The organism is Pseudomonas sp. SMV71 (assembly GCF_052042015.1).
Lineage (GTDB): Bacteria > Pseudomonadota > Gammaproteobacteria > Pseudomonadales > Pseudomonadaceae > Aquipseudomonas.
Map to the genome: position 1 here is coordinate 114,266 of NZ_JBKGGU010000004.1, position 114,109 is coordinate 228,374.

The following is a 114,109-nucleotide window of genomic DNA, read 5'->3' on the forward strand; positions in this document are numbered from 1 at the left end:
TCCGACGTCGGCCAGCGCCGCCGCCTGGATCAGCCCCACATACCCCGTTCCAAATACGCTCACATCCATCTTCGGCACGCCTCATCAACCGGTTTATGTAACTCGGATGAAACTGTTAAGAGGGGGTATAGCGCAGCCTCAGAAAAGCGTGTCAGCAAAATGACAGTTGTCATCTTCGGTAAAATTAGACAGGACTTGGCGTTTTGACATCAAGTCCTTGACTGAATTGGAAAAAGTCCGGATTTAAAGGGTGAAAAGGCTGTTCAACAAAACGATGAACGGTATTTATCCATAGTTTTTGGCCTTTTTTATCCTAAAAGTGTGTCATTTATGGGGTAGCAGTTTTTTGACGCGATGCGCGTGCAGTGTTTTCTTGCGCTTTGAAAAGTCGCTGCTAGTGTCCAGAGACAAACCCTGTTTCCATCGCCTTGAGACCGTCGAGAAAACCATGGCCCGATACGTCAAGGAACTGCTCCTGTTGCTGTACCTGATCCGTGGCTATCACGATTACCTGGATCGTCTCGCGGCCCTGGGTGTCGGCTTCGCCACGCTGCTGTACGGTGCGATGTTCGTGGCGTTGGTGATGGCGCTGTGGATGACTGCCTACATCCGCCAGGCGCTGGTGCGGCATCTGTTCGCATTGGCGATGTTTGTCTCGGCGGTATTTTTCGAGGTCTATGGGCGGGTAACCGACAGCTACCTGACCTATAGCCAGTTCGTGTCGCTGATGTATTCCGGTGGCTTTATCCAGGAAGCGGCCTACCAGTATCGCCAGGTGATCATCAGCGCGGCGGCCGGTGGCCTGTTGTTGTTATTGGGCATCGGCCTCAAGCCGCGTCGGCGGATGGCGATACCGGCCTGGCTGCCCGTCGCCGCGCCAGTGCTCGGGGTGCTATTGCTCAGTGCCGTGCTGTTCGTGCGGGCGGGCGAGGGCGCGCGCGGGCTGCCGATCATGTACACGCCGCTGGCCTACCTGAATCTGTTCGGCTACGAGGTCTTGCACAACACGATCGGCCCTCGCGAGCCGATTGGTATCGCGCGGCTAACCTCGCCGATCAATCACGATATCGTACTGATCATCGATGAGAGCGTGGCGGGCAATTACCTGGATATCAACACTGCGGGGGGTGTGCCCACGGGGCTTGAAACGCCGCCTGACGGCGTCCATGTCTTCAATTTTGGCTATGCGGCCTCCATCGCCAATTGCAGCGCCGACACCAATGTCACCCTGCGCTACGGCGGCACCCGCGCCGACTATGTGCGCATCAACAGCACCTTGCCGTCGATCTGGCAGTACGCCAAAAAAGCCGGTTTGCGCACCGTGTACATCGACGCCCAGCGCACCGGTGGCAATCTGCAGAACCTGATGACCGATGGCGAAAAACAGGACATCGACGAGTTCGTCCAATTCGACCAGGCCCGCGTGCTCGATCGCGACATGGCCGCTGCGGCGAAGCTGATCGAGCTGCTGGGCGATGACCGGGCCGAACTGGTGGTGGTCAATAAGGTGGGGGCGCATTTTCCGGTGCACGACAAATACCCCGACGACTTCATGCGCTACCGCCCGGCTTTGCCTCGTGGGCAGTACCAGGACATTTCCGACACCGGCAATCGTGATGGCTTCAACGGTCAGATCGATGACTGGGTGCTGTACCGCAATGCTTACCGAAACACCCTGCTTTGGAATGTCGGGGAGTTTTTCAAGCGAATCTTCCAGCAGGGCAATTTGAGCAATGCCGTGGTGATCTACACCTCCGACCACGGCCAGGACTTGCACGAGCGCGGCAATCCCGGGCTCAACACCCATTGCGGTGGCTATCCGGTAGCGGAAGAGGGGCTGGTGCCGTTGGTGGTGATAGAGGGGGCGCCGTTGCACACCCTGGATTGGCAACGGGCCTGGGCACAGAACAAGGATCGCTCCAGTCACTACAATATCTTCCCGACGCTGCTGCGGTTGATGGGGTACGAACCGAGCGCGATTGAAGCGGCTTATGGCAAGGCCTTGGATCAGCCCACCAATGACGACTTCACCTTCAACTATCGCTTCAACGCCCGCCTGGGAGCGAAACCGGCGTGGAGGCATATCGATCTGGACAGCATCGTCACACCCGAACCGGCTCAGGCTGCAATGACGGCGGGGCATTGAGGGCGTTCTCAGCCACAATTCCCTGTGGGAGCGGGCTTGCTCGCGAAAGCGGTGTGTCAGCTTGCAGTGATGTTGAATGTGCTGGCCTCATCGCGAGCGGGCTCGCTCCCACAGTTTGTCCGAGGTGTTCCCGGATTTGACGTTCGGCACAGATCCCTGTGGGAGCGGGCTTGCCCGCGAAAGCGGCGGTTCAGCTTGCATGAATGTTGAGTGTGCCGGCCTCATCGCGAGCAGGCTCGCTCCCACAATGTTCCTGGGTTAACCATCAATTCCACGGCCACCCAAGATCCCCTGTGGGAGCGAGCCTGCTCGCGATAGCTTCCTGTCAGTCTGCAGTGGCTGCAAAACGGTCGCGTCATCATTTCCCGGTGGGTGCGCCGCTCAACTCCGCTATCCTGAGCCCACGTTCATCCATCGGGCCTGTCCATGCTGCAAGTGCGCGAAGTGTTCAAAAGCTACCTCACCCCCCAGGGCCCGCTACCGGTGCTGCAAGGCATCGACCTGGCGCTACCGCCCGGCAGTAGCCTGGCGTTGATGGGGGAATCCGGCAGTGGCAAGAGCACCTTGCTGCATCTGGTCGCCGGATTGGACAAGGTTGATGGCGGCAGCATCCGCAGTGGCGAGTATCGGCTGGATGCCATGAACGAAAGCCAATTGGCGAACTGGCGGCGTACGCAAATCGGCCTCGTGTTCCAGCAGTTCAACCTCATCAGCAGCTTGTCGGTGGAGGATAACCTGGCGTTCCAGGCTCGCCTGTGCGGTCGCTATGACTCGGTCTGGCAGAACCACCTGGTGAGCCGGCTCGGGCTCGGGGATCTGTTGCAACGCTATCCCGAACAACTGTCCGGCGGACAACAGCAACGGGTCGCGCTGGGGCGGGCATTGGCTTCGCGCCCGCCGCTGCTGCTGGCCGACGAACCCACCGGCAGCCTCGACGAAGCCACCAGCGATGAAGTGTTGCAACTGTTACTGGAGCTTCTGGATGGTAGCTCCACCAGCCTGTTGATGGTGACCCATAGCGCACGTGTGGCGGCGCGTCTGGCACAGCGTGTGGTGTTGCAGCGTGGGCGATTGGCGCAGGTGGTCGAAGAGTGATGATCTTTCGCCAGACCCTCAAGGCCTTGCTCAGCCACTGGCGGCAGCACCCGGTGCAGTTTTTCAGCGTATTGACCGGGCTTTGGCTCGCCACCAGTCTGCTGACCGGCGTCCAGGCTCTGAACAGTCAGGCTCGCGAGAGTTATGCCCGGGCCAGCCAACTGATTGGCGGCCAGCCCCAGGCCAGCCTCAGCGCGCCTGATGGCGGCACCTTTGCCCAGCAGTGGTTCGTCGAGCTGCGGCGCCAGGGGTGGCCGGTGTCGCCGGTGCTACAGGCCCGGGTGGTACTAAAAGGGCATGAGGGCCAGCGCTTGCAACTGATGGGCATCGACCCGGTATCGCTGCCGCCCGGTACGGCGCTGGCGGGCCAGGCGCGTGCGATGGCCGAGGTGGTGGAATTTTTCACCGACCCCGGACGCACCTGGATCGCGCCTCAGACTTTGCAGGCGTTGGGGCTGAATGAAGGTGACCGACCACAGACCGTTGACGGACAGACCCTGCCGCCGCTGCATGTCCAGCTGGACATGGCGCCGGGGCTGCTGTTGATGGACATCGGCTTTGCCCAGCAGGTGCTCGGCCTGCCGGACCGGTTATCGCGACTGCTACTGCCCGCCACGTTCAGCGCCGCGCTGCCGGAAGCGTTCAGCGGTCGGCTGCAATTCAAGCGCGCCGATGAAGAAAACAACCTGTCGCGCCTGACCGAGAGCTTCCACCTGAACCTCGACGCGCTGGGGTTTTTATCTTTTGTGGTTGGACTGTTCATCGTCCATGCGGCCATCGGCCTGGCCCTGGAGCAACGCCGCAGTCTTCTGCGAACCCTGCGCGCCTGTGGCGTCAGTGCACGGATGGTGGTCGTCAGCCTGGTGATCGAACTGGCTGCATTGGCTTTGCTGGGCGGGATCGCCGGGGTCGTCAGCGGCTATTGGCTGGCGAGCCTGCTGCTGCCTGATGTTGCGGCGAGCCTGCGTGGCTTGTACGGCGCCGAAGTGGCCGGGCACTTGAACCTCAGCCCGGCCTGGTGGTTGAGCGGTATCGGCTTGAGCCTGCTCGGCGCGTTGCTGGCCGGGGTCGACAGCCTGTTGCGGGCGGCGCGCCTGCCCTTGCTGGCGCTGGCTAACCCGCAAGCCTGGCATCTGGCTCATGGACGCTGGTTGCGACGCCAGGGCTGGGTGGCCACATTGGCGGCATTGATCGCGGTGGCGGCGTTGCTTTGGGGTGATAGCCTTGCCAGTGGTTTTGTCCTGATGACGGCCCTGTTGTTGGGCGCAGCGCTGGCCTTGCCGGTGCTGCTCAACGCTGCGCTGAACCTGTTGGCGCGGCGCGGGCGTTCAGTGCTCGGGCAATGGTTTCTCGCTGACTGCCGCCAGCAATTGCCAGCGTTGAGCCTGGCACTGATGGCGCTGCTGCTGGCGCTGGCGGCGAATATCGGCGCTGGCAGCATGACCTCCGGTTTCCGCCAGACCTTCAACAACTGGCTCGAACAACGCTTGACCGCTGAGTTGTACATCAACCCACAAACCCCGGCGCAGGCGGGTGAGCTTGGAACCTGGCTCACGCAACAACCGACTATCAGCGCCGTGTTACCCAATTGGCAAGTGTCGCTGCCGGTGCAAGGCTGGCCGACCGACCTCTACGGCATCATCGATCACCCCAACTACCGCCAGCACTGGCCGTTGCTGGAGTCCGCCGGGGACAAACCCTGGGAGCAATTGGCCGGCGCCGATACCCTGATGCTCAGCGAGCAGTTGGCCCGGCGCCTCAAGGTGAAAGTGGGCGATCAATTGACGCTGCCGACGCCCCAGGGGGCCTGGACGCCGCGCATCGTCGGGATCTACGCCGACTACGGCAATCCCAAGGGCCATGTGCTGATCAATGCCGATCACTTGCTGGCCCATTGGCCGGAACTGACCCCGAATCGCTTCAACCTGCGCATCGAGCCGTCCGCGATCCCTTCGCTGTTGGCAGCCCTGCAAAGCCGCTTCACGCTGGACGACAACCACATTGTCGACCAGGCGCGGCTCAAAGGTTGGTCAACCCAGGTCTTCGAACGCACCTTTGCCGCCACCGCCGCCCTGAACAGTCTGACCCTGGCGGTGGCCGGGGTGGCGCTGTTCATCAGCCTGCTGACCCAGAGCCAGAGTCGTCTCGGCCAGTTGGCGCCGCTTTGGGCGTTGGGCGTGACACGGCGCCAGTTGATGCTGCTCAATCTCGGGCAGACCTGGCTGCTGGCGCTGTTGACCCTGGTGCTGGCCGTGCCGCTGGGCATCGCCCTGGCCTGGTGCCTCGATGCGGTGATCAACGTGCAGGCCTTCGGCTGGCGCCTGCCGTTGCAGGTGTTCCCGCTGCAACTGGCGCAACTGTTGGCCCTGGCGATGCTTGCCACGCTGCTCGCGTCGGCATGGCCGCTGTATGCGCTATATCGCACGCAACCGGCGGATTTGCTCAGGACCTTTGCCCATGAAGATTAGAATCGGGCTGATACTGCTGGCGTTGCTCAGCGGCTGCGACAACGCCCAGGCGCCGCAAAAGGGCTTTGCCGGTCTGGGCGACCAGGCTGTCGCATTCGCGCCGGTGGTGCCGGGGCGGGTGTTCAGTTTTCCGGCTGACCATGGCGCCCATGCAGGTTTTCGCATCGAGTGGTGGTACGTCACCGCCAATCTCAAGGACACCGAAGGTCGGAAGTTCGGCGTGCAATGGACGCTGTTTCGCAGCGCCCTGAATGCCGCGCCCCAGGCCAGTGGCTGGCGCAACCAGACGATCTGGCTCGGCCACGCCGCCGTCACGTCTGCCAGCGTGCACCATGCCGCCGAACGCTATGCCCGCGGCGGGGTGGGGCAGGCCGGGGTGCAGGCTGTGCCATTCAATGCCTGGATCGATGACTGGCAGTTCGGCACACAGGCGCCAGGGACCAACCCTCTGGCGGACATGCAACTGCAGGCCCGTGACCCGCGCTTCAGTTACGAGTTGCGGCTCACCTCGACCCGGCCGCTGGTGTTGCAGGGCGATAACGGCTTCAGCCAGAAATCCGCTGCCGGCCAGGCGTCGTATTACTACAGTCAGCCGTTCTTCCAGGCCAGCGGCCAACTGGAGATCGACGGCCAGCGCTATCAGGTCAGCGGCCCGGCCTGGCTTGACCGGGAGTGGAGCAGCCAGCCCCTTACAGCCAACCAGACCGGATGGGACTGGTTCTCCCTGCACCTGGACAATGGCGAGCATGTGATGCTTTATCGCATGCGCCACAAGGACGGTGCGCCGTACCTCACCGGCACTTGGATCGATGCCCAGGGCCAGACCCAGACTCTGCATGTCGGGGACATAGACCTCGTGCCGCTGGACCGCGCCAAGGTCGCCGGGCGTTCGATGCCGGTGCGCTGGTCGATCAAAATTCCCGGCAAGCAGCTCGACATCACCACCCAGGCCCTGAACCCCGACGCCTGGATGGACCTGCGCATTCCGTATTGGGAGGGGCCGGTGCAGCTGCAAGGCAGCCACGGCGGCAATGGCTATCTGGAAATGACCGGCTACTGAGATCCGCCGGAACTCCCCCCCAACCTCGACCCTCATAGCTTATGAATGCCTCGCAGGAGCCCGTGATGAGCGATGACCTCAAACTTCCGTCCCTGGCCGACTGGCAGCGACTGTTCGATGACCAGGCGTACTGGCAGCAGTCCCCGGACGCTCATTTCACCGAATTGATGCGGGTGGCGGATGACCTGTTCGGCCAGGGCGCCATCGACCTGACGCAGTGGCAGGAGCTCAAGACCAAGGCCGAGCAACTGCACCAGCGCTCCCCGGATGCCAACGTTGCTGAAGAAGTCGCCGACCCCGATGCCTGATCCCCAGGCGCGAACGATCCAAGGAGCTTGCTATGAAGCGCCATCCCGATCAAACCGATCAAACCCAGCAAAACCCCGACGAACCGGCAATGCCCGGCGAAGTGGAGCGTGACAACGACGCCCTGCGCCCGAACGATCCGGCAAAGCGTAAGCAACAAGGCGATCCTGAGGCAGGGGAAACCGATGCGCAGAAGACCGGGCGGAATGACTGACTTCCCGATATTGTCAGTTATTAAACGAGTTTTTTAATAATTGGTTAATCCTGCTGTGAAGTATTGTGCTGCCTGCTGAGAACTTTCTGTCCTTGCTGGTTGATTTTGTATAGCTGTTTGTACAGTTATTTACAGATGAAACGGGCCACATACAATTCTGTGGCGAGGGAGCTTGCTCCCGCTGGACTGCGCAGCAGGCCCTCAAAGCAGCGCCCACTGCGTGGCAGAGCGGGAGCATCCCTGGCCACAGTAAGCGCTGCCCATCAAATGTAACTGCACGGACGGATGAGTGTTTTCATTTGGTCGATAATTACGACTAAAGATAAACAAATATTTAAACGGGACGGCGGACGCCGTCCGAAAGTTCCACTATTATTGTGCCCGTTCGCCCAGTGTTGGCTCTTTACCAGTGCATGGAATGCCGAGGCCGTTGCACTGGGCGAACACCATCCGTTTGAGTTCTTCTGATTTAAACCGATTGGGCATCGACCAGCAGGGTTGGTCGATGCGTGCGTCGCCGTGTCGGCATCAAGCGGCGGGTGCCGCACCCCAACTGTCGGTATTCGACGTACTGCTGCCGATGTGAGTCCAATCGATTTGGCGGTACGAGAAATGCACCTCTTGCATGTGGGTCAGATGCGCGTTGGCCGGATCTTGGCAGTGGAGCATGTAGTCCTTGATCTCGACGATCGACACGTCCATTAAGGTAGTGGTGTAGTAATGCTCCTCCTTGCCCTCGCTGGACGTTCGGTACCAGCGGAGTTCAACTTTCTTCAGGAGCTGGCGGCTGCTCAGGAATCCCTGCAGCAAAGGCGAGGTCCTGTCGAATATCTTGGTGACCACCAGAGGATGGTGGAGGCGCTGGCCAGCTACCTGACCGGACTGGGGGGAATATGGGACCGTTATGCGATGCTCGATAGCCTGTACCATCACCTCATCTGTGTGACCGGGTTGATACAGATTGCCTACCGACTTGGGGGTGGACGCGTCTGCGGTGACCAATTCGTCGTTCGGGCCAATAATGGACATGTATGCGGGGATAGCCAATGGACGCTCCTTCCTGGATAACGAAGACCTCGAGGACGTGAATCGTCCCGAGGGGCCAGACGGGTTATCAAGAGCTGTGCCATGTTTGAAAAAGTCTTACGGATCAATGCTTTGAGTATTCATCCTGCACAAGTACACGCTGCGCAGGCAAAAAAATGCATCAAGCCTTGCCCAGCCCAACGCAACTTCCTGCCGTCCCCGTCTTACCGCCTTTTGCTATACGCCCAACGTCGCCAGGCATTCATCGATGGAACGCTGTTGCGTCTCGGCGTACAACCCCAGCTCATCGATCGTCGCGCGTCCCAGGGCCTTTTCGAAAGCCTGGCGGTTGGACTGCCCGGCATAGTGATTCTGGGCCGCATCGCCGAGGTTGGACTGGAAAATCCCCGCCGCACTGACCGGCAAGAAGTCTTCGTACACCAGAGGCTCGGCGCGCAGGTATCGTTGTTCCAGCAGCTGTTCGAGCGTCGTGCCTTGGTCGAAGGAGTCCTTGGCGGCGAGGCCTTCGGGCGTCACGAAATAACGGAAGTAGGCCAAAGCTTGCCGACGCAATTCATCCTGAGTATCCGGGAAGGCGACGAAGTGCTCGACCATCAGCGTGTTATAGCGCTCGGTATTGGCTTCGTTGGGAAACGCTCCCAGCGCATCACGTGCCGCATTCAGCAATTGATCATAGAGTGCTCGCCCCTTTGGCGTGAGGGCGGCGCCGCGTTGTTCGATTTCGCCGAAGCGGGCGCTGTGGCTGCCTTGGGACTGCGGCTGATCAGTGAAGGCGACGGGCTCGTCCAAGGCTTTGAAGCTGGTCTGGCGTAACAGGATCGGGCACTGGCGGCGCGGCGGGCCCTCGATCACGGCTTTGGGGGTAATACCCTGCACCGGCATCTGAGCCTGGACGATGTCGATGTCCAGGGTGCGCGGCGTCAGGTGATTGATGTGCGGGCCCTTGAATGCCACCACATCGGCGATCAGACGATGTTGGGCACTCAACTGCCGGTACTGCTCTGCGGTAACGGTGGCGCTGTGGTGCCAGCGAAAGGTCTCCAAGGCTTGCAGGACAAAGTCTTCGGACTGCGTCTGCGTCAGGCCGCCCTGGCGTTCGGCAAGGTCGATGAGCGTCAGGGCGCGGGAGGTGAAGATCTGTCGTTTGTCCAGGACCGACTCGGCGAAGGCCCGAAGGTCGGCGTTCTCGATCAACTCCAGGCGCAGTAGCGAGGTAAACACCCGGAACGGGCTGACTTGCAGCGCGCTTTCATGCACAGCCCTGAACGCAGTGGAGTGCACCGGCACCCCGGCCGGCGTAAGGTCGTAATAGCCCACCGGCTGCATGCCCATGACCGCGAACAACCGCCCCAGCGTTGCCAGCTCTGCCGCCGTGCCGACGCGGATCGCGCCATGGCGCTCAAGGTCCAGGCGCTCCAGTTCACCGGTATTGCGCAAGTGCGCGGCCAGCGCCGGGTCTCGCGCCAGCACTTGGGCGTTGGTCTGTTCCACCAGTTGCATCAGCGCGCCGTACAGCGGCACCTCGTCGCGGTACATGTCGGACATCGCTCGGGAGAAGCGTTGGCGGATCAGGTCGGGACTGACGAAACTCATGCTGTGAATTCCTGGCGCGGGCTGTGGGAAGTGCCGGGAAAGATCGCAGTCTTCATGAGTCCCGACAAACGAAGAATCTTCAGGACTTCATTCTGCCAGGGACTGATCCACCAGCTCTATCCAGTGCCGCACGGGCGTGCGACCGGCGCTGTCGAGGTGGTTCTGGCAGCCGACGTTGGCCGTGACGATCAGCTCCGGCTGGCCGCTTTCCAGGGCATTGAGGCGGTTGTCGCGCAACTGTTTCGCCAGAACCGGCTGGGTCAGCGAGTAGGTGCCGGCCGAGCCGCAGCACAAGTGACCGTCGGGCACGTCGGTGAGGTTGAAGCCCAGGCGCGTCAGTAATGCCTCGATGTGGCCGCCGAGTTTCTGGGCGTGCTGCAAAGTGCAGGGGCAATGGACGGCGATGCGCTGGTTCCTGGCCGCGCAGATCTGTTCCAGCGGTTCCTCGCCGAGCACTTGCACTAGGTCCAGCGCCTGCTCGCTGACCTGTCTGGCTTTAACGGCATAGGCTGGATCATGTGCCAGCAGGTGTCCGTAGTCCTTGATGAAGGCGCCACAGCCGCTGGCGGTCTGGACAATGGCTTCGGCGCCCTTTTCCAGGTGTGGCCACCAGGCGTCGATGTTGTGTCGGGCGCGATCCAGGCCGGCTCCCTGGGCGTCGAGGTGATAATCCAGGGCGCCGCAGCAGCCTGCATCAGGGGTGGCGATGACACTGATGCCGAGGCGGTCCAGGACCCGTGCGGCCGCCGCATTGGTATTGGGAGAGAGCCCTGGTTGCACGCAGCCTTCGAGCATCAACACCCGGCGGGCATGACGCACCGGCGGGCGCTCGCCCTGGAGCGCCGCGGGGCGCGGCAGCTTGCCAGTGAAGCTCGTCGGCAGCAGCGGACGGAACACGGCGCCAAGGCGCAGCAGGGCTTTGAAGCGTTCGGGACTGGCGGCCAGGCTGCGCAAGCCCAGGCGCAACACACGCTGGCCGGCCGGGCGCGGAACGGCTCGGTCCACCAGCGCCCGTCCGATGTCCAGCAGGTTGTGGTAATCCACGCCGGACGGGCAGGTGGTTTCGCAGTTACGACAGGACAGGCAGCGATCCAGATGCAGTTGGGTGCTGGCCGTGGCGGGTTGGCCTTCGAGCACCTGTTTGATCAGGTAGATGCGTCCGCGTGGGCCGTCCAGCTCGTCGCCCAGTAATTGATAGGTGGGGCAGGTGGCATTGCAGAAGCCGCAATGCACGCAACTGCGCAGGATCCGTTCGGCTTCTTCGGCGCGGGGCAGGCGTTTGGCGTCGTCGCTGAAACGGGTTTGCATACCATAGCTCCCTATAGCTGCGGGTACATCCGACCGGGGTTGAACAGCCCCAGCGGATCCAGTCGGGCCTTGAGCTGACGGTGATAACGCAGCAACGCCGGGGCCAGCGGCTGAAACGGTGTCTCGCTGACGCCATGACTGTAGCAGGTGGCATGGCCGCCCAGCTCAAGGGCCAGGGCTTGCACCGTAGTTGCATCGGTTTTCAACCAGCGTTGGGCGCCGCCCCAGTCGATCAATTGCGCGCCGGGCAAGGTGAGCGGGCCGGTAGTGCCGGGCAGCGACAGGCGCCACAGCGGCAGGCGCTCGTCGAAGAACGCCAGGCGATGTTCGTTCAGGTCCGCCCAATAGGCGTCGTCGACCACTTCACCACCGAACCGCTGGTGCGCGGCGCTCACGGATCCTTCGCCGCCTTCCAGGCGCAGACGCAAACAGCCGCCGTCATGGCTGGCTGCGCTGATGGGCAGGGGTTGCCGGCCCCACTCGGCGAGTTTCTCCAATGCCTGGCTGGCGTCCATTTCCAGACGAATGCTCAGGCTGTGGCGCGGCTTGGGCAACACTTTCAACGAGACTTCGGTGATCAACCCCAGGCAACCGAAACTGCCGCTCAGCAGGCGCGACAGGTCATAGCCGGCGACGTTTTTCATCACCTCGCCGCCGAACCGCAGGAGCGTACCGTGGCCACTGATCAGACGGCAGCCCAACACGAAGTCGCGCACCGAACCGGCCCAGGGCCGACGCGGCCCGGATAACCCGGTGGCCACCATACCCCCAACGGTGGCGTTACCGTCGAACGTCGGCGGCTCGCACGGCAGCCGTTGCCCGGTTGCATCCAGGGCGGCCAACAGCGTGCGCAGTGGAGTACCGGCTCGGGCGGTGATCACCAGTTCAGTGGGATCGTAATGGACGATGCCGCAATGAATGCGGGTGTCCAGCACTTCGCCGGCCACTTCGCGTCCCAGGAATGCCTTGCTGTTGCCACCCTGGATACGCAGCGGCGTGGCATCGGCCCGGGCTCGGTTGACCTGGTCCAGCAACAACTCGCTGGCGTCGCCGTCTGCTGCGCCGATCATCAGAAACGCTCCAGCTCGGGAAACGGCAGTTGCCCGTCATGGATATGCATGGCGCCGAACTCCGCGCAGCGGTGCAGGGTCGGGATATTCTTGCCTGGGTTGAGCAAACCCTGGGGGTCGAACGCGGCTTTTACCGCGTGGAACAGCTGCAGCTCGTCGCTGTTGAACTGGGCGCACATCTGATTGATTTTCTCCCGGCCGACACCGTGCTCGCCGGTGATGCTGCCGCCGACCTGCACGCACAGTTCAAGGATTTTCCCCCCCAGGGTTTCGGCACGTTCCAGTTCGCCGGGCTGATTGGCATCGAACAGGATCAACGGGTGCATGTTGCCGTCGCCGGCGTGGAACACGTTGGCGACCCGCAGCCCATGCTCGGCTCCGAGGCTGGCGATGCGTTGCAGTACTTCGGGCAAGGCGCGGCGGGGAATGGTGCCGTCCATGCAGTAGTAGTCCGGCGCCAGGCGACCCACCGCCGGAAACGCATTCTTGCGCCCTGCCCAGAACCGAAGGCGCTCGGCCTCGTCCCGCGCCTGACGCACCTCGGTGGCCCCTGCTTGTTGAAGGAGCTGGTCGACGCGTTGGCAATCGTCGTGGACGTCGGATTCGACGCCGTCCAGCTCGCACAACAGGATCGCCTCGGCTTCCACCGGATAGCCGGCATGGATGAAGTCTTCGGCGGCGCGGATCGCCAGGTTGTCCATCATCTCCAGGCCGCCGGGGATGATGCCGGCCGCAATGATATCGGCCACTGCCCGACCGGCCTTTTCCACCGAATCGAAACTGGCCAGCAGCACCTTGGCGACCTGGGGTCGGGGCAGCAGTTTTACTGTCACTTCGGTGATGATCCCCAGCAAACCTTCGGAGCCGGTAAACAGCGCCAGCAGATCCAGGCCCGCAGCGTCGAGGGCTTCGCTGCCCAAGGTCAGGCGCTCACCTTCGATGGTGAGGATTTCCAGCTTCAGCAGGTTATGCACGGTCAGGCCGTACTTGAGGCAATGCACGCCGCCGGCGTTTTCCGCGACGTTGCCGCCGATGGAACAAGCGATCTGTGACGAAGGATCCGGCGCGTAGTACAGCCCGAACGGCGCCGCGGCCTGGGAGATTGCCAGGTTGCGCACTCCCGGTTGCAGGCGTGCGGTGCGTGCCTGCGGGTCGATGTGCAGGATTTGATTGAAGCGCGCCATCACCAGCAGCACACCGCTTTCCAGGGGCAGGACGCCGCCGGACAAACCGGTCCCGGCGCCCCTGGCCACCACCGGTACGTTGGATTCATGGCACAGCTTGAGCAGGGCCTGCACCTGTTCGACCCGCCGCGGCAAGACCACCAGCATCGGCGTGGTGCGGTAGGCCGACAGCCCGTCGCATTCGTAGGGCTTGAGGTCTTCCTGGCGATGGAGGATTTCCAGGTCCGGTATGTGAGTCTGCAAAGCTTGGAGCAGGGTTTGTTTGTCGACCTTTGGCAACGGGCCGTCGAGGTGCTCGTCGTAGAGAATGTTCATGGATGTGTTCCTGAGCAAGTGACCTGTGGCGAGGGAGCTTGCTCCCGCTGGGACGGCCCGGCGCCTCGGGCGAAGCATCCCCGGAAAAGGGCCGCTGCGCGCCCCAGCGGGAGCAAGCTCCCTCGCCACGGTGGCCTTGTTCGACTGGTCACTGCCCTAATCCTTTCAGAAACTCGCGGTACAACGCCGCAGTCTTTCCCGGCTTTTCCACCATCGGCATGTGCCCGACGCCGTCCCAGATCTCCACCCGCAAGTCGGTGATGCCCTTGCTCCACACCGGCACGCTGCTGACGTCGATCAAGCGGTCCTTGCGGCCCCAGAGCAACAGCGACGGGGCGCGGATGTCTGGCAGGCGCGGTTCCATGGGCGGGCTGGCGCGAAAGTCGACGAAGATCTCGGCCAGCTCCTCCCGCCGTTGCTCGTAGCGCTCGGCCAGGGCCGCCAGCACCACGCTCGGCACCCAAGGCGGCGAGGCCATGGTCATGGCATAGAAGGGGGCGAACTCATCCCGCGAGTTCACCAGGAACGGGTTATGCCCGGCGGCCAGATGGCGTTCCATGTCGCTGGGCTCGGGTGCGGTGACGCCTGCCGGGTCGACCAGGGCCAGGGTCAGTACCCGTTCCGGTGAGGTGGCGGCCAGCCACGCCGCCAGGTAACCGCCCATGGAGTTGCCAATCACATGGACCTTGTCCAGACCACAAGCATCGAGCAGCTCGATGACCCGCCGGGCCTGGGTCGGGATGTCGTAGCCGCCGCCAGCCTTGAAGCCGGTTTCGCCATGGCCGGCAAGATCGGGAATCACCACCCGATAATCACCCACGAAATACCGGGCAAAGCGCAACCACAGATTTTTGTCGGCGCTGTAGCCGTGCAGCATCAGGATGCTGCCCGAGGCTTCATAAGGTCCGCCTTGCCAGGTCGAGACCGTCATCTCGCTGATGGGCACGGTGACTTTATGCAACCGGTAGAGGCGTGCCTCCAGGGCCATGCTCAAGTCATACAGCACATGACCGATGCCCGGGTACGTCAACCAGCTCCAGGCAATGAACACGGCAAGGACTACCCACAACACCAGCATGTTCTGCCCTCCATGGGTCACGACAGGATGTGGCCCGCCAGCCGGAGCCGACGGGTCAGATAGTGATAAGTGAAGCTGAAACCTTAGAATATCGCGATCACATGGCCGCTCCTGCTTTGATACCAGCTGTGACAGCCGCCGGATTTCCGCATCGTGCGCTGCATTTCCCGGTGGATCGCTGCGGCGTAACGCTGCTCGGCCACAGGGCCTCCTCTATGGATGGTTTACCGTTGCTCTTGTCATGTATAGCCAAGAATCGGCGAAGACTCAGCTATTGCAAAGAATAAATACCGGCTCATCAGCGCTGGCAATTTTGCTGATCGACAGCTGCGGTCTAGAGCCTTGGGGCATAGTCAGGTAGGGTGCCTGGGCACTCTTTCGCTACGGAACAAGGATGAAATCATGACGATTACTGCTCTTCGCTCCCGTCTGGCCGTCAGCCTGGGCTTGAGCCTGGCCCTTGGCGCCTTTGCTCCCGTTGTCTTTGCGCAGCCTCACCAGCAGGTGCTGAGCGATGCCGAACAGTACAAAGGCGAGGCCCTGAAGCTGCTGGAACGGCTGGTAAATATCGACTCCGGCTCCGGCTACGTGCCGGGGCTGACTCAAGTGGGTGACATCGCCATCGATGAATTGAAGACGCTCGGCTTCAGCATCGAAAAAGTGCCCAACTCCGATGGCACGCAGCACGTCCTGGCGACGCTCAAGGGCTCCGGTAAGGCGAAAATCCTGTTGATGGCGCACATGGATACCGTGTTCAAGGAAGGCTCGGCGGCCGAGCGACCCTTTCACATCAAGGATGGCCGCGCCTATGGGCCGGGGGTGATGGATGACAAGGGCGGCATCGTCGCCGGGATCTATGCGCTGAAAGTGCTGAAGAACGTCGGCTTCAAGGACTATGGGCAGATCACCTTCTTGCTCGACGCCAGCGAAGAGACCGGTTCGGACGCGGCCACCGACCTGATCAAGAAAACCGCCAAGGCCCACGACGTGACCCTCAACCTCGAACCGGGTCGCCCAGCCGATGGCCTGGTGGTGTGGCGCAAGGGCAGCGCCACGGCGTTGGTCGAGGTCAAGGGCAAGGCCTCCCACGCCGGCGTCGCGCCGGAACTGGGGCGCAATGCAGCGATGGAGGCGGCGCACCAGATTCTCCAGCTCGGCAAGCTGGGCGACGCCGAGAAGAAAACCACCATCAACTTTACGGTGCTCAATGCCGGCGACCGGACCAACGTGATCCCTGACAAGGCCAGCGCCAAGGCCGACGTGCGGGCGGCGGTGCCGGAGGAGTTCGACCGCATCGAGAAAGACCTGGCCCGGGTTTCCCAGGACAAACTGATCGCCGACACCGAAGTCACCACCAGCCTCAAGCGCGGCCTGCCGCCGATGCCGCAGACCGCGGAGTCGGATCGCCTGATGGCGATGGCTCAAGGCATCTATGGCGAACTGGGGCGCAAACTCACCGAAGAAGGCAGCGGCGGCGCCGCGGACGCCAGCCTGTCTGCCGGCGTCGGCACGCCGACCCTGGATGGCTTTGGCATCGTTGGCGGCAATATCCATACGCCCGAGGAATATGCCGAGGTGGAGAGCGTGGTGCCGAGGATTTATCTGTTGTCGCGGATGATCATGGAGTTGGCGAAGCCACAATAGCTCCGTGAATGTAGCGCGGGCCCCTGTGGCGAGGGAGCTTGCTCCCGCTGGGACGGTCCGACGCTTCGGGCGAAGCAGCCCCAAAAGGCTGAACACAGGATTGCCTGACACGAAAAACTGTGGGAGCGAGCCTGCTCGCGATAGCGGTGGATCAGCTTGCAGGGGAGTTGAACATGCCGCCATCATCGCGAGCAGGCTCGCTCCCACAGGGATCTGTGCCGGACATCAAATCTGGAAACATCCCGGATAACTCAATCTTTCAGAAAGACCGCGCCAGCCGGTTTTGCGCCGTCGAGCGGGAGCAAGCTCCCTCGCCACGGGTTTTGTGCCGGGCGCGGTGATGGTGGCGCTATACCTTGAGCGTCGGTATCGCGCAGACCCAGGTTGACCGGGACGCTTTTGTGGCGAGGGAGCTTGCTCCCGCTGGGGCGGTCCGACGCCTCGGGCGAAGCAGCCCCAAATGGCTGGGCACCGGATTGCAGAACACCCGAGAGCCCCTGTGGGAGCGAGCCTGCTCGCGATGACGGCGTGTCAGTCAACTCTTGATTGACTGACAGCCTGCCTTCGCGAGCAAGCCCGCTCCCACAAGGGTTGGATGTGGTGTGGACTAACGCGGATCGACGTTATCCAACGCCCGATTCGCCAGCAAGCTACTGAGCTCGATCAACTGCTGGATACCCAACATCACATGTCGCCTGGAACCCTCCAGGTCAAATGTCAGGTCGTCGATCATGGCACTGGCCGAGTTCAGGGTTTCGTTGAGGTTGACCAGCAGGCATTCGGTGCCGATGCCGTCGACGACGGTAAATAGCTGGGCTGGGTCAGTTGCCGGTTCAGTGTGCTTGAGGTAGGCGTCGATCGTGCGCTTGGCGGCCTGGTCGAGTTCTGGTGTGTTTGGATCGGTGTTGGGTGGGTTGGGTGTTGGTTTGATCATGGGTGAATCTCCGATGCATTAAAAAGGGAGCCATCATCTTTCGCTACCAAACGAAGGGTGGCGGCCATACGAAGGTTGGTAGACCGGGCATCGGAGCCGGCGTCTCCGAAGAGACCCTGCGCATGGCCACCAGAACACGAAGTGCGTAATGCACTTGCGAGGGGTGACGCTATGCACCGAAAGCCCGGGCTACCAAACCCGATCACTGATTCATCAGTGACCAGAAAACGATAAAACCCAGGCCCAAGGCGCACAAGCCGGCGGATTCTGGCGTAGTTGTAGGCAATGGCGCAAGGTGAGGCGGTTTGGTCCTACGCCGGGGCAAGTCGGATGAACAAAAGGCCCTTGTGACGAGGGAGCTTGCTCCCGCTGGGACGGTCCGACGCCTCGGGCGAAGCAGCCCCAAAAAGGCTGGACACAGGACTGCAGAACACTCGCTCCCACAGGGATCTGTGCCGGATATCAGATCTGGAAACATCCCGATAACTCAATCTTTCAGAAAGACCGCGCCAGCCGGTTCTGCGCCGGCTGCGCCGTCGAGCGGGAGCAAGCTCCCTCGCCACGGGGGGCGGCGTTGATCAAGCCGACTCAGTACACCCAAACCTCCACCCGCCGATTTCTCACCCGGCCTTCATCCTCGCTGTTGGTGGCCACCGGCATCAGGGCGCCGAAGCCGCGTACTTCCCGTAGGGTCACGCCGTATTTGACCAGCTCACGCCGCACCGCCATGGCTCGTAGTTTCGACAGCAGGTCCGCCCGGGTGGGGTCGTCCTTGGCGTCGCCGAAGCCCACCAGCGTCACTCGGCGGTCGGTCTTGGCGTGTTGCTTGAGGTAGTCGAGCACCCGGCTCAGGTCTTGATGGGCTTTGTTGTCCAGGCTGGCGCTGCCTTCGGCGAAGCGGAAGTTCACGTTCAGGCGCTGGGCCCGGCGGCTCAGGGCCTGGTAGCCCTCGGGCATCAGCGGATTCGGCGTGACGGCCATGGCCTGGACGGTCTGGGCGATAAAGCCGTTGGCCGCGACGATGGACTGGCCTTTGTCGCTCTGGGTAAACGCCACCAGCGCTTCGGCCCATGGGTTGGTGTTCTGCGGAGGTAAATAGAAGAATAGCCGGCGGGACAGGGGATAGTCCTCGGTGGCGATCAGGTTGTTCAGCGGCAACATGGGTTGGGAATCGCCGTCGACAATCGCCAGGGCCTTGGCTTGGCGCACGTAGGGCAAGCCGATGAAACCGATGCCTTGCGGATCCTGGCTGACAGCGTCGGACAACTGTTCGCTGGATTCGAAGCGCCGGGCTGTAGGATCCAGCCGTTTGCCCTGTCGGTTGAGTACCAGTTCCTTGAAGGTGTCGTAGGTGCCGGACTGTTCGTCACGGGCATAAAGATGAATCGGCCCGCCGACGCCACCCACGGCTTCCCAGGTTTTCGCCTCGCCGCTGAAGATCCGCGCCAGTTGCAGGGTGTCGAGCTGACGCAACGGGTTTTGTGGATGAAGAATGATTGCCAGGCCATCGATGGCGATGACCTGTTCGGCGGTGGGACTTTTCAGGTCACCGAGGGACGACAGGTCCTTCAGCTCGCTGTCCTTGATCGGCCGGGAAGAAGCCGCGAGGTCGGCGCTCTCCTGTTTGAGCGCGGCGAACCCGGTGCTGGAGCCGTGGGCCGCGATGTCGATCATGACCCGCCGGCCATCGGCCGTTTGGCCTACGATCCGCTGCTCGTTGTCGCGACCGGTGATTTCGGCGCTTACCCGCAGCAGGCCTTGCTCTTCCATCAAGCCCCGGACCAGGGCCGGGCCCAGCGCCGCGCCGATGGTGTTGGAACCTTGCAGGCGCAGCGCCGGACCCTGTTCGGGCAGGGGCAGCGCGCCGGCCCAGGCGGCGAGGGGCAGCCAGAGGCCGATGAATAAACCAACGCACAGCCGCATGCCGGTACCTTTTGAAGCCAGGGAGGTGCCGGAAGATTAAGTCAGTCAGGTGACGGATAGATGACAGCGGTGCTACCGATGTTCAGCCGGAGCCCTTGTGGGAGCGAGCCTGCTCGCGATTGAGGCGGCACATTCAACATCAAGGTGCGCTTTATACCGCTATCGCGAGCAGGCTCGCTCCCACAGTGGCTCTGTGGTGGAAGCTATTGAGCGGCTGCCTTGCTCCCACAGGGTTTTGTATACCGCTCAGGCCAGTTCCACCCAGATCGGTGCATGGTCCGAGGGTTTTTCCATGCCGCGCAGTTCATAGTCGACGCCGGCATCCTTGACCCGTGGCAGCAGGCCATGGGAGGTGAGGATCAGGTCGATGCGCAGGCCGCGCTTGGGTTCGTCCTCGAAACCGCGACTGCGGTAGTCGAACCAGCTGAAGCGGTCGGTGACGTCCGGGTTGAGGTGGCGGAAGCTGTCCACCAGACCCCAGTTTTTCAGGCGGGCCATCCATTCGCGTTCTTCGGGCAGGAAGCTGCATTTGCCGGTTTTCAACCAGCGTTTCATGTTATCCGGGCCGATGCCGATGTCGCAGTCTTGCGGGGAAATGTTCACGTCGCCCATCACCACCAACGGCTGGTCGTTGCTGAAGCGGCTTTCCAGCAACTGCTGCAAATCGCTGTAGAAACGCTCCTTGGCCGGGAATTTGGTCGGGTGGTCGCGACTTTCCCCCTGAGGGAAATAGCCGTTCATGATGGTCACCGGCACGCCGTTGGCGTCGGCGAAGGTGCCCCAGATGAAGCGTCGCTGGGCGTCTTCGTCATCACTTTCGAAGCCTTTGTACACGCTCAATGGCGCCTGGCGCGAGAGCAGGGCGACGCCGTAGTGGCCTTTTTGCCCGTGGTAATGCACGTGGTAGCCCAGGGCCTGCACCTCGGCCAGGGGGAACTGTTCGTCGTGGACCTTGGTTTCCTGCAGGCCGATCACGTCCGGCTGGTGCTTTTCGATCAGCGCCGCCAGCTGATGGGGACGGGCGCGCAGCCCGTTGATGTTGAAGGAAACGATCTTCATGGTCGGCTGTCCTGGCAAAACTGCGATGCTAGCTGACATGTAGGATGTGAGCCAGCGTGGCAGTAGGACAAATGCGCTGCTAATGTCCTTTGCTTGTAGGAACGATCACAAATCCATCGGGTTCGTAGTCAATAAGAGCAGGGCCTCAACGAGCCTCGCCCAGGAGATCTCCCGCCATGCCTGAAAGCGCCACCGCCATCGCCGATATCCATATGCTCGACAGCGGTTATTCCCGCGAAGCCCGTTCGTTGCTGTACCAGGCGTATCGCCATGAGCCGACCTTCAGCTTCCTGTTCGAGTCCGAGCGCCCCGGTTACGAACAGCGGGTACGGGCCACGGTGCGGGAATTGGTCAAGCAGCATTTTCTCCAGGAGTTGCCGGCCATCGGGTTGCTGGTCAACGACCGCCTGATCGGCATCGCCCTGATCGCGCCACCCCAGCGCCGCCTGGGCATTACCGAAAGCTGGGCCTGGCGCCTGCGCATGGTGCTGAGCACCGGGTTTCGCTGCACCCGGCGCTACTTGGAATACCACGCGGCGGTGACGGCCTGCCTGCCCTCGGACTCGGTGCATGTACTGCCGTTGCTGGGGGTTCATCCGCAGTTCCAGGGGCAGCATTTCGGCGAACAGTTGCTGGCCGCCGTGCACAATTGGTGTGCTGTGGATGAACACTCCCAAGGCGTGGTGCTCGACACGGGCAACCCGCGTTACCTGGAGTTCTATAAGCGCCAGGGCTACGAGGAAATCGGCGAGATCGCGGTGGGGCCGATCCGCGAGCACGTGTTCTTTCATGCCAACCCGCAGGTTCTGCACAGCGCAACGGCCTAGTGGCCTGTGTGGCTGATTCGTGCACTCAATTAACAGTACAGGCCACTAGTCGGACGAACTTTTGGGAAAGGTCCGGCTCTATCAGGCACCTACGCTCGTGATAGCATCCGCGCCATGAAACTCCCAGGACGAATGACCAGTGGCGCGCTTTTGCTGTCCCTCAGCTGCGCGGCGCTGGCACAAAGTGAATTGGATGTACGCGTCAAACCGTCCAATGATGCCCTCAAGGCCAACGTAGAAGGTTACATCGGCGGCCTGGGCGATCGTGACGAAGAGGCCTTGCTGCGCTTCAGTCGCGGCGCCGAGGAGCAGGCGCGCAAAGCCGCCCAGGCGCTGGGCTACTACCAGCCGCAGATCGACAGTGAGGTCAAGGGCGGCAAGACCCCGCGCCTGATCCTGAGCATCGATCCCGGCGAGCCCGTGCATCTGCGCAACGTCACCTTGCGTATCGACGGCCCGGCGGCGTCTCTCAAGGCGTTTCGCCTGCCCTCCGACGCCGGCCTCAAGCCCGGCGCGGTGCTCAACCACGGGCGCTATGAAGATGCCAAGCGCCAGATCCAGAACCAGGCGTCGCGCTACGGTTTTTTCAGTGGGCGCTTTAGCAGTCAGAAATTGTTGGTGGATCCCAGGGCGGGCGTTGCCGACATCGAGTTGATCTACGACAGCGGCCCGCGCTATGCCCTGGGCCCGGTGAATTTTGAGGGTGACACGCCGTTCGATGAGGACCTGCTCCAGCGCATGGTGCCGTTCAAGGCCGGCACGGCCTACGACTCCGAGCTCATTGCCGAACTGAACCAGGCGCTGCAGTCGAGTGGCTATTTCGAGGGCGTGCGGGTGGACGCAGCGCCCACCGCCGCCACCGATAACGTGATCCCGGTGGCGGTCAAGCTCGACACCCGCAAGCCGCGCACCATGGGCCTGGGCCTGGGCTTTTCCACCGACGTCGGGCCGCGGGCCAAGGCCAACTGGACCCGGCACTGGGTCAACCCTCAGGGACACAGTTATGGTTGGGAAGCGGAAGTCTCGGCGCCCCGGCAGAACGTCGGGCTATGGTATGACGTGCCGCTGGACCCACCGCTGACCGACAAGCTGCGCTACGCCGGCGGCTATCAATACGAAGAACTGGCCGGCACCGACACCCTCAGTAAACTGCTGACCGTCGGCCCGGAATGGCACAGCAAGCTACCCAGTGGCTGGCAACGGGTGGTGTCGCTCAAGTGGCAGCGCGAGGAGTATCGCCTCGGCGACGATTCGGGCCTGAGCACGCTGCTGATGCCCGGCGTCAGCTACTCCTACCTGCGCAGCGACAACCGCATCGATCCACACAACGGTTATCGCCTGCAGTTCGACACCAAGGTCGCCAAGGAAGGGTTGGGGTCGGACAACAACCTGGTCTACGGCACCGCCATGGTCAAGGGCTTGACCACGGTGTTCGACAAGCATCGCTTTCTGGCTCGGGCCCAGGTCGGCGGCAGCGCCACCAACGGTTACAAGTCCATCCCGCCGTCCCTGCGCTTTTTCGCCGGTGGCGACCAGAGCGTGCGCGGGTATGACTACCAGAGCCTGTCGCCGGAGAACTCCGAAGGCGACCGGATCGGTGGCCGCTACATGGTCGCGGGCAGCCTGGAATATCAATATTCGGTCGCGGAGAAATGGCGAGTGGCGACCTTTGTCGACCAAGGCAATTCCTTTAACGACCTCGAACTGCCGAGCCTGAAGACCGGCGTCGGCGTCGGGGTGCGTTGGGTATCACCGGTAGGGCCGATCCGTCTCGACCTGGCCCACGCGCTGGATGAAGAGGGCGGCATTCGATTGCACTTTTCCATGGGGCCCGAGCTGTGAGTCGTGGTTTGAAGAGAACGCTGCTGGCACTCGTCGGGTTGCTGGTGGTGATCGTGCTCGCGTTGAGTCTGGTGCTCGGCACTGCATCTGGCAGCCGTTGGGCCCTGGGCCGGGTGCCGGGGCTGACCCTGGAGAATTTCCAGGGGCGGCTGGCTGGGCAATGGAGCGCCGATCATCTGCTATGGCAGCAGGACAGCGGCCGGGTGGAGGCCGAGGAGGTGATCTTCGCCTGGTCGCCGACTTGCCTGATGCGCATGACCTTGTGCATCGAGCAACTCAAGGCCGCCACCGTCAGCCTGCAATTTGCGCCGTCCAGCGATGCGCCGAGCGATGGCCCGCTCACCTTGCCGGACCTGGACCTGCCGGTCGCCATTGAGCTGGGCGACGTGCAAGTCGGCAGTCTGCTGTTCAACGGCAGCGAGCAGCTCAAGGGCCTGCAACTGGCGGCACACTGGACCGCAGAGGGTATGTTGATCGACGCGGTGCAGTTGCAGCGTGACGAGCTGAGCCTGAAGCTGTCCGGTCTGCTGAAGCCCGGCGGCGATTGGCCGCTGAAAGCCGAAGGCCGATTGACCTTGCCGGCGCCAGGCGCCACGCCATGGGCTCTGGCGCTGAAAGTCGACGGTGATCTGCTCAAGACCCTCAACCTCAGCGCTGACAGCAGCGGCTACCTGCAAGGGCACCTGATCGGCGAACTGCAACCGTTGGCCGAGCACCTGCCGGCCAAGGTGCGCATCACCGCCGATGGCTTCCGGGCCAGCGCCGATCTGCCGGACACGCTGTTGCTCAACCAACTGGAGTTGACCGGTGAAGGCGATCTGAAAAACGGCTATCAGCTACTCGGCAACGCAAAGTTGCCCGCCGAGAAAGGCCCGGTGGCGTTGCGACTGCAAGGCAGGGTCGACGCCAATGGCGCACAGATCGCCGCGCTGGACCTGGAGGCCGGCGACCAGCAAAGCCTGAAACTCACCGGCCAACTGGACTGGCGCGAAGGCCTGAGCGCCGACGCGAAAGTCGCCTGGCTGGATTTTCCCTGGCATCGCCTCTACCCGTTGATCGACGAACCGCAAGTGACACTGCGCCGCTTCAACGGCGAAGTCTCGTACACCGATGGCAAGTACCTGGGCAATTTCCAGGCGTCGCTGGACGGACCCGCCGGGGCTTTCGAGCTGGGCAGCCCGTTCAGCGGCGATCTTGCGCAAATCCACCTGCCGCAACTCGAGCTTTCAGCGGGGCAGGGCAAGGCCGAAGGGCACCTGGACGTGCAGTTTTCCGACGGCATCGGCTGGGACACGGCGCTGGAACTGTCAGCTATCAACCCGGCGTACTGGCTCGGTGAACTCCCTGGCACCCTGGCCGGACCGTTGCGCAGTAAAGGATCGATGAACAACGGCAACCTTGCGCTCGACGCCGACCTGGACCTCAAGGGCAAGCTGCGCGGCCAGCCGGCGCTGTTCCAGGCCAAGGCCAGCGGCGCGGGCGAGCAGTGGAACCTCAGCGCGCTGGACATCCGCCTGGGGGACAACCGCATCAACGGCAGCGCCAGCTTGCAACAGAAGCTCAGCGGCCAGCTCGACATCAAGCTGTCGCGTCTGGCCCAGCTCTGGCCGCAATTGCGTGGTCAGGTCGTGGGTCGGGTCGACATGGCCGGGACACTCAAGGCGCCGCAAGGCAAGCTCGGTTTGCAAGGCACGCAACTGGCATTCCGGGATAACCGTCTGCAAAGCCTGAACCTCGGCGCAACCCTCGACAGCGCGCAACGGGGCAAGGTCGATCTCAAGGCCGGCGGCATCAACGTCGGCGAAACGTCCCTGGGCGTACTGACCGTCAGCGGCCAGGGCGACATCAAGCAACAGCAACTCAACCTGGATCTGCAAGGGCCGCAGCTCGACACGACCCTGGCGTTCGCTGGCGCCCTCGACCAAGGCAACTGGCGCGGGCGTCTGCAAGGGGGCGATATCCAGGCCGGCGGCCAGGCCTGGCGCCTGCAAGCCCCGGCGAAACTGGAACGCCTGGCGGACGGCACCCTCAATTTCGGTGCCCATTGCTGGCGTTCCGGCCAGGCCAGCCTGTGCGGCGAAGACCAGCGCTTGATGCCGGAGCCGAAGCTGCGTTATCACCTCAAGCAGTTCCCTATCGAAAGCCTCGCCCAGTGGATGCCCAAGGATTTTGCCTGGCGCGGCCAGCTTAACGCCGACCTGCAACTGGACCTGCCGGCCAGCGGCCCGAACGGTCGCGTGCAGGTGGACGCCAGCGGCGGCACGCTGCGCATCCGCGACAAGGACCGCGCCGACGGGCAATGGCTGGACTTCCCCTACCAGACCCTGAAACTGGACAGCCGTCTGACCCCCAAGCGCATCGACACCGAGCTGAATTTCGTCGGCGCCCGGCTTGGCGAGCTGATGCTCCAGGCGCAGATCAACCCGTTGCCCGCCAGCAAACCCCTCAGCGGCTCGTTCCGCCTGACCGGCCTGGACCTGTCCGTGGCCCGACCGTTCGTGCCGATGGTGGAAACCGTCACTGGGCATCTGAACGGCAGCGGTACTTTGTCCGGCGGTTTGCTCGCGCCCCAGGTCAACGGCAACCTGACACTCAGCGATGGCGAAGTGTCCGGCCCGGAACTGCCGGTCAGCCTCGAAGCCTTGCAACTGCGGGCGATGATTGCCGGCGAATCGGTGCGCGTGGACGGCAACTGGAGAAGTGGCAAGAGCGGGCAGGGTAGCCTGAATGGTGACATCGGTTGGGGCGAAGCCTTGAGCCTGAACCTGGCGCTCAAGGGCGCGCAGTTGCCGGTCAATGTCGAGCCTTATGCACAACTGGAAATGGCGCCGGACCTCGATATCACATTGCACGGCGAGCGGCTGTCGATTGCCGGCAAGGTCCTGGTGCCCAAGGGCGAAATCACCATCCGCGAGCTGCCGCCGTCCACGGTCAAGGTTTCGGACGACACGGTGATCGTTGGTCACCAGACCGAAGAGGGCAAGGCCCCGATCGCCATGGCGATGGACATTGACGTGATCGTCGGCCAGGAAAAACTCGCGTTCTCCGGGTTCGGGCTGACCGCCAACGTGCAGGGCCAGGTGCACATCGGCGACAACCTGGACACCCGTGGCGAACTCTGGCTCAACGACGGTCGCTACCGGGCCTACGGGCAACGGTTGACGGTTCGCCGGGCGCGGTTGCTGTTCGCGGGGCCGATTGACCAGCCTTATCTGGATATCGAGGCGATCCGCCAGACCGACGATGTGATCGCCGGCATTCGCCTGAGCGGCAGCGCCGAACAGCCCACTACCCAGATTTTCTCGGAACCGGCCATGAGCCAGGAACAGGCACTGTCCTACCTGGTGTTGGGCCGGCCCTTGAGCACCACCGGCGAGGACAACAACATGCTCGCCCAGGCAGCGTTGGGCCTGGGCTTGATGGGCAGTTCAGGCGTGACCACCAGCCTTGCCAATAACCTGGGCATCGAGGACTTCCAGCTCGACACTCAGGGCAGCGGTAACGACACCAGCGTGGTCGCCAGCGGCAATCTCTCGGAAAAGCTCAGCCTGCGCTACGGCGTCGGCGTGTTCGAGCCGGCCAACACCATCGCCCTGCGCTACAAACTGAGCAAGAAGGTCTACCTCGAAGCCGCCAGCGGCGTCGCCAGTTCGCTGGATATCTTCTATAAGCGCGATTTTTGATCTCGCCTCAATTCTCTTGCAGTGCCAATCCCCTGTGGGAGCGAGCCTGCTCGCGATAGCGGTACATCAGTCAATATTGGAGTCGACTGATCCACCGCTATCGCGAGCAGGCTCGCTCCCACACGTCCGGTTATACGTAGCCGCCTAACTATTTGTTTGACATTCGCTGCCTAAGCAGTAATATCTCGACATACATTCACTGCCTAGGCAGCAAACGGTGTCCAGATGAAGCATTTCACCCCAGACGAATTCCACAATTGCCATCTCGGCATGCTGCTCGGCCGCGCTGCGCTGCTTAAAGACCGGATCATCGACACCCACATGGAACCTGTCGGCATCACCGCCGCGCAGTTCAAGGTGCTGATCATCATGGCCCAGCACGGCATCGACACCCCGGCCGAGTTGTGTCGCTACCTGTCCTTGGACAGTGGCTCGATGACCCGGATGCTCGATCGCCTGGAGCAGAAGGGCTTCCTGGCCCGTCAGCGCTCGGTGGATGACCGTCGGCAAGTGTTGCTGGTGTTGACCGACGCCGGTCAGGCCCTGGCGGATCGCCTGCCGGTGATCGGCGCCGCTGCGATGAACCAACTGGCCAGCGCCATCAGCCGCGAGGAATTGCAAACCCTCGAACAGATTCTCAAGAAAATACTGCTCGCTGCCGGCGATCCCATCACCGTGCTGCGACTGGGGGAAAAATGAAGCGTAGAACCTTGCGTAGTGGCTTGAGCCTGGTGCTGCTGGCCATGAGCCTGGCCGGTTGTGCCAGTTACAGCGGCTTGAAGACCGAAGGCGTCAGCCTCGAAGCCCAGAGTCTCAAGGTCGGGCAATCACTGAACGGCGTGACCCTGTCGCCGGCCTCATGGCCGAAAAGCGACTGGTGGAAAAGCCTCGGTGACCCGCAGCTCGACGGTCTGATCCGCGAGGCCCTGCGCGACAGCCCGGACATGCAAATCGCCAGCGCCCGTGTGCATCAGGCCAGCGCCGCCGCCTATGCGGCCAACGCTGCGCGCATGCCGACACTGGATGCCAGCGGCAGCGTCAGTCGTTCGCGGCTGGCCCGCGATCAGGACCCGGCGGGGCAGGGTGGCGCCTACAGCACCCTGCGTTCGCTGAGCGTGGACCTCAATTACAACTTCGACCTCTGGGGTGGTCAGCGCGCTGCCTGGGAAGCCGCTCTCGGTCAGGCTCGCGCCGCTGAAATCGACCGCCAGGCCGCGCAATTGACCCTGGCCGCCGACGTGGCCCGGGCCTACAGCGACCTCGGCCAGGCCCACATTATTTATGACTTGGCCGCCGAAGACCTCAAGCGCACCCGGCAGATGCTCGACTTGAGCAAGCGCCGCCTCAGCGCCGGGATCGACAGCGAGTACCAGTTCCAGCAGACCGAAAGCCTGGAAGCCAGCGCCGACGCCACCCGTATCGATGCGGAAAAACGCCTGCAGAGTGCCAAGATTGCCCTGGCGGTATTGCTGGGCAAGGGGCCGGATCGTGGCAATGAAATCGCCCGACCCAATGTGCTCAAGTCCAGCGCGGTGGCCTTGCCCTCGAACCTGCCGGCGGAGCTGTTGGGCCGTCGTCCGGACCTGGTCGCGGCGCGCTGGCGGGTCGAGGCGGCGGGCAAGAACATCGAAGCCGGCAAGACCAACTTCTACCCCAACCTCAATCTGAGCGCGGCGGCGGGCGTGCAGTCGTTGCTGGGCGACGCGATGTTCGGTTCGGCCAGCCGCTTCTTCAATGTGGCGCCGACGGTCTCGCTGCCGATCTTCGATGGCGGACGCCTGCGCGCCGACCTGGATGCCCGGGATGCCGATTACGACCTGGCGGTGGCGCAATACAACAAGAGCCTGGTCAAGGCGTTGGGGGATGTCAGCGACACCATCAACCAGTTGCGTGATATCGCCCGGCAGATCGGCGCCCAGCAGCACGCCACTGATATTGCACAGAGTTCCTACGACACCGTGGTCCAGCGCTACGGCTCGGGCATCGGTAACTACCTGGACGTGCTGAGCATCGAGCAGCAACTGCTCCAGGCCCAGCGCCAACTGGCGAACCTGAATGCCGAGCAGATCGATCTGTCGATCCAGCTGATGCAGGCCCTTGGCGGCGGTTTCGATGCTCAGGCGTTGGCTTTGGCCGCGCCGGCCTCCACCACGCCGAACAACTGATTCGAGGTATTTGTCATGGCCACTGCCCAAACTACGCAATCTTCCGAAACCCCGCAGGACAGCAACAACCCGCGCAAGCGCAAGGTGATGCTGCTGGTGCTGGCGGTCATCGTCATTCTCGGCGCCCTGGCTGTCTGGGGCTGGCATGAATTGTATGGCCGCTGGAATGAAAGCACCGACGATGCCTATGTGAATGGCAACGTGGTGGAAATCACGCCGCAAGTTACCGGCACCGTGGTGAGCATCGGCGCAGACGACGGCGACCTGGTGCGTGAAGGCCAGGTGCTGGTGCAGTTCGATCCGAACGACGCCGAAGTCGGGCTGCAGAGCGCTCAGGCCAATCTGGCGCGGACCGTGCGCCAGGTGCGTGGCTTATATAGCAATGTCGACGGCATGCGGGCCCAGGTCAATGCCCAGGAGGCCGAAGTGCAGAAGGCCCAGGAAAACTACAACCGGCGTAAGAACCTGGCCGCCGGCGGAGCGATTTCCCAGGAAGAACTCTCCCATGCCCGGGATGACCTGACCTCGGCGCAGAACGCCCTGGCCAACGCTCGGCAACAGCTCAAGACCACCAGCGCCTTGGTCGATGACACGGTGGTGTCGTCTCATCCGGATGTGCAATCGGCCGCCGCGCAATTGCGTCAGGCCTACCTGGCCAACGCCCGTAGCACCTTGATCGCGCCGGTCTCCGGTTACGTCGCCAAGCGCACCGTGCAACTGGGCCAGCGAGTGCAGCCGGGCACGGCGTTGATGGCGGTGATTCCGCTGGACCAGTTGTGGATCGACGCCAACTTCAAGGAAACCCAGTTGCGCGACATGCGCATCGGTCAACCGGTGGACATCGAGGCTGACTTGTACGGTGGCGATGTGAAGTACAGCGGCACCATCGACAGCCTTGGCGCCGGGACGGGCAGTGCGTTCGCGCTGCTGCCGGCGCAGAACGCTACCGGTAACTGGATCAAGATCGTCCAGCGGGTGCCAGTGCGCATTCATGTCAATGCCGAAGAGCTGGCCCGGCACCCGTTGCGCGTCGGTCTGTCGACCCAGGTCAACGTCGACCTGCACGACCAGAGCGGCCCGGTCCTGGCGCAGCAACCGCCGCAGAAAGCCACGTTCAGCACCCAGGTCTACGACCGCCAACTGGCCGACGCCGATGCGATGATCACCCGGCTGATCCATGAGAACAGCGCTGCCGCCAGCAAGACTGCACAGCGTTAGTCATTCATGGGCTCGCTCCCACACCACAGTTCATTCAAAGGAAACACTGAACCTGTGGCGAGGGAGCTTGCTCCCGCTTGAGTGCGAAGCGCTCACAAAAAAAGGGCTGCTGCGCAGCCAGCGGGAGCAAGCTCCCTCGCCACATGACTCCAACAGCCTTGAGTGAACTGCTGTGTGCTCCCACAGGTTTTGTGTTTTTGAGCTGGACGACTCCGCCACCTTCGCTTCATAGGATTTCGCAATGAGCAATAACGCGTCCTTCACGCCGCCCAGCCTGTTGCTCAGCACCATCGGGCTGTCGCTGGCGACGTTCATGCAGGTGCTCGACACCACGATTGCCAACGTCGCCTTGCCGACCATCTCCGGTAACCTGGGGGTCAGTTCGGAGCAGGGCACTTGGGTGATTACCTCGTTTGCGGTGAGCAACGCCATCGCGCTGCCCTTGACCGGTTGGTTGAGCCGGCGGTTCGGCGAGGTGAAGCTGTTCCTGTGGGCGACGATGCTGTTCGTGCTCGCTTCGTTCTTGTGCGGCATCTCCACTTCGATGCCCGAGCTGATCGGTTTTCGGGTGCTCCAGGGTCTGGTGGCCGGGCCTTTGTACCCGATGACCCAGACCTTGCTGATCGCCGTGTATCCGCCGGCCAGGCGCGGCATGGCCCTGGCGTTGCTGGCGATGGTCACGGTGGTGGCGCCGATCGCCGGGCCGATCCTCGGTGGCTGGATCACTGACAGTTATAGCTGGCCGTGGATCTTCTTCATCAACGTGCCCATCGGCGTGTTCGCGGTGATGGTGGTGCGCCAGCAGCTCAAGGCACGGCCGGTGGTCACCAGTCGCCAACCGATGGATTACGTCGGTTTGATCACGCTGATCATCGGTGTCGGTGCGCTCCAGGTGATCCTCGACAAAGGCAACGACCTGGACTGGTTCGAATCGAACTTCATCATCATTGGCGCGCTGATTTCGGTGATCGCCCTGGCAGTGTTCGTGATCTGGGAGATGACCGACCGCCATCCGGTGGTGAACCTGCGGCTGTTCGCCTACCGCAACTTTCGCATCGGCACCATTGTGCTGGTGGGTGGCTATGCCGGTTTCTTCGGCATCAACCTGATCCTGCCGCAATGGTTGCAGACCCAGATGGGCTACACCGCCACCTGGGCCGGGCTGGCCGTGGCACCCATCGGGATCCTGCCGGTGCTGATGTCGCCCTTCGTCGGTAAATACGCCCACAAGTTCGACCTGCGCTTGCTGGCCGGGTTGGCGTTCCTGGCGATCGGCCTGAGCTGTTTCATGCGCGCCGGGTTCACCAACGAGGTGGACTTTCAACACATCGCCCTGGTGCAGTTGTTCATGGGCATCGGCGTGGCGCTGTTCTTCATGCCGACCCTGAGCATCCTGATGTCGGACCTGCCGCCCCAGCAGATCGCCGACGGCGCCGGGCTGGCAACGTTCCTGCGGACCCTGGGCGGCAGCTTCGCCGCGTCCCTGACCACCTGGATCTGGATCCGTCGGGCCGACCAGCACCATGCGTACCTGAGTGAAAGCATCAGCACCTATGAGCCGGCGACCCGCGAGGCGCTCAACCAACTCGGCGGCGCCAGCGCACCGGCGTACGCCCAGCTCGACCACGTCCTCACCAGCCAGGCGTACATGCTCTCCACCGTGGATTACTTTACGTTGCTGGGCTGGGCATTCATGGGTTTGATTCTGTTGGTATGGCTGGCGAAGCCGCCGTTTGCGGCGAAGGCAGGGCCGGAGGCGAGCGGGCACTGAATCGAGCATGAAATGCAATCCCCTGTGGGAGCGGGCTTGCTCGCGAAGGCGGTGTGTCATTCGACATTTTGGGCGACTGTCACACCGCTTTCGCGAGCAAGCCCGCTCCCACAGAGGAGGCGTATGCTTCAATTACTCGGTAATGCCAGTTGCGAATTGCCAAACCCGAACGGCGCCAACGCAAACCCTTGCTCATCCACCTGTAACGCCCATCCCTGCTTGTCCCAATCCCCCAACACGATGCGTCGGGCGGCGTGGTCGCCCAGTTGCAGCTTGTGGATGGCGGGACGATGGGTGTGCCCATGGATCAGGGTCTTCACGCCATATTCGCGCATGACCCGCGGTACTTCTTCCGGGGTGACGTCGACGATGTCGTTGGCTTTCATCCGCGTCTGCGCACGGCTTTCACTGCGCAGCTTGCGCGCCAGTTTCTGGCGAGTGCCCAGCGGCAGGTGGCGCAGGATGAACAGCGTGATCGGGTTGCGCAGCCAGCGGCGCAGCTTCATGTAGTCTTCGTCGCGGGTGCAGAGACTGTCGCCGTGCATCAGCAGCACCGGCTCGCTGTTCAATTGCACGACACTCGGGTCCTTGAGCAGGGTGCAGCCGGCCGCCTTGCAGAAGGCCTGCCCCAGCATGAAGTCGCGGTTGCCGTGCATCAGGAAAATCGCCGTGCCGCTGTCGCTCAATTCGCGCAGGGCCTGGCAGATGGAACGCTGGAATGGGGTCATGGCATCGTCGCCGATCCAGGCTTCGAAGAAATCGCCCAGGATGTACAACGCCTGCGCCGAACGGGCGCGTGTCGCGAGTAAATCCAGAAACGCCCGGGTGATGTCCGGGCGTTCCTCTTCCAGATGCAAATCTGAAATCAGCAGTATCACTCAATGATCTCGGCTTTCTCGATGATCACGTCTTCTGCCGGAACGTCCTGGTGGCCGGCCTTGGAGGTGGTGGACACGCCTTTGATCTTGTCGACGACGTCGCTGCCTTCGATCACTTCACCGAATACGGCATAACCCCAGCCTTGGGTGTTCTTGGCGCTGTGGTTGAGGAAGCTGTTGTCGGCCACGTTGATGAAGAACTGGGCGGAGGCCGAATGTGGATCCATGGTACGGGCCATGGCGACGCTGTACTTCTTGTTCGACAGGCCGTTGTCGGCCTCGTTCTGAATGCCGGCACGGGTTTTCTTCTGGCTCATGCCCGGTTCGAAGCCGCCACCCTGGATCATGAAATTACCGATGACGCGGTGGAAGATGGTGTTGTCGTAGTGGCCTTCCTTCACGTACTGAATGAAGTTCTCGACCGTCTTCGGCGCTTTCTCGGCGTTCAGTTGCAGAACGATGTCGCCGTGGTTGGTGGTCAGTTTGACTTTGCTCATGGTCGGTACTCTTTCAAGGAATTCGTGGGTTTCGGGGCGTTGATGCCCGCAACCGATCTGGCTGCAAACGGCCAGGTTGGGCAGTTTAGCGTGCCACGCCTGAATTTCGAGGCTGTTTTTCATCGGGTCGTCGATTAAATTCAATCCTTTACCCGCCTGGCCTGTCAGCCGCTTGACAGCATCGGCTATGATACGGGCTTTGATTTATCAGGCCGCACCCGGCCGCGTACTTGTCTGTTCAAGGATCCTATGAGCAAGCCCACTGTCGACCCTACCTCGAATTCCAAGACCGGCCCGGCCGTGCCGGTCAATTTCCTGCGCCCGATTATCCAGGCGGACCTGGACTCGGGTAAGCACACACAGATCGTCACTCGCTTTCCTCCTGAGCCCAACGGCTACCTGCACATCGGCCACGCCAAGTCGATCTGTGTGAACTTCGGCCTGGCCGAGGAGTTCGGTGGCGTCACGCACCTGCGTTTCGACGACACCAACCCGGCCAAGGAAGACCAGGAATACATCGACGCGATCGAAAGCGACGTCAAGTGGCTGGGTTTCCAGTGGTCCGGTGAAGTGCGCTACGCCTCGCAGTATTTCGACCAACTGCACGACTGGGCGGTGGAGTTGATCAAGGCGGGCAAGGCCTATGTCTGCGACCTGACCCCCGAGCAGGCCAAGGAATATCGCGGCAGCCTGACCGAGCCAGGTCGGAACAGCCCGTTCCGTGACCGCAGCGTCGAGGAAAACCTGGACCTGTTCGCCCGCATGCGCGCCGGTGAATTCCCGGACGGCGCACGCGTGCTGCGGGCCAAGATCGACATGGCTTCGCCGAACATGAACCTGCGCGACCCGATCATGTACCGCATCCGCCACGCTCATCACCACCAGACCGGTGACAAGTGGTGCATCTACCCCAACTACGATTTCACCCACGGCCAGTCGGACGCCATCGAGGGCATCACCCACTCGATCTGCACCCTGGAATTCGAAAGCCACCGTCCGTTGTACGAGTGGTTCCTGGAGCACCTGCCGGTGCCGGCCCACCCGCGCCAGTACGAATTCAGCCGCCTGAACCTGAACTACACCATCACCAGCAAGCGCAAGCTCAAGCAGCTGGTGGACGATAAGCACGTCAACGGCTGGGACGATCCGCGCATGTCGACGCTGTCGGGCTTCCGTCGCCGTGGCTACACGCCGAAATCGATCCGCAATTTCTGCGAGATGGTCGGCACCAACCGTTCAGACGGCGTGGTGGACTTCGGCATGCTGGAATTCAGCATCCGTGACGACCTGGACCAGAGCGCCCCGCGTGCGATGTGCGTGCTGCGCCCGCTGAAAGTGGTCATCACCAATTACCCGGAAGGCCAGGTCGAAAACCTGGAGCTGCCGCGTCACCCGAAGGAAGACATGGGCGTGCGCGTCCTGCCGTTCGCCCGGGAAATCTACATCGACCGCGACGACTTCATGGAAGAGCCGCCAAAGGGCTACAAGCGCCTGGAGCCTGCCGGTGAAGTGCGCCTGCGCGGCAGCTACGTGATCCGCGCCGACGAAGCGATCAAGGACGCCGATGGCAACATCGTCGAGCTGCGTTGCTCCTATGACCCCGACACCCTGGGCAAGAACCCGGAAGGTCGCAAGGTCAAGGGCGTGATCCACTGGGTGCCGGCCGCCGCCAGCGTCGAGTGCGAAGTGCGCCTGTACGACCGCCTGTTCCGTTCGCCGAACCCGGAGAAGGCCGAAGACAGCGCCAGCTTCCTGGACAACATCAACCCTGACTCCCTGCAAGTCCTCACTGGTTGTCGTGCCGAGCCTTCGTTGGGCAACGCACAGCCGGAAGACCGTTTCCAGTTCGAGCGCGAAGGTTACTTCTGCGCGGATATCAAGGACTCGAAGCCCGGTGCTCCGGTATTCAACCGTACCGTGACCTTGCGTGATTCCTGGGGTCAATGATCAAGTCTTAAGGGAAACCCTGTGCTTACGATCTACAACACGCTCACCAAGAGCAAAGAAGTCTTCAAGCCGCTCGATGGCAACAAAGTGCGCATGTACGTGTGCGGCATGACCGTGTACGACTACTGCCACATCGGCCATGGCCGCAGCATGGTCGCCTTCGACCTGGTGACCCGCTGGTTGCGTTTCAGCGGGTATGACCTGACCTATGTGCGCAACATCACCGACATCGAAGACAAAATCATCAACCGCGCCCGCGAAAACGGCGAGCCTTACGATGCGCTGACCGAGCGCATGATCGAGGCCATGCATGAGGACGAGGCGCGCCTCAATATCCTCAAGCCGGACCTGGAGCCGCGTGCCACGGACCACATTCCGGGCATGCTGGCGATGATCCAGACTCTGATCGACAAGGGTTATGCCTACGCCCCGGGCAATGGCGACGTGTACTACCGCGTCGCCAGGTTCATGGGCTACGGCAAGCTGTCGCGCAAGAAGATCGAAGACCTGCGCATCGGCGCGCGTATCGAAGTCGACGAGTCGAAACAGGACCCGCTGGATTTCGTGCTCTGGAAAGCTGCCAAGCCGGGCGAGCCGAGCTGGGATTCGCCATGGGGCAAGGGCCGTCCGGGCTGGCACATCGAATGCTCGGTGATGTCCACCTGCTGCCTGGGCGAAACCTTCGACATTCATGGCGGCGGCAGCGACCTGGAGTTTCCGCACCACGAAAACGAAATCGCCCAGAGCGAAGCGGCCACCGGCAAGACCTACGCCAACGCGTGGATGCACTGCGGCATGATCCGGATCAACGGCGAGAAGATGTCCAAGTCCTTGAACAACTTCTTCACCATCCGCGATGTGCTGGAGAAGTATCACCCGGAAGTCATTCGTTACCTGCTGGTGTCGAGCCACTATCGCAGCGCGATCAACTATTCGGAAGATAACCTCAAGGACGCCAAGGGTGCCCTGGAGCGTTTCTACCACGCATTGAAGGGCCTGCCGACTGTGCCGGCCGCCGGTGGCGAAGCGTTCGTGGCGCGGTTCACCGAAGTGATGAACGACGACTTCGGCACGCCGGAAGCCTGTGCGGTGCTGTTCGAGATGGTGCGCGAGATCAACCGCCTGCGTGAGAGCGATCTCAATGCGGCAGCGGGTCTGGCCGCGCGCCTGAAGGAACTGGCCAGTGTGCTGGGTGTGTTGCAGCTTGAGGCCGATGAGTTCCTGCAAGCCGGTGCCGAAGGACGGGTAGATGCCGCTGAGGTCGAAGCCTTGATCCAGGCGCGCCTGAGCGCACGGGCGAACAAGGACTGGGCCGAATCCGACCGCATCCGCGACCAGCTCACCGCCATGGGCGTAGTGCTGGAAGACGGCAAGGGCGCAACGACCTGGCGGTTGGCAGACTGAGTCCGGCACCGCCCGCCACCTTGTGGGAGCGGGCTTGCTCGCGAAAGCGTCAGATCAGTCAACACATTAGTTGAATGCTAAGCCGCTATTGCGAGCAGGCTCGCTCCCACAGAGGTCGGTGGTGAGCGTCGATTCTGGGGCCAACCCGGGACAATGTGGGAGCGAGCCTGCTCGCGATGGGGTCAGATCAGTCAACATCATTCGTTGAATGCTGAACCGCTATCGCGAGCAAGCTCGCTCCCACAGTTTTTTGTGTTCAGCCTGCCGATCCCTCTTTTATGAGCTAGTACTGTCAGGTCGATTCGACGTTCTCACTGGCAGGTGTCTTCCATGTTGGCTCACTGGTCTCTCGCAGCAATCCATCTCCTGGTCTTCGCCCTCGGCTTCTGGGCGGTGCTCACCCGCGGCACGGCGCTACGACGCCTGGCGGGTGGCGCGGATGCGGTGCGTAACGTGTTGATGGCGGATAACGTGTGGGGCCTGTCGGCGCTGGTGTTACTGATAACCGGTGGGATGCGGGCGTTTGGTGGGTTCGAAAAAGGCTCGGACTATTACCTGCACCAGCCATTGTTCCACCTGAAGATGACTGTGCTTTTGCTGATCCTGCTGCTTGAGATTGTCCCAATGATCGCCTTGATCCAATGGCGGATGGCGCGGGGCAAGGGGCAGGCGATCGATTCTTCGAAAGCCGGCCGCTTTGCACGGATCAGCCATATCGAAGCCTTGCTGCTGCTCTTGATGATGGTCGCGGCCACGGGCATGGCTCGCGGCATCACCCTGGGCTGACCGGACGCAAACGCCTGCTTCGTCGCCATTAAAACGAAATGTCTGACAGCCATGCTTTGAGCCATGCCATTAGTATCGGTATGCGGGCTGGACGAAAGCAGAAGGCGGGGGAGAGCGGGGATGAGCGGGGTGAGACGCGGTCAACCGGAATCTTTAGCCAGCCATTGCGACGATGCAAACGGGCTGGCTACGGACTGCTGCAAGGCTCAGGATTGCGGTTTGTCGGGGGCGGTAAGGCCGGCCTGGATCCGCTGATAAATCTCTTCGCGATGCACTGCAACGTTTTTCGGGGCGTTGATGCCGATCCGGACTTGTTGGCCGCTAACGCCCAGAATGGTGATCGTGATGTCGTCACCAATGTTTATGCTTTCACCGACTTTGCGGGTGAGTATCAGCATGGTGTTCTCCTTGATTGCTTTATAGGGCACCTGATTGACAGTGCAGATGTCGGTACTGCTTATAGATTAGTGCTAAGTGTCACAATGTGGGTGCCTCTTTCTGACGTGCAGACGCAGCATTAATTCCCAGGGTGCGACTATACAGAGACGCCGGGCAGGATTCTCGTGTTTTGAACGCTGTTTGCGGGGTTGTTGTCGGGCGTGGGTGCTAAAATCCCCGGCTCATGTCTTCCAGGGGAAACGTTGTGCGCAAATTGGCTTGGGTTATCGCGGTGTTGGCGCTGGCAGGGTGCGGTGAAGGGCGGGATGTACAGGCACCGAAACCCAAGCCCGCTGCGGCCTCCGCACCGACCGCCGCTGCCGCGCCGCAGTGGGCTGTCGAAGTTCGGGGCGAGACGCCGCAGGCGGTCAGCGACCTGACCGGCTGGCTCATCGAGCACAGTTTCATGTCGAACGTCTTCAAGGAAAACGGCAAGGATCGGGTCCTGGTCGGCCCATTCAGCTCCAAGGCCGACGCTGAAGCAGGTCAGGAGAAGATTACCGCTGCCCTGGTCCGGGCCAAGAAACGCAATATCGAGACACTGGTGGTGGATTACCCGACGGCCCAATGATCGGGCAGCACCCCATCCACTGTGGGAGCGAGCTTGCTCGCGATAGCGTCGGGTCAGTCAGCATTGATATTGGCTGATACACCGCCATCGCGAGCAAGCTCGCTCCCACAGCCGATTGTGTTTTCACTTAGGTGAGATCAACCGCAGGCCTTCATATCCACCGGCCCCACGAACTCATTCCCGCGCCCCATGACACACGCCACGCTCTGGTTGCGTTGGCGCTCCCAGCTCTCCACCGGGTAGGTCTTGTCCCACGCTTCATACAGGCGCCGGTCCTGTTTCGACAGGCGCAGGCCGTATTGCTTGCTCATGTAGAAATACGTGCGGGCGATCATTCCTCGGATCGAAGGGCGGGGCATGACCTTCTTGGCCTTGAAATCCACCTGGGTCAGGCAGGAACCGTACTGACCTTTCTGTTCCGGCAGCCAGCCGAAACTGAAATTGCTGCGGTCGCCGTTTACCTCGCCGATGCTCGGCACCAAGTTGTGCAGATCGGCCTCGGCCCGTTGATAGACCGGGTCATGGCGGGTGCAATTCTTGCGACCACCTTGTTGCCAGCATTGACGCTGGTGGCCGATCTCCCACGCCGGGACGATATGTTCCCACTCGATCCGCGCGGCACGGCTGGGGTTTTTCCGTGGGACATACCCGCAGGCCGCCAGGTTGACCCGATTGCCGGTGTATTTGCAGCCGCAGTAAAACTCGGTGGATTGCGGCGCGTAGAGCTTCCAGGCGACTTTCTTGGCTTCATTGAAGGTGCGCGGGGCCCCGGCCTGTGCGCCCATGGCGACGAACACAAGCAATAACGCTAAACAGCGAACACTCATCTGACTCAATCTTCCTTCGGCACTACCCAGAAAACCTGCACACCACCATCGTCGCGATAGGCGAGGGTCACGTTGTCGTTCTCGTCGATTTCTTCCAGGAGACGTTCCCACTCATCCACCGGCTCGTCGGGCAGGCGGAAGATCAGGGCGGCCTTGGCTTTTTGCGCGGTGGGGGCGTTGATGATTTTCGAAACCCGCAGGCCAAGTCGCGTATAGGAATCCAAGGGGGTAGTTGCAGCGGAGGGCGTTGCCACAGGATTTTCCTTATTAAGCTGTACGTGCATACAGTATTTAACCGTAGGCGTTTACGCAACTACTTAAAATTCAAGAAAATCGTCTGACAGCACTTTTTTCGTTTTGGTGTAGGAGAAAGGAATTTTTTATCGGCTTGCGTCAACAGATGGCAGCCGTTCAGGGGAGCGAAGCTATTGATTGATTTCAGCGGGCGCTAAAGAAATTGTTTCGGCGGGCGATGTCCTTAACTAGGAATCCCCCTTCATGGAGTTTTGATATGTCGTTTTCCATCGGCTTTCCCAATGCGGCAGCGGTGACCATCGGCGGAAAATCCGCAGCCACCCTGAAAGCTTTGAGCGAGGCAGAAGCCCAGGCCGCCGATGAGGCCCAGGGTACAACGCAAGCCTCGGGCAAGGTCCGCACGGGCATGGGCGCTGGCGCTGAAGCAACCGACCAGGCGCAGGAGGCCGGTAGCACCCAGAGCGTGGCTGTCCAAGTGCTGCTCAAGCGGATGCAAGAGCTTCAGCAGCAGCTCAGGGAGCAGCAACAGCAACTGGCCGCTGCAGAAGCGCGCGACTATGCAACGGAAGAAGCCAAGGCTTCGGCGGTCATGGCCATCCAAGGGCAGATCGCCGACACCAGTGGCGCTTTGCTGGAAGTCACCGGTCGCCTGGTCACGGAGCTGGCCAAGGGCGCCGGTTCGGGTTCGGTGGTCAACACGACGGTCTGAACTTCGACGTTGCGGATCAAACCGCAACGTTGACAAATCTGCGAAGCCTTACCATAGTTCATTCCACGCAAACGTTTGCGCGGCGTTCCGTGCGATGATTTGCTCAAAATAATCATAAGATCGGAGTGAACCCATGAAGTTGCCATTCGCTGGACGCCTTCTCGCTGTCGCCATGCTCGCGGCGGCATCCGCTGCACTGCCTGTCTCCTCGGCATTCGCCCAGACTGCTGAAAAACCCAAGGTTGCCCTGGTCATGAAATCCCTGGCCAACGAGTTCTTCCTGACCATGGAAGACGGCGCCAAGGCCTATCAGAAAGAACACTCCGCCGATTTCGACCTGATCTCCAACGGGATCAAGGACGAGACCGACACCGCCAACCAGATCCGCATCGTCGAGCAGATGATCGTGTCCAAGGTCGACGCGCTCATCATCGCTCCCGCCGATTCCAAGGCCATGGTGCCGGTGATCAAAAAAGCCGTAGATGCCGGTATCACCGTGGTCAATATCGACAACCAGCTCGATCCTGCCGTGGTCAAGAGCAAAAATATCAACGTGCCGTTCGTAGGCCCTGACAACCGCAAGGGTGCGCGACTGGTGGGTGAGTACCTGGCCAAGCAGCTCAAGGCCGGTGATGAAGTCGGCATCATCGAGGGCGTGTCCACCACCACCAACGCCCAGGCGCGGACCGCGGGCTTCAAGGATGCAATGGAAGCGGCGCAGATCAAGGTCGTCTCCCTGCAATCCGGCGACTGGGAAATCAACAAGGGCAACCAGGTTGCCGCGTCGATGCTCAGCGAATACCCGAACATCAAGGCGCTGCTGGCCGGTAACGACAGCATGGCGGTCGGTGCCGTATCGGCGGTGCGGGCTGCGGGCAAGGCAGGCAAGGTACAAGTGGTCGGCTACGACAACATCAATGCCATCAAGCCGATGCTCAAGGACGGTCGTGTCCTGGCCACGGCTGACCAGTTTGCCGCCAAGCAGGCGGTATTCGGCATCGAGACCGCGTTGAAAATCCTCAAGAAGGAAAAAGTCGAGATCGGCGACAACGGCGTGATCGAAACTCCAGTCGAGCTGGTGACCAAGCAGTAATCCTGGCGACACAACGGTGCTCGCCCACTCGGGCGAGCGCATGGAGAGTTTTTTTATGTCCGTTCGCGACCCGAGCGCTGTGCTGTCTATCAGCGGAATCGGCAAGACCTATGCCCAGCCGGTACTGACCGGCATCGATCTGACGTTGATGCGTGGTGAGGTGCTGGCACTGACCGGCGAAAATGGCGCCGGCAAAAGTACCCTGTCCAAAATCATCGGTGGGTTGGTGACACCGACGACCGGGCAGATGCAGTTCCAAGGCCAGGATTATCGTCCTGGCAGCCGGACCCAGGCTGAAGAACTGGGCGTGCGCATGGTGATGCAGGAGCTCAACCTGCTGCCGACGCTGTCGGTGGCCGAGAACTTGTTTCTCGACAACCTGCCCGGCCGCTGCGGCTGGATCGACCGCAAGCAACTGCGTAAAGCAGCGATCGAAGCCATGGCCCAGGTCGGGCTCGATGCGATTGATCCCGACACCCTGGTCGGCGAGTTGGGTATCGGCCATCAACAGATGGTCGAGATTGCCCGCAACCTGATCGGCGATTGCCATGTGCTGATTCTCGACGAGCCGACCGCCATGTTGACGGCTCGTGAAGTCGAGATGCTGTTCGAGCAGATCACCCGTCTGCAAGCTCGGGGCGTGACGATCATCTACATTTCCCATCGCCTCGAAGAACTGGCACGGGTGGCCCAACGCATCGCGGTGCTGCGTGACGGCAACCTGGTCTGCGTCGAGCCGATGGCCAACTACAACAGCGAGCAACTGGTGACCCTGATGGTCGGCCGCGAGCTGGGCGAGCATATCGACCTGGGCCCACGGCAGATTGGTGCGCCGGCGCTGACCATCAGCGGTCTGAGCCGTTCGGACAAGGTTCGCGATGTGTCCTTCGAAGTGCGCAGTGGCGAGATCTTTGGCATCTCCGGCCTGATCGGGGCAGGGCGTACCGAGCTGATGCGCTTGATTTTCGGCGCCGATGCGGCGGACAGCGGCACCGTGGCGCTCGGCTCGCCGGCCAAGGTCGTGAGTATCCGATCGCCAGCCGATGCGGTGGCCCATGGCATCGCCTTGATTACCGAAGACCGCAAGGGCGAAGGCCTGCTGCTGACCCAGTCCATCGCCGCCAACGTTGCCCTGGGCAACATGCCGGAAATCTCCAGCGCCGGCATCGTCAATGGCAACGAAGAACTGGCCCTGGCGCAGCGGCAAATCAACGCGATGCGGATCCGCAGTTCCAGCCCGACCCAACTGGTCTCCGAGCTGTCGGGCGGTAACCAGCAGAAAGTGGTGATCGGCCGTTGGCTGGAGCGCGACTGCTCGGTGTTGCTGTTCGACGAGCCGACTCGTGGCATCGACGTTGGCGCCAAATTCGACATATATGCGCTGCTGGGCGAATTGACGCGCCAGGGCAAGGCGCTAGTCGTGGTGTCCAGCGACTTGCGCGAGCTGATGTTGATCTGCGACCGGATCGGCGTGCTGTCCGCCGGGCGCCTGATCGATACATTCGAGCGCGACAGCTGGACCCAGGATGACTTGCTTGCCGCCGCATTCGCCGGCTATCAGAAACGTGATGCGTTGCTCAACGAAGCGGCGCCTAGGGAATTTTCATGAAAACCGCATCTGCCGTCGGCAAATCCAGTGGCAACTTCTATGGCCTGGGGACTTACCTGGGCCTGGCCGGCGCCTTGCTGGCGATGATCGCGCTGTTCTCGGCGCTGAGCAGCCATTTCCTGTCCTATGACACCTTCAGCACCCTGGCCAACCAGATTCCGGACCTCATGGTGCTGGCGGTCGGCATGACGTTCATCCTGATCATCGGCGGCATCGACCTGTCGGTGGGATCGGTGCTGGCGCTTGCGGCATCGACCGTCAGCGTGGCCGTGCTCGGCTGGGGCTGGAGCGTCTGGCCGTCGGCGTTGCTCGGCATGGCCGTGGCGGCGCTGGCGGGCACGGTGACCGGGTCGATCACCGTGGCGTGGCGAATTCCTTCGTTCATCGTTTCCCTCGGTGTCCTGGAAATGGCCCGGGGCCTGGCGTACCAGATGACCGGGTCGCGAACCGCTTACATCGGCGACTCGTTCGCCTGGTTGTCCAATCCCATTGCCTTCGGTATTTCGCCTTCGTTCATCATCGCTTTGCTGGTGATTTTCGTTGCCCAGGCTGTGTTGACCCGGACCGTGTTCGGCCGCTACCTGATCGGCATCGGTACCAATGAAGAAGCCGTGCGTCTGGCGGGCATCAACCCGAAGCCCTACAAGATCCTGGTGTTCAGTCTGATGGGCTTGCTCGCCGGTGTGGCGGCGCTGTTCCAGATTTCGCGCCTGGAGGCTGCCGACCCCAACGCCGGTTCGGGGCTTGAACTGCAAGTTATCGCGGCCGTGGTGATTGGCGGCACCAGCTTGATGGGCGGGCGCGGTTCGGTCATCAGCACTTTCTTCGGGGTGTTGATCATCTCGGTGCTGGCGGCGGGCCTGGCGCAGATCGGCGCCACCGAGCCGACCAAGCGCATCATCACCGGTGCGGTGATCGTGGTGGCGGTCGTGCTCGATACCTATCGCAGCCAGCGTGCCAGTCGGCGGGCCTGAGTCATGGCGACGATCAAGGATGTGGCGGCGCTCGCGGGGATTTCCTACACGACTGTGTCCCACGTGGTGAACAAGACCCGACCGGTCAGTGAAGAGGTGCGGCGCAAGGTCGAGGCGGCCATCGAACGCCTGGACTACGTGCCCAGCGCCGTGGCCCGATCACTCAAGGCCAAGACCACCGCGACCATTGGCCTGTTGGTGCCCAACAGTCTCAACCCGTACTTTGCCGAGTTGGCCAGGGGCATCGAGGATTACTGTGAGCGCAACGGTTATTGCGTGATCCTGTGCAATTCCGATGACAACCCGGACAAGCAGCGCAGCTACCTGCGGGTGTTGCTGGAAAAGCGCATCGACGGCCTGATCGTCGCTAGCGCCGGTGGCGACGTCGGCCTCGTCGAGGGTTTGACCGGCGTGCGCACGCCCATGGTGATCGTCGACCGTGGGCTCGACGGGGTTGATGCCGACCTGGTGCGCATCGACCATGAATATGGCGCCTATCTGGCGACTCGGCACCTGCTGGAACTGGGACATCGTGACATCGCCTTCATTGGCGGCCCGGCCGAAACCAGCGTGGCGCAGATGCGCCTGGCCGGTTACTGCCGGGCGTTGAAGGAGGCGGGCATCGAGCTGCCGGTGGAGCGCATGCTTGAAAGCGATTTCACCAGCACCGGCGGTTACCGCGCCGCTGCCCGGTTGCTGGAACGACAGCCGCCCAGCGCGATCTTCGCCGCCAACGACATGATCGGCATCGGTGTGCTGCGCGCCGCCGCCGAGCGTAATGTGCGGGTGCCCAGCGAACTGTCGGTCATCGGGTTCGATGACATTCAAATGAGTCGCTATGTCTATCCGGCGTTGACCACGGTGGGGCAGTCGATCCTGCAGCTCGGCGAAATGGCCGCTGAAGTGTTGCTGCGGCGGATCGCTACGCCCGGGATCGCCACTGACCAGCGGATCGTGACGCCCAGCATTGTCCTGCGTGAGTCGACTGCGCCGCTGTCCGGCGCATTCGCCCAATACCGCTGAACCGAATTGATGAGTAGTGATGTATGCCAGCAAAAGTAGTGGTAATAGGCAGCCTGAACATGGACCTGGTGACCCGCGCGCCGCGGCTGCCCCGTGGCGGCGAAACGCTGATCGGCGAGTCGTTCTGCACCATCCCTGGCGGCAAGGGCGCCAACCAGGCGGTGGCTGCCGCACGCCTCGGCGCCCAGGTGTCTATGGTCGGCTGCGTGGGAGCTGACGCCTACGGCGAGCAATTGCGCGGTGCGTTGTTGACCGAGGGCATCGATTGCCAGGCGGTCAGCGTCGTGGACGGCTCCAGCGGCGTGGCGCTGATCGTGGTCGACGACAACAGCCAGAACGCGATTGTGATCGTGGCCGGGGCCAACGGCGTGTTGACGCCTGAAGTCGTGGACCGTTTCGACGCGGTGCTGCAAAGCGCCGACGTCATCATCTGCCAGCTCGAGGTGCCGGATGCCACCGTTGGCCATGCCCTCAAGCGCGGCCGGGAACTGGGCAAGATCGTCATCCTCAATCCGGCGCCGGCCTCCCATGTCTTGCCGCCGCAATGGTATGGCTATGTCGATTACCTGATCCCTAACGAAAGCGAAGCCGCGATGTTGAGCGGGCTGGCGGTGGACTCGCTGGAAACCGCCGAGGCTGCGGCGACGCACCTGATCGCCGCCGGTGCCGGAAAAGTCATCGTGACCCTGGGTGCCCAGGGCCTGATGTTCGCCAATGGTTCGAGTTTCGAGCATTTCCCGGCTCCGTTGGTCAAGGCGGTGGATACCACGGCGGCGGGCGACACCTTTGTCGGTGGTTTCGCTGCGGCGCTGGCCAATGGCAGAAACGAGGTCGAGGCGATTCGCTTCGGTCAGGTTGCCGCCGCGCTGTCGGTGACTCGGGCCGGCGCACAGCCTTCCATTCCCACGCTATCGGAAGTACAGGCGTTCAAATCATGAAGAAAACCCCGCTGTTGAATGTGGCCCTGTCGCGGCTGATCGCCTCCCTGGGGCATGGTGACAAGGTCGTCATCGGTGACGCCGGCCTGCCGGTGCCGCCCGGGGTCGAGTTGATCGACCTTGCGCTGACCCATGGCATTCCTGACTTTGTCAGCACCCTGAAGGTGGTGCTCAGTGAAATGCAGGTTGAACGCCATGTACTGGCCGAAGAAATCCACGATAAACAGCCGGCGGCCCTGGTGACGCTGGAAGCGCTGAGTGCCGAAGGTGCGCTGGGCGTTCGGGAACTGGTCAGCCATGAACAGTTCAAGATACTCAGCCGGCAGGCACGGGCGATCATTCGTACAGGCGAATGCTCCCCGTACTGCAACATCGTGCTGATCGCTGGAGTTACGTTCTAGATTTATCACCCTGCACAAGGAGTGCGCCATGCGCCGCTATGCTCAGAAAATGCATCAACTGGTCCGGAGTCTGCTGCTGTTGTCACTGATCACTGCCACAAGCGCCCAGGCGGCGGAGAAAATCGACCTGATCATCGACACCGATCCGGGCGCCGACGACGTGGTGGCGCTGCTGTTCGCCCTGGCGTCGCCTGAGGAACTGCACATTCGCGCCCTGACCACCGTCGCCGGCAATGTGCGTCTGGACAAGACCTCGCGAAACGCGCGCCTGGCCCGGGAGTGGGCAGGGCGCGAGGACGTGCCGGTGTACGCCGGCGCGCCGAAGCCGCTGATGCGTACGCCGATCTACGCGGAAAACATCCATGGCAAGGAAGGCCTGTCGGGTGTCACCGTGCATGAGCCCAAGCAAGGCTTGGCCAAGGGCAATGCCGTCAATTACCTGATCGACACGCTCAAGGCTGCCAAGCCCCACAGCATCACGATTGCCATGCTCGGTCCGCAGACCAACCTGGCCCTGGCGCTGGTCCAGGAGCCCGAGATCGTCCAGGGCATCAAGGAAGTGGTGATCATGGGCGGGGCGCACTTCAATGGGGGCAATATCACCCCGGTGGCGGAATTCAATCTCTTCGCCGATCCGCAGGCCGCCGAGGTGGTCGCCAAGAGCGGCGTGAAGCTGACGTACCTGCCGCTGGACGTGACCCACAAGATCCTCACCAGCGAGGCGCGGCTGAAGCAGATTGCCGCTGTGAACAACAATGCCAGCAAGATCGTCGGCGATATCCTCAACGAGTACGTCAAGGCCGACATGGAACACTACGGTATACCGGGCGGGCCGGTGCATGACGCAACGGTGATTGCCTACCTGCTCAAGCCGCAGCTGTTTACCGGTCGTGCGGTCAATGTCGTGGTGGACAGTCGCGAGGGGCCGACGTTCGGGCAGACCATTGTCGACTGGTACGACGGCCTGAAGGCGCCGAAGAACGCATTCTGGGTCGAGAACGGTGATGCTCAGGGTTTCTTTGATTTGCTGACTGAGCGCTTGGCGCGGCTCAAATAACCTGCGTTGATCTGTAGGAGCCGAGCTTGCTCGCGATGGCGGCCTGACAGCCGATTTGTTTCTCCCGGTTGTACGCAATCCCATTGTGGGAGCGAGCCTGCTCGCGATGGCGGATTACTTGGCAACATCAATGCAAGCTGACCCACCGTCATCGCGAGCAGGCTCGCTCCCACAGGCTCTTGCAGTATCTCAGTCCACAGCGTCAACGATGTTCGGATAACGTTCGAACGCCTGCTGGATAAAGTCGCGGGCCACCTCCGTTCCCAGTGCCTTCACCAATAGCTCTATCCCAATGATTGCCAGTTCCTCGGGGCTGCCAGGGCTGTAGGAGCTGTGGCCCTCCGACCATTTGGCATTGATGGTGGCTTCGATGCTGACGGTGTTCATGGTCGGGCTCGCGAGTTGGAGGTCTGTAGGCGCAGTTAAGCATTTTTGCCGTGGGTTTGGCACTGCGACTTAGGCAGGGCAGGAGCGCTGTGCCACACTTGCGTTTTGCTTGCGAGGAGCCTGCATGCAGATCGATTTGAACGCGCCTGGCGGCCTGTCTCTCGACGCGGTGCGCCAACTGCTGGCTTCGGCCAGCGACGACGAACATACCCAGCTGCGCGTGACCAAGGGTGGGATTGCCTATTTGTCTTCGGGCGTGGTCGGTGGCACCGACATCGACGGCCTGCTGTTTCGCCTTGAGACGTGGGCGAAAGGCTCAGGCTATGTCGGACGGGTCGCCGCCAGCGACGAGGTCTGGGTCATGCAAATCTACAATGCGTTGAAGGATAACTGGCCCAATCCGCCCTTTGATTACATCGACGTTTATTGATCGTTGTTCATATTCAGTCACGATTGAGGTCTGAACCCGATGCCCGGCTCAGGCAAACTGCCGGTTTTCCCGATGAGGGCACGCTGATAGCCCCGCTGTTGAAACCAAGTGCCGTCCGGGCTGTCGCACGTTCTCTGTTTATCTATTAGAAAAAGGAGGCTTCATGCCTTGGAAGCTTGTGTCATTGGGTGCTTTGCTGGCTGCTGCGTTCTTGAGTGGTTGCAGCAGCACCTCTGAATCGACCCCGGAGACTGTGGCAAGCGAGACCGGTCACAGCCGCTGCGAGGCAAAGGCCGCCGAGTTCGCGATTGGCAAGCAGGCTTCGCCGCAATTGCTGGAGCAGGCCCGTAGCCGTGCGGGTGCGCAGATTGCGCGTATCCTCAAGCCCAATGACATGATTACACTCGAGTATCGCTCTGATCGCCTGAACCTCAATACCGACGCCAACCTGGTGGTCAATCGGGTGAATTGCGGCTGATCGCTGGTTTTCAATCGAGCATAAAAAACCCCGTCACATGGACGGGGTTTTTTTAGCGCGCCGAGAAATTACTCTGGGCGAACTTGTGCAGCTTGCATACCCTTTTGGCCTTTCTCAGCCACGAAGGAAACGGTCTGGCCTTCTTTCAGGCTTTTGAAACCGTCAGCTTCGATAGCTTTGAAGTGTACGAACAGGTCGTCACCGCCACCTTGAGGAGTGATGAAGCCGAAGCCTTTTTCATCGTTGAACCATTTAACGGTGCCGGTTTGGCGATTAGACATGGTGTATCTCCAAGAAACATATATTTTCAGTGTACTGTGCTGCTCAGGCCAACTGGGCACACCGGGGTATCATAGTCGAAATGTTCGATTTGGGAGCCCCCCGGACACGCTGTTTGCCAATCAGTCGTGTTCTCTTTGTCGTCTTGTGTCGCTGAAAGCCCCGGTTTCAAAGGCTTTGAGCTGAAAGTAAAGGCGATAAAAAAAGCTGTAAAACCTGAAAAAATCGTCTGAAAAGGCGGCTTTTTTCGGGATCATTCCCGGTGTCGGGTCAATTCAAGTCACTGCCTGCTCATTTTTTCGCAGGGGCATTGGCCTTGCATTTGGCAATCTGATCAAGGGCTTTGCGTTGCAGCTCGGGGGACGCCTTGTTATCCATCAGTGCCTGGATATCACTTGCCGGATAGGACTTGATGGCGTCAGCGCCACAGGCGCAGTGAGACTTGGCCGCCGCCGCGCCGATTTGTGACTTGGCGGTTTCCGTGCACTGGAGCATGTATTTCTCGCGCTCGCCCTTGGGCCATTCGGCATGGGCACTCAGCGGAAGCAGCAAAGCGAGGGGGGCGACTACTGCGAATAAAGTATTCAGACGCATGCGAGGAGGCTCCTTTTGGGTCGATGTCTTGTTATCTGAGGCGTTGCGCTCGCTTCAGTTCAGCACTCTGGCATAAATACCCTGTATTTACGCCTGTATCAATTCGAGCACGGCGATGACCGTTCATCTGTGCTAGCATCCGCGGCTCGGGCATTTTCAGGCGCCGGACCGGAATCGGTCCTGGCGGCGGCAGATCTCCGAATAACCCTGATTTGAATCCCAGTCACTCTGGTTCGGTTTCCCGGTTGGCCGCAAGGCTCCTGCCGCTGTAAGGCAGGCGTTCATCATTGAATGGCCTGGACTGGATCTTGTACTGGCTCATCCCAACCCACGTGACCTTTGGTAGGGGTCACCACTAGGAGAGGAGGCGCCATGCCAACTATTACTCTTCCCGACGGCAGTCAACGTTCCTTCGATCACCCGGTTTCCGTGGCCGAGGTCGCCGCATCCATCGGCGCGGGCCTGGCCAAGGCCACCCTGGCCGGCAAGGTCAACGGCAAGCTGGTCGACGCCAGCGACGTGATCGACAACGACGCCACGCTGCAAATCATCACGCCCAAGGATGAAGAGGGGCTGGAGATCATTCGCCACTCTTGTGCGCACCTGGTCGGCCACGCGGTCAAGCAGCTGTACCCGAGCGCGAAGATGGTCATCGGGCCGGTCATCGACGAAGGCTTCTATTACGATATCGCCTTCGAGCGTCCTTTTACCCCGGACGACATGGCCGCCATCGAACAGCGCATGCAGCAGCTGATCGAGAAAGATTACGACGTCATCAAGAAAGTCACCCCACGCGCCGAAGTCATCGAGGTGTTCAAGGCTCGTGGCGAGGACTACAAGCTGCGTCTGGTGGAGGACATGCCGGATGAGCAGGCCATGGGCCTGTACTACCACGAAGAATATGTCGACATGTGCCGTGGCCCGCACGTGCCGAACACCCGTTTCCTGAAATCCTTCAAGCTCACCAAGCTGTCCGGCGCCTACTGGCGCGGCGACGCGAAGAACGAACAGTTGCAACGCGTCTATGGCACTGCCTGGGCCGACAAGAAGCAACTGGCGGCGTACATCCAGCGCATCGAGGAAGCCGAAAAGCGCGATCACCGCAAGATCGGCAAGCGCCTGGGCCTGTTCCACACTCAGGAAGAATCCCCGGGCATGGTGTTCTGGCACCCGAACGGCTGGACGATGTACCAGGTGCTCGAGCAGTACATGCGCCAGGTCCAGCGTGAAAACGGTTACCTGGAGATCAAGACGCCGCAAGTGGTCGACCGCAGCCTGTGGGAAAAATCCGGGCACTGGGCCAACTACGCCGACAATATGTTCACCACCCAGTCGGAAAACCGCGACTACGCCATCAAGCCAATGAACTGCCCATGCCACGTGCAGGTGTTCAACCAGGGCCTGAAAAGCTACCGCGAGTTGCCGATGCGCCTGGCCGAGTTCGGTGCCTGCCACCGTAACGAGCCTTCGGGTGCCCTGCACGGCATCATGCGCGTGCGGGCGTTCACCCAGGATGATGCGCACATCTTCTGCACCGAAGAACAGATGCAGGCGGAGTCCGCTGCGTTCATCAAGCTGACCATGGATGTCTACCGCGACTTCGGCTTCACCGAAGTCGAGATGAAGCTGTCCACTCGTCCGGAAAAACGCGTGGGTTCCGACGAATTGTGGGATCGCGCCGAAGCCGCATTGGCCGCAGCCCTCGACAGCGCGGGCCTTGCGTACGATCTGCAGCCGGGCGAGGGGGCTTTCTACGGTCCCAAGATCGAGTTCTCGTTGAAAGATTGCCTTGGCCGCGTTTGGCAGTGTGGTACCCTGCAGCTCGATTTTAACCTGCCGATCCGTCTGGGCGCCGAATACGTGTCCGAAGACAACAGCCGCAAGCATCCGGTCATGCTTCACCGTGCGATTCTCGGTTCCTTCGAGCGGTTTGTCGGAATCCTGATCGAACACTACGAAGGGGCCTTCCCCGCGTGGCTGGCGCCGACCCAGGCAGTGATCATGAATATCACTGATAAACAGGCAGATTTTGCCGCCGAGGTCGAAAAAACTCTCAACCAAAGCGGATTTCGTGCCAAGTCCGACTTGAGAAATGAAAAGATCGGCTTTAAAATCCGCGAGCATACCTTGCTCAAGGTTCCCTATCTTCTGGTTATTGGAGATCGGGAAGTCGAGATGCAGACTGTCGCTGTGCGTACTCGTGAAGGTGCTGACCTGGGCTCGATGCCCGTCGCCGAATTCGCCGAGTTCCTCGCGCAAGCGGTTTCCCGGCGTGGTCGCCCAGATTCGGAGTAATTATTATTAAGCGTGATATGAGACAAGATAAACGAGCTGCACCGAAAGCCCCGATCAACGAGAATATCTCGGCACGCGAGGTTCGGTTAATTGGCGCTGACGGCGAGCAGATTGGCATCGTCTCGATTGATGAAGCGCTTCGAATTGCTGAAGAAGCCAAGCTTGATCTGGTAGAAATCTCCGCAGACGCAGTCCCACCGGTTTGCCGGGTGATGGACTACGGCAAGTCGATCTTCGAAAAGAAGAAGCAGATTGCCGCGGCGAAGAAGAACCAGAAGCAGATTCAGGTAAAAGAAATCAAGTTTCGTCCAGGGACGGAGGAAGGGGATTACCAGGTAAAACTGCGCAACCTGGTACGTTTCCTGAGTGACGGGGACAGGGCCAAGGTATCCTTGCGATTCCGCGGCCGTGAGATGGCCCACCAGGAGCTGGGGATGGAACTCCTCAAGCGGGTTGAACAAGACCTGCTCGAGTACGGTTCGGTCGAACAGCATCCTAAGATGGAAGGACGCCAGCTGATCATGGTCATCGCCCCGAAAAAGAAGAAGTAATCACCAGGGCACGGCAGGCCTTGCGATTATGTTTATCAACTGAATGCGGAGTATCCGAACATGCCAAAGATGAAAACCAAAAGTGGTGCTGCCAAGCGGTTTCTGAAAACTGCTAACGGCATCAAGCACAAGCACGCTTTCAAGAGCCACATCCTGACCAAAATGTCGACCAAGCGTAAGCGTCAACTGCGCGGTAGCAGCTTGCTGCATCCGTCTGACGTGGCAAAAGTCGAGCGCATGCTGCGCCTTCGTTAATTTTTGGATCAAGAATAGAGGAAGTAACTCATGGCTCGTGTAAAGCGTGGCGTCATTGCCCGTAAGCGTCACAAGAAAATTATGAAACTTGCTAAAGGCTACTACGGTGCGCGTTCCCGCGTATTCCGTGTTGCCAAGCAAGCCGTAATCAAGGCAGGCCAATACGCCTACCGTGACCGTCGTCAGAAAAAACGTCAGTTCCGCGCTCTGTGGATCGCTCGTATCAACGCTGGTGCTCGTACCTACGGTCTGTCCTACAGCCGTTTCATCGCCGGCCTGAAGAAAGCGTCCATCGAGATCGACCGTAAGGTTCTGGCTGATCTGGCAGTGAACGAAAAAGCGGCGTTTGCTGCGATTGTCGAGAAAGCTAAAGCCACCTTGGCTTAAGTACCCCCGGCAGTCACCGGGGCTTGCCTCTGCAGGCCCGGGTGTTAAACGTCATAAATAGGGGAAGAGCCTTAAAGCTCTTCCCCTATTTTGTATCTGGAGTCTGTACATGGAAAACCTGGACGCGCTGGTCTCTCAAGCACTAGAGGCTGTGCAAAGCGCTGAAGATATCAATGCCCTGGAGCAAATCCGGGTTCACTACCTTGGCAAGAAGGGCGAGTTGACTCAGGTGATGAAGACCCTGGGGAATTTGCCGGCCGAAGAGCGTCCGCAGGTCGGTGCGCTGATCAACGTCGCCAAGGAGCGTGTCACAGAAGTCCTCAATGCGCGCAAGGCGTTGTTCGAGGAGGCGGATCTGGCTGCCAAGCTCGCCGCCGAATCCATCGACGTGACCCTGCCTGGCCGTGGCCAGACTTCCGGCGGCCTGCATCCGGTCACCCGGACCCTGGAACGTATCGAGCAGTTCTTTACCCACATCGGCTACGGCATCGCCGAAGGCCCTGAGGTGGAAGACGATTACCACAACTTCGAGGCGCTCAACATCCCAGGCCATCACCCGGCCCGGTCGATGCATGACACCTTCTATTTCAATGCGAACATGCTGTTGCGCACCCATACCTCGCCGGTACAGGTCCGCACCATGGAGTCGCAGCAGCCGCCGATCCGCATCGTCTGCCCAGGCCGTGTGTACCGTAGCGACTCCGATATCACCCACTCGCCGATGTTCCACCAGGTCGAAGGCCTGCTGGTTGATCGCGACATCAATTTCGCTGACCTGAAAGGGACTATCGAAGAGTTCCTGCGGGTGTTCTTCGAAAAAGAACTGGCGGTGCGTTTCCGTCCGTCGTACTTCCCGTTCACCGAGCCATCCGCTGAAGTCGACATGGAGTGCGTGATGTGCAGCGGTAAGGGTTGCCGCGTCTGCAAGCAGACCGGCTGGCTGGAAGTCATGGGCTGCGGCATGGTTCACCCGAACGTGCTGCGTATGTCCGGGATCGATCCGGAAGAATTCTCGGGCTTCGCTTTCGGCATGGGCGTCGAGCGTCTGGCGATGCTGCGTTACGGTGTGAATGACTTACGCCTGTTCTTCGACAACGACTTGCGGTTCCTTGCGCAATTTCGCTAGCCGTCACGAACTTATTAGGAGAACAGGATGAAATTCAGTGAACAATGGCTGCGCGGCTGGGTAAGCCCGCAGGTTAGTCGGGACGAGCTGGTTGCTCGCCTGTCGATGGCCGGTCTTGAGGTCGATAGCGTAACGCCGGCCGCCGGTGACTTCAGCGGTGTGGTGGTGGGCGAGGTGCTGAGCACCGAGCAGCACCCGGACGCTGACAAACTGCGGGTTTGCCAGGTCAGCAATGGCGCGCAAACCTTCCAGGTGGTCTGCGGTGCGCCCAACGTGCGCCCGGGCCTGAAGATTCCTTTCGCCATGATCGGCGCCGAGCTGCCGGGTGACTTCAAGATCAAGAAGGCCAAGCTGCGGGGCGTCGAGTCCAACGGCATGCTGTGTTCCCAGGCCGAACTGCAGATCGGTGAGGGCAACGATGGCCTGATGGAACTGCCGGCCGACGCGCCAGTAGGCCAGGATATCCGTGAATACCTGGGCCTGGACGACGCGAGCATCGAAGTCGACCTGACGCCGAATCGTGGCGACTGCCTGTCCCTGGCCGGTCTGGCCCGTGAAGTCGGGGCCTTGTACGACACCCCGGTTTCCCGTCCGCCTGTCGCGCCTGTCGCGGCTGTCCATGATGAAGTGCGATCGGTTGAAGTACTGGCCCCGACGGCGTGCCCACGTTACCTAGGGCGTGTGATCCGTAACGTCGACCTGTCGAAGCCGACGCCGCTGTGGATGGTCGAGCGCCTGCGCCGCGCCGACGTGCGCAGCATCGACGCCGCCGTCGACATCACCAACTACGTGATGCTGGAGCTCGGCCAACCGCTGCACGCATTCGATCTGGCCGAAATCAATGGCGGCATCCGCGTGCGCATGGCCGAGGAGGGCGAGAAGCTGGTCCTGCTGGACGGCCAGGAAGTCACCTTGCGCAGCGATACGCTGGTGATTGCCGACCATTCCCGCGCGCTGGCGATCGCCGGCGTAATGGGTGGCGAGCACAGCGGCGTCTCTTCGACGACCCGTGACGTGTTCCTGGAAAGCGCATTCTTCGACCAGATCGCGGTAGCCGGCAAGGCCCGTTCCTATGGCCTGCACACCGACGCCTCGCACCGTTACGAGCGTGGCGTGGACTGGCAACTGGCCCGTGAAGCCATGGAGCGCGCCACTGGCCTGCTGCTGGAAATCACTGGCGGCGAAGCCGGCCCGATCATCGAGACTGTCAGCGAACAACACCTGCCGAAGATCGCACCGGTCACCCTGCGTGCCCAGCGTATCTCCCAGATGCTGGGCATGGACATGGAGGCTGCTGAAGTCGAGCGCCTGCTCAGTGCCCTGGGCCTGAACATCAGCGCTGACGGGGCAGGGCAATGGCGCGTTGAAGTGCCAAGCCATCGCTTCGATATCAGCCTGGAAGTCGACCTGATCGAGGAACTGGCCCGTCTGTACGGTTACAACCGTCTGCCGGTGCGCTACCCACAAGCTCGCCTGGCTCCGCAAGCCAAGGCCGAAGCCCGGAGCAACCTGCCGGAACTGCGTCGCCTGCTGGTCGCGCGCGGGTATCAGGAAGCGATCACCTACAGCTTCATCGATCCGCGCCAATTCGAGCTGTTCAGCCCGGGCGTCGAGCCGCTGTTGCTGGCCAACCCGATTTCCAACGACATGGCAGCCATGCGCTCGTCCCTGTGGCCGGGTCTGGTCAAGGCACTCCAGCACAACCTTAACCGCCAGCAGGATCGCGTGCGTCTGTTCGAGAGCGGCCTGCGTTTCGTGGGGCAACTGGACGGCCTGAAGCAGGAACCGATGCTCGCCGGTGTCGTCTGCGGCAGCCGCCTGCCGGAGGGCTGGGCGCAAGGTCGCGAAGTTGTCGACTTCTTCGACGTCAAGGCGGACGTGGAAGCGGTGCTGGGCTTCGCTGGTGCCCTTGACGCGTTCACTTTCGTGCCAGGCAAGCACCCGGCGTTGCACCCGGGCCAGACCGCGCGCATCGAGCGCGACGGTCGCGAAGTCGGTTATGTAGGTGCCATTCACCCTGAACTGTCGAAAACCCTGGGCCTTGATCGTCCGGTATTCGTTTTCGAGCTGGTTCTGGCGGATGTGGCCCAGGGTAAGATGCCGAAATTCCAGGAGTTATCGCGCTTTCCTGAAGTGCGGCGTGATCTTGCCTTGCTGGCCGATCGCGACGTAGCTTCCAGCGCTGTACTGGCGGTAATTCGTGAAAATGCAGGTGAATGGCTGACGGACCTCAGGCTCTTTGACGTTTATCAGGGTAAAGGCATTGATCCGCATAGAAAAAGCCTTGCAGTTGGCTTGACCTGGCAGCATCCATCGCGCACTCTTAATGACGATGAGGTGAATACCGCAACGCAGAATATCCTCACCTCGCTCGAAACCAGGTTGAACGCCACGTTAAGGAAGTGACGTATGGGGGCTCTGACGAAAGCTGAGATGGCGGAACGTCTGTACGAGGAGCTGGGCCTGAATAAACGGGAGGCCAAAGAATTGGTCGAACTGTTTTTCGAAGAAATCAGGCACGCTCTCGAGGACAACGAACAGGTCAAATTGTCCGGTTTCGGCAATTTCGACCTTCGGGACAAACGCCAGCGGCCTGGCCGCAATCCGAAAACGGGAGAAGAAATCCCGATCACGGCTCGCCGTGTGGTCACCTTTCGTCCAGGGCAGAAGTTGAAGGCCCGAGTTGAGGCTTATGCTGGAACCAAGTCATAACGACGAACTACCCGTCATCCCGGGCAAACGCTACTTCACCATTGGTGAAGTCAGCGAGCTGTGTGCGGTAAAGCCGCACGTGCTGCGCTATTGGGAGCAGGAGTTTCCTCAACTCAACCCGGTCAAGCGTCGCGGAAACCGCCGGTATTATCAGCGCCAGGACGTGCTGATGATCCGGCAGATCCGCGCGTTGCTCTACGACCAGGGCTTCACCATCGGCGGCGCACGCCTGCGCCTCTCCGGTGACGAGGCCAAAGACGACACAACCCAGTACAAACAAATGATCCGCCAGATGATCGCCGAGCTTGAAGATGTGCTGGTGGTGCTCAAGAAATAAATTTCTGCTTTTAAATACTTCCAGTTTTCAAAAGCTTGCGTTATATTCCTGAGCGTTCCGCTGAGAAGCGGAACAAGATTCACGCCTAGTCGGGGCGTAGCGCAGTCCGGTAGCGCACTAGCATGGGGTGCTAGGGGTCGAGTGTTCGAATCACTCCGTCCCGACCATATATTTAATGACTTAGCCCAATCTGCAAAGGTTGGGCTTTTTCATTGGTGGGGAGTTTTTCGGGACATCATCCATTTCCTTTCAAGATGTCGGCGCCGTTCCCCGCGGGTTGGTGCTGACAGCCTGCCCATGTCCTACATTACGTTGCTTGGTCCGGCACGCATAAAACAGCCCATTGAAGATGGCCAATGCGTTTACGTAAGGTTTATCACCTGTCGTGGCGAGGGAGCTTGCTCCCGCTGGGCCGGTCCGACGCCTCGGGCGTAGCTGCCCCAAAAGCTTGGGACCGCTGCGCGCTCCAGCGGGAGCAAGCTCCCTCGCCACGGGGCGGTGGCGTTCTTAAGTGATCGGTAATGCGCTGAAGAGGCGGGACGAGCCTTCAAAGGCAATCGGACTTGCCTATCTGAAATTCAGTGATCGGAGAGTTGTTCGCGTCATTGAGGGTGTAATTCACCAGAAGCCCGGACCTCACGAATGGGCCTAGAAACTTCTCATCGCAGGATGCCGCAGCGGCAACGTCCTTTCTATCCTTGGTGAATGCATCGAGATCGACCTCATCTTTCAAGACTCATCCAACACCCTCAATGCAACGCCCAAGACCTCGGCACCGGAACATGATCAAACTTTGAAATCGTCTTGATCCAATAACGACGATAATCAGTCTGATCCGGCGCCAGCGGCTTGTGGGTTGACCACTGATGCCCAGCCTTGAGGCTGGCGCGATAAGCTTCCCATTCTTTCTGTTCAGCGACTTCCCGGGCTTTTTGCCTGTCGTCGAACCAGCCGAGGACGTAGGGTTCGCCCTGGTCCGTGCCGTGCGCTATCAGCAGATAGATCTCTGTCATTACTGGCTCGCCTTGATCCTGAAACTTACTCACTGCTCTTACCCAGGGTATCGGCAGTGCTTTCGTGTTTTTGAGAGTTATTAATGAAGGCCGACAGTTCGCTGAGTAGTAGGTGGGCGTCGATAAAATGTACTTTGGTGTACATTAATCGGTCGTCACGGTACATTCGCAACAAGCATCGTTGATAAGGCAAGCAAGATGTCCCAAGTAGGAAAGACACGTGGCAAGGCCCAGGACGCGGGTTGGCGCGGTTCGCCGGAGGGGTGGCTGGAGGCGGCTTACGAGGCGCTGAAGGAGGCGGGTATCGACGCGGTCCGGGTCATGCCGTTGGCCAAGCGCCTGGGCTTGTCTCGCACCAGTTTCTATTGGTTCTTCGAGGATCGCGAACAGCTGTTGGCGGCCTTGCTTGCACGCTGGCGGGACACCAACACCGGGGGGCTGATCCGCCAATGTGAAAGCTACGCCGAGAGTATTTCCGAGGCGATCCTCAACGTTTTCGAGTGCTGGTTGAATCCCGGATTATTCGATTCGCAGTTCGAGTTCGCCGTGCGCAGTTGGGCCTTGCAGTCGGTCGAAGTGGCCCATGAAGTCTCGGCGGTGGATGAGCAGCGGATGCTCGCGTTGGCGAACATGTTCAAGCGCTTTGGCTACGACAGCCAGGCCGCTGATACGCGGGCGCGGACGATTTATCTGACGCAGATCGGCTATATCACCATGAACACCAGTGAGCTGATCACCGTGCGTTTCCAGCGCATCCCGCATTACGTGAGCATTTTCACCGGGAAGGTGCCCAAGCAGCGTGAGCTGGATCGTTTCTACGGGAAGTTCGGTTACGCCGAAAAAGAACCTGGGGTCTTCGTACCTTTAGCGGAGACTTTCGCGGGGGCCGGCGATGATCAATGAGACCATCGGTATCGTGGGTGGCACCGGCTGGTTGGGCGGTGCGATCGCCAAGGCGCTGTTGACGAAGGCCTTGTTGCCGGCGGGTAAGCTGGTCATTTCCAACCGTTCGGGTGCGCATCCGTTGGCGCAACAGGGCGTCTGTCTGGTCGCCGATAACCAGCTGCTGGTGGATCGCAGCGATGTGATCGTCATCGCTGTCCGGCCTGAACATTTCGCCGGCCTGAACATCGATGCAACCGGCAAGGTCGTCATCTCGCTGATGGCCGGGATCAAGGCGCAAACGATCGCCGAACGAACCTCGGCGCCGGTCGTGATACGGGCGATGCCCAACGCGGCGGTGGAGATCGAACAGTCGTTCACGCCTTGGTATTGCGCGGGTGAGGTAGCCGCAGCGACGCGTGATCTGGTACAGCGGTTGTTCGAAAGCGTCGGTACCGCGGCGCAGGTGCAGGAAGAGGATTTTATCGACTACCTCTCGGCGCTCTCGGGGACCGGGCCGGCCTTTGCTGCTCTGTTGATGACGGCGCTGACCGATCAGGCGGTGGCTGCCGGTATCCCGGCTGATATTGCCCGGCTCGCGGCAAAGAACGTCGTGGTCAATAGCAGCCAGCTGCTGGCGAGCCATGATCCCCGGCAGATGATCGATTCGCTGGTGGCCTATCGAGGTGTCACGGCCGCCGTTTTGCAAACGATGACCGAGGGTGGTTTCAAAGAGCAGGTCGGCAGGGCGCTGCAACAAGGCGCTGCCGTGGCGCGCAGGGGGCTTCAGGCCTGACGGGAAATGCAGATTGCCCCTGGAGCCTCCAGGGGCAAGACTTCAGATGTCTTTGAGCAACCGCAGCGCATCGTAGATGGCGGCGTGGGTATTGCGCGCCGACACCGCGTCGCCGATCCGGAACAGCTGGAAGCGGCCTTCGGGGTGGGTCACGATGTTCTGGGGGTTTCCGGCGATCAGGTCGTGCTGTTCCACCGCGCCGCCATTGCTGGAATGGGGACGCAGTTCGAAGTACAGGTCGTCCAGGGGAAGCGTGCCGTGGTTGATCACCACTTGATCGATCACACGCTGTTTGTGCACCTGTCCATAATCGCTGCCAAAGCGGGCGAGCAACTGGCCGTCGTGTTTTTCCACGGATTCGACCCGGTAAGTCACGGTAAAGGTTACGTCCAGGTCCTGCAGGCTGCGCATGTAGGGCACCAGGTTCATCGCCATGACCTCTGGGGCAAACGAGCGGTCCGGGGTGACGATCTCCAGTTTCGCACCGCTGTTGGCGATGATCTCGGCAGCCTGTAGCGCCGCGTGGTCACCGGCATCGTCGAAGATCAGCACGTTCCTGCCCGGCTTCACGTCGCCGGAAATGATGTCCCAGGTGGACACCACCAGTTCGTTGCCCTGCTTGAGCACCTCGGTGTGGGGCAGGCCGCCGGTGGCGACGATGACCACGTCCGGATCCTCGGCCAGCACGGTCTCAGCCTCGGCCCAAGTGTTGAAATGGAATTTCACGCCCAGGCGTTCACATTGCGCCATGCGCCAGTCAATGATGCTGATCATCTCGCGGCGCCGCTCGCTCTGGGCGGTCAGGCGAATCTGCCCGCCCGGTTGGTCGGCGACTTCATATACCGTGACGTCATGGCCGCGCTCACCCGCGACTCGCGCCGCCTCCAGCCCCGCCGGGCCGGTGCCGATCACCACCACCTTGCGCCGGTGCGGCGCCTTGGCGATGTCGTGGGGCATGGTGGTTTCACGACCGGTGGCGGCGTTGTGGATGCAGTACGCGGCGCCACCCTGATAAATGCGGTCCAGGCAATAGTTGGCCCCCACACAGGGACGGATGTCCTCTTCGCGCTTCTCGATGATCTTGCGCACGATGTGCGGGTCGGTCATGTGCGCACGGGTCATGCCGACCATGTCCACCTTGCCGGAGGCGATGGCATGGCGCGCGGTGGCAACGTCGGGGATCTTGGCCGCATGGAAGGTCGGGAAACCCGTGGCGGAGCGGATTTCTCCGGCAAAATCCAGGTGCGGTGAATTGCGCATGCCCTGGATCGGAATCACGTCGGTGAGGCCCGCATCGGTATCGATGTGTCCACGAACCACGTTGAGGAAATCGACCAGGCCGCTGTCCTTGAGCATGTGCGAAATCCGCAGGCCATCCTGCGCACCGAAACCGCCCGGCAGGTCCTCGTCGCCGGTGTAGCGCACCCCCAGCAGGAAGTCCTCGCCGCAGCGCCGGCGAATGCCACGCAGGATCTCGAAGGTAAAGCGCAGGCGGTTTTCCAGCGAGCCACCGTACGGGCCGTCTAGATCGTTGGTCAGGGGCGACCAGAACTGGTCCATCAAATGACCGTAGGCCTGCAACTCCAGACCGTCGAGGCCGGCGGCCTTCATGCGTTCGGCGGCATCCACATAGTCCTTGATGATCCGGTCGATGTCCCACTCTTCCAGCTTTTTCGGAAAGGAACGGTGAGACGCCTCCCGGCGGTGGGAGGGCGAGACGACCGGCAGCCAGTCGGCCTTGTCCCAGCGCGTGCGCCGGCCCAGGTGGGTCAGCTGGATCATCACCGCGGTGCCATGCTCGTGGCATTCGTCCGTCAGGTCCTTGAGCCATTTGACCACTTCATCCTGATAGGCCAACACGTTGTTGAACACCGGCGGGCTGTCGCGGGACACGGCGGCGGAACCTGCGGTCATGGTCAGCGCCACGCCGGCCTTGGCCCGTTCGACGTGATAAGCCCGGTATAAATCCTTGGGCATGCCGTCGACGGGATAGGCCGGCTCATGGGCGGTGGTGATGATCCGGTTTCTGAGCGTCAGGTTCTTGATTTTGTAAGGCTGCAGCAATGGATCGCTGGACATGGTGGTGCTCCGGAACAGAACGACGGGCGTGGTTTTGACATGACGGTATGTTCAATGTTCATGTGTGTCAATAGTTGTGACACAGGTGTACATTTCGCTTGTCTGAAGAAAGAACCAGGATTAACATCCCTTCGAAACGGGAAGTCGGAATCACCGTTTGCGTTATCAGAAGCTGTCCAGGACCGACATGAATTCCCTCGTGGGGGCGACGTCCGGTTGCGTCCCGAGGAAGTTGATCTTTCTGCTGCCCTGCCAATAACAACTTATACAGAACGCGGAGATGAACCATGATGAGGTTAACCAACAGCACTTCCATCGGCTGGCTCGCCGGCGTTGCGATGGTCATCAGCAGCTTGATGGCCCAGGCCGACGAGCCCACGCCGATCCGCATCGGATGGGTGAACTGGTCAGATACGGAAATCGCGGTGAAGCTGGCCGACACGGCGCTGCGAGATCACCTCAAGCAACCGGTCAAGTTGGTCCTGGCCGATATAGGCATTCAGTTCCAGGCATTGGCCAATGGCAGCATCGACCTGATCCCGATGGTCTGGCTGCCCAGCACTCACAAATCGTTCTATGACAAGTACAGCGACAAGCTGGAAGACCTCGGCGCGCTGTATGAGGGCCGGATCGGCATGGCGGTGCCCACCAGCATTCCCGTCAGCGAGATCGCCAGTGTCGAAGACCTCAATAAACCACAGGTGCGGGAAAAGCTGGGTGGCAAGATCCTCACTTCAGAGGTCGGCAACGGCCAATACAAGCTCACGGAAAAGGCCATCAAGGAATACAGGCTCGACGGCTACAAGATGGTCGCGTCTTCTGAGTCCGGGATGTTGAGCGAGCTGGACCGTAACTTGAAGCGTGACAAATGGTCCTTGATCAACGCCTGGAGTCCACATTGGATGTTTTCCAAATGGTCGCTGCGTTACCTGGACGATCCCAAGCAGATCTTTGGCGGTGCCGAGCAGATCCACGTGATGGCCCGCAAAGGCTTCAGTGCTGAACATCCCGATGTCGCCCGGTTCTTCGCCAACTTCAAGATTCCCCAGGCGGATCTTGAAAGACTGATGGCGGCTGCCCGTGACAGCTCGGCGGACAACGTCGTTGCCGAGTACTACGCAGCCAACAAGCCTCGTTTCGAAGCGATGTTCGGCGCCCAGGCTGGATCGGCTACGGCAAGTCAGTAATCACTGAGGTGGAGGCGGCCGCAGGGCCACCGTCTGGCCGAGATCAAAATGTGGGAGCGAGCTTGCTCGCGATGGCGGTAAGACAGTCGATGATGCGCTGACTGGCAGACTGCTATCGCGAGCAAGCCCGCTCCCACAGGGCGGTGTACTTAGAACTTGAAGCGTCCCACCAGGCCTTTGAGTTGTCCGGAGATGTCGGTCAACCGCCCCGATCCGCTTTGTGCCGAATGGGCGAATTCCTCGACCAGTTGGGCATCGGCATGGATCTGGGCGATGTGCCGGTTGATGTCTTCGGCCACCTGGTGCTGTTCCTCGGCGGCGGTGGCGATCTGGGTGTTCTGGTCGCGAATCGAGTCCACCGAGTGGCGGATCTTGTCGAAGCTGTCACGGGCCTGTTGGATACGTTCCACACTGGTCTGCGACACTTGCAGGCTGTTCTGCATCTGCAGGGTCACTTCCTGGGTGCGGCGGGCGAGGTTGCCGAGCAGGCTGTCGATCTCGCCGGTGGAGTCGGCGGTGCGTCGTGCCAGGGCCCGTACCTCGTCGGCCACCACGGCAAACCCGCGGCCCTGGTCACCGGCGCGGGCGGCTTCGATGGCGGCGTTGAGCGCCAACAGGTTGGTTTGTTCGGCGATCGAGCGAATGGTATCGAGGATCGTGTTGATGTTCTTGCTGTCCTGCTCGAGCGCTTGCATGGTCTGGGTCGACTGCTGCAGGTCCTCGCTCAGTTTCAGCACGCTGCCAGTGGCCTCGCCGATGTGATGCTGGCCGTCGTGCACGTCACGGTAGCCGGTATCCGCGCTGGAAGCGGCCTGGCTGCAGGAACGGGCGACTTCGTTGGCGGTCGCGACCATTTCGTTGAACGCCGTGCTCACCAATTCCACTGCCTGACGCTGGCGGCCGGCGGCTTCGTTCATGTTCTGGGCGACTTCGCTGGTATCGGCGGCGGCGTTCTGCAGGTCGGAAGAGGCGCTGCCGATGCGCTGTACCAACTGCGCGATCATGCCCAGGAACTGGTTGAACCAACTGGCCAGGGTGGCGGTTTCGTCCTTGCCCTGCACCGCGAGTTGGCGGGTGAGGTCACCTTCACCTTCGGCGATCTCTTGCAGACCGCTCGCCACACCGCGGATCGGGCGCACGATCACGCTGGCGAAACTGGCGCCGACAATGGCGAACACCGCCGCCAGCACTGCGGCAATGGCTGCGATCAGCCAGGTCAGGCTCGAGGCCTCGGCCATCACTTCGTCACGTTTGATCAAGCCAATAAAGCGCCAGCCCAGGTCCTTGGAACTGACCACGTTGGCCATGTACGGCACGCCATCGATTTCGATCTGGGTCACGCCGTCCTTGCTTTTGGCCAGTTCGGCATAGTTGGGGCCAAGGTCGGCCAGGGGCTTGAAATTGTGCTTGGCGTCGCTGGGGTCGACCAACACGTTGCCACTGGCTTCAACCAGCATCAGGTAACCGCTGTCGCCCAGCTTGATGTTCTTGACCAGCTCGGTCAGTTGCTTGAGCGATACGTCCAGGCCGACGACACCTACCAGCTTGCCGCTGGCATCGGCGATGGTGTGCACGATGCCGATCAAGGACACATCATCCGGTGCCCAGTAGTAAGCATCCGTGCGCACGGTGGTGCCCGGCGCGGCAATGGCGGCCTTGTACCAGGGGCGAACACGCGGATCGTAGTTGGAAATCTTCGGGTCGTCAGGCCAGCTGGCATAACCACCATCGGCCAGTCCCACGGAAAGATAGGCGGTAGTAGGGTGGCTCTTGGCGAATCTGTCGAAGATATCCAGCAACTGCTTGTTGGTCTCCGTCAGGGGAATTTGTGCGGCGTCGGCACCGGAATAGTTCTTCAGATCCTTGGCGCCGACGATCCGCGGATCCTTGGCGAAGAATTCAACGTTCTGGCTGATGCCGTCGAAGAATGTCTTCATGCCGTTGTCGATCTGCCGGATTTCACGACCGCTGCTGTCAAGGAAATTGGTTTTCGCCGCCTCGCGCAGGTTCAGCACGACGAGCACCGCGACCAGGACAACGGGCAGGCAGGCAATGGTCGCGAACGCCCATGTCAGCTTCTGTTTGATGTTCATGAAAACTCCCGCAGGTATTTATTAATGTTGGGACGGCGGAAACAGTAGCGGTGAGCGTCGCAAATGCTGGAACGAGAGGTAGCGCCCATGCTTACTCTCAGCATATCGACTGACGCGTTTGCCACTTGAGCCCGTTCGGCGCCGCGAGGACGTTGGACGAGTGATGTGGCGCAGCGGTTATCGCCAGCGTCGCAAAACGGGTGGACAGCTGCTTGTGCTTCTCGCGAAGACGCCAGGCAGGTGAGTTCTGACGGTTTTAATGGAGCAACGAGGCCCTATGCCAAGCGCATTCGAGAGCGTACTCAAAAACAAGAACATGGCTTATCAACCGCAGGGCAAGGCCGCTGCGGGCCAGGCGCCGACGCGTGTCGCGTTCGTCTTGATGGACAATTTCTCGATGATGTCTTTCACCGGCGCGGTGGACGCGCTGGTAACCGCCAACCTGATGAGCGACTCGCCCCTGTATGAAGTGCTGACGGTGGGGGCTTCGGGCCCACAGGTGACGAGCGACCTGGGGATTGTCATTTCAACCGACAACGAATTGGCGCAGTTACCGGAAAACCTCGACGTGCTGATCGTGGCCGGCGGGTTCCGGGTGAAGTTGCAGGGCATCGCCACGCTGCGCCGCAAGCTGCGCGCCAATGCGACGTCCGGGGCCATCCTGGGTGGGCTGTGGAACGGGGTATTCTTCGTCGCCGATGCCAATCTGCTGGATGGCTATGAGTGCGCCGTCCATCCGGAAAGCCGCGCCATGATGGCCGAGGTCTTTCCCCATGTGAAAGTCTCCAATCGGGCGTATGTGGTGGATCGAGAGCGAGTCAGCTGTGCAGGCGCGAACAGCTCGCTGCGCATGATGCTGCAGTTGATCAGCAAGACCGGCGGCCAGGCGCTGGTGGGCGCGATCGAGGAGATCCTGCGCTGCGACGAGTCGGGCGATGACGCGACGGACCTGCCGCCGGTGTTCGTCGAGACGGACCCGACGCTGCCGGAAAGCCTCAAGCTGGCCTTGGAATTGATGTGGCAAAACGTCGAAGAGCCGTTGACGATCGATGAACTGGCGGCGTGCGTGAAAATTTCCAAGCGCCAGTTGGAGCGCCGTTTCTGTAGCTTTCTCGGTGCGACGCCGACCCGCTATTACCTGGAACTGCGCCTGACCCGCGCACGTCAGCTCATCCAGCAGACCAATCGGTCCGTGACGGAAATCGCCGTGGCGACCGGTTTCGTCAGTTCGCCGCACTTTCAGCGCCGCTTCCGCGATTTCTTCGGCGTACCGCCGGGCAGTTATCGTTCGGCAGCGGCGCGCAAGCAAGCCTTGCGCTAGAGCATGGTGAACGTGTTCCTTCGTTCACCATGCTCGACGCTTCCATCAGGCCTCACGGCATTTGCGGCAGTTCTTGCGGTCGCAGATCGAATACCAATACCTCGGCGTCCTGGCCGTTGCCCAAGGTCAGCACCTGCTCCGCACGCACCCGTACGCCATCCCCTTCCTTGAGCGGCACACCGTTGAGCTCAACGCTGCCCCGAGCCACATGCACGTAGGCATAGCGATCTGCTGCCAGGGTCAGGGTGGCGCTTTGCTCGCCGTCGAACAGGCCGGCATAGACCCGTGCATCCTGGCGCACGTGCAGTGAGCCGTCGGCGCCGTCCGGGGAGATGATCAGCTGCAAGCGACCGCGTTTCTGCTCGGCACTGAAATGCTGTTGCTGGTAGCGCGGTGTAGCCCCCACCGCGTTCGGCACGATCCAGATTTGCAGGAAATGCACCGGCTCGTCCGCGCTGTGGTTGAACTCACTGTGGGCCACGCCGCTGCCGGCGCTCATCAGCTGTACGTCGCCGGGACGGATGACCGAACCGGTGCCCAGGGTGTCCTTGTGCTCCAGGGCGCCTTCGAGCACGTAGGAAAAAATCTCCATGTCGCGGTGCGGGTGCTGGCCGAAGCCTTTGCCAGCGGCGACCCGGTCGTCGTTGATCACCAGGAGATCAGAGAAGCCTTGCTCGTTGACGTTGCGGTAGCTGGCGAAGGAAAACGTGTGGAACGAGGTCAGCCAGCCGTGACGGGCGATACCGCGATCCGAAGCTTTACGAAGGGTCAGCATGATGAATTCTCCTGAGGTCAGTGGGCGGCGGCCGGGGCCTTTCGCCGGGTTCAGAAGAAGGTTAATGGTTATCGAATTGAGCAATAAGCGGGTGAAAAATGAAAGACTGTCCGGTATGGGTGGACAATTGATGAAGTCTACCCGGTGGTGCTTTGCTTCGACATAATGCGAGGGTGCTTGCCTGATCCCTCGGCTAAATCATGAAACCCTGTGGGAGCGAGCTTGCTCGCGATAGTGGCGGTTCAGCTAGCCTGAATGCCGCTGACACTACGCCATCGCGAGCAAGCTCGCTCCCACAGGAGGCATTTCAAGCTCGATATGGCGGATCTCAGGCCGCATTTCCCTGGATTCTGGCGTTTTACCCATGAAAACCGTTGCAATGGTGCTGTTCCCCGATTTTCTGCTGCTCGACATGGCAGGGCCTCTGGAGGTGTTTTCCATCGCCAATCGATACCTCGAGGCGAACCAACATTATAAATTGCTGACTTTAGGCACCGAGCGTGGGGCATTGCGGGCGTCCAACGGCGTGGCAGTGCAGGCCGACATCCATATCGACCAGGCCTGGGCGGCCTACGATGTGTTGCTGGTCCCGGGCGGGCCGGGGGCCTATAACGACCGGCATCCGGGGCTGCACACCTGGCTGCGGGCCGCCGCGCAACGCGCGACGCGCTACGGTTCCATCTGCACCGGGGCTTTTGTGCTGGGGGAGGCCGGGCTGCTTGATGGCTATCGTGTCACCACCCACTGGCACTACACCGAGCGACTGATCCGGCGTTTCCCTAAGGCTCTGGTCGAAACCGACAAGATCTACCTGCAGGACCGCCGCCTGATCACGTCGGGCGGCGTCACTGCCGGCATCGACCTGGCCTTGTCCATCGTCGCCCAGGATCATGGTCGCCGTGTGGCGCTGGATGTCGCCAAGGTGTTGCTGGTGGTGATGAAGCGCCAGGGCGGGCAGGCTCAGTTCAGTCCTCTGGTGGCAGCGGTGGGTGCCCAGGAGTCGGCTATCACCCGAGTGCAGAATCATGTGTTGGACCATCTGGAAGAACCCTTCACCATCGAGCGCATGGCTGCACTCGCGTCCATGAGTTCGCGGCATTTCGCCCGATTGTTCACCCGCGAGGTGAAGATGACGCCGATGGAGTTCCTGCAAGGGGCGCGCATCGACCGGGCCCGGCAGTTGCTGGAAAGCAGCGACCTGCCCCTCAAGACCGTAGCGTTTCGCAGCGGTTTCGGCAGCGTCCGGCACATGCGCACACTGTTCACGGAAAAGCTCGGCCTGACCCCGGTGCAGTACCGCCAGCAATTCAGCTGAGTGCTGATGTGTCCGTCCAGGGCACCGTGATGTCCGTGCTGCGCCCTGTGCCAGCATTGTTCTCCGATCATGGGCTGCCAAGATAACGGCGAACCCTCTGGAAAGGATGCGCAGGAGCCGGGGCAGACGCGTTCGATGGTCCGCGACGTCATGCCACCACCGGTTATCCGGCACTGAATCGCTGATGAACAGTTTCGTCAAACCCGACACAGAACCGGCGGTGGGCTTCGGCCCGTTTGCCTTCTACCGGCAGCAGCGGCTGGTCACTCGTGATGGTGACCCCCTCGCATTGGGCGGGCGGGCGCTGGACATTCTGCAGGTGCTGGTGGAACACGCCGGGAGTTATGTCAGTAAACAAGCGCTGATCACCCGGGTCTGGCCGGACAGTGTCGTCGAGGACATCAACCTGCGGGTGCACATCGCGGCGCTGCGCCGGGCCTTCGGTGATGGACGCGACGGTTGCCGGTACATCCTCAATGATCCCCGACAAGGCTATTGCTTTGTCGCACCGCTGGCTTGCACGGCACCCATCGAAAAACACAACCTGCCCGCACGGCTGAGCCCGGTGATCGGCCGCGACAAAGCGTTGGGCCGGCTGCTCGCCGAGGTGCCACGCCAAGGCTTGACCACCGTGACCGGCCCGGGCGGGGTCGGCAAGTCCACCGTGGTGCTGCGAGTGGCGGAGCTTTTGCTGGAGTACTTTGAGGACGGTGCCTGGTTTGTCGATCTGACGGCCTTCTCCGATCCTCTACAGGTGCGCGCCCGGATAGCCTGCATATTGGGCCTGGAGTCCGACGCCTTGATCCGGAAACTCAAGGCGCGCCGGATGCTGTTGGTACTCGACGGTTGCGAGCACCTGCTCGACGCCTGTCGTGAACTGGCCCTGGCGTTGCGAGCAGCGGCACCGGGTGTGTCGTTGTTGTTGAGCAGCCGCGAAGCGCTGAGCCTTACCGATGAACATGTCGTGCAACTGCCAGGCCTGACGTTGGCCTCACCCCTTGAGCCAGAGCATCAGCTATTGGCATGTCCGGCGGTGCAGTTGCTGATCGAGCGGGTCGGGGCGCGACAACAAGGCTTCAAACCCAGCGACCGCGAGCTGGTGACGATTGCGCAGATTTGCCAGCGCCTGGACGGCTTGCCCCTGGCCTTGGAACTGGCGGCCGCCCAAGTCAGCGTCCTGGGCGTGGCCGGAGTGCTGGAACAATTGGATTACGGGTTGTCACTGCTCAGTCACGGCCGGCGCACCGCGGTGCCCCGTCACCGGAGCCTGAAGGCGTTGCTGGATTGGAGCTTCGAGCGTCTGGCTGCCAGTGAGCAGGTGCTGTTCCAGCGCCTGGCAGTATTCGATCGACCCTTTACAGTTAAGGCGGCGAAGGCAGTGGTCAGCAGTCCGGAGCTGGATGCCGAGCAGTTGCCATGGCTGCTGTCGCGATTGGCGAGCCAGTCGTTGCTGATGGTCGAACAGTGCGCCAGCGGGGTGCGTTTTCGCTGGCTTCATACCACCCGGGCCTATGCACTGGAAAAGCTGCGCAGCAGCGGACATTGGCATTCGTATCATCGTCGCTACGTCCTGCAGGACGCCTGGACGCCGGTTCATTCAAACCCCGCTGTGTCCGGACAGCGCCTGGAGCAGCGCGTCGGCCTGCACTAGATCGGGGGTGTCGAAGCCTTCGGTGAAGCGGCGATAGACCGGTTCGAGCAACTGTTGCGCGGCCGATTCGCGGCCCTGGCGTTGCCATAGTCGCGCCAGGGACATGGCGCAGCGCAGTTCCCAAGCCTGTGCCGCTTGCTCGCGGGCTATCGCAAGGGCTGCTATCAGTTGCTCTTGCGCATGACCATCAATGCACGGGTCATTCGAGGCCAACAGGGTTTCGGCGCCGGCCCGCAGGATTTCTGCAGTGCACCAGCCGGCGGCGCCACTGCGGGCGCGTTCGACTTGCGCGTCGTTGACCAGATCGGTGCGCAGGGTCACGACGATATCCTGGATCAACCCATTGACCGGATTGGCTTCCAGGGGGCCGCCGTTCAATGCGCTGTCGTAATAGCGGGCCCAGTTATGGAACAGGATCACCGAGTGTTTGGTGGCCTGGTATTGCAACATCTCCAGCCGCTCTCGAGCCGTGCCGTGATCGCCGTTGTAGTGCGCAATCACGCAGCCGGCCAACGCCAGGGTGTAGCAGATTGAAGTGCCATGGTTGATCTGCAAGGCGATCTGCAGCGCGAGGTCGGCTGCCCGTCGGGCTCTTTCAGCGAAGCCTTGCAGCCAGAGGATGCGCGCCAGGGTCGTCAGCGAGGCCACGCTCTGGTCGTATTGCACACCGAAACCGTGGGTGAAACGGCTCAGATGGCCGTTCTGGGCCAGGCGCTGGATGACCTGTTCGGCCTCTTGTCGAGCCGCGCCCTGGGCGCCGGCAAAATGCAGCGCCAGCACCCGCAGGCGTTGGGCACTCAAGGACAGTACCGGGTCGCCCTGGGTGCCGAGTCGGTCGAAATCCTGGCTCTGCTCCAGTGCTTGTCGATAGTTCCCGCAACTGAGATTGACCGCCATGTGCCCCGACACTGCGCGCAGTTCGCCGGCGCGGTTCTGACAATGCCGGGCCAGTTGCCGGGCGGCGACAAAAGCGTGAATCGTTGCCGGCGTACCGCCTTCGGTGTGGTAGCTGAAACTGGCGTGGGCCAGCTCCAGGGCGAGGCTCAGCCTGGGGCATGGCGCCGGGCTGGCCCGCAGCAATTGCCGGGCCTTGGAGACATACAGACCGTGTTCCTTGACCAGCGACAGTTCTTGCCACAGGGGCAGGGTGCGTGCCGTCAGGCGAACGGCCACCTCATGCGACCCGTTGGGGGCCAGTCCCCGGTCGAGGGCGGCACGGATGTCGTCGCGATAGGCGGCGTAGCGCGCAATCCACAACGGCGTAGGGGTGTGCTCCCAGTCGTTTTCGGCTTGCTCCATCAACGCCAGGCAACGCTCGGCGTGGCGTTCCTGGCTGGCCGCCAGTTCACCGGCTGCAGCCAGTTTTTCCGACGCATAACTGCGGGTAGTGTCCAGCAGGCGGTAGCGCACCTCTTCGTCGCCGACTTCGACATTGAGCAACGACTTGGCGACCAACTGGCTGATGGACACCAGCACCTGATCGGGCGCGACGTGTGGACCGACGATCACCGCTGCGGCCGATGCCAGGTTGAAGCTGCCCATGAACACCGCCAGCCGGCGCAGGCAGATCTGCTCGCACACCGTGAGCAGTGCAAAGCTCCAGTCGAGCGTGGCAAGCAGGGTCTGCTGGCGCGGAGCAACGTCGGTGTGGCTGTGTAGCACGGCCACGCTGTCCTGCAATTGCCGATGCAGCTCCTCCAGCCCGAAACGGCCTACCTGCGCGGCGGCCAACTCGATGGCCAGCGGGATCCCATCCAGCCGCTGGCAAATCTGCGCCACCCATGGCACTTCGAGGTCGGTCAGTTCGAAGTCTTCATGGCTGGCCATCGCACGTTCGGCAAACAATTGCAGTGCCGGATATTGCAGGGCCGGATAACCTTCGATGGACGTTTCGCGGGGTGGAAATGCCAGGGAGTCCACGCGCTGCACGTGTTCGCCTTCGGCCCGCAGGCCTTCGCGGCTGGTGGCCAGGATGTGCAAGTGCGGGGCGCCGCGCAGCAGGGTTTCACAAAGCTGGGCGACGGCGTCGATCAAGTGCTCGCAGTTGTCGATCACCAGCAGCAGATGCCGTTCCTTGAGCTGGCGGGCGATGGTGTCCGGCTGATCAAGGTCGGGCAGCGGCAGGTTCAGCAGGGTGCACAGATCGGGGACGATCATCGCTGGATCGTTGAGCAAGGCCAGGTCCAGTAGAAACGTGCCGTCGCGGTAGTGCTCGATCAGTCGTTCGGCGACGCGCAGCGCGATAGTGGTCTTACCGATGCCGCCGGTCCCGACCAGGGTGATGAAGCGCTTGCGCGGCAGCTGTTCCACCAGACTCTCCACCACCGCCTGGCGCCCGATCATCCGGGTACGCCGCAGTGGCAGGTTGTGGGGCGCTGACGATGGTGCGATGTCCACCGATGGCGCGAGCGGCTCGGCAGACACTGGCGCGACAAAACTGTAGCCGCGTTGCGCCACGGTGACGATGTAGCGTTGCCCGGCCTGACCGTCCCCCAATGCCTTGCGCAGTGCGGCCACATGCACCCGCAGATTGGTGTCTTCTACCACACTCCTGGGCCAGACCCGGGCGATCAACTGCTGTTTACTCACCACCTCTCCGGCGTGTTCGAGCAGTACCAGCAGAATCTCCACCGCCCGCCGTCCCAGGCGCAGCGGTTGCCCGCCCTCCAGTACCAGGCGCTGGCGAGGATGGACCTGATAAGGGCCGAAATGCACCGTCTGTTCGACGGGCAGGGTGAGGGGTTGGCTCATGGTGTTCTCAATGTGCTTGTCCCGGTGCATGGGCTTTATCCGAGCATGTTCCTCAGGTTTTGCGTTGAGCGCAACGGTGAAGGCGTCTGGCGCGGGCTTTGCGGAGCGCAATCGTGGCGAGGGAGCTTGCTCCGGCTGGGCTGCGAAGCGGCCCTTGGGACCCTGCCGCTGATCAATCTGACACGGCGAGGTGACGATCTGGGGTCGCTGCGCAACCCAGCGGGAGCAAGCTCCCTCGCCACAAAGAACCTCGGCACTCTCAGTTTCAGCACCCGGCTTCCAAAAAAATTAACAACGTTTAACTCACGCCGTTGTCGCGTCTGACCGGACCATGAAGACCTCCCAATCACCGCAAGGAAGTCATGTCATGAGCACCTTCATCACCCGCGATGGCACCGAGATCTACTACAAGGACTGGGGCAGTGGGCAGCCGGTGGTGTTCAGCCATGGCTGGCCGTTGAACTCGGACAGCTGGGAAGCGCAGATGATGTTCCTGGCATCCAACGGCTATCGGGTGATCGCTCATGACCGTCGTGGGCACGGGCGCTCCAGTCAGCCTTGGGACGGCAACGACATGGACACCTACGCCGATGACCTGGCCGAGCTGATCGAACGCCTGGACTTGAAGAATGCCGTGCTGCTCGGCTTCTCCACCGGCGGTGGCGAAGTGACGCGCTACATCGGTCGTCATGGCGCCGCGCGCGTCGCCAAGCTCGGCCTGATCTCGGCGGTGACACCGTTGATGGTGCGGACCGCGTCCAACCCCGGCGGCCTGCCTATCGAAGTGTTCGACGGCTTCCGCCAGGCCTCCCTCGCCGATCGTTCTCAGCTATACAAAGATGTGGCCGGTGCATTTTTCGGCGCCAACCGTCCAGGCGCCAAGGTTTCCCAAGGCATGATCGACTGGTTCTGGATGCAGGGCATGCTCGCCGGCCACAAGAACACCTATGACTGCATCAAGGCATTTTCGGAGACCGACCTGACCGAAGACCTGCGCAACATCGATGTGCCGACCCTGGTGGTCCATGGCGACGATGACCAGGTGGTGCCGATCGAAGCCGCCGGCATTGCTGCCGCCAGGTTGCTCAAGAACTCTCAGCTGCTGGTCTACCCCGGCGCGCCTCATGGCTTGACCGATACTCACAAGGACCGGCTGAACGCTGATTTGCTGGCGTTTATCCAGGGCTGAAGGGGGAGGGGCTGACCCTGATGCTTGGGCAAGCCACAAAACCTGGGGTGGAAGCGAGCTTGCTCGCGAAAGCGGAGTGTCAGTCGACAAGGATGTTGAATGTCGGTACGCCTTCGCGAGCAAGCTCGCTCCCACAGAGATTTTACCCATCCCTGGTCATTCAACAGGATCAAAAACCCATGAATCGCAACGATCTACGCCGTCTCGACATGAACCTGCTGGTGATTTTCGAGGCGTTGATGTTCGAGAAAAACCTGACCCGCGTCGCCGAGAAGCTGTTCATGGGCCAGCCGGCGGTGAGCGCGGCGTTGGGGCGGTTGCGGGATCTGTTCGATGACCCGCTGCTGATCCGCCACGGTCGAGGCATGGAGCCGACTCCACGAGCCCTGGCCATTCTCAAGGAACTGCAACCGGCCATGGACACCATTTCCGGTGCGGTCAGCCGGGCCAAGGCGTTCGATCCGTCCACCAGTTGCGACGTGTTTCGCGTCGGCCTGTCCGACGATGCCGAGTTCGGCCTGTTTCCGCCGCTGCTGATGCAACTGCGCGAAGAAGCGCCGGGCATCATCGTGGTGGTGCGCCGGGCCAATTTCCTGCTGATGTCGTCGCTGCTGGCCAGCGGTGAAATCAGCGTTGGCGTCAGCTACACCACCGACCTGCCGGCCAATGCCAAGCGCAAGAAACTGCGGGACATTCCCTGCAAGGTCCTGCGCGGCGACAAGCGCCCAGGGCCGCTGACCCTGGACGAATACTGCGAACGGCCCCATGCCATGGTGTCGTTCTCCGGCGACTTGAGCGGCAACATCGACCTGGACCTGGCGCGTATCGGCCGGACCCGCAAGGTGGTGCTCGCGGTGCCGCAGTTCAGTGGCCTGCGCGCCTTGCTCGCCGGCACCGAGCTGATCGCCACCGTGCCTGACTACGCGGCCTGCGCGCTGGTGGAAGGCTGCGGCTTGCGCGCCGAGGATCCACCGTTCGAGATCAATGCGGCTGAGCTGTCGATGGTCTGGAGCGGGGTGCACGACAACGATCCCGCCGAACGCTGGCTGCGCTCACGCATCGCCAGCCATATGTCCCAACCGTTGCCGGCGGCTGCTTCGACGCCGTCGGTCGGAGACCACCGATGAACCTCACCGATGAACGCCCGTTGCAGGACCTGGGCTTGTTGTTCCTGCGCTTGAGCGGCGCGCTGTTCCTGCTCTGGGTCCATGGACTGCCGAAACTGTTGCACTACAGCGTCGAGCTGACCCGGATCGAAGACCCGTTTCACCTCGGTGCTGCGCCGACCCTGATCCTGGCGATCTTCGCCGAGGTGCTCTGCCCGTTGCTGATCGTGGCCGGCGTCCTGGTACGCCTGGCCTGCCTGCCCATCCTGTTTCTGCTGGCCGTTGCGCTGCTGGTGGTTCACCCGCAGTGGAGCCTGGAAGAAGGGCAGTTCGGCTGGCTGCTGCTGATTATTTTTACCAGCGTATTCATCGCCGGGCCTGGGCGCCTCGCGATCAACACGCGTTTTGCTGGAGTGCTTCGCCATGTCTGAATCTCAAACCCTCGAAACCAGTGCAACGCCCGGTGCCGATGAAATCGTCACCCTGGTGGTCAAGCACCGGGTCAAGGCCGGTCAGGACGCCGCCTACGAAGCCTGGTTGCGCCGCACCGTGACCGTGGCCGCCGGTTGGCCAGGTCATCTGGGCGTGGATGTGGTCCGGGGCAAGCAGGGTGGGCTGTCACTGTTCACCTGTGTGCTGCGTTTCCGCTCCACCGAGGCCATGCAACGCTGGCTGGATTCGCCTGAGCGCCGGCAGTTGGTCGACGAGGCCGCGCCATTGCTGGCCGACGGTGACCAGACTGAAGTCGGATCCCACAAGGAGTTCTGGTTCGCCCCGCTGGCAGATGCCTCCACGCCTCCCCCGCGCTGGAAGCAGGCTGTGGTGACGCTGTTGGTGATCTTGCCGCACACCTTGCTGGTGCCGCTGATCTGGGGGCCGGTCCTGCAACTCAACGCTTTCCTGTCCAACTACGTGGTCGCCACGTTCCTGATCACCGTGACCATCGTGCTCTCGGTCTGTTACGTGTGCATGCCGCTGGCGACCCGGTTGTTCGCGCCGTGGTTGGAAGCCTCGAAGGCGCACGAACAGCTGAAACCGTAAGCGATCACCGTTGTGACGAGGGAGCTAGCTGTGGCGAGGGAGCTTGCTCCCGCTGGGGCGCGAAGCGGCCCTGAGCTTTTTGGGGCGGCTGCGCCACCCAGCGGGAGCAAGCTCCCTCGCCACGGACTGTAATTATTTTTGATAGAAGGAAAATCCGATGAACGCCGATCTGATTCTGTTCAATGGCCAATTTCATACGGTCGACCGGGAAAAACCCCGTGCCAGCGCCGTCGCCATCAGCCAGGGCAAATTCGTCGCAGTGGGCACCGACGCCGAGGCCATGGCCTTGCGGGGCAGCGGCACCCAGGTCATCGACCTCAAGGGCCGCACCGTCATCCCCGGGCTCAACGACTCGCACCTGCACCTGATCCGCGGTGGCTTGAACTACAACCTGGAACTGCGCTGGGAAGGCGTGCCGTCCCTGGCCGATGCCTTGCGCATGCTCAAGGACCAGGCCGACCGCACGCCGACCCCACAATGGGTACGCGTGGTGGGCGGCTGGAACGAGTTCCAGTTCGCCGAGAAGCGCATGCCGACCCTGGAAGAGCTCAACCAGGCCGCGCCCGATACCCCGGTGTTCGTGTTGCACCTGTATGACCGCGCCTTGCTCAACCGCGCCGCGCTGCGCGTGGCTGGCTACACCCGTGACACGCCGAACCCGCCGGGCGGCGAGATCGTGCGCGACAGCAAGGGCGAGCCCACCGGCATGCTGGTGGCGCGGCCTAACGCGATGATCCTGTATTCGACCCTCGCCAAGGGGCCGAAGCTGCCGCTGGAATACCAGGTCAACTCCACCCGCCAGTTCATGCGTGAACTCAACCGCCTGGGCCTGACCAGTGCCATCGACGCCGGCGGTGGTTTCCAGAACTACCCGGACGATTACGCGGTGATCGAGCAGTTGGCTCGGGAAGAGCAGTTGACGGTGCGCATCGCCTACAACCTGTTCACCCAGAAGCCCAAGGAAGAACTCAGCGACTTCAAGAACTGGACCGGCAGCGTCAAGTTGCACCAGGGCGATGATTTCCTGCGGCACAACGGTGCCGGCGAGATGCTGGTGTTCTCGGCCGCCGACTTCGAAGACTTCCTGGAACCACGCCCGGACTTGCCGCCCGGCATGGAACAGGACCTGGAGCCGGTCGTGCGCCACCTGGTCGAGCAGCGCTGGCCGTTCCGCTTGCACGCCACCTATGACGAATCCATCAGCCGCATGCTCGATGTATTCGAAAAGGTCAACCGCGACATTCCGTTCAACGGCCTGCCATGGTTCTTCGACCATGCCGAGACCATCACGCCGAAGAACATCGAGCGGGTCCGGGCCCTGGGCGGCGGCATCGCGATCCAGGACCGCATGGCGTTCCAGGGTGAGTACTTCGTCGACCGCTACGGCGCCAAGGCTGCCGAAGCCACGCCGCCGATCAAGCGCATGCTGGCCGAGGGCGTGCCAGTGGGCGCCGGCACCGACGCCACCCGAGTGTCGAGCTACAACCCGTGGACCTCGCTGTACTGGATGGTCAGCGGGCGCACCGTCGGCGGCTTGTCGCTGCACGAGGAAGGCCTGCCGCGCCTGACTGCGCTGGAGCTGTTCACCCATGGCAGCGCCTGGTTCTCCTCCGAGCAGGGCAAGAAAGGCCAGATCAAGGTCGGCCAACTGGCGGACCTGGCCGCCCTGAGTGCGGACTTCTTCAGCGTCGAGGAAGAAGCCATCAAGTGGATCGAGTCCGTGCTGACCGTGGTCGACGGCAAAGTGGTGTACGCCGCCGGCGACTTCGAAAAGCTCGGCCCGGCCAGCGTCCCCGTGCTGCCGGACTGGTCGCCGGTGGTCAAGGTCCCAGGCCACTGGCGCCCGAACTCGCCGTTGCAAGCCCAGGTTCACCAGTGCAGCGGCCCGTGCACCGTGCATTCCCACAGCCATGAGCGCGCGCGTCTGTCGAACGTGCCGGTCAGCGATTTCCAAGGCTTCTGGGGCGCGTTCGGCTGTTCGTGCTTTGCGTTCTGACTGATTGATCCATTTCCCCTGTGGGAGCGAGCCTGCTCGCGATAGCGGTTGAACATTCAGCATCGCTGTCGCCTGACACTCCGCCATCGCGAGCAAGCTCGCTCCCACAGGTTCCATATTTCCATCCAAAGGAGTCATCCCATGAGCAATGTTCCTACCTACAACCGTCTGAACAAAGATGACGCGGTCGTCCTGCTGGTCGATCACCAGACCGGCCTGATTTCCCTGGTCCAGGATTTCTCGCCGAACGAATTCAAGAACAACGTCCTGGCCCTGGCCGACTTGGCGAAGTTCTTCGAACTGCCGACCATCCTGACCACCAGCTTCGAAAAAGGCCCTAACGGCCCGATCGTGCCGGAGCTCAAAGAGATGTTCCCGGACGCGCCGTACATCCCGCGTCCAGGCCAGATCAATGCCTGGGACAACGAAGACTTCGTCAAGGCGATCAAGGCCACTGGCCGCAAGCAACTGATCATCGCTGGCGTGGTGACTGACGTCTGCGTGGCATTCCCGACCTTGTCGGCACTGGCTGAAGGTTTCGATGTGTTTGTGGTGACCGATGCTTCCGGCACCTTCAACGAAACCGTGCAGCAAGCCGCCTGGGTGCGCATGACCGCTGCCGGCGCGCAGATGATGAACTGGTTCTCGGTGGCCTGTGAGCTGCACCGCGACTGGCGCAACGACATCGAAGGCCTGGGCAACCTGCTGTCCCAGCGCATTCCGAACTACCGCAACCTGATGAACAGCTACTCGGCGTTGACTGCCAAGTAAGCTGAGCGTTGTAGCTGGACGACGCCCGCTTTGTGCGGGCGTTTTTTTGTGCCTGGAGTCGGCCCAGCCACACACCCTGTGGCGAGGGAGCTTGCTCCCGCTCGGCTGCTCAGCAGCCGCTAAGTTGGCTCCGCGATATGTCTGGGAAAAATGCAGGGCCTGCTTTGCAGGCCAGCGGGAGCAAGCTCCCCCGCCACATTGGGCTGGTGTGGAGCCGAAATTCGAGATCAGCCACAGCCCCTGGGTGGTGCCTGCTCGCGATGAGGGTGGCAGAACCGACACTTCCCAATCTGCCTGGCGCCGCCCACAATGCCCCGTTGAATTCCCTGACTGTCCACCCGCGGATCCCCAATGAACCCCTTCGAAGAAATGCGCATCTTTGCCCAGGTCATGGAGTCGGGCAGTTTCACTGCGGCGGCGGACAAGCTGGGGCTGTCCAAGCAGTTCGTCAGTCGCAGGCTCATGGAGCTGGAGCAGCGCCTGGGTGTGCGTCTGCTCAACCGCTCGACGCGGCGCCTGGATGTCACGCCCCTGGGCCAGCGTTATTACGAGTCGGCGCAGCGCCTGCTGGGTGAGCTGGAACAGGTGGAGCAGGGCATCAGCGGCCAGACCAGCGAGCCCCGTGGCACGATCCGTCTCAGTGCGCCGCTGTCGTTCGCCGTGGCGCACCTGGGCAGCCTGTTGCCGCTGTTTCTGCAACGCCATCCCGGCGTCAGCGTCGAGGCCGACCTGAGTGACCGTCCGGTGGATTTGCTGGGGGAGGGCTACGACCTGGCGCTGCGCATCGGCGTGTTGGAGGACTCGACCCTGATCGCCCGGCGCATCGCGACCATCGAACGGGTGTACTGCGCCAGCCCGGCCTACCTGGCGCAACGCGGCACCCCGACACGGCCCGAAGAGCTGCGCGAGCATGATTGCCTGCCCTACGGTCACAGTCGTCAGGTGCAGTGGCGCTTCGGCGGCATCGGCAAACCGTTGACCCTGGAGGTCACAGGACGGATGCGCGCCAACAACGGCGATGTCCTGAGGGACGCGGCAATCGCCGGCATGGGCGTGACCTACCTGCCGATGTTCATCCTTGGCGACGCGCTGAAGGACGGTCGGTTGATCCAGGTGTTGGCGGGGTTCGAGCCCGAGCCGCTGACGTTGTCGGCGGTGTACCCGCAACATCGCCAAGGCTCAAGGCCGGTGCAGGCCCTGGTGGAGTTCTTGCGCGAGCAGATGCAGTAAAGCGCCGCGAACACATCCAGCCGTCATGGGACGGCTGGACGTGTTCGCGGCGCTTGATTGGATCAGGCGGCGATATTAGCGCTGCTCAATTCTTTCTTGTACTGCGCTTTCATGGCTTCCATCTGTTCACCCAGGGCATCGAGCTTGGCCTTGCCCAGCAGCTTTTTCGCCTCAGGGAACATTTCCTTCTCTTCTTCCTCGATGTGGTGCTCCAGCAGTTCCTTGACCACTTTTACACGACCGGCGAACTCTGGTTGAGTCGGGTCGGTGGTCTTGAGGTCCGGCAGCACCAGGGAATCGACGGTGCGGTGTTCTTCCTTTGCCTCGTAGTACATTTCGGCCTGTTCCTTACCGCCAGCTTCTTTGAAGGCCGGGTACAGAATCTCTTCTTCCAGACGGGTGTGAATGGAAACTTCCATTTCGAGTTTAGCCAACAAGTCAGTGCGTTTCTTGACTGCGCGCTCGGTGGATTCGCTCAGTTGAGTCAGAATGGCTTTGACGCGTTCGTGGTCGGCTTTCAGCAGGTCGATGGCGTTCATGAGTAGCTCCTGGCAATTCACGGATGCGGGCCGGCTTCAAGCGCCGACGCCACGTAACAGGTAAATTGCATGAGCCATGCCAGCCGTGGAGGTTTTTAAATTCCTTTAAAAACAGTTGGTTATGATTGTCGCCATTTTTGCCATCGTGCAGGCTGCAATGGGCGCAGCGAAAAAGCCATGCACTTTGCGCTGTCGACGGACGCTAGGCGCTGTACAACAGCTGACGAGCTCGTCTGGCAATCGCCAGGCACGAGGTCAGTCCTGGCGACTCAATACCAAACAGGTTGATCAACCCCGGCACGCCATGGTCTGCCTCGCTGCTGATCAGAAAGTCACGGGCCGGTTCGCCGGGTGCCGAAATCTTTGGCCGGATACCGCTGTAGTCAGCGTGCAGGCTCCGGTCCGGCAGGCCCGGCCAGTACTTGCGAATCGCTGGGTAAAATGCTTCGGCCCGGGTCGGGTCCACGCGGTAGTCCTGCTCCTCGACCCATTCGACATCCGGCCCGAAACGCGCCTGGCCCCCCAGGTCCAGGGTCATATGGATGCCCAAACCCGCAGCTTCCGGAGCGGGATAGACCAGATGTCGGAACGGCGCCCGCCCGCTGAGGCTGAAATAGTTACCCTTGCATAGACAATCGTCCGGCACTGACTGCGGCGGCAGGCCGTCGATGCGGCGGGCGAGGGCAGGGGCCTGCAGGCCGCTGGCATTGATCAGTTGCCGACAAGACAAGCCCATCTGCGCCGTACCGCCCAGCTCCAGCCTGAAGCCATCCGTGGTGACATACGCACGCAACAGCGGCGTGTGAAACGCCACCGTCGCGCCAGCGGCCTCGGCATCGCCCTGCAAGGCCAGCATCAGGGCATGGGAATCGACAATCCCTGTGGATGGCGAATACAACGCCGCGACGCACGCCAACTCCGGTTCCAGCGCTTGCGCCTGCTGTTGGTCGAGCAGACGCAGGTCTTCCACGCCATTGACCAGACCGCGTTCTAGCAACGCCCCGAGCCCAGCTACCTGGGACTGATCCGTAGCAACGATCAGCTTGCCGAGCCGCCGGGTGCTGACTCCACGACTTTCGCAATAGGCATATAGCTGGCGCCGACCCTCGACACACAACTGCGCCTTGAGACTGCCCGGCGGGTAATAGATACCGGCATGAATGACTTCGGAATTACGCGAACTGATGCCTGTACCGATGGCCCCGGCGGCTTCGATCAGCAGCACTTCGTGACCGGCCAATGCCATTTCCCGGGCGATGGCAAGGCCGATGATACCGGCGCCGGCTATTACGCATTCGATATGCATGCGTGGAGGTTCCTCGTTGCGCTGTGGACCAGCAACCCGGTCAGGATAGCCGGGCTGTGGGTGTTGTTACGAGCTCTCTCACGGAGGACAACATTGATCCAGAGTTTTTCTGTCCGTGGACGCCATTGGGTTTTATAAAGGGAGCGCGTCGCGCGGTGTAGTGACTGTCTTGGTCATTCCTTGATGGTGTGGTTTCCGGCTGTGGGCGTGGAAGTGCTTTTCCCCGTGCTCCGTTAAGTCTCCTGCGCCTATTCGATAATTAACAACTTGGCTTTATAACCGCACCGCTCTGCTCATATTGGTGTTGCAGATACTCGACCTTCCTTCCGTGATCTTCCTTCACGCAAAAAATCGCGTCGTAGAACAGGACGCTCTGACGGAGCGGGTGAGCAATAAGGGCATCGATCCTTGCGTAGTACGTTTCGCCCACTTTGAGGGGTTTCTCCGGGGCAGACTGTCGATACCCGGCGGGTAATGCACCGTATGAAATGCAGTCACCAGACTTTAATGACAGTGGTGGGTTTTCGGGAGTCAGCACAACTTGCCACATTAGTAGGCGGCCATTATGGTGCAGCGCACGCTCCGAAACTGATAGGGCTCTGACGCTCACAGATGGTGACGCCTGCACAGGTGTACAGATCAATAATTTTCCATTCTCCGAGCGGATAACAGCTTCGCCCGGTATACCCCACGGTGTGGCGTTACCCGAGCTTACTAAAATAATCACCAGCAAAATGAACGAATAACTTCTCATGTCAGTTCCAGTGATGACCGTCAATCATGGAGCGTAAACCTGTGGCGCATTGCCGTTACGTCGACCATCGCATGATGGAATAAAATCAGATCCGTTCGGCATACGGATGTACTGGATGAATTTTCCAGTACCGTCGGCGCTTCGGCTAATACAGAATACCGCGCGATATGTATCTGTTGGGCTGTACGCATTACTCAAGCCGAATACGTAGGTGTGATTGACTTTGAGAGTCAATGGGGAGCTTCTTATTTTATAGGCGTCCAACTCATAACCTTCAGGCACAGCATCGAATATGACACAGGCGCCAGGCTTCAACTCTAACGGCTTGAAGCCTGATTTCAAAGAGACTCCCCAAGAGCCTGGGTTCCGCACGTAGCTTTCTGACAGTGATATCCAACCGACAGGAAATGTCTGCGTCGTATCATCGGGCAAGCAAATTGCTGGTTTATCATCGATGGAAATGATATTTCCATCGCCCATGTATCCAAACGATGTTGCATGAGTCTCTTTCAAAGCTATGCAAAATGGCATGATTAGCAAAATTACTGAATACTTCATGTGTCGCCTCAGCCTGGGAGGTTAGAACGGTTGGCAGGGTCATCCAAAACACTCTTAACCGTTAAAGCAAGGAGTTCCGGGCTTTTACCAATATTACTTCGGCTCCATACCCTCCGTGGGTTGCGAAGAATACAAATCAAATAATAGTCCGAAACGATTTCACCTTGCTGCTCCATGTTGTAGTCGGAAAAATTCCTGCTTTCTGCCAAGGTGTATTTGTAGGCATCCTCTCCACGGCTGGTTACAGTCAGTCCGGCCTGTTTAACAGGGTACCCAAGTTGGTATTGCCAAACATGGGTCAATTCGTGCATGAACAGCGCTTTATCCCTGTCGTCCCCGGTAGTAGAGAAATCATCTCTGTAGAATTTTGTGCTTTCTGGAAAATACATTTCTCCATTAGGTGTGACAGCCGTGTTCTGAAAACCAAAGAATAACCACCAGCCACCGTGGTGAATTTTGACTTTACTGTAGTTAATCGATTCTTTGAATATAACTCTGGACATGGCGATTTCACCCGGTGTCAATGCACGAGACTTACCTTTGGGCAACGGCACGACCTGGATGGAAGTACCCACGCCCGTATCGTTGGTCGAGATATTCATGGCGCTCAGGTCGATCTCCAGTGGGGCCTGGGCGTTCTGCGCAGCGCAACAGATCGGCTTCACGCCTTCGGGTGGGAACAGGGACAAACGACTGATCCGGGCCGGTTCCCGGGTCACGATGCGCTGCGTATAACCCTGCTCGTCGGTCATGCCTTCAAACGAGCTGTTATCCGCCAGGGTGACGCGGTATTTCAGATTGCTTGCCGGCTTACCGTTCGGATCGACCAGGTGAAGTTGTTCATCGAACAGCGAATCCAGCATTTCGAGCTTCAGGTCCCCGGGCACCAGGGTGTTGATGCTCATGGTCCGGCCATCCTTGTCGGTTACGCCGGTGAATATGTCTCCTTGTTGGGTCGTGACTTGGTAACGAGAAAATGGCTTGGCTGCCTGGACTTGATTTCTAAGCTCATAGACACCGCTATAACCGGCAGGCAAAGGCGTGGCCGGGGTATCTAGCGTAGTGCCGTCGAGTTTCTCCACATTGAGCGCCTTGAGGTAGATATTGCCCGGCGCCCCCAGCTCGATCTCGCCATCCTTCAGGCGGATATAGGCGCCACCACAGTGGAGTACCAATTCTTGCGCAGCGCTTATTTCAACGCGTCCGCTGGTGCTCTCGACCTTGACGTCGGCTTTAGCCAGCGCATGCAAATCGCTTTTCTGGGCATGCAGTTTGATCTGGCCTTCTGCGGCCTTGAGTTGCAGATCGGCCTTGCGCGCCAACACGCTGACAGCGTCCTGTGCGGCGGCGGTAAAGTTGCGCCCGGCGCTGATATCGGCATTGTGTGCTGCCACGATGCCGACGCTTTCAGCCCCCGAGGCCAGGCATACGGCCTCGGGACTGACCATGCCGATTCCACTCGGGGCATGGACCAGAACGCCGGGCCGTTTCAGATTCTTCAGCGCCTCGCCCAAACGCCTCTGGCTCTCGACATCGCTGGGTATCGCTTCAGCGCTACGTGAAGCGCTGGCCAGTGAACGCGCCAGGGACAGCGCACTTTCCAATTGATTGATGGCGTCTTCCATGTCGAGCTGCATACCCGTCGCGCGTGGCTGCTCATCAGCACTGATGAACAACCCCTTGCCCCCGCGTATCGCCCCCCAACCGTCGCTGCGCAGTTCGAACCCTTCGCCGCGTTTGCGCTTGTCAGCGTCTACCAGGTGCCCGAGGTTGAGCTGGCTCTTGCCGCTGTGCTCGGTGCTGAGTTTGATGTGTTCCTCGCCGCGGCTGTCGTCCATGCGCAGTTTGTTGTTGGCCGGGGTGCGCAGCACGTTGCGCTTGTAGTTGCGCAAGGTCACCGGGTCGGGGTGGTCGCTGTCATGCAGGGCGTGGGCGATGTAGGGGCGGTCCGGGTCGCCCTGTTCGAAGGCGACCGCCACTTCGGTGCCGGCCAGCAGCGGCAGGTGCAGGCCGTGGGTGTCGCCGGCGTAAGGCCGCGCCAGGCGCATCCACAGGCTTTCCCGGCCGGGTTGCCAGGTGTCGCGGTCGAACAGAAAGTGCACCCGGTAGCGCCCGTCGAGGTCGATCTCGGCGTAGGGGTCGTTGGCCTGCGGGTTGCTGACCCGCGCCGGCACGGTACCGCTGATGCACGGCTTGGGCAGCACCGGCGGGCGGTAGCACACCTCGTTGGCATAGGGGATCGCCTCGAAGGTGACGACGAAGCTGCGGTCGCGGGCGGCGGTGGTGGTCAGTTGCACGATCACCGCACCTGGGGCGAAAGCCTGGGGCGCGCCGGCGATCTTCAGCACCTGGCTCGGCGCCAGGGCGGCGCTGCTGCTGGTGCCGCTCAGGCGCGTGCGGTCGTTGAGGTAGCGTTCGTGGCGCAGGCGCGCGTAGAAAAAACCGCTCTCGCTTTGCAGGTCTTCGTCCTGGTCGAGACGGTCGCCCAGCACCCGATACGGCTCGGCGTAGTGGTAGGCCTCGCCGTAGGTCCCCTTGGCGCGCCGGCTCTGGTCGACCTCGCCGTCGAGAAAGGCCAGGGCATCGCCGTAATGGTAGGCGCGAAAATGGATGTGCTTGTCCACCACCTGATGGGCCGTCTGCAAGCCCCAGACACTGTCCTGGCCGGTGCTGGCCAGGCCCGATTGCGGTTGATAGGCCAGCTCGACGCCGGGCAGGTAATGCCGCTGGTCGTCGCGAAACTCCACCACGTCGATGTACAGGCGTTCGTCAGTGACGAACCGGTACCAGATGCCGACCTCGGCCAGCAGACGGTCGATGAAGGCCAGGTCGCTTTCGTCGTATTGCATGACCTGCTCGCGCCGCGGGTACTCGCGCACCAGCTTGAAGTAGAAGTGCTGGCCCTCGAAGCCGTGGCGACTGCGCAAGATGTGCTCGACGATCTCCGGCACCGACTGGTGCTGGTAGATCCGGAACTGCTTGCCCCGGGCGAGCAGTGCAAAACGTGGCTGCAAGGTGACTTCGTAGCGGGCCTCGTCGCGGGACCCGGACAGGCGCTTGAAACCGGTGACCGCGGCATTGAACGTGCGCAGCGGCTTGCTCACCGGCAACGGGACCCCACGAGGCAGGCGCGGCGGCGCGGGATGCAGGCTGAAATAGGCGTAGCCGTTGAGCAGGTCTTGCGCCGCCAGGTCGTGCTCGGTGCAGGTGAATTCGACGCGGTAGTGGTAGGGCCGGCTCAGTTGTTCGACGCCTTCGAAGGCGAGGACATCGAGCTGGGCGTCGATCTTGGAGATCCGCAGGGTGTGGCGGCTGTGGTCGAAGAAGAGAATGGGTTGGTCTGACATGGGATGTCCCTGGCACCTGCGTGTTGCGCATCGGTGGTTGTTCAAAGGACGTCAGCCTGAATCAGTTCAAGAAAGGAATTCCATTGCTTTGCGAGGGTCTCGACGCAGTTTGGGAGACTTCCTACAAGTGCAATGTCAAATGGCAGAGACTCATTGTAGGGAGGGTGTTTTTTCCTACGGAAAGTTAGGCGGCTAGGGCCTTTTCATGACCCTTGATCTCTCCGGTATAAAAAAACCCGTATCTCGCGATACGGGTTTTTTGTGACTTCACCTTTCTAGCGATCAGCCCGTCAGGCCGGCCTGTTGCACCAACGTCAACAACGGCTGCGGGTACACACCGAGGAAGAACGCCAGTACGGCGATAGCCAGCAGCATCACGCCGCCTGCTTTCTGCTCCCAGTGCAACTCGGCGTCGTGGCGACGCAGGTTCGGTTCCATCAGGTACAGGGTGACCATGACGCGAAGGTAGTAGAACACGCCGATGGCACTGCCCAGCACCAGGGAGCCGACCAGCCACCATTGATGAGCCTCGACGCCGGTGGCGATGATGTAGAACTTGCCGATGAAGCCGGCGGTCAGCGGGATGCCGGCCAAAGACAACATCATCACGGTCAGCACGGCGGTCAGGTACGGACGGCGCCAGAACAGGCCGCGGTATTCGTACAGGGCGTCGGCGTCGCGGCCGTTGTATGGCGAGGACATCAGGGTGATTACGCCGAACGCGCCGAGGCTGGTGATCACGTAGGTGACCAGGTACACGCCGATGGCTTCCACGGCCAGGCCCTTGCTGGCGATCAGGGCGATCAGCAGGTAGCCGAAGTGGGCGATGGACGAGTAGCCCAGCAGACGCTTGAGGTTGCTCTGGGTCAGTGCCAGCAGGTTACCGAACAGGATCGACGCGATGGCGATGATGGTCAGTACGTTGCTCAGCACGCCGCTGCTGGCCACCGGCGACATCTGGAACAGTCGCACCATGACCGCGAACACCGCCACTTTCGACGCAGTGGCGAGGAACGCGGCCACTGGCGCCGGGGCGCCTTCATAGACATCCGGGGTCCAGAGGTGGAAGGGCACCAGCGACAGCTTGAACGCCAGGCCGATCAACATCATGCCCAGGCCCAGTTGCGCGATCGGGCTTGGCAGGCCGGTGGCCGCCAGGGCCTGGCCGATACCGACGAAGCTCAGGGTGCCGGCTTCGGCGTACAGCAGCGCCATGCCGAACAACAGGAACGCGGAACCGGCCGCCGACAGCACCATGTACTTGATGCCGGCTTCCAGGGAGCGCTTGTTGAAGAAGGCGTAGGCCACCAGGCCATAGACCGGAACCGACAGCAGTTCCAGGCCGATGAACAGGCTGGCCAGGTGCTGCGCGCCGACCAGGACCAGGCCACCGGCGGCGGCCATCAGGATCAGCAGGTACAGTTCTTCGCGGTTGCCCGGATAACCCGAGCCGCCATCGCCCAGGTAAGCGTGGGCGAGGGTGACGCAGGCCAGGGTGGCGACCAGGATCAGCGCCATGTACAGGCAGGCGAAGCTGTCGATCTGGATCAGCGGTGTGACCGCCAACGGTGCGACTTTCAGGGCCGGCAGGATCGACAGCAGGGCCAGGTTCAGCCCCGCCACCGACAGCAGGAAGGTCTGGGCGTGATTGCGGCGCCAGGCGATCGCCAGCATCACCACGATGATCGTGGCGCTGGTGATCAACAGCGGCGCAAGCGCGATAAAGTGTTGAATCGTGAATTCCATAGCGCTCTTACCGGGCCGAAGCGAGTTGAGAGAAGGCGGTGCCGAGCCACTGCTGCACGCCATGCATCGTGGCGGCAGAGGTGTCGAGGAACGGTTGCGGGTAGACGCCGAGGTACACCAGCAGCACCGCAAGGCCAAGCACCATGATCAGTTCGCGACCGTCCATGCCGCGCAACACTTCGTCCGACTTGGACGGACCGAAGTAGGCGCGGTGGATCATGATCAGCGAGTAGACCGAGCCGAACACCAGGCCGGACGTAGCGATGGCGATGATCCACGGCGAACTGGCGAACGTGCCGATCAGGATCAGGAACTCACCAACGAAGTTACCGGTACCTGGCAAGCCCAGGGAGGCAGCGGCGAAAAACAGGCTGATGGCCGGCAGGTAGGCGATGCGCGACCACACGCCACCCATCTCACGCATGTCGCGGGTGTGCAGGCGCTCGTACAGCTGGCCGCTGAGGATAAACAGTGCCGCCGCGGACAGACCGTGGGCCAGCATCTGGATCACCGCGCCTTGCAGGGCCAGCTGGCTGCCGGAGTAGATGCCAATCAACACGAAGCCCATGTGCGAGACGCTGGAGAACGCGATCAGACGCTTGATGTCGGTCTGGGCGAACGCCAGGAACGCACCGTAGAAGATCCCGATCAGACCCAGGGTCATGGCAATCGGCGCGAACTCGGCCGAGGCGTTGGGGAACATCGGCAGCGCAAAGCGCAGCAGGCCGTAGGCCGCCGTCTTGAGCAGGATACCAGCCAGGTCCACGGAGCCTGCGGTCGGTGCCTGGGCGTGGGCGTCCGGCAGCCAGGAGTGCAGCGGCACCACTGGCAGTTTCACCGCGAAGGCGATGAAGAAGCCGAGCATCAGCACGTACTCGGTGGTGCGCGACATCTGCACTTTCAACAGGTCGGCGTAGTTGAAGGTGATCACGCCGGTGTTGTTGAAGTTCACCAGTACCAGGCCCAGGATCGCCACCAACATGATCAGGCCGGAAGCCTGGGTGAAGATGAAGAACTTGGTCGCTGCGTAGATCCGGGTTTTCTTGCCGTCCGCCGAGCTGTGACCCCAGAGCGCGATGAGGAAGTACATCGGCACCAGCATCATTTCCCAGAAGAAGAAGAACATGAACAGGTCCAGCGCCAGGAACACGCCGACGACACCGCCCAGGATCCACATCAGGTTCAGGTGGAAGAAGCCGACGTGGCGCTGGATCTCTTTCCAGGAGCACAGGACCGAGAGGATACCCAGCAGGCCGGTCAGCAGGATCATCAGCAACGACAGGCCGTCGAGGGCCAGGTGCACGCTGATGCCGAAGCGCTCGATCCACAGGTGCTTGAACTCAAGCGCCCAGGTCGGATTGGCAACGGGGGCAGGGGCCAATGAATAGTCGCCGGTCGCCCACAGCCAGAGGCCGAGCGCGAGTTCCAGGGACATGGTCAGCAGCGCAATCCAGCGCGGGAGCGTGGAGCTGGAGCGCTCCGCGATCCAGCACAGCAGGCCGCCGATAAAGGGGATCAGGATTAGCCAGGGCAGAATCATGACGGGCTCGTTTCCTTTCGCAAGTTCGCAAGGTTCATATCAGACCGCTACCAGCACGATGGCGCCGATAACCAGCACGGCGCCAGCCGCCATGGAAGCCGCATACCAACGCAGTTGACCGGTCTCGGTACGGCTCAGGGCAGTGTGGCCGCCCTTGGCCATGCGCGGGATCAGGCCGATGGTCTGGTCGAGCGGGTCTTTGCGCAGAATGTGGCTGATCGCAAGGTATGGCTTGACGAACAGTTTGTCGTAGATCCAGTCGAAGCCCCAGGCAGCGAACCACCAGGCCGAAAGGATACGGCCCAGGCCGCTGTTGGCGATGGCCGTGACGAAACGACGCTTGCCCAGGAACAGCAGCGCCGACAGCAGGATACCGGCCAGGGCGATGGCACCCGAGGCGATTTCCAGGCTGTGCTTGGCTTCGCCGCCGGCATGGCCGACGCTTTGTGGCAGTACGCCGTGCAGCGGTGGGGTGATCATTGCGCCGACGAAGGTCGACAACACGATCAGCACCGACAGCGGCAGCCAGTGGGCGATGCCATGGCCGGCGTGGGCTTCGGTCTTGGCTTCACCATGGAACGCGATGAAGATCAGGCGGAAGGTGTACAGCGAGGTCATGAACGCACCCACCAGGCCGGCATACAGCAGGCCCTGGTTACCGCTGGCGAACGCTTCCCAGAGGATCTCGTCCTTGGAGTAGAAGCCGGCGGTGACCAATGGCAACGCCGCCAGGGCCGCGCCGCCGACGATGAAGCTGGCATAGGCCAGCGGCAGCTTCTTCCACAGGCCGCCCATCTTGAAGATGTTCTGCTCGTGATGGCAGGCCACGATCACCGCACCGGAGGCAAGGAACAGCAGCGCCTTGAAGAACGCGTGGGTCATCAGGTGGAAGATCGCGCCTTCCCAGGCGCCGACGCCCAAGGCCAGGAACATGTAGCCGATCTGGCTCATGGTCGAGTAGGCGAGGATCCGCTTGATGTCGGTCTGGACCAGCGCGGCAAAACCGGCCAGGACCAGGGTCACGCCACCGACGATGCCCACCAGGTGCAGGATGTCCGGCGCCAGGGCGAACAGACCGTGGGTACGGGCGATCAGGTAGACACCGGCGGTCACCATGGTTGCCGCGTGGATCAGCGCCGAGACCGGGGTAGGGCCGGCCATTGCGTCCGCCAACCAGGTTTGCAGCGGCAGTTGCGCGGATTTACCGACGGCGCCGCCCAGCAGCATCAGGGTCGCCAGGACGATCCAGAAGTCACCGACCTTGAAGTGCTCGGGAGCCTTGACCAACAGTTCCTGGATATTGAGCGTGCCCAGTTGCTGGAACAGGATGAACAGGCCGATGGCCATGAACACGTCGCCGATCCGGGTCACGATGAACGCCTTGAGTGCCGCGTTACCGTTGTTGCGGTTGCTGTAGTAGAAACCGATCAACAGGTACGAGCACAGGCCCACGCCTTCCCAGCCGAAATACAGGAACAACAGGTTATCGCCGAGCACCAGGAACAGCATGCTGGCGATGAACAGGTTGGTGTAGGCGAAGAAGCGCGAGTAACCGGCTTCACCGCGCATGTACCAAGAGGCGAACAGGTGGATCAGGAAGCCCACGCCGACCACCACGCCGAGCATGGTGATGGACAGGCCGTCCAGATACAGGGCGAAGTTCGGCGTGAAGCCTTCCACCGCCATCCACTGCCACAGCACCTGCACGTACACGCCGCCTTCTGGCGGGGCGACGTTGAACTGCCAGATCACGTAAGCCGCGACGATGGCAGACAGGCCGATGGAGCCGACGCCCACCAGCGCCGAGAGGTTTTCCGACCAGCGTCCACGAGAGAACGACAGCAGCAGGAAACCGATGAGGGGGAATACGAAAGTCAGAAAGATCAGGTTCATCCGCGCATCTCACTGGCAGCGTCAATATCCAGAGTGTGGAAGCGGCGATACAGCTGCAACAGGATCGCCAGGCCGATACTGGCCTCGGCGGCTGCCAGGCTGATCACCAGGATGAACATGATCTGTCCATCCGGCTGCGCCCAGCGAGCGCCCGCGACGATGAAGGCCAGGGCGGCGGCGTTCATCATCACCTCCAGGCTCATCAGCACGAACAGAATGTTGCGCCGGACCATCAGGCCGACCAGACCGAGACAGAACAGGATGCCGGCAACCGCCAGACCATGCTCGAGAGGGATAGCAGGCATGTGATTACTCCTTCGCCTCGTTACGGCCCAAGTGGAACGCCGTGACGGCTGCGGCAAGCAGCAGCATCGAGGCGAGTTCGACCACCAGCAGGTACGGACCGAACAGGCTGATGCCCACGGCCTTGGCGCCTACGGTGGTTTGGCCGATGGCCTGGCCGCTCTGGTGAGCGAACAGCACATACAGCAGTTCACCCAGCAGCAGCGCGGCGAGAATCACCGGCCCGGCCCAGATGCCCGGCTTGAGCCAGGTGCGTTCCTGCTGCACCGAGGCCGGGCCCAGGTTCAGCATCATCACCACGAACACGAACAGCACCATGATGGCGCCGGCGTAGGCGATCACTTCCAGGGCACCGGCGAACGGCGCGCCGAGGGCGAAGAACGTCATGGCCACGGCGATCAGCGAAATGATCAGGTAGAGCAGGGCATGTATGGGGTTGGTGTTGGTGACCACGCGAAGCGTGGAGACCACAGCAATACCGGATGCGAAATAGAAAGCGAATTCCATCTTTCTTCCTTAAGGCAGCAAGCTCTTCACGTTGATCGGTTCGGCTTCATTCTGCGCGGCGCCTTTCGGCTTACCGGCAATGGCCATGCCTGCAACACGATAGAAGTTGTAATCAGGGTTTTTACCGGGACCGGAAATCAGCAAGTCTTCTTTCTCGTACACCAGGTCCTGACGTTTGAAATCCGCCATTTCGAAATCCGGCGTGAGCTGGATCGCGGTGGTCGGGCATGCTTCCTCGCAGAGGCCGCAGAAAATGCAGCGCGAGAAGTTGATGCGGAAGAAGTCCGGGTACCAGCGACCGTCTTCGGTCTCGGCTTTCTGCAGCGAGATGCAGCCTACCGGGCACGCCACGGCGCACAGGTTGCAGGCCACGCAGCGCTCTTCGCCATCGGGGTCGCGGGTCAGTACGATGCGGCCACGATAACGCGGTGCCAGGTAAACCGGCTCTTCCGGGTATTGCAGGGTGTCGCGCTTGCGAAAGCCATGGCCGAAGATCATGACCAGGCTTCGCAGCTGGGTACCGGTACCCTTAACGATGTCGCCAATATATTTGAACATGGGTCAAATCCTCACTGAACCGCGGCCGCGGGCGCGTTCATCAAAACGATCGCAGCGGTCACCAGCATATTGATCAGGGTCAGCGGCAGGCAGAACTTCCAGCTGAAATCCATCACCTGGTCGTAGCGCGGACGCGGGATCGAGGCGCGCAGCAGGACGAACAGCATGATGAAGAACGCAGTCTTCAGGGCGAACCAGACGAAGGACAGTTGCGGCAGGATGCCGAACGGACCGTGCCAGCCACCGAAGAACAGCGTCACCAGCAGCGCCGAGATCAGGATGATGCCGATGTACTCACCGACGAAGAACATGCCCCATTTCATGCCGGCGTATTCAATGTGGTAACCGTCGGCCAGTTCCTGTTCCGCTTCCGGCTGGTCGAAGGGGTGACGGTGAGTCACGGCCACGCCAGCGATGAAGAAGGTACAGAAGCCGAAGAACTGCGGAATGATGAACCACAGGTGCTGGGCCTGGTACTCGACGATGTCGCGCATGTTGAACGAACCGGCCTGGATCACGATGCCCATGAGCGCAAGACCCATGAACACTTCGTAGGACACGGTCTGGGCCGAGGCCCGCAGGCTGCCCAGCAGGGCGAACTTGTTGTTGCTCGACCAGCCGGCGAACAGCACCGCGTACACCGACAGGCCGGCCATGGCGAAGAAGAACAGCAGGCCGATGTTCAGGTCCGCCACGCCCCAGGTCGGGGTGATCGGGATGATCGCGAAGGCGATCAGCAAGGCGCTCATGGCCACCACTGGTGCCAGGGTGAAGATCACCTTGTCGGCAAACGGCGGCGTCCAGTCTTCCTTGAAGAACATTTTGACCATGTCGGCGGCGATCTGGAACATGCCGAACGGGCCGACGCGGTTCGGACCGTAGCGGTCCTGCCACCAGCCCAGCAGGCGTCGTTCGACGAAGCTCAGCAGCGCGCCGCAGACCACCACGGCCAGCAGGATCACGATGGCCTTGAGTACCGTCAGGATCACGTCGATCACTTCAGGGGTGAACCAGCTCATTGCGCTGCCTCCTGCAGACCGTCAACGGTTTTACCGAATACCGCCGGCGGAATTCCCGCCAGGCCGGCCGGCAGGGCCACCAGGCCGGCGCCCAATGCTTCGTTGATGCGCAGCGGCAGACGCAGGGTCTGGCCGGCCACGTTCAGGCTCAGCAGGGCACCGTCGTTGACGCCCAGGCGATCGGCTTCGGACTTGGCCAGCGACACGTAGGCGGCCGGAATGCGTTCCTGTACCGGTGCGGCTTTGGAAGAGTTCTCTTCGCTGCCGAACAGGTGATGGAACGGCACGACCTGCCAGGTGCCCGGCGCCGGGTTGAAGGCACGCGGCACGCTGGCGAACCAGTTCAGGCCATCGCCCTGGCTTTCGATCAGGCGGGTGCCAGGGTCACCGGCACGCAGGTGACCACCGACCTCGTCCTGGAACTTGTTCCAGGCCTGCGGCGAGTTCCAGCCCGGCGACCAGGCGAACGGCACTTGCGAGCGCGGTTCGGCGGAGCCCGAGTAACCTTCCATGGAGAAGGCGAACGCGGTGTCCTTGTCTTGCGGGGTGCGCGGTTCGTGGACGCTGATGTTGGCGCGCATCGCGGTGCGGCCGGAGTAGCGCAGCGGTTCACGGGCCAGCTTCAAGCCCTTGATGCGGAACGCGGCGGACGGTGCGGCGTCGACGATGCCGGCCAGTTGCGCGGTGCTCGACGCCACGGCAGCGGTGACATGGTCCAGCTGCGTCCAGTCGATCGGCTGGTTGAGCAGGGTAGCGCGCAGGGCATGCAGCCAGCGCCAGCCTTCGTGCACCAGGATACTGGCGTCCAGGTATTGCGGGTCGAAGACCTGGAAGAAACGCTGTGCGCGACCTTCCTGGCTGACCAACGTCCCGTCGCCTTCGGCGAAGCTCGCCGCCGGCAGCACCAGGTGGGCGCGGTCGGTGGTGGCGGTTTTCTGGTGGTCGGCGACGATCACGGTTTTCGCCGCGCTCAGGGCCGCGTCGACAAGGGCCTTGTCGGTACGGGTGTACAGATCGTTTTCCAGCACCACGATAGCGTCGGCGCTGCCGTCGATCACTGCCTGCAATGCGGCATCGACCGACTCGCCACCGAGCATGGCCAGGCCGAGGCTGTTGGCTTCCGGTACGACCAGGCTGATGGAGCCGTTCTTCTCGCGCAGCTTCAGGGCCTTGGCGATGTTGGCGGCGGCTTCGATCAGCGCCTTGGAACCCAGCGAGGTACCGGCGATGATCAATGGACGCTTGGCCGCCAGCAGGGCATCGGCAATACGCTGGACCAGGCCGGTTGCTTCGCTGTCCAGGCCTTCGACGGCCGGGGCGCTGGCGTCCAGGGCGTGGGCCACGGCGAAACCGATGCGCGCCAGGTCGTCAGGGGCGGCGTGGACGCATTCTTCGGCCACGTCGTCGAGCTTGGTTTCAGCCAGGCTGGCGATGAACAGCGGGTTCAGCTCATGCTGGCCGATGTTCTTCACGGCGGCGTCGAGCCATGGCTGGACGCGCATCGCGTCGGCCATCGCTTCGGCCTTGCCCTTGACCGACTGACGCAGGGCCAGGGCCATGCGGGCGGCGGTCTGGGTCAGGTCTTCGCCAAGGACGAACACCGCGTCGTGGTCTTCGATGTCACGCATCGTCGGCACGGGCAGCGGGCTGTTCTTCAGCACGTCGAGGACCAGGCGGATGCGCTCCAGCTCACCGGCTTCGATGCCGCTGTAGAAGTGCTCGGCACCGACCAGTTCACGCAGGGCGTAGTTGCTTTCCAGGCTGGCTCGGGGCGAACCGATGCCAACGATGTTACGGCCGCGCAGCAACTCGGCGGCCTTGTCCAGGGCTGCGTCCAGGCTCAGCTTGGTGCCGTCGGCCAGCAGCGGCTGGCGTGGGCGATCCTTGCGATTGACATAGCCATAGCCGAAACGACCGCGGTCGCAGAGGAAATACTGGTTCACCGAACCGTTGTAGCGGTTTTCGATGCGGCGCAGTTCGCCGTAGCGCTCACCTGGGGAAATGTTGCAACCGCTGGAGCAGCCATGGCAGATGCTCGGCGAGAACTGCATGTCCCATTTGCGGTTGTAGCGCTCGGAGTGAGTCTTGTCGGTGAACACACCGGTCGGGCAGACCTCGGTGAGGTTGCCGGAGAATTCGCTTTCCAGGGTGCCGTCTTCAACGCGACCGAAGTACACGTTGTCGTGGGCGCCGAATACGCCCAGGTCGGTGCCGCCGGCGTAGTCCTTGTAGAAGCGTACGCAGCGGTAGCAGGCGATGCAGCGGTTCATCTCGTGGGAGATGAACGGGCCCAGTTGCTGGTTCTGGTGGGTGCGCTTCTTGAAGCGATAACGGCGCTCGTTGTGGCCGGTCATCACGGTCATGTCTTGCAGGTGGCAGTGACCGCCTTCCTCACAGACCGGGCAGTCGTGCGGATGGTTGGTCATCAGCCATTCGACGACACTGGCGCGGAAGGCCTTGGACTCTTCATCGTCGATGGAGATCCAGGTGTTGTCGGTGGCAGGGGTCATGCAGGACATGACGATCCGACCACGGGTGTCGTTCTCGTCGGTGTACTGCTTGACCGCGCACTGGCGGCAGGCCCCGACGCTACCGAGCGCGGGGTGCCAGCAGAAATAAGGGATGTCGAGGCCCAGCGACAGACATGCCTGTAACAGGTTGTCTGCCCCGTCGACTTCGAGCGCTTTGCCGTCTACGTGGATAGTGGCCATGGTTCAAAGTTCTTCGTTGGCCCGGTGTCAGCGGGCGTGGCTAATGGAATCTTGTCATTCGTCCGAATCCAAACAGCCTCGGTGAAAAGGCGTCATCGGACGAAAGGCGAAGGGCACGGACCCTTCGCCTTCTTAAGCGTCGTTACGCGCCGACCATGGTCGGCGAGACCACCTGATTGAGATCGCCCGCGCGGGTGGGCGCGATGCCGGCCTCGAATTCAGGGCGGAAATATTTGATTGCGCTGCCCAACGGCTCCACGGCACCCGGTGCGTGAGCACAGAAGGTCTTGCCTGGGCCGAGGAAACCGACCAGGCCCAGCAGGGTCTCGATGTCGCCGGGCTGGCCTTCGCCACGCTCGATGGCCATCAGCAGCTTGACGCTCCAGGGCAGGCCATCGCGGCAAGGGGTGCAGAAGCCGCAGGATTCGCGAGCGAAAAACTGCTCCATGTTGCGCAGCAGCGAGACCATATTGACGCTGTCGTCCACCGCCATGGCCAGGCCAGTGCCCATGCGGGTGCCGACCTTGGCGATGCCGCCGGCGTACATCTGGGCGTCCAGGTGTTCGGGCAACAGGAAACCGGTACCGGCGCCGCCAGGCTGCCAGCACTTGAGCTTGTAGCCATCGCGCATGCCGCCGGCGTAGTCCTCGAACAATTCGCGACCGGTGACGCCGAACGGCAGTTCCCACAGGCCGGGGTTCTTGACCTTGCCGGAGAAGCCCATGAGCTTGGTGCCCATGTCTTCGCTGCCGTCGCGGGCCAGGGATTTGTACCAGTCCACGCCGTCGGCGATGATCGCCGGCACGTTGCACAGGGTCTCGACGTTGTTCACGCAGGTCGGCTTGCCCCACACGCCGACAGCGGCAGGAAAGGGCGGCTTGGAGCGCGGGTTGGCGCGGCGGCCTTCGAGGGAATTGATCAGCGCGGTTTCTTCACCGCAGATGTAGCGTCCGGCACCGGTGTGCACGAACAGCTCGAAATCGAAACCCGAACCCAGGATGTTCTTGCCCAGAAGGCCTGCGGCCTTGGCTTCTTCCACGGCACGGTTCAGGTGCTTGGCGGCGGTGGTGTATTCGCCGCGCAGGAAGATATAGCCACGGTAGGTTTTCAGCGCACGGGCGCTGATCAGCATGCCTTCGATCAGCAGATGGGGCAGTTGCTCCATCAGCATGCGGTCTTTCCAGGTGTTGGGCTCCATTTCATCCGCGTTGCACAGCAGGTAGCGGATGTTGATGGATTCGTCCTTGGGCATCAGGCCCCATTTCACGCCGGTGGGGAAGCCCGCACCGCCGCGACCCTTGAGGCCGGAGTCTTTCACGGTCTGGACGATATCGTCCTGGGCCATCTGGGTGAACGCCTTGCGCGCAGCGGCGTAGCCGTTCTTGGCCTGGTATTCGTCCAGCCATACCGCTTCGCCGTCGTCACGCAGACGCCAGGTCAGGGGATGGGTTTCGGCCGAGCGCTGGATGCGGTTGGCGGGCCCGAAGGAAGTCAGGGTCATACGTAGCCCTCCAGCAGTTTGGCGACGCCTTCAGGCTTGACGTCACCGAACGTGTCGTCGTCGATCATCAGCGCCGGTGCCTTGTCGCAGTTGCCCAGGCAGCATACCGGCAACAGCGTGAAGCGGCCGTCGGCGGTGGTTTGGCCCAGGCCGATGCCCAGCTTGCCCTGGATCTCGCTGACCACGGACTCGTGGCCGCCGATGTAGCAGACCATGCTGTCGCAGACGCGAATGATGTGGCGGCCCACGGGCTGGCGGAAAATCTGGCTATAGAAGGTCGCGACGCCTTCGACGTCGCTGGCCGGGATGCCGAGGATCTCGCCGATGGCGTAGAGCGCGCCATCGGGCACCCAGCCACGTTCCTTCTGGACGATCTTCAGGGCTTCGATCGACGCCGCGCGCGGGTCTTCGTAGTGATGCAGCTCGTGCTCGATGGCCGAGCGCTCGGTTTCGCTCAGGGCGAAACGGTCAGTCTGGATAAGCGTGCTGTTCATGCTTAGCGGTCCACGTCGGCCATAACGAAATCGATGCTACCCAGGTACGCGATCAAGTCCGCGACCATGCTGCCTTTGATCACCGAAGGGATCTGCTGCAGGTGCGGGTAGCTCGGGGTGCGGATCCGGGTGCGGTAGCTCATGGTGCCGCCATCGCTCGTCAGGTAATAACTGTTGATGCCCTTGGTCGCTTCGATCATCTGGAAGGATTCGTTGGCCGGCATGACCGGGCCCCACGAAACTTGCAGGAAGTGCGTGATCAGGGTCTCGATGTGTTGCAGCGTGCGCTCCTTGGGTGGCGGCGTGGTCAGCGGGTGATCCGCCTTGTACGGGCCTTCCGGCATGTTGCGCATGCATTGTTCGATGATCTTGACGCTCTGGCGCATCTCCTCGACGCGCACCATGCAGCGGTCATAGGCATCGCCGTTGGCCGCCAGCGGCACTTCGAATTCGAAGTTCTCGTAGCCGGAGTACGGGCGGGCCTTGCGCAGGTCGAAGTCCAGGCCGGTGGCACGCAGGCTCGGGCCGGTGACGCCCCATTCCAGCGCCTGCTTGGTGTTGTAGTCGGCGACGCCGATGGTACGACCTCTGAGAATACTGTTTTGCAGCGCGGCCTTGGTGTATTCGTCCAGGCGCTTGGGCATCCACTCGACGAAGTCCTTGACCAGTTTTTCCCAGCCGCGCGGCAGGTCGTGGGCGACGCCACCGATGCGGTACCAGGCCGGGTGTAGGCGGAAACCGGTGATCGCTTCGATCACGGTGTAGGCCTTCTGGCGGTCGGTGAAGGTGAAGAACACCGGAGTCATGGCGCCGACATCCTGGATATAGGTGCCCAGGAACAGCAGGTGGCTGGTGATCCGGAAGAACTCGGCCATCATGATGCGAATCACGTTGACCCGGTCCGGCACGGTGATGCCGGCCAGTTTCTCGACCGAGAGCACGTACGGCAGGTTGTTCATCACCCCGCCCAGGTAATCGATACGGTCGGTGTACGGGATGTAGCTGTGCCAGGACTGACGCTCGCCCATCTTCTCGGCGCCACGGTGGTGGTAGCCGATGTCAGGGACGCAATCGACGATTTCTTCGCCGTCCAGCTGCAGGATGATGCGGAACGCACCGTGGGCCGAAGGGTGGTTCGGGCCGAGGTTGAGGAACATGTAGTCCTCGTTCGCCCCGGAGCGTTTCATGCCCCAGTCTTCGGGCTTGAAGCGTGCGGCTTCTTCCTCGATCTGTTGCTTGGCCAGGGACAGGCTGTACGGATCGAATTCGGTGGCGCGGGCCGGGAAGTCCTTGCGCAGCGGGTGACCTTCCCAGGTCGGCGGCATCATGATGCGGGCCAGGTGCGGGTGGCCGGGGAAGTCGATGCCGAACATGTCCCAGACTTCACGCTCGTACCAGTTGGCGTTCGGCCAGATGCTGGTGACGGACGGCACGCTGAGGTCGCTCTCGGACAAGGCGACCTTGATCATTACGTCACTATTACGCTCCACCGACAGCAGGTGGTAGAACACGGTGAAATCGACACCGTCGGGCAGCCCGTGGCGCTTGGTGCGCAGGCGCTCGTCTACGCCGTGCAGGTCATAGAGCATGACGTACGGCTTGGGCAGGTTGCGCAGGAACGTCAGGACTTCGACGAGCCTGGCGCGGGCCACCCAGAGCACCGGCATGCCGGTGCGGGTCGCCTGGGCGGTGAACGCGTCAGGACCAAAACGGTTGTTCAGTTCGACGACCACATCCTGGTCGTCTGCCTTGTAAGGCTGGATGTACAGAGCACTGCCTGTAGTCATGGTTATTTATCGCTTTCGGTCAACGTAAAGAATGAAGCCAGTGTCTCGTTTCCTGGGCAGGACAGAGCTGGATCAGACTTCGTCGGGGCTGCGCAGGTTGGTGACTGCGATTCGCTGTTCGCGGCGCTCTTCCTTGGTCGACGGCATGTCGGCGCGGTAGACGCCTTGATCACCGACCACCCAGGACAGCGGGCGACGTTCCTGTCCGATGGATTCCTGCAACAGCATCAGGCCTTGCAGGAACGCTTCGGGGCGGGGCGGGCAGCCGGGCACGTAGACATCCACCGGGAGGAATTTGTCGACTCCCTGGACCACGGAATAAATGTCGTACATGCCGCCGGAATTGGCACAGGCGCCCATGGAAATGACCCACTTGGGTTCCAGCATCTGTTCGTACAGGCGCTGGATGATAGGGGCCATTTTCAGGAACGGCGTGCCGGCGATAACCATGAAATCCGCCTGGCGCGGCGATGCCCGGATCACCTCGGCGCCAAAGCGCGCGATGTCGTGGGGCGCCGTGAAGGCGGTGGTCATTTCCACGTAGCAGCACGAAAGGCCGAAGTTGTACGGCCACAGGGAGTTCTTGCGACCCCAGTTGACCGTGCTGTTCAGCACGTCTTCGAGCTTGCCCATGAAGATGTTCTTGTGGACTTGATCTTCTAACGGATCGGCGACGGTTTCCCGCTTGCCGATCGGATACTGCTCGTTAGGAGCATCGGGGTCGATCCTGGTGAGATTGTATTGCATTGCCAAAGCCTCATTGTTTCAGCTTCGCTTGCCGCTTGCGCCGAGCTTCCGGAGCCCAATCAAGTGCCCCCACCCGGTAAAGGTAGACAAGACCTGCCAACAGAATTGCTATGAAAACGAGCGCTTCGACGAATCCGGTCCAGCCGCTTTCGCGGACGGACACAGACCAGGCAAAGAGAAAGAGGGCTTCGATATCGAAGATCACGAAGAGCATCGCGACCAGATAGAATTTGGCTGAGAGCCGCAAGCGGGCGCCACCGGTAGGTAGCATGCCGGACTCGAACGGTTCGTTTTTGCTGCGGCCCCAGGCTCGTGACCCGAGGAGGCTCGACACGCCGAGCATGAAGGCGCACAGGCCGACAACACCCAGAAGGAAAATGGCAAAGCCCCAGTTGTGGGCCATGAGTCCTGTCGCTTCGGGCATGCTGGAAATCCTTAACAGAGGGCAAGGGCCTCTGAGCTTGAAAGAAATAACGCAGTGACGATATGTCGCAGCAATCAATCGCGGTGATTTTATGGCTAAACACCGGGCAAGTAAAATTCCTATAGCGAAATTATTTATTGGAATAAGGACATAGCGCACCTCCACAACCCCACGGCCCCGGCGGGGTAGGCATTGGCATTGATTCTTCAATAATGTTTCGCGTCGGTTGTAACAAAGAAATGTTCGCCTAAATGATAATTGTTATTGTTTGAGCGAGGCTTCCATCATACGCCCGCGCAGTAGTTGAGAACTTTTCTTACAGGGGTAGCGACTGCAATTGTCAGCGCCGGCCGTTTTACTCTTTTTCAGACTGCCTGTTACTGCGTTCGATCAATTTTTTTCGTCGTTCAAACATTTTTCCACTGTGGGAGCGAGCCTGCTCGCGAGGGCGGTGGTCCAGCCTGCATCGATGTTGCATGTGGATACGTCATCGCGAGCCAGGCTCGCTCCCACAGAGGGGCATTGCGCTGGTTGTTGAAGCGTAGGCGAAAAAAAGCCCCGAACCAGTCGGGGCTTCAGATCGTCGGTCTTGCGGTTGGTTTTTATCGGTCCCGCAAGGACCGTTCAGCGATGGATCAGTGGAACTGCTCTTCTTCGGTCGAGCCGGTCAGCGCGGTGACCGAAGAGGTCCCGCCCTGGATCACAGTGGTCATGTCGTCGAAGTAGCCGGTGCCCACTTCCTGCTGGTGCGCCACGAAGGTGTAGCCTTTTGCGGCGTCGGCGAATTCCTGCTCTTGCAGCTTCACGTAGGCGGTCATGTCGTTGCGGGCGTAGTCGTGCGCCAGGTTGAACATGCTGTGCCACATGTTGTGGATGCCGGCCAGGGTGATGAACTGGTGCTTGTAGCCCATGGCGGACAGTTCGCGCTGGAACTTGGCGATGGTCGCGTCGTCCAGGTTTTTCTTCCAGTTGAAGGAAGGCGAGCAGTTGTACGACAGGATCTGGTCCGGGTATTCCTTCTTGATCGCTTCGGCAAAGCGACGGGCTTCGTCCAGGTCCGGCTTGGCGGTTTCGCACCAGATCAGGTCGGCGTACGGTGCGTAGGCCAGGCCGCGGGCGATGGCCTGGTCGAGGCCGGCACGTACTTTATAGAAGCCTTCCTGGGTGCGGGTGCCGGTCACGAACGGCTGATCGTACGGGTCGCAGTCGGAAGTCAGCAGGTCAGCGGCGTTGGCGTCGGTGCGAGCCAGGATGATCGTTGGCACGCCAGCGACGTCGGCGGCCAGACGGGCTGCGGTCAACTTCTGCACGGCTTCCTGGGTCGGTACCAGTACCTTGCCACCCATGTGGCCGCATTTTTTCACCGAAGCCAGTTGGTCTTCGAAGTGAACGCCGGCGGCGCCTGCCTCGATCATGCTCTTCATCAGCTCGTAGGCGTTCAGTACGCCGCCGAAACCGGCTTCGGCGTCAGCCACGATCGGCGCGAAGTAATCGATGTAGCCTTCGTCGCCCGGGTTCTTGCCGGCTTTCCACTGGATCTGGTCGGCGCGACGGAACGAGTTGTTGATGCGCTTGACCACGGTCGGAACCGAGTCCACCGGGTACAGCGACTGGTCAGGGTACATCGACTCGGCGGAGTTGTTGTCCGCCGCTACTTGCCAGCCCGACAGGTAAATCGCCTGGATACCGGCCTTGACTTGCTGCACAGCCTGGCCGCCGGTCAGGGCGCCCATGCAGTTGACGAAATCTTTCTCAGGGCGGAAGGACGGCTTGGCGCCTTGGGTCACCAGGTTCCAGAGCTTCTCGGCGCCCATTTTCGCAAAGGTGTGCTCAGGTTGAACCGAGCCACGCAGACGGACGACGTCAGCAGCCGAATAGTTGCGCTTCACGCCTTTCCAGCGCGGGTTTTCAGCCCAGTCTTTTTCAAGGGCTGCAATTTGCTGTTCGCGTGTCAGTGCCATGGAGATAAACCTCGTCGCATAGGTCTTGGGTGGAAAATTCCTGCTCCTGCCGGCTTCGCCAGACATTGGCGTAGGGGGCTGCTCGCTGGCCAGGGGGCCGGGCGCACAAGTCGGTTCAGGCGGGGTGGCGACGGGATGAACGATGGGCTCGAGGGGAAAGTGAGCAGGTAGAGGCGAACTGCGGGCGCAATCGGGCGTCGTGGGCCTTCATGTGAACTCAGAGTGATGCCGGGTTACCTAGTTACGCTTCCGTCCCTCGGGACAACTTCGTTCCAGTCGCAACCTCGTCAAACACACCTTGTGGGCGGTACAGACACGAATCGGCTCGCAGGGTAGTTGCAAGCGTCGACCCGAAGGCCCTTGCCAGGGCCCCTGATTAGCGGGAGCGAGGCCATCATGCCTTCGGTTTTTTGGCTCGTCAAACGTTTTGTAGTGCTTTTTTTATAGCACTACATCTTTGGTCTAATACGACTCATCAGTCAGTTTTTGGTGCTTCAGTTCAGGGTGTCGACCTTGACCCGCAGAATCATGTCATCGCGGCCCTGAGTCGAGTAGCTGCGGGTCAGGCCCTGTTTATCGGCCTGGGTCTGGCGATTGACCCCGGCCAGGGTGATCCATTCACCCAGGCGTCCGCTGACAGTTGTGTCGGTACTTTGCACGTTCACTACATCGGGACGCTCCTGGCTCATGCGGTCACGGTTGGTACTGATGCTCAGGTGAACGGTTTCGCCGGTGACGCTGGCGGTGACATAGAAACCCTGGGTGACGTTGCGGTATTGGGTCTGGCTTTGCACGCGGCCGTAGCTGTCGCTCTGGCTGCTGGTGAACGGCACGCTCTGGCCAACCTGGATCAGCGCCGGCTGGCCTTCGCTGGCCTGCACCTGCTGTACGCCGCCGTCGCGGCTGGCGGTGCTGCGATTGATGATGCGGGTCTGGCTTGGGGCGGCGCCGTTGATGGAGTAGCCCTGGTCGCCTTGCAGGTTGTTTTCGTTGGTGTCGACCGTGATCAACAGGCGTTTGGGCGCTGTATCGAGTTGGGCTAGAAATTGCCGCAGCTCTTCAATCTTGCCCGGGGCGGCGTTGACGATCAGTTGATTGCCGTAAGCGCTGACCTGGCCGTCCTTGCCGATGAAGTTCTGCGCCACTGGTAGCAGGTCGGCGCTGGTGCGGTAGTTCAGTGGCACGATCTGCGTGTCGGCCATGACCGACAGGCTGCAGCCGAGCAGCAGGGTGACCAGGAGGGTGCGTAGGGACATTCCATTTCTCCGCGAGACAAAGGCTGGATATTGCCAGTTTGTCGGCTTCGGGTGGGGCAAGTTGAATGATAGACGGCAAAAACGCCCCGGCATCGGAGAATGGCGGGGCGTTTTGGGTGTTGCCGTGCTCTTATGTCGAGAGTGCTTTTGTGGTGAGGGAGCTTGCTCCCGCTCGACCGGGCTGGCGCACCAGTGCGCAGCGCTCGCAAGCTTCTGGGGCTGCTACGCAGCCCAGCGGGAGCAAGCTCCCTCGCCACAGGTGTTCACCCCGCCTTGGATCAGGGTTGAGTCAGGTCGAACGTCGCACCATATCCACATGAGGAATCCCGGCTTCCAGGAACTCCTCGCTGACCACGGCAAAGCCCAGTCGCTCATAGAACGGCGTGGCATGCACCTGGGCGCTGAGCATTTGTTGTTTGAGGCCGCGTTTCTCGGCCTCGGCAATCACAGCGTGCATCAGCGCGTCACCGACTTTCAGGCCGCGCCAGTCCTTGAGCACCGAGACCCGGCCGATATGACCGTCGGTCAACAGGCGGGCGGTGCCGATGGGGAAGTCGCCTTCAAAGGCCAGGAAATGCACCGCGCCCTGGTCGTCGGCATCCCATTCCAGCTCAGGCGGGACGGACTGCTCGGCAACGAACACGGTTTCACGAATGCGCCGGATCTCGGCGTTGTCCTTCTGCCAGTCTGCGACACGTACGTGAATTTTATTCATCGGCGAACCCCAGGCTGCCTTGCTTGACCAACTCGCAGATCAGCCCGCGACCGTCTTCGTCCGCCAGCCATGGAGCGAGATTGTCGATGTGCAGGGCGTCGGCGGCGCAGATCATTTTCAGCAAGTCGCGCAGTTTGCCCGGCAGATAACGGCTCTGGCCGCTGGCGAACAGCAGCAGGTCGTCATCGACTTCCGACCAGGCCAGGCGAGCGCTCGGGTTGCGGATGATCACCGCACCTTGCTCCAGGCCGGCCAGCAGGTCGTCTTCTTCCAGTTCCGGTCCGACCACCAGTTCCGGGTAGCGCGGTTCGGTCATGAACTGGCCGAACCAGGTCAGCAGCAGGCGCTCGTCACTCATGTGTTCGGCCAGCAGGCCCTTGAGGCGGTCCAGGGCATCATGCTGGATCTGGTGCGGATCGCTCACCGGGCGCGCGTCGGCGTCGGTGTAGCGCTCTTCGTCCGGCAGGAACTGGCTGAGGAAGTCGGTGAAGTGGGTCAGCACTTCAGCGGCGCTCGGCGCACGGAAACCGACCGAGTAGGTCATGCAGTCATCCACGGCCACGCCGCAGTGGGCCAGGCGCGGCGGCAGGTAGAGCATGTCGCCCGGTTCCAGGACCCATTCGTCGGTGGCTTCGAAGTCGGCGAGGATGCGCAGGTCGGCATGAGGCAGCAGCGGGCTTTCGGAGTCGCACATCTGGCCGATCTTCCAGTTGCGCTTGCCGTGGCCTTGCAGCAGGAACACGTCGTAGTTATCGAAGTGCGGACCGACGCTGCCACCCGGGGCGGCGAAGCTGATCATCACGTCGTCGATGCGCCAGCTTGGCAGGAAGCGGAAGTGCTCCAGCAATTCGCTGACTTCCGGTACGAACTGATCGACAGCCTGTACCAGCAGCGTCCATTCGCGCTCTGGCAGTTTGCTGAATTCGTCCTCGGCGAACGGGCCGCGACGCAACTCCCATGGACGCTCGCCGTGCTCGATCACCAGGCGCGATTCGACTTCCTCTTCCAGAGCCAGGCCGGCCAGTTCATCGGCATCGATCGGGCCCTCGAAGTCAGGGATCGCCTGGCGGATCAACAGGGGTTTTTTCTGCCAGTAGTCGCGCATGAACTCCCGTGCCGTGATGCCGCCCAGGAGTTGCAGAGGAATATCAGGATTCATGTGTAACCTATTGAAAAAAAGTATTTTTCTGACGCGAATAAAAACGCCCGGCGCTCGGCCGGGCGTCTCAGGGCAAAGCGTTGATCAGATGCGCTTGGCTTGCGCCGCCGCGTTGCCGATGTAGCTGGCCGGGGTGAGCTTCTTCAACTCGGTCCGCGCTTCGGCGGGCATGTCCAGGCCGTCGATGAAAGTCTGCAATGCTTCAGGGCTGATGCCCTTGCCACGGGTCAGCTCTTTCAGTTTTTCGTACGGGTTTTCGATGTTGTAGCGACGCATCACGGTCTGGATCGGCTCGGCCAGGACTTCCCAGCAGGCATCCAGGTCGGCTGCGATTTTCTGCTCGTTCAACTCCAGCTTGCCGATGCCCTTGAGGCTGGCTTCGTAGGCGATGACGCTGTGGGCAAAGCCCACGCCCAGGTTGCGCAGCACGGTGGAGTCGGTCAGGTCGCGCTGCCATCGCGAGATCGGCAGTTTGCTCGCCAGGTGTTGGAACAGCGCGTTGGCGATGCCCAGGTTGCCTTCGGAGTTTTCGAAGTCGATCGGATTGACCTTGTGCGGCATGGTCGAGGAACCGATTTCGCCGGCGATGGTGCGCTGCTTGAAGTAGCCCAGGGAGATGTAGCCCCAGATGTCGCGGTCGAAGTCGATCAGGATGGTGTTGAAGCGTGCGATCGCGTCGAACAGCTCGGCGATGTAGTCGTGCGGCTCGATCTGGGTGGTGTACGGGTTGAAGCTCAGGCCCAGTTCGTCTTCGATGAAGGCGCGGGCGTTGGCTTCCCAGTCGATGTCCGGATAGGCCGACAGGTGGGCGTTGTAGTTGCCCACGGCGCCGTTGATCTTGCCCAGCAGCGGCACGGCGGCGACCTGGGCGATCTGGCGCTCCAGGCGGTACACCACGTTGGCCAGTTCTTTGCCCAGGGTGGTCGGCGAAGCCGGTTGGCCATGGGTGCGCGACAGCATCGGTACGTCGGCGAAGCGGATCGCCAGCTCGCGGATCGCCTCGGCGATCTGACGCATTAAAGGCAGCAGCACATCATCGCGGCCTTCGCGCAGCATCAGGGCGTGAGACAGGTTGTTGATGTCCTCGCTGGTGCAGGCAAAGTGGATGAATTCGCTGACCTTGGCCAGCTCCGGCAGCTTGGCCGCCTGCTCCTTGAGCAGGTATTCGATGGCCTTCACGTCGTGGTTGGTGGTGCGTTCGATCTCTTTGACGCGCTCGGCATGCTCCAGCACAAAGTCGTCGGCCAGGGCATTCAATACCGTGTTGGCTTCGGCGGAAAACGCCGGGACTTCACTGATGGCAGGGTGAGCGGCCAGACGCTGGAGCCAGCGCACTTCAACCAGGACGCGGGCGCGGATCAGGCCGTACTCGCTGAAAATCGGGCGCAGGGCCTGGGTTTTGCCGGCGTAGCGGCCGTCAACAGGGGAAACCGCAGTGAGCGAAGAGAGCTGCATGGGGTGTTCTCGGACAGTCGGGCAACGAAATGGGGCGCGTATCATACATGAAAATCGGCGCCGGTCCGTCGCCAACTGACCGGCGTGTTACGCGTAACGAAGTACTATTTATTACCTGTGGCGAGGGAGCTTGCTCCCGCTGGGGCGCGAAGCGGCCCTGAAGCCGGGCAATCCGTGGTATCTGCGGGACACAAGGGGCTGCGTTACAAGCCGGCGGGAGAAGCTCCCTCGCCACAAAAGCAACAGTGAAGCGCCTAGTCGTGGTGCATCAACGAGTAAAGTTCTTTGAGCAATTTGCGTCGGCTGATCACCAATTGCCAGCGATGACCGCCCAATTGTCGCCACAAGCGGGCCGAGCGAATCCCGGCCAGCAGCAGGGCGCGGATCTTCGAGGCATTGCTTGGTTGCTGCAGGTTGCGCATGTCGCCGTGGACCTGGATACGCTGGCGCAGGGTGCTGAGGGTGTCCTGGTACAGCGCGCCGCAGGCGGCAACCACGTTCTCGTGGGACGGGCCGAAGTGTTCGACCTGGGACTGGATCTGCGGCAAGCGCTTGCCGATGGTCTCCAGCATGTCGTCACGCTTGGCCAGTTGGCGCTCCAGGCCGAGCATCGACAGGGCATAGCGCAGCGGCTCGCGTTGCAGGGCGCTAGGGTCGCGCTCCAGGGCGCCGATCAGGGCGCGATAGCCTTCGCGCAGGTTCAGATCGTCGCCGCCGTAGACTTCGAGAGTGTCCTTGGGGTCGCGCACCAGCAAGCTGCCGAGCATGCAAGCGACGCCCGCTTCGGAGGCTTGGCCGGTCTTGGCGATCCGGTCCACCAGCACCGCTGCGAGAAACACACCGCCCAGCGCGGTCAATTGCTCCTGGATTGGCGTCATGCCTTGCTGCTCCACGGTTCGGCCACTTCGATCACGCCGCCGCCCAGACAGATTTCGCCGTCGTAGAACACTACGGACTGGCCGGGTGTGACGGCCCGCTGAGGATCGTCGAAGGTGGCGCGATAACCGCTGGCGGTTTTCTCCAGGGTGCAGGGCTGGTCGCTCTGACGGTAGCGCACCTTGGCCGTCAGCCGGCGTGGTTCGCTGAGGTCGATCGGATTCACCCAATAGATGTCGGAGGCGAGCAGGGCGCGGGAAAACAGCCATGGGTGGTCATTGCCCTGGCCGACGATCAACTCATTGTGCTCCAGGTCCTTGATCAATACGTACCACGGCTCTTCGCCGGCATCTTTCAGCCCGCCGATGCCCAGGCCCTGGCGCTGGCCGATGGTGTGGTACATCAGGCCGTGGTGACGGCCGATGACTTCGCCTGAGGGGGTCTTGATCTCGCCCGGCTGGGCCGGCAAGTATTGCTTGAGGAAGTCGCTGAACCGGCGTTCACCGATGAAGCAGATCCCGGTGGAGTCCTTTTTCTTCGCCGTCGCCAGGTCGTGCTTTTCGGCGATTGCCCGCACTTCGGGCTTTTCCAGTTCGCCTACCGGGAACAGGGTCTTGGCGATCTGCTCGCCGCCGACCGCATGCAGGAAGTAGCTCTGGTCCTTGTTCGGGTCCAGGCCCTTGAGCAGTTCGGTGCGCCCGTCGATATCGCGGCGGCGCACGTAGTGTCCGGTGGCGATCAGGTCCGCGCCGAGCATCATCGCGTAGTCGAGGAACGCCTTGAACTTGATCTCGCGGTTGCAGAGGATGTCCGGGTTCGGCGTGCGACCGGCCTTGTATTCGGCCAGGAAGTGCTCGAACACGTTGTCCCAGTACTCGGCGGCGAAGTTGGCGGTATGCAGCTTGATGCCGATCTTGTCGCAGACGGCCTGGGCGTCCGCGAGGTCGTCCATGGCGGTGCAGTATTCGGTTCCATCGTCTTCTTCCCAGTTCTTCATGAACAGGCCTTCCACCTCATAACCCTGCTCGATCAGCAGAAGGGCGGAAACGGAAGAGTCTACGCCGCCGGACATGCCGACAATGACGCGCTTCTTTTTGGTGTCAGAAGGGGCTGGATCGCGCATAGCAGTTCAATGAGTGTCTTGAAAAAGGACGCGATTCTATCAGGCCCGGGCGCGCAAGGCTAAAGAGAAGGACGGATCAGCGTCAGACTGTGGCGATGGCCGGCCAGATAATCGTCGATGCAACGGATGATCAGCTCGCTGCGCCAGTGTTCGCGCTGTTCGAGCAATTCGTCGCGGGTCAGCCACCGAGCGCCGAGGATGCCGTCGTCCAGTTGGTAATCCGGTTGGTGTTGCAGGGCCCTGGCGGCGAAACACACCCGCTGGTAGGTCACGCCATTGCTGGGCGCGGTGTACAGGTAAATGCCGACCACGCTGGTGGGCTCTACGTCCCAGCCGGTTTCTTCCAGGGTTTCGCGCACGGCGGCCTCGATCAGCGTTTCATCCGGATCCAGGTGCCCGGCGGGCTGGTTGAGCACCGCGCGCCCGCCCTTGGATTCTTCCACCATCAGGAAACGGCCGTTGTCTTCGACGATGGTGGCGACAGTGATGTGGGGTTTCCAGTCCATGAAGCGTCCTCGAAAGTTGAACAGTGAAACACAAACCCCTGTGGGAGCGAGCCTGCTCGCGACAGCGGTGGGTCAGTCAATGTTGATGTTGAATGTCATGCCGCTATCGCGAGCAAGCTCGCTCCCACAGGGTAATAGGTTTGTCAGGGAAATGGAGTGGTGCCAGAAACACAAACCCCGGCACGAGGCCGGGGTTTGTGGTGCTTCCTTACAACCTTACACCAGCGCAGCAATCGCTGCGTTGAAGGTGTTGCTCGGGCGCATGGCCTTGCTGGTCAGCTCCGGGTTGGCGAAGTAGTAGCCGCCGATGTCCACTGGCTTGCCTTGGACGGCGTTGAGCTCGGCAACGATTTTCTCTTCGTTGTCGGTCAGGGTCTTGGCCAGGGGCGCGAACTGAGCCTTGAGGGCGGCGTCGTCGTTCTGGGCGGCCAGTGCCTGGGCCCAGAACAGGGTCAGGTAGAAGTGGCTGCCACGGTTGTCGATCCCGCCGACTTTACGCGAAGGCGATTTGTTGCGGTCCAGGAACTCACCGGTGGCTTGGTCCAGGGTCTTGGACAAGACCAGTGCCTTCGGATTGTTGTAGGTCACGCCCAGGTGTTCCAGGGACGCGGCCAGGGCCAGGAACTCGCCCAGGGAATCCCAACGCAGGAAGTTTTCTTCCAGCAGCTGTTGCACGTGCTTGGGCGCCGAACCGCCGGCACCGGTTTCGAACAGGCCACCGCCGTTCATCAGCGGCACGATCGACAGCATCTTGGCGCTGGTGCCCAGTTCCATGATCGGGAACAGGTCGGTCAGGTAGTCGCGCAGCACGTTGCCGGTCACCGAGATGGTGTCCTTGCCTTCGCGGGTGCGGGCCAGGGTGTATTTCATCGCGTCGACCGGCGACATGATCTGGATGTCCAGGCCGCTGGTGTCGTGGTCTTTGAGGTAAGCCTGGACTTTTTCGATGACCACGCCGTCATGGGCGCGCATCGGGTCCAGCCAGAAGATGGCCGGGGTGGCGCTTGCGCGGGCACGGTTGACGGCCAGCTTGACCCAATCCTGGATCGGTGCGTCCTTGGTCTGGCACATGCGGAAGATGTCGCCGGCTTCGACAGCCTGCTCCATCAGCAGGGCGCCCTTGCTGTCGGTGACGCGAACCACGCCGTCGGCCTTGATCTGGAAGGTCTTATCGTGGGAGCCGTACTCTTCGGCTTTCTTGGCCATCAGGCCGACGTTCGGCACGCTGCCCATGGTGGTCGGGTCGAACGCACCGTTGGCCTTGCAGTCTTCGATCACCGCCTGGTAGATGGTGGCGTAGCAGCGATCCGGGATCACGGCCTTGGTGTCGTGCAACTGGCCGTCGGTGCCCCACATCTTGCCGGAGTCACGGATCATGGCCGGCATCGAGGCGTCGACGATAACGTCGCTCGGCACGTGCAGGTTGGTGATGCCTTTGTCGGAGTTGACCATCGCCAGGGCGGGGCGCGACGCGTAGACGGCCTGGATGTCGGCTTCGATCTGCGCCTGCTGCTCGGCCGGCAGGGTCTTGATGCGGGCGTACAGGTCGCCGATGCCGTTGTTCAGGTTGAAGCCGATCTGTGCCAGCGCGTCGGCGTGCTTGGCCAGGGCATCTTTATAGAACTCGGCGACGATCTGGCCGAACATGATCGGGTCGGAGACCTTCATCATGGTGGCCTTGAGGTGAACCGACAGCAGCACGCCTTGTTGCTTGGCGCTTTCGATTTCAGCGGCAATGAACGAACGCAGGGCGTTCTTGCTCATCACGGCGCAATCGAGGATCTCGCCGGCCTGGACGCTGGTTTTTTCTTTCAGCACGGTAGCGGTGCCATCCTTTGCCACCAGCTCGATTTTCACGGCGTCAGCGGCGTCGATCAGGACAGCTTTCTCGCTGCCGTAGAAATCACCGGTGCTCATGTGGGCGACGTGGGACTTGGAGTCCGCGGCCCAGGCGCCCATTTTGTGCGGGTGTTTACGGGCATAGTTCTTGACCGACAGCGGCGCCCGGCGGTCAGAGTTGCCTTCGCGCAGGACCGGGTTCACGGCGCTGCCCTTGACCTTGTCGTAACGGGCGCGAGCGTCTTTCTCGGCCTCGGTGGTCACGGTTTCCGGGTAATCCGGCAGGGCGTAGCCCTTGGCCTGCAATTCCTTGATGGCGGCTTGCAGTTGCGGGACCGAAGCGCTGATGTTCGGCAGCTTGATGATATTGGCTTCGGGCGTAACGGCCAGGTCGCCGAGTTCGGCGAGGTGGTCGGCTACGGCTTTGTCACCCAGTTGCTCGGGGAAGCTGGCCAGGATCCGCCCTGCGAGGGAGATATCACGGGTTTCCACAGCGATATCGGCCGAAGCGGTAAAGGCTTCGATGATCGGCAGCAGGGAGTAGGTGGCGAGGGCAGGCGCTTCGTCGGTGAAGGTATAGATGATCTTCGAGCGGGTGGGCATATTCGGATTAACTCTCTTCTTTGCTAAAGCATGCGCAGAAACTCGAGGGGCGCCGGGTAAGCGCGTTCGTTCAAAGTCATCCGTGAGCCGAATGTCGAGGTTTCTTCGCGGTGATGTTGGGTTGCATCAGTCGAGCGTCAAGCGGTCGGGCCGCGGTAACGGACCGGCTTTCATTGGCGGAAAGTCTTGTCGTAGAGCAGTCTGCCGTCGTGACCCTGTGGTCAGCGGCGGCATTATACATAGGTAGCTGGCAATCTGCCGATGGTTCATAGACGTTCGTACTCGTCCATTGGTCTAAACGTCGCACTCCTGTGGGGGCGGGCTATGCTCATGTTTGGCGCTTTTCCCCTGGTTTTCAGGCTTGTACGCGGCTAAGTGGCTCTCTTTGGTCTTGATGGGCCGAACGTAGGGTTTGCGTGCCGATACAACTGGGGTACGCTCGAATGCAGCCAGATGTTCAATCCAAGCAATGGAGTTCAGCATGGGGTATCAAAAGAT

100 protein-coding genes, 1 tRNA gene and 2 pseudogenes (2 of these 103 cut by a window edge) are annotated in these 114,109 nt (G+C 61.4%); 51 read left to right on the forward strand and 52 right to left on the reverse strand.

Annotated features, from left to right (window positions below):
• Positions 1–69: the start of a UDP-glucose dehydrogenase family protein gene (locus ACLEJQ_RS05125; RefSeq protein WP_440792784.1), read on the reverse strand. Its footprint begins 1,296 nt before the window's first position; only the first 69 of its 1,365 coding nucleotides appear in the window; its start codon is at positions 67–69; its stop codon lies off the left edge, out of view.
• 379 nt (positions 70–448) lie between these two features.
• On the opposite strand from ACLEJQ_RS05125, the gene ACLEJQ_RS05130 reads away from it, so the two are divergent.
• The 6 genes from ACLEJQ_RS05130 (at position 449) to ACLEJQ_RS05155 (ending at position 7,289) form a co-directional block, all read left to right on the forward strand.
• Positions 449–2,146, forward strand: a complete 1,698-nt coding sequence (locus ACLEJQ_RS05130; protein WP_440792786.1) for a sulfatase-like hydrolase/transferase — start codon at positions 449–451, stop codon at positions 2,144–2,146.
• A 426-nt stretch (positions 2,147–2,572) separates the two neighbouring features.
• On the forward strand, positions 2,573–3,241 hold the full coding sequence (locus tag ACLEJQ_RS05135) for an ABC transporter ATP-binding protein (RefSeq protein WP_440792788.1): 669 nt from the start codon (positions 2,573–2,575) through the stop codon (positions 3,239–3,241).
• Positions 3,241–5,709 carry an ABC transporter permease gene (locus ACLEJQ_RS05140; RefSeq protein WP_440793079.1) on the forward strand — a complete coding sequence of 823 codons (2,469 nt, stop codon included), beginning with the start codon at positions 3,241–3,243 and terminating at the stop codon, positions 5,707–5,709. Before ACLEJQ_RS05135 ends, ACLEJQ_RS05140 begins: the two co-directional genes overlap by 1 nt.
• Positions 5,699–6,769, forward strand: coding sequence for a lipocalin-like domain-containing protein (locus ACLEJQ_RS05145; protein ID WP_440792790.1), 1,071 nt, complete (start codon positions 5,699–5,701; stop codon positions 6,767–6,769). Before ACLEJQ_RS05140 ends, ACLEJQ_RS05145 begins: the two co-directional genes overlap by 11 nt.
• 65 nt (positions 6,770–6,834) lie before the next feature.
• Positions 6,835–7,077 carry a hypothetical protein gene (locus tag ACLEJQ_RS05150; RefSeq protein WP_440792791.1) on the forward strand — a complete coding sequence of 81 codons (243 nt, stop codon included), beginning with the start codon at positions 6,835–6,837 and terminating at the stop codon, positions 7,075–7,077.
• A gap of 32 nt (positions 7,078–7,109) precedes the next feature.
• Complete coding sequence (locus ACLEJQ_RS05155) at positions 7,110–7,289, forward strand: hypothetical protein (protein WP_440792793.1); 180 nt, start codon at positions 7,110–7,112, stop codon at positions 7,287–7,289.
• A gap of 528 nt (positions 7,290–7,817) precedes the next feature.
• On the opposite strand, the gene ACLEJQ_RS05160 is transcribed toward ACLEJQ_RS05155, so the two are convergent.
• The 7 genes and pseudogenes from ACLEJQ_RS05160 to ACLEJQ_RS05190 all read right to left on the reverse strand — a co-directional run.
• Positions 7,818–8,336, reverse strand: coding sequence for an Hcp family type VI secretion system effector (locus ACLEJQ_RS05160; protein WP_440792795.1), 519 nt, complete (start codon positions 8,334–8,336; stop codon positions 7,818–7,820).
• A gap of 216 nt (positions 8,337–8,552) precedes the next feature.
• Complete coding sequence (gene hglS, locus ACLEJQ_RS05165) at positions 8,553–9,929, reverse strand: 2-oxoadipate dioxygenase/decarboxylase HglS (protein ID WP_440792797.1); 1,377 nt, start codon at positions 9,927–9,929, stop codon at positions 8,553–8,555.
• Between the two features lie 87 nt (positions 9,930–10,016).
• Positions 10,017–11,237 (reverse strand): glycolate oxidase subunit GlcF, encoded by a 1,221-nt coding sequence (gene glcF, locus ACLEJQ_RS05170; protein ID WP_440792799.1) that lies wholly within the window; start codon positions 11,235–11,237, stop codon positions 10,017–10,019.
• 11 nt (positions 11,238–11,248) lie between these two features.
• Entirely contained in the window at positions 11,249–12,307 is a 1,059-nt protein-coding gene (glcE, locus tag ACLEJQ_RS05175; RefSeq protein WP_440792801.1) for a glycolate oxidase subunit GlcE, read from the reverse strand.
• A complete protein-coding gene (gene glcD, locus ACLEJQ_RS05180) occupies positions 12,307–13,806 on the reverse strand; it encodes a glycolate oxidase subunit GlcD (RefSeq protein ID WP_440792803.1) in 1,500 nt (499 codons plus the stop codon). The genes glcE and glcD overlap by 1 nt, the downstream gene beginning before the upstream one ends.
• Positions 13,807–13,954: 148 nt before the next feature.
• Positions 13,955–14,884 (reverse strand): alpha/beta fold hydrolase, encoded by a 930-nt coding sequence (locus ACLEJQ_RS05185; RefSeq protein ID WP_440792805.1) that lies wholly within the window; start codon positions 14,882–14,884, stop codon positions 13,955–13,957.
• Between the two features lie 17 nt (positions 14,885–14,901).
• Positions 14,902–15,066 (reverse strand): annotated as a pseudogene (locus ACLEJQ_RS05190) (flavin-containing monooxygenase); the annotation flags it as partial.
• 220 nt (positions 15,067–15,286) lie between these two features.
• On the opposite strand from ACLEJQ_RS05190, the gene ACLEJQ_RS05195 reads away from it, so the two are divergent.
• Positions 15,287–16,528, forward strand: coding sequence for a M20/M25/M40 family metallo-hydrolase (locus ACLEJQ_RS05195; protein ID WP_440792807.1), 1,242 nt, complete (start codon positions 15,287–15,289; stop codon positions 16,526–16,528).
• Positions 16,529–17,135: 607 nt separating this feature from the next.
• Here the strand turns inward: ACLEJQ_RS05195 and ACLEJQ_RS05200 are convergent.
• The 3 genes from ACLEJQ_RS05200 to xthA form a co-directional block, all read right to left on the reverse strand.
• A complete protein-coding gene (locus tag ACLEJQ_RS05200) occupies positions 17,136–17,462 on the reverse strand; it encodes a DUF6124 family protein (protein ID WP_440792809.1) in 327 nt (108 codons plus the stop codon).
• 588 nt (positions 17,463–18,050) lie between these two features.
• Positions 18,051–19,385, reverse strand: coding sequence for a substrate-binding domain-containing protein (locus tag ACLEJQ_RS05205; RefSeq protein WP_440792811.1), 1,335 nt, complete (start codon positions 19,383–19,385; stop codon positions 18,051–18,053).
• Positions 19,386–19,631: 246 nt separating this feature from the next.
• Positions 19,632–20,444, reverse strand: a complete 813-nt coding sequence (gene xthA, locus ACLEJQ_RS05210; RefSeq protein WP_440792813.1) for an exodeoxyribonuclease III — start codon at positions 20,442–20,444, stop codon at positions 19,632–19,634.
• A 176-nt stretch (positions 20,445–20,620) separates the two neighbouring features.
• On the opposite strand from xthA, the gene ACLEJQ_RS05215 reads away from it, so the two are divergent.
• The 7 genes from ACLEJQ_RS05215 (at position 20,621) to ACLEJQ_RS05245 (ending at position 31,950) form a co-directional block, all read left to right on the forward strand.
• Positions 20,621–21,271, forward strand: a complete 651-nt coding sequence (locus tag ACLEJQ_RS05215) for a GNAT family N-acetyltransferase (RefSeq protein ID WP_440792815.1) — start codon at positions 20,621–20,623, stop codon at positions 21,269–21,271.
• A 114-nt stretch (positions 21,272–21,385) separates the two neighbouring features.
• Complete coding sequence (locus ACLEJQ_RS05220) at positions 21,386–23,113, forward strand: autotransporter assembly complex protein TamA (protein WP_440792817.1); 1,728 nt, start codon at positions 21,386–21,388, stop codon at positions 23,111–23,113.
• Positions 23,110–26,796 carry a translocation/assembly module TamB domain-containing protein gene (locus ACLEJQ_RS05225; RefSeq protein ID WP_440792819.1) on the forward strand — a complete coding sequence of 1,229 codons (3,687 nt, stop codon included), beginning with the start codon at positions 23,110–23,112 and terminating at the stop codon, positions 26,794–26,796. Before ACLEJQ_RS05220 ends, ACLEJQ_RS05225 begins: the two co-directional genes overlap by 4 nt.
• A gap of 225 nt (positions 26,797–27,021) precedes the next feature.
• Complete coding sequence (locus ACLEJQ_RS05230) at positions 27,022–27,495, forward strand: MarR family winged helix-turn-helix transcriptional regulator (RefSeq protein ID WP_245138170.1); 474 nt, start codon at positions 27,022–27,024, stop codon at positions 27,493–27,495.
• Positions 27,492–28,961, forward strand: a complete 1,470-nt coding sequence (locus ACLEJQ_RS05235) for an efflux transporter outer membrane subunit (RefSeq protein ID WP_440792821.1) — start codon at positions 27,492–27,494, stop codon at positions 28,959–28,961. Before ACLEJQ_RS05230 ends, ACLEJQ_RS05235 begins: the two co-directional genes overlap by 4 nt.
• A gap of 15 nt (positions 28,962–28,976) precedes the next feature.
• On the forward strand, positions 28,977–30,179 hold the full coding sequence (locus ACLEJQ_RS05240) for an efflux RND transporter periplasmic adaptor subunit (RefSeq protein ID WP_440792823.1): 1,203 nt from the start codon (positions 28,977–28,979) through the stop codon (positions 30,177–30,179).
• Between the two features lie 241 nt (positions 30,180–30,420).
• A complete protein-coding gene (locus ACLEJQ_RS05245; protein WP_440792825.1) occupies positions 30,421–31,950 on the forward strand; it encodes a DHA2 family efflux MFS transporter permease subunit in 1,530 nt (509 codons plus the stop codon).
• A 128-nt stretch (positions 31,951–32,078) separates the two neighbouring features.
• Here ACLEJQ_RS05245 and lpxH read toward each other — a convergent pair whose 3' ends face one another.
• A complete protein-coding gene (gene lpxH / locus ACLEJQ_RS05250) occupies positions 32,079–32,828 on the reverse strand; it encodes a UDP-2,3-diacylglucosamine diphosphatase (protein WP_440792827.1) in 750 nt (249 codons plus the stop codon).
• A complete protein-coding gene (locus ACLEJQ_RS05255; protein WP_440792829.1) occupies positions 32,825–33,325 on the reverse strand; it encodes a peptidylprolyl isomerase in 501 nt (166 codons plus the stop codon). Before ACLEJQ_RS05255 ends, lpxH begins: the two co-directional genes overlap by 4 nt.
• Before the next feature lie 249 nt (positions 33,326–33,574).
• Here ACLEJQ_RS05255 and ACLEJQ_RS05260 point away from each other — a divergent pair, with 249 nt between their 5' ends.
• The 3 genes from ACLEJQ_RS05260 to ACLEJQ_RS05270 all read left to right on the forward strand — a co-directional run bounded on the left by ACLEJQ_RS05260 (position 33,575) and on the right by ACLEJQ_RS05270 (position 37,462).
• A complete protein-coding gene (locus ACLEJQ_RS05260) occupies positions 33,575–35,272 on the forward strand; it encodes a glutamine--tRNA ligase/YqeY domain fusion protein (RefSeq protein ID WP_440792830.1) in 1,698 nt (565 codons plus the stop codon).
• A gap of 21 nt (positions 35,273–35,293) precedes the next feature.
• Positions 35,294–36,676, forward strand: a complete 1,383-nt coding sequence (gene cysS / locus ACLEJQ_RS05265; RefSeq protein WP_440792832.1) for a cysteine--tRNA ligase — start codon at positions 35,294–35,296, stop codon at positions 36,674–36,676.
• A gap of 330 nt (positions 36,677–37,006) precedes the next feature.
• Positions 37,007–37,462 carry a DUF2214 family protein gene (locus ACLEJQ_RS05270; RefSeq protein ID WP_440792834.1) on the forward strand — a complete coding sequence of 152 codons (456 nt, stop codon included), beginning with the start codon at positions 37,007–37,009 and terminating at the stop codon, positions 37,460–37,462.
• Positions 37,463–37,668: 206 nt separating this feature from the next.
• On the opposite strand, the gene csrA is transcribed toward ACLEJQ_RS05270, so the two are convergent.
• Complete coding sequence (csrA, locus tag ACLEJQ_RS05275; protein WP_245141876.1) at positions 37,669–37,860, reverse strand: carbon storage regulator CsrA; 192 nt, start codon at positions 37,858–37,860, stop codon at positions 37,669–37,671.
• Positions 37,861–38,105: 245 nt separating this feature from the next.
• Here csrA and ACLEJQ_RS05280 point away from each other — a divergent pair, with 245 nt between their 5' ends.
• Positions 38,106–38,471: an SPOR domain-containing protein gene (locus ACLEJQ_RS05280; protein ID WP_440792836.1), complete on the forward strand. Its 366-nt coding sequence runs from the start codon at positions 38,106–38,108 to the stop codon at positions 38,469–38,471.
• A 137-nt stretch (positions 38,472–38,608) separates the two neighbouring features.
• Here the strand turns inward: ACLEJQ_RS05280 and ACLEJQ_RS05285 are convergent, their stop codons facing one another.
• Both ACLEJQ_RS05285 and ACLEJQ_RS05290 read right to left on the reverse strand, forming a co-directional pair.
• On the reverse strand, positions 38,609–39,298 hold the full coding sequence (locus ACLEJQ_RS05285; RefSeq protein WP_440792838.1) for an endonuclease: 690 nt from the start codon (positions 39,296–39,298) through the stop codon (positions 38,609–38,611).
• A 5-nt stretch (positions 39,299–39,303) separates the two neighbouring features.
• Positions 39,304–39,582, reverse strand: coding sequence for a DUF1654 domain-containing protein (locus tag ACLEJQ_RS05290; RefSeq protein WP_440792840.1), 279 nt, complete (start codon positions 39,580–39,582; stop codon positions 39,304–39,306).
• A gap of 227 nt (positions 39,583–39,809) precedes the next feature.
• Between ACLEJQ_RS05290 and ACLEJQ_RS05295 the strand changes: the two genes are divergently transcribed.
• From ACLEJQ_RS05295 to ACLEJQ_RS05330, 8 genes are all read left to right on the forward strand, one after another.
• The gene (locus ACLEJQ_RS05295; protein ID WP_440792842.1) at positions 39,810–40,262 is read left to right on the forward strand and encodes a hypothetical protein; all 453 of its coding nucleotides are present in this window, start codon (positions 39,810–39,812) and stop codon (positions 40,260–40,262) included.
• Between the two features lie 133 nt (positions 40,263–40,395).
• Entirely contained in the window at positions 40,396–41,355 is a 960-nt protein-coding gene (locus ACLEJQ_RS05300) for a sugar ABC transporter substrate-binding protein (protein ID WP_440792844.1), read from the forward strand.
• Between the two features lie 55 nt (positions 41,356–41,410).
• Positions 41,411–42,964 carry a sugar ABC transporter ATP-binding protein gene (locus tag ACLEJQ_RS05305; RefSeq protein ID WP_440792846.1) on the forward strand — a complete coding sequence of 518 codons (1,554 nt, stop codon included), beginning with the start codon at positions 41,411–41,413 and terminating at the stop codon, positions 42,962–42,964.
• Complete coding sequence (locus tag ACLEJQ_RS05310) at positions 42,961–43,938, forward strand: ABC transporter permease (RefSeq protein WP_440792848.1); 978 nt, start codon at positions 42,961–42,963, stop codon at positions 43,936–43,938. The genes ACLEJQ_RS05305 and ACLEJQ_RS05310 overlap by 4 nt, the downstream gene beginning before the upstream one ends.
• 3 nt (positions 43,939–43,941) lie before the next feature.
• Complete coding sequence (locus ACLEJQ_RS05315; protein ID WP_440792850.1) at positions 43,942–44,961, forward strand: LacI family DNA-binding transcriptional regulator; 1,020 nt, start codon at positions 43,942–43,944, stop codon at positions 44,959–44,961.
• Between the two features lie 23 nt (positions 44,962–44,984).
• Positions 44,985–45,899 carry a ribokinase gene (rbsK, locus tag ACLEJQ_RS05320; RefSeq protein ID WP_440792852.1) on the forward strand — a complete coding sequence of 305 codons (915 nt, stop codon included), beginning with the start codon at positions 44,985–44,987 and terminating at the stop codon, positions 45,897–45,899.
• Positions 45,896–46,300 (forward strand): D-ribose pyranase, encoded by a 405-nt coding sequence (gene rbsD, locus ACLEJQ_RS05325; protein WP_440792854.1) that lies wholly within the window; start codon positions 45,896–45,898, stop codon positions 46,298–46,300. The genes rbsK and rbsD overlap by 4 nt, the downstream gene beginning before the upstream one ends.
• A gap of 28 nt (positions 46,301–46,328) precedes the next feature.
• On the forward strand, positions 46,329–47,357 hold the full coding sequence (locus ACLEJQ_RS05330) for a nucleoside hydrolase (protein ID WP_440792856.1): 1,029 nt from the start codon (positions 46,329–46,331) through the stop codon (positions 47,355–47,357).
• Positions 47,358–47,546: 189 nt separating this feature from the next.
• Here ACLEJQ_RS05330 and ACLEJQ_RS05335 read toward each other — a convergent pair whose 3' ends face one another.
• A complete protein-coding gene (locus tag ACLEJQ_RS05335) occupies positions 47,547–47,744 on the reverse strand; it encodes a hypothetical protein (protein ID WP_440792858.1) in 198 nt (65 codons plus the stop codon).
• A 124-nt stretch (positions 47,745–47,868) separates the two neighbouring features.
• Between ACLEJQ_RS05335 and ACLEJQ_RS05340 the strand changes: the two genes are divergently transcribed.
• Positions 47,869–48,174, forward strand: coding sequence for a hypothetical protein (locus ACLEJQ_RS05340; protein WP_440792860.1), 306 nt, complete (start codon positions 47,869–47,871; stop codon positions 48,172–48,174).
• 163 nt (positions 48,175–48,337) lie between these two features.
• On the forward strand, positions 48,338–48,652 hold the full coding sequence (locus tag ACLEJQ_RS05345) for an I78 family peptidase inhibitor (protein WP_440792862.1): 315 nt from the start codon (positions 48,338–48,340) through the stop codon (positions 48,650–48,652).
• A gap of 68 nt (positions 48,653–48,720) precedes the next feature.
• Here ACLEJQ_RS05345 and ACLEJQ_RS05350 read toward each other — a convergent pair whose 3' ends face one another.
• The gene (locus ACLEJQ_RS05350; protein ID WP_017904083.1) at positions 48,721–48,933 is read right to left on the reverse strand and encodes a cold-shock protein; all 213 of its coding nucleotides are present in this window, start codon (positions 48,931–48,933) and stop codon (positions 48,721–48,723) included.
• A gap of 289 nt (positions 48,934–49,222) precedes the next feature.
• A complete protein-coding gene (locus tag ACLEJQ_RS05355; protein ID WP_440792863.1) occupies positions 49,223–49,525 on the reverse strand; it encodes a hypothetical protein in 303 nt (100 codons plus the stop codon).
• Between the two features lie 372 nt (positions 49,526–49,897).
• On the opposite strand from ACLEJQ_RS05355, the gene thrS reads away from it, so the two are divergent.
• The 9 genes from thrS to ACLEJQ_RS05400 all read left to right on the forward strand — a co-directional run bounded on the left by thrS (position 49,898) and on the right by ACLEJQ_RS05400 (position 57,355).
• Positions 49,898–51,820 (forward strand): threonine--tRNA ligase, encoded by a 1,923-nt coding sequence (gene thrS / locus ACLEJQ_RS05360; RefSeq protein ID WP_440792865.1) that lies wholly within the window; start codon positions 49,898–49,900, stop codon positions 51,818–51,820.
• Positions 51,820–52,371 carry a translation initiation factor IF-3 gene (gene infC, locus ACLEJQ_RS05365; RefSeq protein WP_172679675.1) on the forward strand — a complete coding sequence of 184 codons (552 nt, stop codon included), beginning with the start codon at positions 51,820–51,822 and terminating at the stop codon, positions 52,369–52,371. The genes thrS and infC overlap by 1 nt, the downstream gene beginning before the upstream one ends.
• Before the next feature lie 60 nt (positions 52,372–52,431).
• The gene (rpmI, locus tag ACLEJQ_RS05370; protein ID WP_002553160.1) at positions 52,432–52,626 is read left to right on the forward strand and encodes a 50S ribosomal protein L35; all 195 of its coding nucleotides are present in this window, start codon (positions 52,432–52,434) and stop codon (positions 52,624–52,626) included.
• Between the two features lie 30 nt (positions 52,627–52,656).
• The gene (gene rplT / locus ACLEJQ_RS05375; protein WP_039592831.1) at positions 52,657–53,013 is read left to right on the forward strand and encodes a 50S ribosomal protein L20; all 357 of its coding nucleotides are present in this window, start codon (positions 52,657–52,659) and stop codon (positions 53,011–53,013) included.
• A 109-nt stretch (positions 53,014–53,122) separates the two neighbouring features.
• Positions 53,123–54,139, forward strand: coding sequence for a phenylalanine--tRNA ligase subunit alpha (gene pheS / locus ACLEJQ_RS05380; protein ID WP_047229332.1), 1,017 nt, complete (start codon positions 53,123–53,125; stop codon positions 54,137–54,139).
• Between the two features lie 27 nt (positions 54,140–54,166).
• Entirely contained in the window at positions 54,167–56,545 is a 2,379-nt protein-coding gene (gene pheT / locus ACLEJQ_RS05385) for a phenylalanine--tRNA ligase subunit beta (protein WP_440792867.1), read from the forward strand.
• A gap of 3 nt (positions 56,546–56,548) precedes the next feature.
• Positions 56,549–56,851 (forward strand): integration host factor subunit alpha, encoded by a 303-nt coding sequence (gene ihfA, locus ACLEJQ_RS05390; RefSeq protein ID WP_002553164.1) that lies wholly within the window; start codon positions 56,549–56,551, stop codon positions 56,849–56,851.
• The gene (locus tag ACLEJQ_RS05395; RefSeq protein ID WP_003179985.1) at positions 56,832–57,188 is read left to right on the forward strand and encodes a MerR family transcriptional regulator; all 357 of its coding nucleotides are present in this window, start codon (positions 56,832–56,834) and stop codon (positions 57,186–57,188) included. Before ihfA ends, ACLEJQ_RS05395 begins: the two co-directional genes overlap by 20 nt.
• Before the next feature lie 90 nt (positions 57,189–57,278).
• Positions 57,279–57,355, forward strand: a tRNA-Pro gene (locus tag ACLEJQ_RS05400).
• Positions 57,356–57,937: 582 nt separating this feature from the next.
• On the opposite strand, the gene ACLEJQ_RS05405 is transcribed toward ACLEJQ_RS05400, so the two are convergent.
• Positions 57,938–58,201, reverse strand: a complete 264-nt coding sequence (locus tag ACLEJQ_RS05405) for a hypothetical protein (RefSeq protein ID WP_440792869.1) — start codon at positions 58,199–58,201, stop codon at positions 57,938–57,940.
• A gap of 198 nt (positions 58,202–58,399) precedes the next feature.
• On the opposite strand from ACLEJQ_RS05405, the gene ACLEJQ_RS05410 reads away from it, so the two are divergent.
• Positions 58,400–59,104: a TetR/AcrR family transcriptional regulator gene (locus ACLEJQ_RS05410; RefSeq protein WP_440792871.1), complete on the forward strand. Its 705-nt coding sequence runs from the start codon at positions 58,400–58,402 to the stop codon at positions 59,102–59,104.
• The gene (locus ACLEJQ_RS05415) at positions 59,094–59,879 is read left to right on the forward strand and encodes a pyrroline-5-carboxylate reductase family protein (protein ID WP_440792873.1); all 786 of its coding nucleotides are present in this window, start codon (positions 59,094–59,096) and stop codon (positions 59,877–59,879) included. Before ACLEJQ_RS05410 ends, ACLEJQ_RS05415 begins: the two co-directional genes overlap by 11 nt.
• A gap of 42 nt (positions 59,880–59,921) precedes the next feature.
• On the opposite strand, the gene ACLEJQ_RS05420 is transcribed toward ACLEJQ_RS05415, so the two are convergent.
• Positions 59,922–61,958, reverse strand: a complete 2,037-nt coding sequence (locus tag ACLEJQ_RS05420) for an oxidoreductase (RefSeq protein ID WP_440792875.1) — start codon at positions 61,956–61,958, stop codon at positions 59,922–59,924.
• Between the two features lie 338 nt (positions 61,959–62,296).
• Between ACLEJQ_RS05420 and ACLEJQ_RS05425 the strand changes: the two genes are divergently transcribed.
• Positions 62,297–63,145, forward strand: a complete 849-nt coding sequence (locus ACLEJQ_RS05425; RefSeq protein WP_440793081.1) for a glycine betaine ABC transporter substrate-binding protein — start codon at positions 62,297–62,299, stop codon at positions 63,143–63,145.
• 149 nt (positions 63,146–63,294) lie between these two features.
• Here ACLEJQ_RS05425 and ACLEJQ_RS05430 read toward each other — a convergent pair whose 3' ends face one another.
• Together ACLEJQ_RS05430 and ACLEJQ_RS05435 are read right to left on the reverse strand one after the other, a co-directional pair.
• Positions 63,295–64,149, reverse strand: coding sequence for a methyl-accepting chemotaxis protein (locus ACLEJQ_RS05430; protein ID WP_440793083.1), 855 nt, complete (start codon positions 64,147–64,149; stop codon positions 63,295–63,297).
• Positions 64,150–64,155: 6 nt separating this feature from the next.
• Positions 64,156–65,238, reverse strand: a pseudogene (locus tag ACLEJQ_RS05435) (HAMP domain-containing protein); the annotation flags it as partial.
• A gap of 277 nt (positions 65,239–65,515) precedes the next feature.
• Between ACLEJQ_RS05435 and ACLEJQ_RS05440 the strand changes: the two are divergent.
• A complete protein-coding gene (locus tag ACLEJQ_RS05440; RefSeq protein WP_440792877.1) occupies positions 65,516–66,559 on the forward strand; it encodes a GlxA family transcriptional regulator in 1,044 nt (347 codons plus the stop codon).
• Between the two features lie 52 nt (positions 66,560–66,611).
• Here ACLEJQ_RS05440 and ACLEJQ_RS05445 read toward each other — a convergent pair whose 3' ends face one another.
• Positions 66,612–67,334: a pirin family protein gene (locus tag ACLEJQ_RS05445; protein WP_440792879.1), complete on the reverse strand. Its 723-nt coding sequence runs from the start codon at positions 67,332–67,334 to the stop codon at positions 66,612–66,614.
• A 364-nt stretch (positions 67,335–67,698) separates the two neighbouring features.
• Between ACLEJQ_RS05445 and ACLEJQ_RS05450 the strand changes: the two genes are divergently transcribed.
• Together ACLEJQ_RS05450 and ACLEJQ_RS05455 are read left to right on the forward strand one after the other, a co-directional pair.
• On the forward strand, positions 67,699–68,649 hold the full coding sequence (locus tag ACLEJQ_RS05450; RefSeq protein WP_440792881.1) for a GlxA family transcriptional regulator: 951 nt from the start codon (positions 67,699–67,701) through the stop codon (positions 68,647–68,649).
• Between the two features lie 184 nt (positions 68,650–68,833).
• Positions 68,834–70,300, forward strand: a complete 1,467-nt coding sequence (locus ACLEJQ_RS05455; protein ID WP_440792882.1) for an ATP-binding protein — start codon at positions 68,834–68,836, stop codon at positions 70,298–70,300.
• Here ACLEJQ_RS05455 and ACLEJQ_RS05460 read toward each other — a convergent pair.
• The gene (locus ACLEJQ_RS05460; protein WP_440792884.1) at positions 70,247–73,051 is read right to left on the reverse strand and encodes an ATP-binding protein; all 2,805 of its coding nucleotides are present in this window, start codon (positions 73,049–73,051) and stop codon (positions 70,247–70,249) included. The genes ACLEJQ_RS05455 and ACLEJQ_RS05460 overlap by 54 nt on opposite strands.
• Positions 73,052–73,418: 367 nt before the next feature.
• Here ACLEJQ_RS05460 and ACLEJQ_RS05465 point away from each other — a divergent pair, with 367 nt between their 5' ends.
• From ACLEJQ_RS05465 to ACLEJQ_RS05495, 7 genes are all read left to right on the forward strand, one after another.
• Entirely contained in the window at positions 73,419–74,240 is an 822-nt protein-coding gene (locus ACLEJQ_RS05465; protein WP_440792885.1) for an alpha/beta fold hydrolase, read from the forward strand.
• A 179-nt stretch (positions 74,241–74,419) separates the two neighbouring features.
• Positions 74,420–75,367 carry a LysR substrate-binding domain-containing protein gene (locus tag ACLEJQ_RS05470; protein WP_440792887.1) on the forward strand — a complete coding sequence of 316 codons (948 nt, stop codon included), beginning with the start codon at positions 74,420–74,422 and terminating at the stop codon, positions 75,365–75,367.
• Entirely contained in the window at positions 75,364–75,777 is a 414-nt protein-coding gene (locus tag ACLEJQ_RS05475; RefSeq protein ID WP_440792888.1) for a DoxX family protein, read from the forward strand. The genes ACLEJQ_RS05470 and ACLEJQ_RS05475 overlap by 4 nt, the downstream gene beginning before the upstream one ends.
• Complete coding sequence (locus tag ACLEJQ_RS05480; RefSeq protein ID WP_440792890.1) at positions 75,770–76,387, forward strand: antibiotic biosynthesis monooxygenase; 618 nt, start codon at positions 75,770–75,772, stop codon at positions 76,385–76,387. The genes ACLEJQ_RS05475 and ACLEJQ_RS05480 overlap by 8 nt, the downstream gene beginning before the upstream one ends.
• Positions 76,388–76,544: 157 nt before the next feature.
• Positions 76,545–78,383 carry an amidohydrolase gene (locus ACLEJQ_RS05485; RefSeq protein WP_440792892.1) on the forward strand — a complete coding sequence of 613 codons (1,839 nt, stop codon included), beginning with the start codon at positions 76,545–76,547 and terminating at the stop codon, positions 78,381–78,383.
• 141 nt (positions 78,384–78,524) lie between these two features.
• Complete coding sequence (gene ycaC / locus ACLEJQ_RS05490; RefSeq protein ID WP_245144820.1) at positions 78,525–79,154, forward strand: isochorismate family cysteine hydrolase YcaC; 630 nt, start codon at positions 78,525–78,527, stop codon at positions 79,152–79,154.
• 351 nt (positions 79,155–79,505) lie between these two features.
• On the forward strand, positions 79,506–80,384 hold the full coding sequence (locus tag ACLEJQ_RS05495; protein WP_440792895.1) for a LysR family transcriptional regulator: 879 nt from the start codon (positions 79,506–79,508) through the stop codon (positions 80,382–80,384).
• A gap of 62 nt (positions 80,385–80,446) precedes the next feature.
• On the opposite strand, the gene ACLEJQ_RS05500 is transcribed toward ACLEJQ_RS05495, so the two are convergent.
• The 27 genes from ACLEJQ_RS05500 to ACLEJQ_RS05630 all read right to left on the reverse strand — a co-directional run bounded on the left by ACLEJQ_RS05500 (position 80,447) and on the right by ACLEJQ_RS05630 (position 113,611).
• Entirely contained in the window at positions 80,447–80,923 is a 477-nt protein-coding gene (locus ACLEJQ_RS05500; RefSeq protein ID WP_440792897.1) for a hemerythrin domain-containing protein, read from the reverse strand.
• Positions 80,924–81,125: 202 nt separating this feature from the next.
• On the reverse strand, positions 81,126–82,229 hold the full coding sequence (locus tag ACLEJQ_RS05505) for an NAD(P)/FAD-dependent oxidoreductase (protein ID WP_440792899.1): 1,104 nt from the start codon (positions 82,227–82,229) through the stop codon (positions 81,126–81,128).
• Between the two features lie 259 nt (positions 82,230–82,488).
• Positions 82,489–82,983 (reverse strand): hypothetical protein, encoded by a 495-nt coding sequence (locus tag ACLEJQ_RS05510; protein ID WP_440792900.1) that lies wholly within the window; start codon positions 82,981–82,983, stop codon positions 82,489–82,491.
• Positions 82,984–83,007: 24 nt separating this feature from the next.
• Positions 83,008–83,541 (reverse strand): hypothetical protein, encoded by a 534-nt coding sequence (locus tag ACLEJQ_RS05515; RefSeq protein ID WP_440792902.1) that lies wholly within the window; start codon positions 83,539–83,541, stop codon positions 83,008–83,010.
• 8 nt (positions 83,542–83,549) lie between these two features.
• Positions 83,550–86,888, reverse strand: coding sequence for a type VI secretion system Vgr family protein (locus tag ACLEJQ_RS05520; protein ID WP_440792904.1), 3,339 nt, complete (start codon positions 86,886–86,888; stop codon positions 83,550–83,552).
• 282 nt (positions 86,889–87,170) lie between these two features.
• On the reverse strand, positions 87,171–88,634 hold the full coding sequence (gene nuoN / locus ACLEJQ_RS05525; RefSeq protein WP_440792906.1) for an NADH-quinone oxidoreductase subunit NuoN: 1,464 nt from the start codon (positions 88,632–88,634) through the stop codon (positions 87,171–87,173).
• 7 nt (positions 88,635–88,641) lie between these two features.
• Complete coding sequence (nuoM, locus tag ACLEJQ_RS05530) at positions 88,642–90,174, reverse strand: NADH-quinone oxidoreductase subunit M (protein WP_440792908.1); 1,533 nt, start codon at positions 90,172–90,174, stop codon at positions 88,642–88,644.
• A 39-nt stretch (positions 90,175–90,213) separates the two neighbouring features.
• Entirely contained in the window at positions 90,214–92,067 is a 1,854-nt protein-coding gene (gene nuoL, locus ACLEJQ_RS05535) for an NADH-quinone oxidoreductase subunit L (RefSeq protein ID WP_440792910.1), read from the reverse strand.
• On the reverse strand, positions 92,064–92,372 hold the full coding sequence (nuoK, locus tag ACLEJQ_RS05540) for an NADH-quinone oxidoreductase subunit NuoK (protein WP_017131317.1): 309 nt from the start codon (positions 92,370–92,372) through the stop codon (positions 92,064–92,066). Before nuoK ends, nuoL begins: the two co-directional genes overlap by 4 nt.
• 4 nt (positions 92,373–92,376) lie before the next feature.
• Positions 92,377–92,877: an NADH-quinone oxidoreductase subunit J gene (gene nuoJ / locus ACLEJQ_RS05545; protein ID WP_440792912.1), complete on the reverse strand. Its 501-nt coding sequence runs from the start codon at positions 92,875–92,877 to the stop codon at positions 92,377–92,379.
• Positions 92,878–92,886: 9 nt separating this feature from the next.
• Positions 92,887–93,435: an NADH-quinone oxidoreductase subunit NuoI gene (gene nuoI, locus ACLEJQ_RS05550; RefSeq protein WP_024779320.1), complete on the reverse strand. Its 549-nt coding sequence runs from the start codon at positions 93,433–93,435 to the stop codon at positions 92,887–92,889.
• Positions 93,436–93,446: 11 nt separating this feature from the next.
• On the reverse strand, positions 93,447–94,454 hold the full coding sequence (nuoH, locus tag ACLEJQ_RS05555) for an NADH-quinone oxidoreductase subunit NuoH (protein WP_440792914.1): 1,008 nt from the start codon (positions 94,452–94,454) through the stop codon (positions 93,447–93,449).
• Entirely contained in the window at positions 94,451–97,165 is a 2,715-nt protein-coding gene (nuoG, locus tag ACLEJQ_RS05560; protein WP_440792916.1) for an NADH-quinone oxidoreductase subunit NuoG, read from the reverse strand. The genes nuoH and nuoG overlap by 4 nt, the downstream gene beginning before the upstream one ends.
• 142 nt (positions 97,166–97,307) lie before the next feature.
• Positions 97,308–98,666, reverse strand: a complete 1,359-nt coding sequence (nuoF, locus tag ACLEJQ_RS05565) for an NADH-quinone oxidoreductase subunit NuoF (RefSeq protein ID WP_440792917.1) — start codon at positions 98,664–98,666, stop codon at positions 97,308–97,310.
• Positions 98,663–99,160 (reverse strand): NADH-quinone oxidoreductase subunit NuoE, encoded by a 498-nt coding sequence (gene nuoE / locus ACLEJQ_RS05570; RefSeq protein WP_042729785.1) that lies wholly within the window; start codon positions 99,158–99,160, stop codon positions 98,663–98,665. The genes nuoF and nuoE overlap by 4 nt, the downstream gene beginning before the upstream one ends.
• A gap of 2 nt (positions 99,161–99,162) precedes the next feature.
• Complete coding sequence (gene nuoC / locus ACLEJQ_RS05575) at positions 99,163–100,947, reverse strand: NADH-quinone oxidoreductase subunit C/D (RefSeq protein WP_440792919.1); 1,785 nt, start codon at positions 100,945–100,947, stop codon at positions 99,163–99,165.
• Between the two features lie 72 nt (positions 100,948–101,019).
• A complete protein-coding gene (locus ACLEJQ_RS05580) occupies positions 101,020–101,694 on the reverse strand; it encodes a NuoB/complex I 20 kDa subunit family protein (RefSeq protein ID WP_245144832.1) in 675 nt (224 codons plus the stop codon).
• Positions 101,695–101,704: 10 nt separating this feature from the next.
• Positions 101,705–102,118 carry an NADH-quinone oxidoreductase subunit A gene (locus ACLEJQ_RS05585; RefSeq protein ID WP_003180067.1) on the reverse strand — a complete coding sequence of 138 codons (414 nt, stop codon included), beginning with the start codon at positions 102,116–102,118 and terminating at the stop codon, positions 101,705–101,707.
• A gap of 635 nt (positions 102,119–102,753) precedes the next feature.
• Positions 102,754–104,079: an isocitrate lyase gene (aceA, locus tag ACLEJQ_RS05590; protein ID WP_041021072.1), complete on the reverse strand. Its 1,326-nt coding sequence runs from the start codon at positions 104,077–104,079 to the stop codon at positions 102,754–102,756.
• Positions 104,080–104,573: 494 nt separating this feature from the next.
• The gene (locus ACLEJQ_RS05595; RefSeq protein ID WP_440792922.1) at positions 104,574–105,335 is read right to left on the reverse strand and encodes a secretin N-terminal domain-containing protein; all 762 of its coding nucleotides are present in this window, start codon (positions 105,333–105,335) and stop codon (positions 104,574–104,576) included.
• A gap of 289 nt (positions 105,336–105,624) precedes the next feature.
• Positions 105,625–106,050 carry a GNAT family N-acetyltransferase gene (locus ACLEJQ_RS05600; RefSeq protein WP_440792924.1) on the reverse strand — a complete coding sequence of 142 codons (426 nt, stop codon included), beginning with the start codon at positions 106,048–106,050 and terminating at the stop codon, positions 105,625–105,627.
• Positions 106,043–107,209, reverse strand: coding sequence for a ribosomal protein uL16 3-hydroxylase (locus ACLEJQ_RS05605; RefSeq protein ID WP_440792926.1), 1,167 nt, complete (start codon positions 107,207–107,209; stop codon positions 106,043–106,045). Before ACLEJQ_RS05605 ends, ACLEJQ_RS05600 begins: the two co-directional genes overlap by 8 nt.
• Positions 107,210–107,293: 84 nt before the next feature.
• Positions 107,294–108,664, reverse strand: a complete 1,371-nt coding sequence (gene purB, locus ACLEJQ_RS05610; RefSeq protein ID WP_440792928.1) for an adenylosuccinate lyase — start codon at positions 108,662–108,664, stop codon at positions 107,294–107,296.
• A 254-nt stretch (positions 108,665–108,918) separates the two neighbouring features.
• The gene (hflD, locus tag ACLEJQ_RS05615; RefSeq protein WP_440792930.1) at positions 108,919–109,542 is read right to left on the reverse strand and encodes a high frequency lysogenization protein HflD; all 624 of its coding nucleotides are present in this window, start codon (positions 109,540–109,542) and stop codon (positions 108,919–108,921) included.
• On the reverse strand, positions 109,539–110,663 hold the full coding sequence (mnmA, locus tag ACLEJQ_RS05620) for a tRNA 2-thiouridine(34) synthase MnmA (RefSeq protein WP_440792932.1): 1,125 nt from the start codon (positions 110,661–110,663) through the stop codon (positions 109,539–109,541). Before mnmA ends, hflD begins: the two co-directional genes overlap by 4 nt.
• Positions 110,664–110,722: 59 nt before the next feature.
• Complete coding sequence (locus ACLEJQ_RS05625; RefSeq protein ID WP_440792934.1) at positions 110,723–111,169, reverse strand: NUDIX hydrolase; 447 nt, start codon at positions 111,167–111,169, stop codon at positions 110,723–110,725.
• Positions 111,170–111,385: 216 nt separating this feature from the next.
• On the reverse strand, positions 111,386–113,611 hold the full coding sequence (locus ACLEJQ_RS05630) for an NADP-dependent isocitrate dehydrogenase (protein WP_440792936.1): 2,226 nt from the start codon (positions 113,609–113,611) through the stop codon (positions 111,386–111,388).
• 481 nt (positions 113,612–114,092) lie between these two features.
• On the opposite strand from ACLEJQ_RS05630, the gene icd reads away from it, so the two are divergent.
• Positions 114,093–114,109: the 5' end (the start) of an NADP-dependent isocitrate dehydrogenase gene (gene icd, locus ACLEJQ_RS05635; RefSeq protein WP_440792938.1), read on the forward strand. It continues 1,240 nt past the right edge of the window; only the first 17 of its 1,257 coding nucleotides appear in the window; its start codon is at positions 114,093–114,095; its stop codon lies off the right edge, out of view.

Excerpts from the sequence above, each read along its gene's own strand:
- ACLEJQ_RS05130 (WP_440792786.1), top strand. The coding sequence starts at position 449 with ATGGCCCGATACGTCAAGGAACTGCTCCTGTTGCTGTACCTGATCCGT.
- ACLEJQ_RS05135 (WP_440792788.1), top strand. The coding sequence starts at position 2,573 with ATGCTGCAAGTGCGCGAAGTGTTCAAAAGCTACCTCACCCCCCAGGGC.
- ACLEJQ_RS05140 (WP_440793079.1), top strand. The coding sequence starts at position 3,241 with ATGATCTTTCGCCAGACCCTCAAGGCCTTGCTCAGCCACTGGCGGCAG.
- ACLEJQ_RS05145 (WP_440792790.1), top strand. The coding sequence starts at position 5,699 with ATGAAGATTAGAATCGGGCTGATACTGCTGGCGTTGCTCAGCGGCTGC.
- ACLEJQ_RS05150 (WP_440792791.1), top strand. The coding sequence starts at position 6,835 with ATGAGCGATGACCTCAAACTTCCGTCCCTGGCCGACTGGCAGCGACTG.
- ACLEJQ_RS05155 (WP_440792793.1), top strand. The coding sequence starts at position 7,110 with ATGAAGCGCCATCCCGATCAAACCGATCAAACCCAGCAAAACCCCGAC.
- hglS (WP_440792797.1), bottom strand. The coding sequence starts at position 9,929 with ATGAGTTTCGTCAGTCCCGACCTGATCCGCCAACGCTTCTCCCGAGCG.
- glcF (WP_440792799.1), bottom strand. The coding sequence starts at position 11,237 with ATGCAAACCCGTTTCAGCGACGACGCCAAACGCCTGCCCCGCGCCGAA.
- glcE (WP_440792801.1), bottom strand. The coding sequence starts at position 12,307 with ATGATCGGCGCAGCAGACGGCGACGCCAGCGAGTTGTTGCTGGACCAG.
- glcD (WP_440792803.1), bottom strand. The coding sequence starts at position 13,806 with ATGAACATTCTCTACGACGAGCACCTCGACGGCCCGTTGCCAAAGGTC.
- ACLEJQ_RS05185 (WP_440792805.1), bottom strand. The coding sequence starts at position 14,884 with ATGCTGGTGTTGTGGGTAGTCCTTGCCGTGTTCATTGCCTGGAGCTGG.
- ACLEJQ_RS05195 (WP_440792807.1), top strand. The coding sequence starts at position 15,287 with ATGACGATTACTGCTCTTCGCTCCCGTCTGGCCGTCAGCCTGGGCTTG.
- ACLEJQ_RS05200 (WP_440792809.1), bottom strand. The coding sequence starts at position 17,462 with ATGATCAAACCAACACCCAACCCACCCAACACCGATCCAAACACACCA.
- ACLEJQ_RS05205 (WP_440792811.1), bottom strand. The coding sequence starts at position 19,385 with ATGCGGCTGTGCGTTGGTTTATTCATCGGCCTCTGGCTGCCCCTCGCC.
- xthA (WP_440792813.1), bottom strand. The coding sequence starts at position 20,444 with ATGAAGATCGTTTCCTTCAACATCAACGGGCTGCGCGCCCGTCCCCAT.
- ACLEJQ_RS05215 (WP_440792815.1), top strand. The coding sequence starts at position 20,621 with ATGCCTGAAAGCGCCACCGCCATCGCCGATATCCATATGCTCGACAGC.
- ACLEJQ_RS05220 (WP_440792817.1), top strand. The coding sequence starts at position 21,386 with ATGAAACTCCCAGGACGAATGACCAGTGGCGCGCTTTTGCTGTCCCTC.
- ACLEJQ_RS05230 (WP_245138170.1), top strand. The coding sequence starts at position 27,022 with ATGAAGCATTTCACCCCAGACGAATTCCACAATTGCCATCTCGGCATG.
- ACLEJQ_RS05235 (WP_440792821.1), top strand. The coding sequence starts at position 27,492 with ATGAAGCGTAGAACCTTGCGTAGTGGCTTGAGCCTGGTGCTGCTGGCC.
- ACLEJQ_RS05240 (WP_440792823.1), top strand. The coding sequence starts at position 28,977 with ATGGCCACTGCCCAAACTACGCAATCTTCCGAAACCCCGCAGGACAGC.
- ACLEJQ_RS05245 (WP_440792825.1), top strand. The coding sequence starts at position 30,421 with ATGAGCAATAACGCGTCCTTCACGCCGCCCAGCCTGTTGCTCAGCACC.
- ACLEJQ_RS05255 (WP_440792829.1), bottom strand. The coding sequence starts at position 33,325 with ATGAGCAAAGTCAAACTGACCACCAACCACGGCGACATCGTTCTGCAA.
- ACLEJQ_RS05260 (WP_440792830.1), top strand. The coding sequence starts at position 33,575 with ATGAGCAAGCCCACTGTCGACCCTACCTCGAATTCCAAGACCGGCCCG.
- ACLEJQ_RS05270 (WP_440792834.1), top strand. The coding sequence starts at position 37,007 with ATGTTGGCTCACTGGTCTCTCGCAGCAATCCATCTCCTGGTCTTCGCC.
- csrA (WP_245141876.1), bottom strand. The coding sequence starts at position 37,860 with ATGCTGATACTCACCCGCAAAGTCGGTGAAAGCATAAACATTGGTGAC.
- ACLEJQ_RS05285 (WP_440792838.1), bottom strand. The coding sequence starts at position 39,298 with ATGAGTGTTCGCTGTTTAGCGTTATTGCTTGTGTTCGTCGCCATGGGC.
- ACLEJQ_RS05290 (WP_440792840.1), bottom strand. The coding sequence starts at position 39,582 with ATGCACGTACAGCTTAATAAGGAAAATCCTGTGGCAACGCCCTCCGCT.
- ACLEJQ_RS05295 (WP_440792842.1), top strand. The coding sequence starts at position 39,810 with ATGTCGTTTTCCATCGGCTTTCCCAATGCGGCAGCGGTGACCATCGGC.
- ACLEJQ_RS05300 (WP_440792844.1), top strand. The coding sequence starts at position 40,396 with ATGAAGTTGCCATTCGCTGGACGCCTTCTCGCTGTCGCCATGCTCGCG.
- ACLEJQ_RS05305 (WP_440792846.1), top strand. The coding sequence starts at position 41,411 with ATGTCCGTTCGCGACCCGAGCGCTGTGCTGTCTATCAGCGGAATCGGC.
- ACLEJQ_RS05310 (WP_440792848.1), top strand. The coding sequence starts at position 42,961 with ATGAAAACCGCATCTGCCGTCGGCAAATCCAGTGGCAACTTCTATGGC.
- ACLEJQ_RS05315 (WP_440792850.1), top strand. The coding sequence starts at position 43,942 with ATGGCGACGATCAAGGATGTGGCGGCGCTCGCGGGGATTTCCTACACG.
- rbsK (WP_440792852.1), top strand. The coding sequence starts at position 44,985 with ATGCCAGCAAAAGTAGTGGTAATAGGCAGCCTGAACATGGACCTGGTG.
- rbsD (WP_440792854.1), top strand. The coding sequence starts at position 45,896 with ATGAAGAAAACCCCGCTGTTGAATGTGGCCCTGTCGCGGCTGATCGCC.
- ACLEJQ_RS05330 (WP_440792856.1), top strand. The coding sequence starts at position 46,329 with ATGCGCCGCTATGCTCAGAAAATGCATCAACTGGTCCGGAGTCTGCTG.
- ACLEJQ_RS05335 (WP_440792858.1), bottom strand. The coding sequence starts at position 47,744 with ATGAACACCGTCAGCATCGAAGCCACCATCAATGCCAAATGGTCGGAG.
- ACLEJQ_RS05340 (WP_440792860.1), top strand. The coding sequence starts at position 47,869 with ATGCAGATCGATTTGAACGCGCCTGGCGGCCTGTCTCTCGACGCGGTG.
- ACLEJQ_RS05345 (WP_440792862.1), top strand. The coding sequence starts at position 48,338 with ATGCCTTGGAAGCTTGTGTCATTGGGTGCTTTGCTGGCTGCTGCGTTC.
- ACLEJQ_RS05350 (WP_017904083.1), bottom strand. The coding sequence starts at position 48,933 with ATGTCTAATCGCCAAACCGGCACCGTTAAATGGTTCAACGATGAAAAA.
- ACLEJQ_RS05355 (WP_440792863.1), bottom strand. The coding sequence starts at position 49,525 with ATGCGTCTGAATACTTTATTCGCAGTAGTCGCCCCCCTCGCTTTGCTG.
- thrS (WP_440792865.1), top strand. The coding sequence starts at position 49,898 with ATGCCAACTATTACTCTTCCCGACGGCAGTCAACGTTCCTTCGATCAC.
- rpmI (WP_002553160.1), top strand. The coding sequence starts at position 52,432 with ATGCCAAAGATGAAAACCAAAAGTGGTGCTGCCAAGCGGTTTCTGAAA.
- rplT (WP_039592831.1), top strand. The coding sequence starts at position 52,657 with ATGGCTCGTGTAAAGCGTGGCGTCATTGCCCGTAAGCGTCACAAGAAA.
- pheS (WP_047229332.1), top strand. The coding sequence starts at position 53,123 with ATGGAAAACCTGGACGCGCTGGTCTCTCAAGCACTAGAGGCTGTGCAA.
- pheT (WP_440792867.1), top strand. The coding sequence starts at position 54,167 with ATGAAATTCAGTGAACAATGGCTGCGCGGCTGGGTAAGCCCGCAGGTT.
- ihfA (WP_002553164.1), top strand. The coding sequence starts at position 56,549 with ATGGGGGCTCTGACGAAAGCTGAGATGGCGGAACGTCTGTACGAGGAG.
- ACLEJQ_RS05395 (WP_003179985.1), top strand. The coding sequence starts at position 56,832 with ATGCTGGAACCAAGTCATAACGACGAACTACCCGTCATCCCGGGCAAA.
- ACLEJQ_RS05405 (WP_440792869.1), bottom strand. The coding sequence starts at position 58,201 with ATGACAGAGATCTATCTGCTGATAGCGCACGGCACGGACCAGGGCGAA.
- ACLEJQ_RS05410 (WP_440792871.1), top strand. The coding sequence starts at position 58,400 with ATGTCCCAAGTAGGAAAGACACGTGGCAAGGCCCAGGACGCGGGTTGG.
- ACLEJQ_RS05415 (WP_440792873.1), top strand. The coding sequence starts at position 59,094 with ATGATCAATGAGACCATCGGTATCGTGGGTGGCACCGGCTGGTTGGGC.
- ACLEJQ_RS05420 (WP_440792875.1), bottom strand. The coding sequence starts at position 61,958 with ATGTCCAGCGATCCATTGCTGCAGCCTTACAAAATCAAGAACCTGACG.
- ACLEJQ_RS05425 (WP_440793081.1), top strand. The coding sequence starts at position 62,297 with ATGGTCATCAGCAGCTTGATGGCCCAGGCCGACGAGCCCACGCCGATC.
- ACLEJQ_RS05430 (WP_440793083.1), bottom strand. The coding sequence starts at position 64,149 with ATGATCGCGCAGTTGGTACAGCGCATCGGCAGCGCCTCTTCCGACCTG.
- ACLEJQ_RS05440 (WP_440792877.1), top strand. The coding sequence starts at position 65,516 with ATGCCAAGCGCATTCGAGAGCGTACTCAAAAACAAGAACATGGCTTAT.
- ACLEJQ_RS05445 (WP_440792879.1), bottom strand. The coding sequence starts at position 67,334 with ATGCTGACCCTTCGTAAAGCTTCGGATCGCGGTATCGCCCGTCACGGC.
- ACLEJQ_RS05450 (WP_440792881.1), top strand. The coding sequence starts at position 67,699 with ATGAAAACCGTTGCAATGGTGCTGTTCCCCGATTTTCTGCTGCTCGAC.
- ACLEJQ_RS05455 (WP_440792882.1), top strand. The coding sequence starts at position 68,834 with ATGAACAGTTTCGTCAAACCCGACACAGAACCGGCGGTGGGCTTCGGC.
- ACLEJQ_RS05460 (WP_440792884.1), bottom strand. The coding sequence starts at position 73,051 with ATGAGCCAACCCCTCACCCTGCCCGTCGAACAGACGGTGCATTTCGGC.
- ACLEJQ_RS05465 (WP_440792885.1), top strand. The coding sequence starts at position 73,419 with ATGAGCACCTTCATCACCCGCGATGGCACCGAGATCTACTACAAGGAC.
- ACLEJQ_RS05470 (WP_440792887.1), top strand. The coding sequence starts at position 74,420 with ATGAATCGCAACGATCTACGCCGTCTCGACATGAACCTGCTGGTGATT.
- ACLEJQ_RS05475 (WP_440792888.1), top strand. The coding sequence starts at position 75,364 with ATGAACCTCACCGATGAACGCCCGTTGCAGGACCTGGGCTTGTTGTTC.
- ACLEJQ_RS05480 (WP_440792890.1), top strand. The coding sequence starts at position 75,770 with ATGTCTGAATCTCAAACCCTCGAAACCAGTGCAACGCCCGGTGCCGAT.
- ACLEJQ_RS05485 (WP_440792892.1), top strand. The coding sequence starts at position 76,545 with ATGAACGCCGATCTGATTCTGTTCAATGGCCAATTTCATACGGTCGAC.
- ycaC (WP_245144820.1), top strand. The coding sequence starts at position 78,525 with ATGAGCAATGTTCCTACCTACAACCGTCTGAACAAAGATGACGCGGTC.
- ACLEJQ_RS05495 (WP_440792895.1), top strand. The coding sequence starts at position 79,506 with ATGAACCCCTTCGAAGAAATGCGCATCTTTGCCCAGGTCATGGAGTCG.
- ACLEJQ_RS05500 (WP_440792897.1), bottom strand. The coding sequence starts at position 80,923 with ATGAACGCCATCGACCTGCTGAAAGCCGACCACGAACGCGTCAAAGCC.
- ACLEJQ_RS05505 (WP_440792899.1), bottom strand. The coding sequence starts at position 82,229 with ATGCATATCGAATGCGTAATAGCCGGCGCCGGTATCATCGGCCTTGCC.
- ACLEJQ_RS05510 (WP_440792900.1), bottom strand. The coding sequence starts at position 82,983 with ATGAGAAGTTATTCGTTCATTTTGCTGGTGATTATTTTAGTAAGCTCG.
- ACLEJQ_RS05515 (WP_440792902.1), bottom strand. The coding sequence starts at position 83,541 with ATGAAGTATTCAGTAATTTTGCTAATCATGCCATTTTGCATAGCTTTG.
- ACLEJQ_RS05520 (WP_440792904.1), bottom strand. The coding sequence starts at position 86,888 with ATGTCAGACCAACCCATTCTCTTCTTCGACCACAGCCGCCACACCCTG.
- nuoN (WP_440792906.1), bottom strand. The coding sequence starts at position 88,634 with ATGGAATTCACGATTCAACACTTTATCGCGCTTGCGCCGCTGTTGATC.
- nuoM (WP_440792908.1), bottom strand. The coding sequence starts at position 90,174 with ATGATTCTGCCCTGGCTAATCCTGATCCCCTTTATCGGCGGCCTGCTG.
- nuoL (WP_440792910.1), bottom strand. The coding sequence starts at position 92,067 with ATGAACCTGATCTTTCTGACTTTCGTATTCCCCCTCATCGGTTTCCTG.
- nuoK (WP_017131317.1), bottom strand. The coding sequence starts at position 92,372 with ATGCCTGCTATCCCTCTCGAGCATGGTCTGGCGGTTGCCGGCATCCTG.
- nuoJ (WP_440792912.1), bottom strand. The coding sequence starts at position 92,877 with ATGGAATTCGCTTTCTATTTCGCATCCGGTATTGCTGTGGTCTCCACG.
- nuoI (WP_024779320.1), bottom strand. The coding sequence starts at position 93,435 with ATGTTCAAATATATTGGCGACATCGTTAAGGGTACCGGTACCCAGCTG.
- nuoH (WP_440792914.1), bottom strand. The coding sequence starts at position 94,454 with ATGAGCTGGTTCACCCCTGAAGTGATCGACGTGATCCTGACGGTACTC.
- nuoG (WP_440792916.1), bottom strand. The coding sequence starts at position 97,165 with ATGGCCACTATCCACGTAGACGGCAAAGCGCTCGAAGTCGACGGGGCA.
- nuoF (WP_440792917.1), bottom strand. The coding sequence starts at position 98,666 with ATGACCCTGACTTCCTTCGGGCCCGCCAACCGCATCCAGCGCTCGGCC.
- nuoE (WP_042729785.1), bottom strand. The coding sequence starts at position 99,160 with ATGAACAGCACGCTTATCCAGACTGACCGTTTCGCCCTGAGCGAAACC.
- nuoC (WP_440792919.1), bottom strand. The coding sequence starts at position 100,947 with ATGACTACAGGCAGTGCTCTGTACATCCAGCCTTACAAGGCAGACGAC.
- ACLEJQ_RS05580 (WP_245144832.1), bottom strand. The coding sequence starts at position 101,694 with ATGCAATACAATCTCACCAGGATCGACCCCGATGCTCCTAACGAGCAG.
- ACLEJQ_RS05585 (WP_003180067.1), bottom strand. The coding sequence starts at position 102,118 with ATGCCCGAAGCGACAGGACTCATGGCCCACAACTGGGGCTTTGCCATT.
- aceA (WP_041021072.1), bottom strand. The coding sequence starts at position 104,079 with ATGGCACTGACACGCGAACAGCAAATTGCAGCCCTTGAAAAAGACTGG.
- ACLEJQ_RS05595 (WP_440792922.1), bottom strand. The coding sequence starts at position 105,335 with ATGTCCCTACGCACCCTCCTGGTCACCCTGCTGCTCGGCTGCAGCCTG.
- ACLEJQ_RS05600 (WP_440792924.1), bottom strand. The coding sequence starts at position 106,050 with ATGAATAAAATTCACGTACGTGTCGCAGACTGGCAGAAGGACAACGCC.
- ACLEJQ_RS05605 (WP_440792926.1), bottom strand. The coding sequence starts at position 107,209 with ATGAATCCTGATATTCCTCTGCAACTCCTGGGCGGCATCACGGCACGG.
- purB (WP_440792928.1), bottom strand. The coding sequence starts at position 108,664 with ATGCAGCTCTCTTCGCTCACTGCGGTTTCCCCTGTTGACGGCCGCTAC.
- hflD (WP_440792930.1), bottom strand. The coding sequence starts at position 109,542 with ATGACGCCAATCCAGGAGCAATTGACCGCGCTGGGCGGTGTGTTTCTC.
- mnmA (WP_440792932.1), bottom strand. The coding sequence starts at position 110,663 with ATGCGCGATCCAGCCCCTTCTGACACCAAAAAGAAGCGCGTCATTGTC.
- ACLEJQ_RS05625 (WP_440792934.1), bottom strand. The coding sequence starts at position 111,169 with ATGGACTGGAAACCCCACATCACTGTCGCCACCATCGTCGAAGACAAC.
- ACLEJQ_RS05630 (WP_440792936.1), bottom strand. The coding sequence starts at position 113,611 with ATGCCCACCCGCTCGAAGATCATCTATACCTTCACCGACGAAGCGCCT.